Annotated in this window: 82 protein-coding genes, 3 tRNA genes and 4 pseudogenes; 42 read left to right on the top strand and 47 right to left on the bottom strand. The window is 65.5% G+C overall.

Annotated features, from left to right (window positions below; translation table 11 throughout):
* Positions 1 to 248: pseudogene (locus ACO2Q5_RS19890) on the top strand (hypothetical protein); the annotation flags it as partial.
* A 74-nt stretch (positions 249 to 322) separates the two neighbouring features.
* On the opposite strand, the gene ACO2Q5_RS19885 reads toward ACO2Q5_RS19890, so the two are convergent.
* Positions 323 to 396: transfer RNA gene (locus tag ACO2Q5_RS19885), tRNA-Cys, on the bottom strand.
* Positions 397 to 670: 274 nt separating this feature from the next.
* Here ACO2Q5_RS19885 and ACO2Q5_RS19880 point away from each other — a divergent pair.
* Positions 671 to 1,570, top strand: a pseudogene (locus tag ACO2Q5_RS19880) (IS5 family transposase).
* A gap of 197 nt (positions 1,571 to 1,767) precedes the next feature.
* On the opposite strand, the gene ACO2Q5_RS19875 reads toward ACO2Q5_RS19880, so the two are convergent.
* The 3 genes from ACO2Q5_RS19875 to tpa all read right to left on the bottom strand — a co-directional run bounded on the left by ACO2Q5_RS19875 (position 1,768) and on the right by tpa (position 4,428).
* Positions 1,768 to 1,932, bottom strand: coding sequence for a hypothetical protein (locus tag ACO2Q5_RS19875; protein WP_423294275.1), 165 nt, complete (start codon positions 1,930 to 1,932; stop codon positions 1,768 to 1,770).
* A gap of 686 nt (positions 1,933 to 2,618) precedes the next feature.
* The gene (locus ACO2Q5_RS19870; protein ID WP_423294273.1) at positions 2,619 to 2,903 is read right to left on the bottom strand and encodes a hypothetical protein; all 285 of its coding nucleotides are present in this window, start codon (positions 2,901 to 2,903) and stop codon (positions 2,619 to 2,621) included.
* A gap of 145 nt (positions 2,904 to 3,048) precedes the next feature.
* Positions 3,049 to 4,428, bottom strand: a complete 1,380-nt coding sequence (gene tpa / locus ACO2Q5_RS19865) for a hypotaurine--pyruvate aminotransferase Tpa (protein WP_423294271.1) — start codon at positions 4,426 to 4,428, stop codon at positions 3,049 to 3,051.
* A gap of 174 nt (positions 4,429 to 4,602) precedes the next feature.
* Between tpa and ACO2Q5_RS19860 the strand changes: the two genes are divergently transcribed.
* A complete protein-coding gene (locus ACO2Q5_RS19860; RefSeq protein ID WP_423294269.1) occupies positions 4,603 to 6,084 on the top strand; it encodes a PLP-dependent aminotransferase family protein in 1,482 nt (493 codons plus the stop codon).
* On the opposite strand, the gene ACO2Q5_RS19855 is transcribed toward ACO2Q5_RS19860, so the two are convergent.
* From ACO2Q5_RS19855 to radA, 5 genes are all read right to left on the bottom strand, one after another.
* Complete coding sequence (locus ACO2Q5_RS19855) at positions 6,081 to 6,257, bottom strand: hypothetical protein (RefSeq protein WP_423294267.1); 177 nt, start codon at positions 6,255 to 6,257, stop codon at positions 6,081 to 6,083. The two genes, ACO2Q5_RS19860 and ACO2Q5_RS19855, sit on opposite strands and share 4 nt — an antisense overlap.
* A gap of 66 nt (positions 6,258 to 6,323) precedes the next feature.
* A complete protein-coding gene (locus ACO2Q5_RS19850; protein WP_423294265.1) occupies positions 6,324 to 7,001 on the bottom strand; it encodes an SDR family NAD(P)-dependent oxidoreductase in 678 nt (225 codons plus the stop codon).
* A 115-nt stretch (positions 7,002 to 7,116) separates the two neighbouring features.
* Positions 7,117 to 8,589, bottom strand: a complete 1,473-nt coding sequence (purF, locus tag ACO2Q5_RS19845; RefSeq protein WP_423294263.1) for an amidophosphoribosyltransferase — start codon at positions 8,587 to 8,589, stop codon at positions 7,117 to 7,119.
* Between the two features lie 141 nt (positions 8,590 to 8,730).
* Entirely contained in the window at positions 8,731 to 9,342 is a 612-nt protein-coding gene (locus ACO2Q5_RS19840; RefSeq protein ID WP_423294261.1) for a CvpA family protein, read from the bottom strand.
* A gap of 19 nt (positions 9,343 to 9,361) precedes the next feature.
* Positions 9,362 to 10,717 (bottom strand): DNA repair protein RadA, encoded by a 1,356-nt coding sequence (radA, locus tag ACO2Q5_RS19835; protein ID WP_423294259.1) that lies wholly within the window; start codon positions 10,715 to 10,717, stop codon positions 9,362 to 9,364.
* A 249-nt stretch (positions 10,718 to 10,966) separates the two neighbouring features.
* Between radA and ACO2Q5_RS19830 the strand changes: the two genes are divergently transcribed.
* The 11 genes from ACO2Q5_RS19830 to ACO2Q5_RS19780 all read left to right on the top strand — a co-directional run bounded on the left by ACO2Q5_RS19830 (position 10,967) and on the right by ACO2Q5_RS19780 (position 23,429).
* Positions 10,967 to 11,653, top strand: a complete 687-nt coding sequence (locus tag ACO2Q5_RS19830) for a GntR family transcriptional regulator (RefSeq protein ID WP_423294257.1) — start codon at positions 10,967 to 10,969, stop codon at positions 11,651 to 11,653.
* On the top strand, positions 11,650 to 12,642 hold the full coding sequence (locus ACO2Q5_RS19825; RefSeq protein ID WP_423294255.1) for a proline racemase family protein: 993 nt from the start codon (positions 11,650 to 11,652) through the stop codon (positions 12,640 to 12,642). The genes ACO2Q5_RS19830 and ACO2Q5_RS19825 overlap by 4 nt, the downstream gene beginning before the upstream one ends.
* 49 nt (positions 12,643 to 12,691) lie before the next feature.
* A complete protein-coding gene (locus ACO2Q5_RS19820; protein ID WP_423294253.1) occupies positions 12,692 to 13,531 on the top strand; it encodes a transporter substrate-binding domain-containing protein in 840 nt (279 codons plus the stop codon).
* A 92-nt stretch (positions 13,532 to 13,623) separates the two neighbouring features.
* Complete coding sequence (locus tag ACO2Q5_RS19815; protein ID WP_423294251.1) at positions 13,624 to 14,280, top strand: amino acid ABC transporter permease; 657 nt, start codon at positions 13,624 to 13,626, stop codon at positions 14,278 to 14,280.
* Positions 14,277 to 15,107: an amino acid ABC transporter ATP-binding protein gene (locus ACO2Q5_RS19810; protein ID WP_423294249.1), complete on the top strand. Its 831-nt coding sequence runs from the start codon at positions 14,277 to 14,279 to the stop codon at positions 15,105 to 15,107. The genes ACO2Q5_RS19815 and ACO2Q5_RS19810 overlap by 4 nt, the downstream gene beginning before the upstream one ends.
* A 119-nt stretch (positions 15,108 to 15,226) precedes the next feature.
* Entirely contained in the window at positions 15,227 to 16,717 is a 1,491-nt protein-coding gene (locus tag ACO2Q5_RS19805) for an aldehyde dehydrogenase family protein (protein ID WP_423294247.1), read from the top strand.
* A gap of 11 nt (positions 16,718 to 16,728) precedes the next feature.
* Entirely contained in the window at positions 16,729 to 18,420 is a 1,692-nt protein-coding gene (locus ACO2Q5_RS19800; RefSeq protein WP_423294245.1) for a GMC family oxidoreductase, read from the top strand.
* 21 nt (positions 18,421 to 18,441) lie between these two features.
* Positions 18,442 to 19,224 carry an HpcH/HpaI aldolase family protein gene (locus tag ACO2Q5_RS19795; RefSeq protein ID WP_423294243.1) on the top strand — a complete coding sequence of 261 codons (783 nt, stop codon included), beginning with the start codon at positions 18,442 to 18,444 and terminating at the stop codon, positions 19,222 to 19,224.
* A 17-nt stretch (positions 19,225 to 19,241) separates the two neighbouring features.
* Positions 19,242 to 20,501, top strand: a complete 1,260-nt coding sequence (locus ACO2Q5_RS19790) for an NAD(P)/FAD-dependent oxidoreductase (RefSeq protein ID WP_423294241.1) — start codon at positions 19,242 to 19,244, stop codon at positions 20,499 to 20,501.
* A 32-nt stretch (positions 20,502 to 20,533) separates the two neighbouring features.
* The gene (locus tag ACO2Q5_RS19785; RefSeq protein WP_423294239.1) at positions 20,534 to 21,967 is read left to right on the top strand and encodes an NAD-dependent succinate-semialdehyde dehydrogenase; all 1,434 of its coding nucleotides are present in this window, start codon (positions 20,534 to 20,536) and stop codon (positions 21,965 to 21,967) included.
* Positions 21,968 to 22,049: 82 nt separating this feature from the next.
* Complete coding sequence (locus ACO2Q5_RS19780; protein WP_423294237.1) at positions 22,050 to 23,429, top strand: NAD(P)-dependent oxidoreductase; 1,380 nt, start codon at positions 22,050 to 22,052, stop codon at positions 23,427 to 23,429.
* A 36-nt stretch (positions 23,430 to 23,465) separates the two neighbouring features.
* On the opposite strand, the gene rpoD is transcribed toward ACO2Q5_RS19780, so the two are convergent.
* The 20 genes from rpoD to ACO2Q5_RS19680 all read right to left on the bottom strand — a co-directional run bounded on the left by rpoD (position 23,466) and on the right by ACO2Q5_RS19680 (position 44,477).
* Entirely contained in the window at positions 23,466 to 25,472 is a 2,007-nt protein-coding gene (rpoD, locus tag ACO2Q5_RS19775) for an RNA polymerase sigma factor RpoD (protein WP_423294235.1), read from the bottom strand.
* An 80-nt stretch (positions 25,473 to 25,552) separates the two neighbouring features.
* On the bottom strand, positions 25,553 to 27,520 hold the full coding sequence (dnaG, locus tag ACO2Q5_RS19770) for a DNA primase (RefSeq protein WP_423294233.1): 1,968 nt from the start codon (positions 27,518 to 27,520) through the stop codon (positions 25,553 to 25,555).
* A 214-nt stretch (positions 27,521 to 27,734) separates the two neighbouring features.
* Positions 27,735 to 29,033, bottom strand: coding sequence for an NAD(P)/FAD-dependent oxidoreductase (locus tag ACO2Q5_RS19765; protein ID WP_423294283.1), 1,299 nt, complete (start codon positions 29,031 to 29,033; stop codon positions 27,735 to 27,737).
* Positions 29,034 to 29,064: 31 nt separating this feature from the next.
* Entirely contained in the window at positions 29,065 to 30,420 is a 1,356-nt protein-coding gene (locus ACO2Q5_RS19760; protein WP_423294231.1) for a glutamine synthetase family protein, read from the bottom strand.
* A gap of 38 nt (positions 30,421 to 30,458) precedes the next feature.
* Positions 30,459 to 31,172 (bottom strand): type 1 glutamine amidotransferase, encoded by a 714-nt coding sequence (locus ACO2Q5_RS19755; protein WP_423294229.1) that lies wholly within the window; start codon positions 31,170 to 31,172, stop codon positions 30,459 to 30,461.
* Positions 31,173 to 31,324: 152 nt separating this feature from the next.
* Entirely contained in the window at positions 31,325 to 32,659 is a 1,335-nt protein-coding gene (locus ACO2Q5_RS19750; protein ID WP_423294281.1) for a glutamine synthetase family protein, read from the bottom strand.
* 200 nt (positions 32,660 to 32,859) lie between these two features.
* Positions 32,860 to 33,687 carry an ABC transporter permease gene (locus ACO2Q5_RS19745; RefSeq protein WP_423294227.1) on the bottom strand — a complete coding sequence of 276 codons (828 nt, stop codon included), beginning with the start codon at positions 33,685 to 33,687 and terminating at the stop codon, positions 32,860 to 32,862.
* The gene (locus ACO2Q5_RS19740; RefSeq protein WP_423294225.1) at positions 33,684 to 34,571 is read right to left on the bottom strand and encodes an ABC transporter permease; all 888 of its coding nucleotides are present in this window, start codon (positions 34,569 to 34,571) and stop codon (positions 33,684 to 33,686) included. The genes ACO2Q5_RS19745 and ACO2Q5_RS19740 overlap by 4 nt, the downstream gene beginning before the upstream one ends.
* A 65-nt stretch (positions 34,572 to 34,636) precedes the next feature.
* Entirely contained in the window at positions 34,637 to 35,380 is a 744-nt protein-coding gene (locus ACO2Q5_RS19735; protein WP_423294223.1) for a transporter substrate-binding domain-containing protein, read from the bottom strand.
* 56 nt (positions 35,381 to 35,436) lie between these two features.
* Positions 35,437 to 36,150 (bottom strand): substrate-binding periplasmic protein, encoded by a 714-nt coding sequence (locus ACO2Q5_RS19730; RefSeq protein WP_423294221.1) that lies wholly within the window; start codon positions 36,148 to 36,150, stop codon positions 35,437 to 35,439.
* A gap of 6 nt (positions 36,151 to 36,156) precedes the next feature.
* Positions 36,157 to 36,927 (bottom strand): ABC transporter ATP-binding protein, encoded by a 771-nt coding sequence (locus ACO2Q5_RS19725; RefSeq protein WP_423294219.1) that lies wholly within the window; start codon positions 36,925 to 36,927, stop codon positions 36,157 to 36,159.
* Between the two features lie 128 nt (positions 36,928 to 37,055).
* The gene (locus ACO2Q5_RS19720; protein ID WP_423294217.1) at positions 37,056 to 37,829 is read right to left on the bottom strand and encodes a PhnD/SsuA/transferrin family substrate-binding protein; all 774 of its coding nucleotides are present in this window, start codon (positions 37,827 to 37,829) and stop codon (positions 37,056 to 37,058) included.
* The gene (locus ACO2Q5_RS19715; protein ID WP_423294215.1) at positions 37,826 to 38,266 is read right to left on the bottom strand and encodes a TerB family tellurite resistance protein; all 441 of its coding nucleotides are present in this window, start codon (positions 38,264 to 38,266) and stop codon (positions 37,826 to 37,828) included. Before ACO2Q5_RS19715 ends, ACO2Q5_RS19720 begins: the two co-directional genes overlap by 4 nt.
* 75 nt (positions 38,267 to 38,341) lie before the next feature.
* Complete coding sequence (locus tag ACO2Q5_RS19710; RefSeq protein ID WP_423294213.1) at positions 38,342 to 39,133, bottom strand: 23S rRNA (adenine(2030)-N(6))-methyltransferase RlmJ; 792 nt, start codon at positions 39,131 to 39,133, stop codon at positions 38,342 to 38,344.
* 478 nt (positions 39,134 to 39,611) lie between these two features.
* On the bottom strand, positions 39,612 to 40,520 hold the full coding sequence (gene ppk2, locus ACO2Q5_RS19705) for a polyphosphate kinase 2 (protein ID WP_423294211.1): 909 nt from the start codon (positions 40,518 to 40,520) through the stop codon (positions 39,612 to 39,614).
* A 141-nt stretch (positions 40,521 to 40,661) separates the two neighbouring features.
* Complete coding sequence (locus tag ACO2Q5_RS19700) at positions 40,662 to 41,876, bottom strand: NADP-dependent isocitrate dehydrogenase (RefSeq protein ID WP_423294209.1); 1,215 nt, start codon at positions 41,874 to 41,876, stop codon at positions 40,662 to 40,664.
* Between the two features lie 115 nt (positions 41,877 to 41,991).
* A complete protein-coding gene (locus ACO2Q5_RS19695) occupies positions 41,992 to 42,849 on the bottom strand; it encodes a glycosyltransferase family 2 protein (RefSeq protein ID WP_423294207.1) in 858 nt (285 codons plus the stop codon).
* 4 nt (positions 42,850 to 42,853) lie between these two features.
* The gene (locus ACO2Q5_RS19690; protein ID WP_423294205.1) at positions 42,854 to 43,456 is read right to left on the bottom strand and encodes an HD domain-containing protein; all 603 of its coding nucleotides are present in this window, start codon (positions 43,454 to 43,456) and stop codon (positions 42,854 to 42,856) included.
* Between the two features lie 101 nt (positions 43,457 to 43,557).
* Entirely contained in the window at positions 43,558 to 43,818 is a 261-nt protein-coding gene (locus ACO2Q5_RS19685; protein ID WP_423294203.1) for a hypothetical protein, read from the bottom strand.
* On the bottom strand, positions 43,818 to 44,477 hold the full coding sequence (locus ACO2Q5_RS19680) for an alpha/beta hydrolase (protein WP_423294201.1): 660 nt from the start codon (positions 44,475 to 44,477) through the stop codon (positions 43,818 to 43,820). Before ACO2Q5_RS19680 ends, ACO2Q5_RS19685 begins: the two co-directional genes overlap by 1 nt.
* Positions 44,478 to 44,631: 154 nt before the next feature.
* Between ACO2Q5_RS19680 and ACO2Q5_RS19675 the strand changes: the two genes are divergently transcribed.
* The 11 genes from ACO2Q5_RS19675 (at position 44,632) to ACO2Q5_RS19625 (ending at position 53,792) form a co-directional block, all read left to right on the top strand.
* A complete protein-coding gene (locus ACO2Q5_RS19675; protein WP_423294199.1) occupies positions 44,632 to 45,102 on the top strand; it encodes an Rrf2 family transcriptional regulator in 471 nt (156 codons plus the stop codon).
* An 81-nt stretch (positions 45,103 to 45,183) separates the two neighbouring features.
* Positions 45,184 to 46,230, top strand: coding sequence for a cysteine desulfurase family protein (locus ACO2Q5_RS19670; RefSeq protein ID WP_423294197.1), 1,047 nt, complete (start codon positions 45,184 to 45,186; stop codon positions 46,228 to 46,230).
* An 11-nt stretch (positions 46,231 to 46,241) separates the two neighbouring features.
* The gene (sufB, locus tag ACO2Q5_RS19665) at positions 46,242 to 47,753 is read left to right on the top strand and encodes a Fe-S cluster assembly protein SufB (RefSeq protein ID WP_423294195.1); all 1,512 of its coding nucleotides are present in this window, start codon (positions 46,242 to 46,244) and stop codon (positions 47,751 to 47,753) included.
* A 3-nt stretch (positions 47,754 to 47,756) separates the two neighbouring features.
* The gene (locus ACO2Q5_RS19660; RefSeq protein WP_423294193.1) at positions 47,757 to 48,668 is read left to right on the top strand and encodes an FkbM family methyltransferase; all 912 of its coding nucleotides are present in this window, start codon (positions 47,757 to 47,759) and stop codon (positions 48,666 to 48,668) included.
* On the top strand, positions 48,665 to 49,252 hold the full coding sequence (locus ACO2Q5_RS19655; RefSeq protein WP_423294191.1) for a hypothetical protein: 588 nt from the start codon (positions 48,665 to 48,667) through the stop codon (positions 49,250 to 49,252). Before ACO2Q5_RS19660 ends, ACO2Q5_RS19655 begins: the two co-directional genes overlap by 4 nt.
* 13 nt (positions 49,253 to 49,265) lie before the next feature.
* Positions 49,266 to 50,021, top strand: a complete 756-nt coding sequence (gene sufC / locus ACO2Q5_RS19650; RefSeq protein ID WP_423294189.1) for a Fe-S cluster assembly ATPase SufC — start codon at positions 49,266 to 49,268, stop codon at positions 50,019 to 50,021.
* A complete protein-coding gene (sufD, locus tag ACO2Q5_RS19645) occupies positions 50,021 to 51,307 on the top strand; it encodes a Fe-S cluster assembly protein SufD (RefSeq protein WP_423294187.1) in 1,287 nt (428 codons plus the stop codon). The genes sufC and sufD overlap by 1 nt, the downstream gene beginning before the upstream one ends.
* Before the next feature lie 4 nt (positions 51,308 to 51,311).
* Positions 51,312 to 51,824 (top strand): YIP1 family protein, encoded by a 513-nt coding sequence (locus ACO2Q5_RS19640; protein ID WP_423294185.1) that lies wholly within the window; start codon positions 51,312 to 51,314, stop codon positions 51,822 to 51,824.
* Positions 51,821 to 52,453 (top strand): YIP1 family protein, encoded by a 633-nt coding sequence (locus ACO2Q5_RS19635; protein ID WP_423294183.1) that lies wholly within the window; start codon positions 51,821 to 51,823, stop codon positions 52,451 to 52,453. The genes ACO2Q5_RS19640 and ACO2Q5_RS19635 overlap by 4 nt, the downstream gene beginning before the upstream one ends.
* Positions 52,446 to 53,666: a cysteine desulfurase gene (locus ACO2Q5_RS19630; protein ID WP_423294181.1), complete on the top strand. Its 1,221-nt coding sequence runs from the start codon at positions 52,446 to 52,448 to the stop codon at positions 53,664 to 53,666. Before ACO2Q5_RS19635 ends, ACO2Q5_RS19630 begins: the two co-directional genes overlap by 8 nt.
* 49 nt (positions 53,667 to 53,715) lie before the next feature.
* A tRNA-Arg gene (locus ACO2Q5_RS19625) sits at positions 53,716 to 53,792 on the top strand.
* A gap of 135 nt (positions 53,793 to 53,927) precedes the next feature.
* Here the strand turns inward: ACO2Q5_RS19625 and ACO2Q5_RS19620 are convergent.
* From ACO2Q5_RS19620 to ACO2Q5_RS19610, 3 genes are all read right to left on the bottom strand, one after another.
* Positions 53,928 to 54,143 carry a hypothetical protein gene (locus ACO2Q5_RS19620; protein ID WP_423294179.1) on the bottom strand — a complete coding sequence of 72 codons (216 nt, stop codon included), beginning with the start codon at positions 54,141 to 54,143 and terminating at the stop codon, positions 53,928 to 53,930.
* A gap of 69 nt (positions 54,144 to 54,212) precedes the next feature.
* Positions 54,213 to 55,310 (bottom strand): tRNA-dihydrouridine synthase, encoded by a 1,098-nt coding sequence (locus ACO2Q5_RS19615; RefSeq protein WP_423294177.1) that lies wholly within the window; start codon positions 55,308 to 55,310, stop codon positions 54,213 to 54,215.
* 384 nt (positions 55,311 to 55,694) lie between these two features.
* Complete coding sequence (locus ACO2Q5_RS19610; protein WP_423294175.1) at positions 55,695 to 56,336, bottom strand: exopolysaccharide biosynthesis protein; 642 nt, start codon at positions 56,334 to 56,336, stop codon at positions 55,695 to 55,697.
* Positions 56,337 to 56,579: 243 nt separating this feature from the next.
* On the opposite strand from ACO2Q5_RS19610, the gene ACO2Q5_RS19605 reads away from it, so the two are divergent.
* Positions 56,580 to 57,362: a gamma-glutamyl-gamma-aminobutyrate hydrolase family protein gene (locus tag ACO2Q5_RS19605; RefSeq protein WP_423294173.1), complete on the top strand. Its 783-nt coding sequence runs from the start codon at positions 56,580 to 56,582 to the stop codon at positions 57,360 to 57,362.
* A 7-nt stretch (positions 57,363 to 57,369) separates the two neighbouring features.
* Here ACO2Q5_RS19605 and ACO2Q5_RS19600 read toward each other — a convergent pair whose 3' ends face one another.
* Positions 57,370 to 57,729: a DUF1304 domain-containing protein gene (locus ACO2Q5_RS19600; RefSeq protein WP_423294171.1), complete on the bottom strand. Its 360-nt coding sequence runs from the start codon at positions 57,727 to 57,729 to the stop codon at positions 57,370 to 57,372.
* Positions 57,730 to 57,794: 65 nt separating this feature from the next.
* Here ACO2Q5_RS19600 and ACO2Q5_RS19595 point away from each other — a divergent pair, with 65 nt between their 5' ends.
* Positions 57,795 to 58,481, top strand: a complete 687-nt coding sequence (locus tag ACO2Q5_RS19595) for a D-lyxose/D-mannose family sugar isomerase (protein WP_423294169.1) — start codon at positions 57,795 to 57,797, stop codon at positions 58,479 to 58,481.
* A gap of 65 nt (positions 58,482 to 58,546) precedes the next feature.
* Here ACO2Q5_RS19595 and ACO2Q5_RS19590 read toward each other — a convergent pair whose 3' ends face one another.
* From ACO2Q5_RS19590 to ACO2Q5_RS19580, 3 genes are all read right to left on the bottom strand, one after another.
* A complete protein-coding gene (locus ACO2Q5_RS19590; RefSeq protein WP_423294167.1) occupies positions 58,547 to 59,560 on the bottom strand; it encodes a L,D-transpeptidase in 1,014 nt (337 codons plus the stop codon).
* Between the two features lie 379 nt (positions 59,561 to 59,939).
* A complete protein-coding gene (locus ACO2Q5_RS19585; RefSeq protein WP_423294165.1) occupies positions 59,940 to 61,373 on the bottom strand; it encodes an NAD(P)(+) transhydrogenase (Re/Si-specific) subunit beta in 1,434 nt (477 codons plus the stop codon).
* 15 nt (positions 61,374 to 61,388) lie between these two features.
* Entirely contained in the window at positions 61,389 to 62,963 is a 1,575-nt protein-coding gene (locus ACO2Q5_RS19580) for a Re/Si-specific NAD(P)(+) transhydrogenase subunit alpha (RefSeq protein WP_423294163.1), read from the bottom strand.
* 276 nt (positions 62,964 to 63,239) lie between these two features.
* Between ACO2Q5_RS19580 and kynU the strand changes: the two genes are divergently transcribed.
* Entirely contained in the window at positions 63,240 to 64,436 is a 1,197-nt protein-coding gene (kynU, locus tag ACO2Q5_RS19575; RefSeq protein ID WP_423294161.1) for a kynureninase, read from the top strand.
* Positions 64,437 to 64,528: 92 nt separating this feature from the next.
* On the opposite strand, the gene ACO2Q5_RS19570 is transcribed toward kynU, so the two are convergent.
* Positions 64,529 to 65,530, bottom strand: coding sequence for an LLM class flavin-dependent oxidoreductase (locus ACO2Q5_RS19570; RefSeq protein ID WP_423294159.1), 1,002 nt, complete (start codon positions 65,528 to 65,530; stop codon positions 64,529 to 64,531).
* A gap of 2 nt (positions 65,531 to 65,532) precedes the next feature.
* The gene (locus ACO2Q5_RS19565; protein ID WP_423294279.1) at positions 65,533 to 65,967 is read right to left on the bottom strand and encodes a paraquat-inducible protein A; all 435 of its coding nucleotides are present in this window, start codon (positions 65,965 to 65,967) and stop codon (positions 65,533 to 65,535) included.
* Positions 65,968 to 66,373: 406 nt separating this feature from the next.
* Between ACO2Q5_RS19565 and alr the strand changes: the two genes are divergently transcribed.
* The 4 genes from alr to ACO2Q5_RS19545 are packed head-to-tail and all read left to right on the top strand — an operon-like array spanning position 66,374 to position 69,328.
* Positions 66,374 to 67,423: an alanine racemase gene (gene alr / locus ACO2Q5_RS19560; RefSeq protein WP_423294157.1), complete on the top strand. Its 1,050-nt coding sequence runs from the start codon at positions 66,374 to 66,376 to the stop codon at positions 67,421 to 67,423.
* Entirely contained in the window at positions 67,420 to 68,208 is a 789-nt protein-coding gene (locus tag ACO2Q5_RS19555; RefSeq protein ID WP_423294155.1) for an MlaE family ABC transporter permease, read from the top strand. The genes alr and ACO2Q5_RS19555 overlap by 4 nt, the downstream gene beginning before the upstream one ends.
* A complete protein-coding gene (locus ACO2Q5_RS19550; protein WP_423294153.1) occupies positions 68,205 to 68,951 on the top strand; it encodes an ABC transporter ATP-binding protein in 747 nt (248 codons plus the stop codon). Before ACO2Q5_RS19555 ends, ACO2Q5_RS19550 begins: the two co-directional genes overlap by 4 nt.
* Positions 68,951 to 69,328 (top strand): hypothetical protein, encoded by a 378-nt coding sequence (locus ACO2Q5_RS19545; RefSeq protein WP_423294151.1) that lies wholly within the window; start codon positions 68,951 to 68,953, stop codon positions 69,326 to 69,328. Before ACO2Q5_RS19550 ends, ACO2Q5_RS19545 begins: the two co-directional genes overlap by 1 nt.
* A gap of 4 nt (positions 69,329 to 69,332) precedes the next feature.
* Here the strand turns inward: ACO2Q5_RS19545 and ACO2Q5_RS19540 are convergent, their stop codons facing one another.
* The 3 genes from ACO2Q5_RS19540 to pyrC form a co-directional block, all read right to left on the bottom strand.
* A complete protein-coding gene (locus ACO2Q5_RS19540) occupies positions 69,333 to 70,838 on the bottom strand; it encodes a replicative DNA helicase (RefSeq protein ID WP_423294149.1) in 1,506 nt (501 codons plus the stop codon).
* 235 nt (positions 70,839 to 71,073) lie between these two features.
* The gene (locus ACO2Q5_RS19535; RefSeq protein WP_423294147.1) at positions 71,074 to 71,751 is read right to left on the bottom strand and encodes an orotate phosphoribosyltransferase; all 678 of its coding nucleotides are present in this window, start codon (positions 71,749 to 71,751) and stop codon (positions 71,074 to 71,076) included.
* Between the two features lie 102 nt (positions 71,752 to 71,853).
* A complete protein-coding gene (pyrC, locus tag ACO2Q5_RS19530; RefSeq protein WP_423294145.1) occupies positions 71,854 to 72,897 on the bottom strand; it encodes a dihydroorotase in 1,044 nt (347 codons plus the stop codon).
* Positions 72,898 to 72,970: 73 nt separating this feature from the next.
* Between pyrC and ACO2Q5_RS19525 the strand changes: the two genes are divergently transcribed.
* Together ACO2Q5_RS19525 and ACO2Q5_RS19520 are read left to right on the top strand one after the other, a co-directional pair.
* Positions 72,971 to 73,327, top strand: a complete 357-nt coding sequence (locus ACO2Q5_RS19525) for a GFA family protein (RefSeq protein ID WP_423294141.1) — start codon at positions 72,971 to 72,973, stop codon at positions 73,325 to 73,327.
* The gene (locus ACO2Q5_RS19520; protein WP_423294138.1) at positions 73,324 to 73,722 is read left to right on the top strand and encodes a lysozyme inhibitor LprI family protein; all 399 of its coding nucleotides are present in this window, start codon (positions 73,324 to 73,326) and stop codon (positions 73,720 to 73,722) included. The genes ACO2Q5_RS19525 and ACO2Q5_RS19520 overlap by 4 nt, the downstream gene beginning before the upstream one ends.
* Before the next feature lie 63 nt (positions 73,723 to 73,785).
* Here the strand turns inward: ACO2Q5_RS19520 and ACO2Q5_RS19515 are convergent, their stop codons facing one another.
* Positions 73,786 to 74,727 (bottom strand): hypothetical protein, encoded by a 942-nt coding sequence (locus ACO2Q5_RS19515; RefSeq protein ID WP_423294136.1) that lies wholly within the window; start codon positions 74,725 to 74,727, stop codon positions 73,786 to 73,788.
* A gap of 205 nt (positions 74,728 to 74,932) precedes the next feature.
* On the bottom strand, positions 74,933 to 76,153 hold the full coding sequence (locus ACO2Q5_RS19510; protein ID WP_423294134.1) for an acyl-CoA dehydrogenase: 1,221 nt from the start codon (positions 76,151 to 76,153) through the stop codon (positions 74,933 to 74,935).
* Positions 76,154 to 76,247: 94 nt separating this feature from the next.
* Here ACO2Q5_RS19510 and ACO2Q5_RS19505 point away from each other — a divergent pair, with 94 nt between their 5' ends.
* From ACO2Q5_RS19505 to ACO2Q5_RS19495, 3 genes are all read left to right on the top strand, one after another.
* Positions 76,248 to 77,150: a LysR substrate-binding domain-containing protein gene (locus ACO2Q5_RS19505; protein WP_423294132.1), complete on the top strand. Its 903-nt coding sequence runs from the start codon at positions 76,248 to 76,250 to the stop codon at positions 77,148 to 77,150.
* A 142-nt stretch (positions 77,151 to 77,292) separates the two neighbouring features.
* A complete protein-coding gene (locus tag ACO2Q5_RS19500) occupies positions 77,293 to 79,347 on the top strand; it encodes an OmpA family protein (protein WP_423294130.1) in 2,055 nt (684 codons plus the stop codon).
* Between the two features lie 94 nt (positions 79,348 to 79,441).
* Positions 79,442 to 80,419 carry an XdhC family protein gene (locus ACO2Q5_RS19495; RefSeq protein WP_423294128.1) on the top strand — a complete coding sequence of 326 codons (978 nt, stop codon included), beginning with the start codon at positions 79,442 to 79,444 and terminating at the stop codon, positions 80,417 to 80,419.
* 64 nt (positions 80,420 to 80,483) lie between these two features.
* On the opposite strand, the gene infC is transcribed toward ACO2Q5_RS19495, so the two are convergent.
* Positions 80,484 to 81,023 (bottom strand): translation initiation factor IF-3, encoded by a 540-nt coding sequence (gene infC / locus ACO2Q5_RS19490; protein ID WP_423294277.1) that lies wholly within the window; start codon positions 81,021 to 81,023, stop codon positions 80,484 to 80,486.
* Positions 81,024 to 81,209: 186 nt separating this feature from the next.
* Between infC and ACO2Q5_RS19485 the strand changes: the two genes are divergently transcribed.
* The 4 genes and pseudogenes from ACO2Q5_RS19485 to ACO2Q5_RS19470 all read left to right on the top strand — a co-directional run bounded on the left by ACO2Q5_RS19485 (position 81,210) and on the right by ACO2Q5_RS19470 (position 83,972).
* Entirely contained in the window at positions 81,210 to 81,869 is a 660-nt protein-coding gene (locus tag ACO2Q5_RS19485; protein ID WP_423294126.1) for a hypothetical protein, read from the top strand.
* A 208-nt stretch (positions 81,870 to 82,077) separates the two neighbouring features.
* Positions 82,078 to 83,410 (top strand): annotated as a pseudogene (gene istA, locus ACO2Q5_RS19480) (IS21 family transposase).
* Positions 83,343 to 83,765: pseudogene (locus ACO2Q5_RS19475) on the top strand (ATP-binding protein); the annotation flags it as partial. The pseudogenes istA and ACO2Q5_RS19475, both read left to right, overlap by 68 nt.
* Positions 83,766 to 83,882: 117 nt before the next feature.
* Positions 83,883 to 83,972 (top strand) — tRNA-Ser (locus ACO2Q5_RS19470).
* A 329-nt stretch (positions 83,973 to 84,301) separates the two neighbouring features.
* Here ACO2Q5_RS19470 and ACO2Q5_RS19465 read toward each other — a convergent pair.
* Positions 84,302 to 84,517, bottom strand: a complete 216-nt coding sequence (locus tag ACO2Q5_RS19465; RefSeq protein WP_423294124.1) for a hypothetical protein — start codon at positions 84,515 to 84,517, stop codon at positions 84,302 to 84,304.
* Positions 84,518 to 84,592: 75 nt separating this feature from the next.
* Here ACO2Q5_RS19465 and ACO2Q5_RS19460 point away from each other — a divergent pair, with 75 nt between their 5' ends.
* Positions 84,593 to 85,291, top strand: coding sequence for a class I SAM-dependent methyltransferase (locus ACO2Q5_RS19460; protein ID WP_423294122.1), 699 nt, complete (start codon positions 84,593 to 84,595; stop codon positions 85,289 to 85,291).
* A 135-nt stretch (positions 85,292 to 85,426) separates the two neighbouring features.
* On the opposite strand, the gene ACO2Q5_RS19455 is transcribed toward ACO2Q5_RS19460, so the two are convergent.
* The gene (locus ACO2Q5_RS19455) at positions 85,427 to 86,290 is read right to left on the bottom strand and encodes a hypothetical protein (protein ID WP_423294120.1); all 864 of its coding nucleotides are present in this window, start codon (positions 86,288 to 86,290) and stop codon (positions 85,427 to 85,429) included.
* Between the two features lie 94 nt (positions 86,291 to 86,384).
* Positions 86,385 to 87,066, bottom strand: a 682-nt coding sequence (locus tag ACO2Q5_RS19450; RefSeq protein WP_423294118.1) for a hypothetical protein, incomplete at its 5' end; no start/stop codon positions are given.

Below are 87,066 nucleotides of genomic sequence, written 5' to 3'. Positions count from 1 at the left end.
TATCCCCGAACCGGGATCTGCTGCACCGCATCCCCCTTGAACGCGTCGCTGTAGTTGCTCGTCCCCATCTCGGCCTCCTTGCCTCAAAGCTAGGGCGCAAAGCGTCTACAAATCTAGGCGCACCTCATTTCATGGGCTGGGGGCTGCGCCATGCGCAGAACGTCATCGAACATTACGCCCGCCTTACCCCCGGCGAGTCTGATCGCATTCTTGAGGCCCTGACTGCGGCTAAACGGGGCGTAGCGTGAACAGATTTTCAAAACGCTGTTCAAAATGGACGCCCGAAAGGGCGGCGCGCTTCAGCTAAGTGTTTGAAAATATTTGGAGGCGGGTACCGGAATCGAACCGGTCTTCACGGATTTGCAATCCGCTGCGTAACCTCTCCGCCAACCCGCCGGAGCCTTGGCTTCATTAGGTTTTTCCGGGGGCATGGTCAAGCGCTTATCACTCCGGCCGTCACGCTCTTGTTCTGGCTCGGTTCTGTTCATTGCTGCGCCCCCTGCACCCGCGCGATCTGCCGTCCTTCGCCCGTATTGTTGCGGCCATCGCCTTGGCGGGATCAGCGGACCAGCACATGAAGCCACTGTCATCACGGCGCTGCCTTGGCGTTTTTGCAACCCTCTGAACCTGGACGGTTCCCTTCGCGCACCCATGCGGTTAGCCGGGTTTCATGAGCAAACCATCCCCCGTCGGCTCTTGCACGACGAACTGGTACAGCTGCTCTGCCTCGCCGCGCAAGCGCGGGTCGCAGCTGCCCTGGCTGGACCGGGGGCGACCTGGCTCGCGCTGCCTGATGGCATGCCCGGTCGGCCTGCGGTGTCCCCGGATGCCGCGATCCGGTTCTGCCTGACGATCGAGGATTTGTTCAGGCTGCCGTGAGGCAGACGACCGGCATGGTGGCCCGCCTGCTGAAACTTGCCGGCCTGGACCGGGACGTATCTGACGGCACCACCTTGTGCTGCCGACAGAAAACGCGCGCTGTCCAGACCGCTATCGGTGCTAGCACGGGCATCAAGGTCCTCGGCTGATCCGCTTGGCAGGCGCGCAAGCACGGCGTTCAGGGGCGTCGCCAAGGGCGCATGGTCCATCCGGCGATGGGGACCGCAACGTCAGGACATCCGCGCCGTCGCGTTTCCGTCCAGCAGCGATCGCGACAGTCCGTTCTTGGCAGAGGCGCTTGGCCAGATCCCTGGGCGCGAAAGGATCGGCACCGTGCCAGCCGACGGGGCCCAGGACAGCCGCCGCCACGCCGCGATCATCGACCGCCAGCCCGCACCAATCCTCCCGATCTGCAAGAACGGGCGTCCGTGGAAAGAAGATGGCCGCAATCGCAAGAAACGAAACCCTACGCGCCCCCCGGCGACACGGTAGGGCATTCTGGAAGCGCAGGCCCGGATACCACGTCCGAAGCCGGATCGAAGCAAAGATGCGTCGCCTCAAGGCGTTCGGTGAGCGCATCGCGGCAAGATATCCCGACAGTCAGACCGCAGAAACCCGGATCCGCGTCGCAGGGGTGAACCGCTGCAACGCATTCGGCAAAGCCGAGACAGTCCGTGTGGGCGGAGGATAACGGGGAAAGGGGGGCGTCACGCCTCAAACAGGAATTTCGCAACAAGGCCGATGCGCTTGAAAAGCGCTCACAAGAGGCTGGTTTATAAAAGGCCCGGTCGCGCCGCGGCCCTATGCGCTGCAACCGGGGCCTGTCGCCGGGTGGCTTAAGCCCGGCTAGCGGACAAGGGAGAGGATCACAAACCTTAGGCTCGATCTTCATTTAGCCGCTTCGGCAGGCGGTTCGGCGAACGCCAGGTTCGGATCGACCACGGATGCTCGAAGCTTGTCTGACATCGCTTCGGAATATGCGGTAGCTTTCAACTTGGACATGCCCGCCTCAAGCCTGCCAGCTTCGGCGCTTACTTCGGTCGCATGAAGCATCGCCTCGGGTCGTCCGGCGCGACGTGCTTAGCCATCCTGCTACGGTTTCTTGACCTACCGGTGATCGGGGCCGGCACTTTGGGTCTGCTCTACCCTCCGCTCCGCCACTGCCAGACCTTCCCGGAAATACCGCGCCGCAATGGGCTCTGCCCCTCATGCGTCTGTTGAAGGGCGAGGCCGGGAGTGATCTGGGGCGGGTATGGAAGGCACCGGCCGCACATCCACCGGAAGGCACCCCCTTGCCAGACGTGAAGGGTGCGGCAGAAATCCTTATCAGCTTCGGCTTGGCATAGCTTTCAGACACCCGCAGCTCATCAGCCCCGGCTGCTTTTCAGCGGCGGGGCTGTCTTTTTTCACGTGGCCGATTTTTCACGCCAAAATTGCTGCGCCGCCAATTCAGCGGTCGTTGTCGGGGGCGATGAACGGGCTTCCATCAAGGCCGGGCTGGATTGTCCTAACTGCCGAGTATTGTCATGCGGGCCGTGGAAATGGACCTCGCGCCGTCGCGCGGTCCGGTTTTCTGAGAGATCCCCCAACTTGCGCATCGAGCTGGAGGAGACTTGCGCCCCGCAATCCACCACGCGCCTCGGCACAGGGACGACTTCTACGGCGGATATAAGGGGGGCTGGTCTGACCGATGCCCTGTCGCGGATGCGCGAAAAGGGCGGGGGGCGGGCAGGAGCGGCTCAGTTATACTGGCTGGGCGATTGCGGCCACTGGTCCATGCCGGCCCAGTAGCGGCGCAAATCAACGCTGTTGCGCGGGTCGTCGGACAGCGCCTCGATCGCGGCGGCGATGGCATTGCCGCCGCCGAGCGTGGCGATCACCATGCCGCAATGATGCAGCCGGTGATAATCGGGGTCGCGGGCCAGCGAGGCATCGCTGGTGTCGGAAGCACGCTCACGCAGGCTTTCCAAGGCGCTGCCAGCTTCGCGGAAGGCGGCAAAAAGTTGTTGGTAGTGAAGGGTCATGACCTGCCTCGAAAGCTGAAGTCGAACCCTTGTCCAATAGCATTGCGGCGTAAATCGGGCAAAGTTGCGCCAATAAAGGGCGCGCAACGCTGCCGGCCCGCAACGGTCCCGCGCCGGCCGCCCTGGGCCGGCGCGGGAGGGGCGATTAGCTGAAGACCCGGGTCAGCGCGGTGTCGATGGCGCCGGTGATCTGGTCGATGTCATCGGCTGTGGCGATCAGCGCGGGCGAGAGGCAGAGCGTGTTATTCAGCCCCGGAAGCGAGCGGTTGGTGGCGCCGATGATCACCCCTTGGGCGAAGCATTCGGCCACCACGGCCTGCACCCGCTTTTCATCCATCGGCTCCTTGGTGCCGCGGTCGGTGACCAGCTCGGCGCCCAGGAACAGGCCCTTGCCGCGCACATCGCCGATGACCTTGTGCTTTTCCATCAGCCCCTGCAGGTTCGCAAGGCAGCGCTCGCCCATGCGGGCGGTGTTCTCGACCAGCCCCTCATCCTCGATGATCCGCATGTTCTCCAGCGCCGCCGCCGGCCCCGAGGTGCAGCCGCCGAAGGTGGAGATGTCGCGGAAATAGCTCATCGGATCGGCGGCATCGGCCTTGAAATACTCGAACACCCGCTCGGTCGTGACGGTGCAGGAGATGGCGGCGTAGCCGGAAGCCAGGCCCTTCGCCATGGTCACGAAATCGGGCTTGATGCCGTAATGCTGGTAGCCGAACCACTCGCCGGTGCGGCCCATGCCGCAGACGACCTCGTCGATATGCAGCAGGATGTCATATTTGCGGCAGATTTCCTGCACCCGCTCCCAATAGCCCTTGGGCGGGACGATGACGCCGCCGCCTGCGGTGATGGGCTCCAGCACGATGGCACCCACGGTGTCCGGGCCTTCGCGCAGGATCACCTCTTCGATGGCATCCGCGGCGCGTTCGCCGTAATTCTCCACATCCCATTGCTTGCGGTATTCAAGGCAATGCGGCACCCGGACAAAGCCGTCGGGGTAGGGGCCGTATTGCTCTGCCCGCTGATCCTGACCGGAGGTTGCCAGCGCCCCGATGGTGGTGCCGTGATAATCGCGGTCGCGGTACAGGATCTTCCACTTGCGGCCGCCATGATGCTTGTGCGCGATCTGGCGCACCATCTTGTAGACCTTCTCATTCGCCTCGGAGCCGGAGTTGGAATAGTAGACCCGGGTCAGCCCCGGCATCTTTTCCGCCAGTTTCTCGGCAAAGATTGCGCCGGGGACCGAGCCCGAGGCCCCGGCGAAATAGTTCATTTTCAGAAGCTGGTCATAGACCGCGCGGGCGATCGTTTCGCGCCCGTAGCCGACATTGACCGTCCAGACCCCGCCCGAGACGGCGTCCAGCATCTCGCGCCCCTTGGCGTCCCAGACGCGCATGCCCTTGCCTTCAACGATGACGCGAGGGTCGATGCTCTCAAACGCCTTGTGTTGCGTCAGATGGTGCCAGACATGGGCGCGGTCAGCCTCGACCACGCGCTCCATGTCGTTCATGCCCTGAAGGCCTTCCATGACTTATCCTTCCCTGCCGGAATGCTTTGGCCCACTATCGGCGAAAATCCGGGCGGGCCTTAGGTCCAGACGCGCCGCCGCTTTGGGGCCAGTTTGCATGCGGCCGTCCGTGGCTTGACTTTGCGGGGGCCACTGGCGTTGATGGCGCCAGATTTTCCTGTGGATGACTCCAGAATGGCAATCCCGGTCGAGGCCTTCTTTCTTGCCGCGGGGGGCGCGGGCACATTGCAAAGCCGCATCCGCGCGATGGTGACGGATGGCATCCTGTCGGGCCGGTTCCGGCCGGGGCAGAAGATGCCGTCCTCGCGCGCTTTGGCCGAACATCTGGGGGTCAGCCGCATCACCGTGACACTGGCCTATGGCGATCTTGTGTCGTCGGACTATCTGACGGCAAAGGGGCGGTCGGGCTACTATGTCTCGGACAATGCGCCGCGCGCGCCGGAATTCCCGAAGGCGCAGCGCCCGGCGGCCGAGGTGGATTTCGGCGCGCTCTCCGGTCACCGCTTCACCGGGGCCATGGCGGGTGTCGAACGGCCCGAGGATTGGGACCGCCACCCCTGGCCATTCGTCTATGGCCAGACCGATGCCACTTTGTTCGATCATCAGAACTGGCGGGCCTGTGCGCTGCGGGCGCTTGGGCGGCGGGATTTTCCGGCGCTGACCTCGGACTTCTACGAACGCGATGATCCCGCGCTGATCGAACAGGTTTTGCGGGTGATTCTGCCGCGGCGGGGGATCGCCGCCGGCGCGGATGAGGTGCTGCTGACCCTTGGCGCCACCAATGCTTTGTGGATCGCGGGGCAGGTCCTTCTGGGGCCGGGGCGGCGGGCGGTGGTGGAGAACCCCACCTATCCCGGTCTGCGCCGCATGCTGCAGGTGACCGGGACCGAGATCCTGCCGGTGGATGTGGACGAAGGCGGGTTGCCGCTCTTGTCCCGCCACGGCCGGATCGGGCAGGGCGATGTGGTTTTCGTCACCCCCAGCCACCAGTGCCCGACCAATGCCACCATGCCGCTGGACCGGCGGCTGGCGCTGCTGCAGGCGGCCAGCCGCGACGATTTCATTCTGGTCGAAGACGACTACGAATTCGAGATGAGCTTTCTGAAGCCGGTCTCACCCGCGTTGAAATCGCTCGATACCGCGGGGCGGGTGGTCTATGCCGGGTCGTTCTCCAAGTCGATCTTTCCCGGCATGCGGCTGGGCTATCTGGTGGGCCCGCCGGATTTCATCGCCGAAGCGCGGGCGCTGCGGTCGATGGTGCTGAAACATCCGCCGGGGCATATCCAGCGGACGGTGGCCTATTTTCTGGCCGAGGGGCATTATGACGCGCTGATCAACCGGATGCGCAACGCCTTTCGCCGCAGGCGGCAGGTGATGGAAGAGGCGATCCGCGACGCCGGGCTGACGGTGGCGGGGCAGGGCGGCTTTGGCGGGTCGTCCTTCTGGATGGCCGCGCCCGAGGGGGTGGATACTAGGCTGCTGGCCCGCGTGCTGAAGGGGGAAGGTGTGCTGATCGAGGCGGGGCACGGCTTCTTTGATCCGGCCCGCGCGCCGCAGAATTTCTATCGGCTCGCCTATTCCTCGATCCAGCCTGCCCGGATTCCCGAAGGCATTCAGCGCATTGCCCGTGCGCTGACCGCCGCACCGCGCGGCTAGACGGCTGTGCCGCAGCGGCGGATCGGCCAACCGGGCCGGGGCGGAGGCGGGCTAGGCGCGGCCAATGTCTGCCGCAGCAGATCGGCCCGCGCTTTCAGCCGCGCAATCTCGGCCGTCAGCCGGGCGAGTTCTTCGCGGCTGTCGGCAAAGGGATCATCGGGCAGATCGGTCATGGCAGCCTCCGGGTGGGATGGGGCCAGTCTGCGCCGGGAAGGGTTAAGGCGGGCTGAAGGCTGCTCTCAGCCAAGAGCCTCGGCCAGAAGGCGCGCGGCCTCCTGCTTCGGATCGGCCAGGGGCGCGCGGTCCTCGCCGGGGTGAAAGCGGGCGCGAACCGCGGTCGGCATCGGTGCGGGCGTCCCGATCACCACGCGCGGACCAAGGCGCTGCGTCTCGGCCTGCCAGCTGCGCGCGAGCGCGATCTGGCCGGATTTCGTGGCCCCATAGGCGGCGGAAAAGGCGGTACCGGGCATCGGATCATCAAGGAACAGGGCCGTGCCCTGACCGGCGCGCAGAAGCGGCTCGACCATGGTGATCAGATGCGAGGCGGCGCGCAGGTTGGTGGCCACGGATTTGTCCAGATCCTTCATATCCACCGAAGGCGCGGGCGAGAGAGCGGTGGCATGGATCGCTGTATGCGCCCAGAAGCCCAATCCGCCCCAGCGGTCATGGATCGACCGGCACAGGTGCTGCATCGCGCCTTCGTCGGTCACATCCATTGGCGCCAGCGTCAGCCCGCCCGCACCGGGCAGGCCTGCGGATTTCACCCGGTCGTCCAGATCCTCCAGCCCGCCCACGGTGCGGGCCACGGCCACCACATGCCAGCCGCGGAAGGCCAGCTGTTCGGCCAAAGCGGCCCCCAGCCCGCGCGAGGCACCGGTGATCAGGGCGGTTTTGATCGGGGCGGTTTTCTGGGTCATGTGTCAGGCTCCGGTTCTGGCGTCGGACCGGGGGCGCTTCGCCCCCCGGACCCCCAGAGGATATTTTTGAACAGATGAATGGGGCAGGGCAGGCTTTGCTGCGGGGCCTGCTGGCCTATTCCGCGGCCTTCATCTGGAAGCCTTCGTCCAGCTTGTCGGCCGGGGCGACGGGATATTCACCCGAGAAGCAGGCGTCGCAGAAGCGCGGGCTTTTCGGATCGCGGCCATTCGCCTCGCCCGCGGCGCGGTAGAGCCCGTCGAGCGAGATGAATTTCAGGCTGTCCACCCCGATCCAGGCCCGCATTTCATCCTCGCTCATGGTGGCGGCAAGGAGTTTGGAGCGTTCGGGCGTGTCCACCCCGTAGAAGCAGGGCCAGGCCGTGGGGGGGGAGGCGATGCGGAAATGCACCTCGGCCGCGCCGGCATCCAGGATCATGTCCTTGATCTTGCGGCTGGTGGTGCCGCGGACGACGGAATCGTCCACAAGGATCACCCGTTTGCCACGGATCAGCGACTTGTTCACGTTCAGCTTCAGCCGCACGCCCATGTTGCGGATCTGCTCGGTTGGTTCGATGAAGGTCCGGCCCATATACTGGTTGCGGGTGATGCCCAATCCGAAGGGGATGCCGGATTCCGCGGCAAAGCCGATGGCCGCGGGGGTGCCGCTGTCGGGGACCGGGCAGACGAGATCGGCATCGACCGGCGCTTCGCGCGCGAGTTCCACGCCGATCTGGCGGCGGGTTTCATAGACAGAACGGCCGCCGATGATGCTGTCGGGGCGCGAGAAATAGACCTGTTCGAAGATGCAGGAGCGGGATTTCGCCGGGGCGAAGGGGCGCGAGGATTGCACGCGGCCATCCTCGATCACCACCATTTCGCCGGGGTCGATCTCGCGCACCAGTTCGGCGCCGATGATGTCCAGCGCGCAGGTTTCCGAGGCCAGCACATAGCCGTCGCCCAGACGGCCCATGACCAGGGGGCGCACGCCAAGCGCATCGCGCACGCCCATCAGCTTGGTCCGGGTCATGGCGATGACCGAGAAGGCGCCTTCGACGAGCCGCAGCGCGTCTTTCAGGCGTTCGGCCTGGGTCTTCTGCATCGACCGCGCCATCAGATGGATGATGCATTCGCTGTCGGAAGAAGACTGGAAGATCGCCCCGCGCTCGATCAGGTCCTTGCGCAGGCGGGCGGCGTTGGTCAGGTTGCCGTTATGGGCGATGGCACAGCCGCCGATGGCGAATTCGCCGAAGAAGGGCTGCACGTCGCGGATCTGGGCGGCGCCCTTCGATCCGGCGGTGGAATAGCGCACATGGCCGATGCCAAGGCTGCCGGGCAGGAGCTTCATGATCCCGGCAGAGGTGAACGTGTCGCGCACATAACCGAAGCGGCGTTCCGAGTGGAAGCCGGTCGAGGGCTCGTAGGTGACGATCCCACCGGCCTCCTGTCCGCGGTGCTGCAGGGCATGCAGGCCGAGGGCGACGAAATTGGCGGCATCGGAGAGACCGATCACTCCGAAGATGCCGCATTCTTCCTTGAGCTTGTCGCCATCGTTCAGCGGTTCGAACGGGTGGGCGGGGAAGCGGCGCATGGGGCCTCCGAATCCGGACTGGTCCGGGCTGTGGTGTGGCCCTTCATCTAGTCGTTACGCCGGGGCATGTCACCCCCCGTCTGCCGCAATGCGGCGCCCCTGATGCGGGGGTCTTGGTGCGCTGGCGCACCAAAGCCGGGATCAGGGCGCGGCCGGAGCCGGGGCCGGGGCGGTTTCCGTCGGCGTGGCGCTGCCCGGTGCCGGGGCGCAGACCGCGGTCAGTTCATTGTAACGCTGGACGATCCAGCCGGGCGCGTCGGTCGGGATGGCGCTGTCGATCGACGACTGGAAATTGGCGAAGACCTTGGCGGTGCGGGAATTATCGACCGCCGGGATCGACTGGTTGGACAGCGCACGGTCATAGACGATGAAGGCCACCGCGATGAGGAGGACACCGCGCAGCACGCCGAAGAGGAAGCCGAGCCCCTGGTCGATGCCGCCAAGGGCCGAGCGCTGCACCACAGAGGCGAAAAGGGGTGTGAACAAGGCCGCCACGATCAGGCCAAGCGCGAAGACCGTGGCAAAGGCGGCAATCACCGAAAGTTCACAGCTTTCCATCAGATAGGCGCCGACGACCGGCAGCTCCACCACCAGACCCTTGGCCGCACCGGCGAAGAGGAAGGCCACGATGGCCGCGCCGACCCAGCCGAGAATGGCCATGCCCTCGCGCACAAGACCGCGCGAATAGGCCAGAACGGCCGACAGAAGGATGACCAGCGCGGCACCGCCGTCGACCCAGGTGAAGTTGTCCATTCCCGTCTCCCCCGGGGGGTCAGCCCGCCCCGAACATTTCCCCGGTGAAGGCCGTCAGATCGGCCAGCTCCCGCAAGGCCATGCCGTCCGGTGCCCCGTGTTTGGAGCGGGCCGGCAGGGCCGCCTGTGTGAAACCAAGTTTCCCGGCCTCTTTCAACCTGTTTTCCGTCTGCCCCACCGGACGCAGCGCGCCGGAGAGCGAGATTTCCCCGAAAAGCACCATGTCGGGCGGAATGGCCACATCCTCACGCGCGGACAAAAGCGCGGCTGCCACGGCCAGATCGGCCGCGGGTTCGGTGACGCGCAGGCCCCCCGCCACGTTCAGGAACACGTCCAGCCCGGTGAAGGGGATGCCGACCCGCGCCTCCAGCACCGCCAGAATGGTGCTGAGCCGCCCCGAATCGAGGCCGACCACCGTGCGCCGCGGCGTGCCGAGGGGGGAGGGTGAGACCAGCGCCTGAATCTCGGTCAGGACGGGGCGGGTGCCTTCGATCCCGGCAAAGACCGCGCTGCCCGGCGCAGGTGCATCGCGCGAGGACAGGAACAGCGCCGAAGGGTTCATGACCTCAGCCAGCCCGGCGCCGGTCATCTCGAACACGCCGATCTCATCGGCAGGGCCGAAGCGGTTCTTCACCGCGCGCAGGATGCGGAACTGATGGCCGCGCTCGCCCTCGAAATAAAGGACGGTATCGACCATGTGTTCCACCACGCGGGGGCCGGCGATCTGGCCCTCTTTGGTGACATGGCCGACAAGGATGATGGCGACGCCGCGCTTTTTCGCGAAGGTCACCAGCTCATGCGCGGCGGCGCGGACCTGAGAGACCGAGCCGGGCGCCGCCTCGACCGTGTCCAGCCACATGGTCTGGATCGAATCGATGATGGCCAGCGCCGGGCGTTCGGCATCCAGCGTCGTCAGGATGTCGCGAAGGCTGGTCTCGGCGCCCAGTTGCACAGGGGCCTGCGTCAGGCCAAGCCGCTGCGCCCGCATGCGGACCTGCGCGCTGGCCTCTTCGCCCGAGATATACAGGCATTTCAGCCCGCGCGAGGCGAAGCTGGCCGCGGCCTGCAACAGCAGGGTGGATTTGCCGATGCCGGGATCGCCACCCACCAGAATGGCCGAGGCCGGGACCAGCCCGCCGCCCAGCACCCGGTCCAGTTCGCCCATGCCCGAGACGGCGCGCGGGGGCGGCGCCTCTTCGGTGGCAAGGTCGGTCAGCGGGATCGTGCGCCCCTTGGCGCCCAGAGCCTTTGGCCCGGCGGAGAGCGGCGCCTCTTCAATGATCGAATTCCACGCGCCACAGGCATCGCAGCGCCCCGCCCATTTGCGATGGGCCGCGCCGCAGGCGGTGCAGGTGAAGCCGGGGGTCTTGCTCATCCGCCCTTGGGTAGCCCCTCCGGCGCGATGCTTCAAGCCCGTGGCGGGAAGCAAGGCTGGCGAAAGGTGGCTGCGAAAGGATCAGTCGCGGACGGGCTGCGCAAACCGCTGCGCCCCCGTGCTTTTCATCCACGAGTCGGCAGGAGGACCCGCGTTGAAACTGGCGCGCGCGGGGGAAGGGCGCTAGGTGTTCTGTATACAGAGTTCAGGAGGACTTGCATTGTATACAGGATACGGTATGGTGAATTCATGAATCTGGAGCGCAATCATAAACTCGCGGCGGGAATCTCCGAAAACCTCGTTTCGGTGCTGGAAGAGGCCATCGTCTTTCTGGAACTGGCTCCGAACGAACGCCTGACCGAGGAAGAGGTGGCCGAACGCTATGGTGTCAGCCGCTCGCCCGTGCGCGATGCCCTGCGGGTGCTGGAGCGCGAGGGTCTGGTCCTGCGCGAGGCGCGGCGCGGCATCTGGGTCACGCCGATGTCGCTGCGCGATTTCGACGAGATCTACCGCTGCCGCATCGCGCTGGAGGCCATCGCCGCGGAAGAGGCCGCCCGGTCCACCAATGCCCAGCTGAAGGAACAGCTGTGGCGCGTGCTGGAGTCGATGAAATCCGCGCGGGCCGCGGGCGATGCGCGCAGCTTCTTTGCCCACGATGTCCGTGGGTCCGAGCTGATCTATGCGATTGCCGACAACGCCACCCTGCGCCGTCTGCTGAAGGGGCTGGAAAAGCAGGCGCTGCGCTACCGCTATCACCTCTATCAGCGCAACCAAAGCGTGGTGGACCTGTCGATGGACGACACGGCGCGGGTGTTTCAGGCCATCGTGGACGGCGATCCTGAACAGGCCAAGCAGCTGGAACGCGACCTGATCGAAAAGATCTGGCTCGAAACCCGTGACGCCATCCGCGCCGAATTCGGAGAGGGGCGGACATGACCCGGATCGCGGCGGCTTATCCCTATATCGACACCCATACCGCCGGGCATCCGACCCGGGCGATCCTGGGGGGGATTCCGCCGCTGTCGGGCGACAGCGTCCTGGCGCAGCGTCAGGATTTCGAGCGGCGCTTCGACCATCTGCGCCCGGCGCTTCTGCACGAACCCCGCGGCCATGCGGCCATGGTGGGTCTGATCCCGGTGCCCTCTCGCGTGGCGGATTTCGGCGCGATCTTCATCTCCTCCTATGTCTATCTGGGCATGTGCGGCCATGGCACCATCGGTCTGGCCCGCACCCTGGCCTTTACCGGCGCGATCTCTCCGGCCACGGGGGACAGCTTCACGCTGGAAACCCCGGCGGGGGTGGTGCGGGTCGATCTGGACTGGGGGCCGGATGGCGAACTGGCCGAGGTCGCGCTGGAGAACGTGCCCGCGTTCATGGGCATCCCCGGATTGCAGGTCGATGTGCCGGGCCTTGGCCCGGTGACCACCGATGTCGTCTACAGCGGCATGTGGTATGCGATGGTGGCCGCCGATCCCCTGGGCCTGTCGCTGGAGCCGGAGAATGTCTCGGCTGCCCTGGCGCTTGGCTGGCGGATCAAGCAGGCCATCTCTGCCGCGACCGATGGCCGGGCAGAGATGCGGGGCTTGCCTGCGCCGAGCGTGCTCTTCCACAGCGATCCGGCGCGTGGGCAGGGGCGGCAGCTGCTGGTTCTGGCGCCCAACAAATACGACCGCTCGCCCTGCGGGACCGGCACCTGTGCGCGGATGGCGCAGATGCTGATCCGGGGCGAGCTGGACGAGACCGAAACCTATCGCGCCGAGAACATCCTTGGCGTGCCGTTCACCGCGCATCTGGCCAGAAAGACCGTGGCCGACGGGGTGACGGGTTACAGCATTGTGGTCTGCGGCAGGGCGTTCCTGTCCGCCCAGGGCACAATCTTCCTCGAAAAGGACGATCCGCTTTCGGGGGGCTTCCTGGCCAGGTGAAGACCACCCGGCCCCATACGCAAAACCAAAAGATCAGGGAGATCTGACCATGTCTTTCTTCGGAAACCTCCTCCGGGCAGCCGCCCTGGGGGCCGGGGTCGCTGTTGCCGCAGGGACCGCTGCCATCGCACAGGACAACCCTTCGGCCGTGCTGGATGAAATCCGCGCCTCGGGCGAACTGAAGATCCCGGTGATGATCGGCGAGGAGCCGGGCTATATCAAAGACCCCGCCACCGGCGAATGGAGCGGCTTTTACGTCGATTTCCTGACCGACCTGGCGGATCAGCTGGGCGTGAAGGTCACCCCGGTCGAAACCACCTGGGGCAACCTTGCGGCCGACTTCCAGTCGAACAAGATCGACATCGCCATCGGTGTGAACCCCAACCCCAAGCGCGGTCTGGTCGTGGACTACCTGTGGGAGCCCTTGTTCACCGATGCCTGGGCCGTGCTGTCGCCCGAGGGCAAGCCCGTCGCCACCTGGGCCGAGCTGAACGTGCCGGAAAAGACCGTCGTGGTGCAGAAAGGTTCGACCATGCAGGTCGTGGCCGAGGCGCTTCTGCCCAAGGCGACGCTGACCGTGGTGGAAGACCGCAACCTTGCCATCATGGAGCTGCAGGCCGGTCGTGCCGATGCGATGATCCAGTCGGTCTTTGACGTGCTGCAGATCGCGGGTCAGGTCGGCGGCGAAGTCTCGATCCCCGAGCCGATGCTGCGCAACCCCGCTACGCTGGCCGTCGCGCGCAAAGCGGGCAATGCGGGCTACATCAACTTCCTGACCAACTGGGTGCAGCAACAGCGCTCGCTGGGTCTGGCACAGGGCCGTCTGGCCAAGTCGTGGGAAGACCGCGGCATTGATCTGTCGATCCTGCCCGACAGCTTCAGCTTCTGACCGCTTCTCCGCACCGGCCGGGGTCTGATCCCCGGCCGGATGCCGGGCGCCTCTGCTCCCGCCTCCCTTCAACCTCCTCTGGAGACGCGCGCTTGTTCGATCTTTCTGTCATCACGCAGAACTGGCCCCTGTTCTGGAGCGGGCTTCTCGTCACGCTGCAATATTCCGCCTTGTCGATCAGCGCCGGGCTGGTCATCGGGCTGGTCATCGGCCTGATCCAGCTGACCGGTTCCCGCACCCTGACGGTCGTCGGCCGGGTCTATGTGGAAATCTTCCGCAATATCCCGCTCCTCGTCATCCTGCTGTGGATGTATTACGCCTTCCCGATCTTTGCCGGGCTGTCGATCACCAAATTCTGGGCCGGTTTCGTGGGGCTCAGCCTTTACGCGGGCGCCTTCTATGCCGAGATCCTGCGCGCGGGCGTGCAGTCGATCGACCGCGGCCAGACCGATGCCTCGACCGCGCTTGGCATGACCTATGCGCAAAGGATGCGCCGGGTGATCCTGCCGCAGGCCTTCCGCCGGATGATCCCGCCCCTGGCTGGCCAGTCGATCATCCAGATCAAGAACACCACGCTGATGTCGATGATCACCGTGCCGGACCTTCTGTATCAGGCCAGCTACGTCAGCAGCTTCACCTACCGGCCGATGGAGGTCTACACCATGGTCGGCGTCATGTTCCTTGTCCTGCTGGTGCCGCTGACCCTGCTGTCGCGCAAGCTGGAGAAGATTTCGGAGCGCGTGAAATGACCCAAGCCAATGTGCCTACCGGGGCAAACCCGCTTCTGAAGATCGAAGCTTTGCGCCTGCAATTCGGCCAGCGCGAGGTGCTGCGCGGCGTGGATCTGACCGTGCAGCAGGGTGAGGTGGTCGTGCTGATCGGGGCCTCAGGCTCGGGCAAGACCTCGCTTCTGCGCTGCATCAACCTGCTGAATACCCCTTCGGGCGGCCGCATCAGCATCGGGGATGAGGCGATCTACAGCCACCAGCCCGGCGCGCGCGATGGCAATGCCGTGCCCGCAAAGACGGTGAACCGCATCCGGGCCAACACCGGCATGGTGTTCCAGCAGTTCAACCTGTTCCCCCACATGACCGCCCTTCAGAACGTCATGGAGGGGCCGGTGACCGTCAAGAAGGCGAATGCCGAGACGACGAAGGCCGAAGCGCTGGACCTTCTGGCGCAGATGGGGCTGCAGGATCATGTGACGAAATACCCGCGCCAGCTTTCGGGTGGGCAGCAGCAGCGGGTGGCGATTGCCCGCGCTTTGGCCATGCATCCGAAGGTCATGCTATTCGACGAGCCGACCTCGGCGCTGGACCCTGAGCTGGTGGGCGAGGTGATGAAGGCCATGGTTGATCTGGCCAAGACCGGCATGACCATGGTCATCGTCACCCACGAACTGGGCTTTGCCTTCGAGATCGCCGACCGGGTGATCTTTCTGGACGAAGGCATGATCGCCGAAAGCGGCCCGCCCCGGGAAATCCTGCTGCGCCCCACCCATCCGCGGCTGAAAAGCTTCGTCGGGCGCTTCCACGAGACGGCCGACCTCCTCCGCCCGTTCCTCGAAGGCGCCTGACGGGGGCGGGGCGGTGCTGGGGACCGCCCCGTTCCACCACTCATCCTGACACCGGCCCCCGCTCCGGCGGGCCGCCTGTCGCCTGCACCCGATGCAGGGCCTGACCTTAAGGAAAGCCCATGTCTCTCAGCATGTCTCTCAGCTTCAATCCCGATACCGTCGTCCTGCCCACGGGCCATCACATCGGCGGCCGCTTTGTCGAGCTTCCGGGCGAGACGATCCCGGTCCTGCGCCCCTCGGATGAACGGCCCATGGGCCATGTCACGGATGGTGGTGCGGCGGCGGTGGAGCTGGCGGTTACGGCCGCCCGTGACGCGCTGGCCCGGACCGGATGGGCGAAGATGGCCCCGCGCGACAGGGCCAAGGTGCTCTATGCCTTTGCTGCCAGGATCGAGGAAAAGGCCGAATACCTTGGCCGGCTGGAGGCGATGGGGTCCAGCCGCCTGATCTCCGGCACGGTGACGGGGGACGCGGTACGCACCGCGGGGGTGGTGCGCTATTTCGCGGAATATTGCGACAAGCTGGAAGGGATCGTCACCGCCACCAAGGCCGACACCCTGTCCTATACCCGGCGCGAGCCTTACGGGATCGCCGGGGCCATCGTGCCGTGGAATTTCCCGATGATCACCGCGGCGTGGAAATTCGCGCCCGCGCTGGCGGCCGGGAATGCGGTGGTGATGAAGACATCCGAACTGACGCCGCACAGCCTGTTGGCGCTGGCCGAATGCGCGGCGGAGGCCGGGTTGCCGGGCGGCCTGTTCAATGTGGTGAACGGCTGGGGCCACACGACCGGTGCGGCCATCGTGGCGCATCCGGCCATCGGCATCGTCTCTTTCACCGGATCGACGAAGACCGGCGCGGCGATCATGGCGCTGGCGGCCCATTCCGGGATCAAGCCGGTGGTGCTGGAACTGGGCGGCAAAAGCCCCCAGATCGTGACCAACAATCCCGGAGAGATCGAGGCGGTGGCCACCCGCGTTGCCAATGCCTTCATGGCCAATGCAGGGCAGGTGTGCACGCTGGCCTCGCGTCTGATCGTGCAGCGCGGTGTGGCCGATGAACTCTTGGACCGGGTGCTGGCGCGGACGAAGGCCATCAAGGCCGGGCCGACCTGGGATGAGACGACGACCTTTCCCCCCGTCATCTCGAAGACGCAGTTCGACCGGATCGACGGCATGGTGCAGCAAAGCGTGGCGCAGGGCGCGGGCGTTCTGACCGGCGCCGCGCGGCTGGACGGCCCGAATGAGGGGCATTTCTATGCCCCCACCATCCTGACAGATGTGGCCCAAGACAACATCGGCTACACCGATGAATTCTTCGGCCCGGTGATGAGCGTGACCCGCTTCGACGACATCGAAGAGGCCATCACGCAGGCACAGCACCCGACTTATGGCCTGTCCGCCTCGGTCCATACGCAGGATCTGCGGCTGGCGATGAAGGTGGCCGACACGGTCGAGGCGGGGATGGTCTGGGTCAATCAGCACGGCCGCGACCCGGAATTCACCTATGCCGCGGGCGGCTGGAAAGGCTCGGGCTTCGGCAAGGACATGGGCCGCGCCGGGATCGAGGAATTCACGCGGCAAAAGGCCGTGTGGATCAACTATCTGTAAGGACAGCGGGAATGATCTACGATTTTGTCATCGTGGGCGGCGGTTCGGCCGGGGCGGTGATGGCCGCCCGCCTGTCCGAAGATCCCGCGCGTCAGGTGGCGCTTCTGGAGGCCGGGCCGGACACCCCGCCCGATGCCGTGCCGGATATCATCTCGGACAGCTACCCCGGCCTGTCCTATTTCGATCCGGCCTTTCACTGGTCGAAGCTGCGGGTCCATGCCCGCAACCCCCGGTCCAATTCTGACACCGTGCCCCCCACACGGCTGGAACAGGCCAAGGTCATGGGGGGTGGTTCGTCCATCAACGGCCAGTTCGCCGTGCGTGGCCTGCCCGCGGATTACGACGAATGGGCCGAATTGGGCGCCAAGGGCTGGGACTGGGCGGGCATGCTGCCCTATCTGAAAAAGCTGGAGCGCGATCAGGATTTCGACGGCCCGCTGCACAACCAGTCCGGCCCCATGCCCATCCGCCGGGTGTTCCCCAAGGACTGGGCCGGGTTCACGAAATCCGTGCTGGAGGTGGTCGAGGGGCAGTATCCCTACCGCGAGGATTACAACGCCTCGTTCGAGGAAGGGTCCTTCCCGCTGCCGCTGACCAATGAGAATGACCGCCGGGTGTCCACGGCCGTGGGTTATCTGACGCGCGAGGTCAGGGCGCGCAGGAACCTGCATCTGTTCCCGATGACGCAGGTCGAGGCGCTGGAGACCGAAGGCAGCCGCATCACCGGCGTGCGCGCCCATACCGAAGGCCAGCCCGCCCGCGTCTGGCAGGCGCGTGAGGTGATCGTTTCGGCCGGCGCCCTGCACACGCCCGCCATCCTGCTGCGCGCAGGGATCGGCCCCGCGCATGAGCTGCGCGCCAAGGGCATTCCCGTGCTGGCCGACCGGCCCGGCGTCGGCGCCAATCTGATGGACCACCCGCATCTGGCCGTGGGCGCGCATTTCAAACCTTCGGCCCGGCTGCGGCCAGGCCAGCGGCGGCATATCTTCCTTGGGACCCGTTATTCCTCGGGCTACGATGGCTGCACGCCGAACGACATGCTCTTGATGCCGGTGAACCGGGCGGGCTGGCACCCGTTGGGGCGGACCATGGGCGCGCTGAACGTCTGCGTGAACAAGTCCTATTCGCAGGGCACCGTCCGCCTGAAATCGGCCGACTGGCGGGAGGAGCCGGAGGTGAACCTGAACCTTGCCGGCGACGACCGCGATCTGATGCGTCTGGTCGACGGGTTCGAACGGCTTTACCGCATCATGGAGGATCCGCGGGTGCGGTCCCATGTGAACACATGGTTCTTGGCCGGTTACACCGAAGAGGCACGGTCGCTATCGGTGAAAAAGCCGTCGAACTACATCAAGACCGGCACGGCGGCGCTGCTCTTCGACTATGTGCCCTTCTTCCGCGAAACCCTGCTGCGGCGCAAATTCGGCACGACCGAGCGGATGCACCAGATGATGCGGAACCGCGACCTGATCGTGGACTGGGCGAAATCCGCGGTCTGGTCGGGCTGGCACGTCTCCTGCTCGTGCCGGATGGGCGGCGATGAGGACCCGATGGCGGTGCTGGACAGCCAGTGCCGGGTGCGCGGCGTGCAGGGGCTGCGGGTCGTCGATGCCTCGGCCATGCCCTCGGTCATCGCGGCCAATACGAACATCACCACGATCGCCATGGCCGAAAAGGCCGCCGATCTGATCCTGAATTCCTGAACCTGCCGAAAGGAGACTACCATGCGTGAGAACAAGGTCCGGACCCTGTGGTCCAAGGGCGAATGCGCCGTCACCGGCTGGCTGGCCATCCCGTCCAGCCTGTCTGCCGAACTGATGGCACAGCAGGATTTCGACGCCATCACCATCGACATGCAGCATGGCTGCGCCGATTACGCGGACATGCTGTCGATGCTGCAGGCGATTTCCACCACCGACCGCACGCCTTTTGTCCGGGTGCCGTGGAACGATCCGTCGATCATCGGCCGGGTGCTGGATGCGGGCGCCTATGGCGTGATCGCGCCGATGGTGAACACCGCCGCCGAATGCCGCGCCTTTGTCGAAGCCTGCCGCTACTATCCCGAAGGCGGGCGTTCGGCCGGGCCGATCCGGGCGGGCCTTTACGGCGGGCCGGACTATTTCGCCAATGCAAACAAGACGATCATCACCATGCCGATGATCGAACATAAGGATGGCCTCGCCAATCTGGATGAGATCCTGGACACGCCCGGGCTGGACGCGATCTTCGTCGGGCCGTCTGATCTGGCGATCTCGATGGGCTACACCCCGGGGTTCGATCCGAAATGGGATGACGTGAACGAGGCCATCGCCCTGATCGCGCGGCGCTGCATCGAAAAGGGCGTGGTGCCGGGCATCCATGTCGGCTCGGTCGAATACGGCCAGAAGATGCGGGATCTTGGCTACAAGTTCATCGCCTATCTGTCGGATTTCCGCATGCTGCAGATGGCCTATGCCAAGGCGATGCCCGCGTTCCGGTCGGGCGTGCCCTCGGTTCTGGCACCCTGAGCGGGCAGGGGCCGGGCATGACAGAGGCGCCGAAGCGCGGCAAGGTTGTGGTCATCGGCGCAGGCATCATCGGTGTCTGCGCCGCCAACAGCCTTGCCGATGAGGGGTTCGAGGTTCAGGTGATCGATCCGGTCGAACCGGGCAGCCCGGACCAGTGTTCCTATGGCAATGCGGGCGGGTTGTCGCCCGGCTCCTGCATTCCCAACGCCATGCCGGGGATCGCGCGACAGGTGCCGGGCATGCTGATGGACCCCGAAGGCCCCATCGGCCTGCGTCTTCTGGACCTGCCGCATGCGCTGCCCTGGCTGCTGCGCTTTCTGGCCAACGCCCGCCGAGGGCGGGTGGAGCGGATCGCCGACGGGATGATCGCGCTGAACCGGCTGACGCTGGAGTGCTATGAGCCTTTGGTCCGCGCCGCGGGCTGTGCCGATCTGATCACTCGGCGTGGCCAGCTCTTCGCCTATGAAAACCCGAACGGCCCGGCGGGCAGCGCACTGTCCATTTCGATGCGCCGGGCGCGGGGGGTCAGGGTGGAGATACTGAACGCCGTCCAGATGCGCGAGCTGGAACCCGCAATCTCGCCCGACTATTGCGCGGGGGTGTTCCTCCCCGAACAGGGACAGTGCTCCAACCCGGGGCGGCTGGTGGCGGCCATCGCCGCGCTGGCGGCTTCCAAAGGCGTGACCTTCACCCGCCTTGCCGCGCGCACCTTGGCGGCGGAGCGGGGCCGCATCACCGGGGTTGCCACCGATGCCGGGCTGATCCGCGCCGACAAGGTGGTCGTCGCGGCGGGCGCCTTTTCCGGCCCCTTCGCCCGCGCCGTGGGTGTCCGCGTGCCCCTGATCAGCGAGCGGGGCTATCACATCATGCTGCCCCATGCCCAAACCGGCCTGCGCGTGAACGTCAACGCGGCGGAACGCAAATTCGTGGCCGCGCCGATGGAGGGGGGCTTGCGCCTTTCCGGCACGGTGGAATTCGCCCGGCCCGAGGCCGCGCCGAACTGGCGCCGGGCCGAGATCCTGCTGTCACAGGCGCGCCACATGTTCCCCGGCGCGGACTTGTCCGGCATGACCCGCTGGATGGGCAACCGGCCGGGCACCCCGGACAGTATCCCCGTCATCGAAACCGCGCCCCGCCACCCGAACGTGATCCTTGCCTTCGGCCATGGCCATCAGGGGCTGATGGGCGGATCGGTCACTGCGCGGCTGGTGGCGGAGCTGGCCACGGGGCGGGCGCCGTCCATCGACCTTTCACATTTCCGCTCCTCCCGGTTCTGAGCGGCAGGCCCCGCGGGGCAAAGGAGAGACCCATGTATGAAGAAAAGATCGAACTGCTGATCGACGGCACGTTCCGTCAGGGCAGCGAGGGCAAATCGCAGCCGCTGCTGAACCCCGCCACCGGGGAAGAGATCGCCACCGTCCCCCATGCCTCGCCCGCGGATCTGGATGCGGCGCTGGCAGCGGCGGACCGGGCATTCCCGCTGTGGAAGGCGGAAACCCCGCTTGCGCGTTACAAGATCCTGATGAAGGCCGCCGATCTGATCGACCAGCGGCTGGAGACCATCGCCCGCGTCCTGACCATGGAAAACGGCAAGCCGCTGGCCGAAGCGCGGGGCGAGATCGCCTTTTCGGCAGAGGCCACGCGCTTTTACGCCGAAGAGGGCAAGCGCAGCTATGGCCGTATCGTCCCGGGCCGGGTGCCCGGCCAGCGCCAGATGGTGCACAAGGAACCCGTGGGCGTGGTCGTGGCCTTTGCGGCCTGGAACTTCCCGGCCTCGAACGTCATCCGCAAGGTCGCGGGCGCCTTGGCCGCGGGCTGCACCATCATCCTGAAGACGGCCGAGGAAACCCCGGGCACCGCCGTGGCTTTTGCCCGCTGCTTTCAGGATGCGGGCCTGCCCAAAGGCGCGCTGAACCTTGTCTTCGGCGTGCCCTCTGAGGTGTCGGCCCATCTGATCGCCTCGCCCATTCCGAAGAAGGTCTCGCTCACCGGCTCCACCGCCGTGGGCAAACTGCTGATGAAGCTGTCGGCCGATACGCTGAAGCGCACGACGATGGAACTGGGCGGCCATTCGCCGGTGCTGATCTTTGGCGATGCCGATTTCGACCTGACGCTGAACACGCTGGTGGCGACGAAATTCCGCAATGCGGGGCAGGTCTGCACCTCTCCCACCCGGTTCTTCGTGCATGAAAGCCTGGCCGACCGTTTCGCCAAGGGTATGGCCGAAAAGGCCGCCGCGCTGCGCCTTGGCAACGGGCTGGAGGCCGAGACCCAGATGGGCCCGATGATCGCCCCCCGCCGGTGCGAGGCGGTGCATGCGCTGGTGACCGATGCGGTGGACAAGGGCGCCGATCTGCTGACCGGCGGGCACAAGCTGAACCGTCCGGGCAATTTCTACGCGCCCACGGTGCTGCACAATGTGCCGGAAAACGCGCGGATCATGTCCGAGGAACCCTTTGGCCCCATCGCCTCCATCGTCGCATTCAAGGGCTTTGACGAGGTGATCGAACGGGCGAATGCGCTGCCCTACGGTCTTGCCTCTTTCGTCTTCACCCGCGATGGCGCCACCGCGCGCAATGCGGAGATGGCGCTGAATGCGGGCATGGTGGGGGTGAACCACACCGTGATCTCCACCCCCGAGACGCCCTTCGGCGGCGTGAACGAATCCGGCTGGGGGTCGGAAAGCGGGACCGAGGGGCTGGAGGCCTTCCTGCGGACAAAGTTCGTCTCGGAGCTGTTCTGATGCTAAAGGGCAGGCGGGGTGATTTGCCCCGCCCGCCCGAACCGCCTGAAATCCCTGCCCGAAGTGCTTGCCGGAGAAGAGAATGACCGACGCTGCCACCCCGAAAATCCTGATCGTCGATCTTCTGGGCCTTGCCCCCGGACCGGATGGCACACCCGATGCCTCGGCCGTGCGGGCGCATGTGCAGGCGCGGGGCGGGGTCTTCGTGGACGGATCGGCCCGGCAGGCTCCCGCGCCCGCGGCGGGCAAGCCGCATTTCTACTATTGCCCCATGCTCTCGACAGAAGCCGAGTTGCTGACCGAGGCCGGGGACGGCCTTTATGACGCGGTGATCGCCGCGGCCACCTTCCTGCCCGCAGGTGCAAGGTTCGACCGTGGCGGCGTGCGGATCGGTGCGGGCACCGGCAATATGGGATCGGCCAGCTGGGGCGGTGGTGACGGCAAGGGCGGCGTGGCGCCCCTGATGAACACGCCCGGCATCAACGCCCGCGCCACCGCGCAGATGGTGATGAAGGCCCTGCTGCGCCAATGCCCCGACCTGCCGGTCGAGGAGATGCATGCCCTTGTGGCCGCAGGAAATTTCGACACCGGCCGCGATCTGGTGCGCTTTCCCACGGCCAAGCTGGAAGGCCGAACCTTCGCCGTCATCGGCTATGGCAACATCGGGCGCGAAGTGGCAAAGCTGGCCCGCGCCTTCGGGATGCAGGTCCGCATCCACGCCCGCCCGCGCCACCGCGACTGGATCGAGAGCGAGGGCTTCGCCTATGCCGCCACCCCGGTGGAGGCGGCGCGCGGCGCCCATGCTCTGTCGGTGCATGTGGGGCTGGGGCCAAAGGGGCCGCAGGGCTTTGCCAATGCCGGTCTGGTGGGGGCCGAGGTGCTGGCCGCGCTGGCGCCCGGGGCGATCCTCCTGAATTACGACCGCGGAGAGCTGGTGGACGTCCCCGCGCTCTCTGCCGCGCTGGCCACTGGTCAGGTGAGCCACGCCGCCATTGACGCCGACCTGTTCCGCGATGCCACGACCGGCGCGCTGAGCGGGCCGATGCTGCCGTATCTCTCGCTGTTGCCGGAGCATGCGGCGAAGCTGTCGCTGCTGCCGCATGCCGCGGCTGACACTGACCACCCGACGCGGGTGGCGGGGGCGAAGCAGGCGGTGGACCAGATTCTGTCCGTCCTGCAGGACGGCGTGGTGCGCAACCTGAAGGGCGATCTGCCGGACGGCCTGCGCGACGGCGGCCCGCTCAGGCCTGCGGGTCTGGGCAGCGTCAGCCCGGCCGAACTGCTGGCCCTGCGGGCTGAGGGGCTGGACCACCTGCGCCGCCTGACCGCCGATCTGGCCACCGCGCTGGAGGCTTTGGCCGGAGAGCAGGGCGCCGGGGCAGGGGCCTCGCTTCTGCTGGCCGCCAACCGCCTGTCCACCGCCCTGCGCAAGGCCGGGCTGGAGGGCCGCTTCGAGGGGTGACATCAAAGGAAAAGGCGCCCCGCGGGGCGCCTTTTTTCACTGGTCCAGGAAGCTGCGCAACTTGCGGCTGCGGCTGGGATGTTTCAGCTTCCGCAGCGCCTTGGCCTCGATCTGGCGGATCCGTTCGCGGGTCACGCTGAACTGCTGGCCCACCTCTTCCAGCGTATGGTCGGTGTTCATGCCGATGCCGAAACGCATCCGCAGAACCCGCTCCTCGCGCGGGGTCAGGCTGGCCAGAACCCGGGTCGTGGTTTCCTTCAGGTTTTCCTGAATGGCGGAATCCAGCGGCAGGACGGCGTTCTTGTCCTCGATGAAATCGCCCAGCTGGCTGTCTTCCTCGTCCCCGATCGGGGTTTCAAGGGAGATCGGCTCCTTGGCGATCTTCATCACCTTGCGGACCTTCTCCAGCGGCATCTGCAGCTTTTCGGCCAGCTCTTCCGGCGTGGGTTCGCGGCCGATTTCATGCAGCATCTGGCGGCCGGTCCGCACCAGCTTGTTGATCGTCTCGATCATATGGACCGGAATCCGGATCGTGCGCGCCTGATCCGCGATGGACCGGGTGATCGCCTGACGGATCCACCAGGTGGCATAGGTTGAGAACTTGTAGCCGCGGCGGTATTCGAACTTGTCCACCGCCTTCATCAGGCCGATGTTGCCTTCCTGAATAAGATCAAGGAATTGCAGCCCGCGGTTGGTGTATTTCTTGGCGATCGAGATCACCAGACGCAGGTTGGCCTCGACCATTTCCTTCTTGGCCTGCCGGGCCTCTTTCTCGCCCTTCTGGACCTGGTTCACGATCCGGCGGAATTCGCCGATGTCCACGCCGACATATTGGCCGACCTGCGCCATTTCGGCCCGCAGATCCTCCACCTTGTCGCGCGACCGTTCCATCAGCGTCTGCCAGCCGCGGCCCGCCTTGGCGGCCATGCGGTCGCACCAGCCGGGATCCAGCTCATAGCCCTGATATTCGGCGATGAACTCTTGCCGGTTCACGCGCGCGGCATCGGCCAGCTTCACCATGCCCGAGTTGATGGACATGATCCGCTTGTTGATGCCGTAAAGCTGGTCGATCAGTGCCTCGATCCGGGAGTTGTTCAGGTGAAGTTCGTTCACCAGAAGCACCATCTCCGACCGCAGCTTCTGATAGGCGGCTTCCTCGGTGGTCGAGAAGCGTTCCGAGCTGGAGATCGTGGCCGACATCCGCTGCCGCTGCATGTCCGACAGGCCGGCATAATTGTCGGCAATGCGTTCCAGAATTTCCAGAACCTTCGGGCGCAGCGTCGCTTCCATCGCGGCCAGCGACAGGTTCGAGCCTTCTTCGTCGTCATCCTCGGGGTCTTCGCGCAGGATCGGGTTGCCGTCGGCATCCAGCTCCGGCTCGGACGAGGCAGACCGGCGCGGCGCGGCCGGGGCGGCGCCTTCCAGATCCATACCTTCCAGCGGCGGGCCTTCCAGATCCTCGTCGCCGTCCAGGCTGCGGCCGAAGGTGGCCTCAAGGTCAATCACGTCGCGCAGCAGGATTTCTTCGGACAGAAGTTCGTCGCGCCAGATCGTGATGGCCTGAAAGGTCAACGGGCTTTCGCACAGGCCCGCGATCATCGTGTTGCGGCCGGCCTCGATCCGCTTGGCGATGGCTATTTCGCCCTCGCGGCTGAGGAGTTCGACCGAACCCATCTCGCGCAGATACATCCGCACCGGATCATCGGTGCGGTCCAGCGTTTCGGACGGGCCACCGGCGAGCGCAATCTCGCGCGAGGTGGAGGTCTCGACCAGCTCTCCGGCCGCAGGGGCCTCTTCGCTGTCGTCAGCCTCGTCATCCTCGATGACGTTGATGCCCATTTCGGACATCATCGACATGACATCCTCGATCTGCTCGGACCCCACCTGTTCCGCGGGCAGAACCGCGTTCAGCTGGGCCATGGTGATATAGCCGCGCTCGCGCGCGTCGGCGATCATCTTCTTGACCGCGGCCTGGCTCATATCGAGCGAGATATCGGCGTCGTCGGTCTCGGGCTTGATGTCGTCGTTGTCCTTGAGGGCCATGAATGCTCCTGCCGGGGGTGTCGAATCGTGATCGGCTCTGACGAATCAATAGCGCGAATCACAGCGGGTTAAAGGCCGAATCAGGTCTGGCGCCCCCGACCGCGGCTGAAGTCGATGGAATCGTGCAATCTGCGCGCACGATCCAGCTCTTCGCGGTCCAGTTCCACACCATTCGGCGCGATGATACTCTCGGTCTTCTGCTCCTTCGGACCGCGGGCGGCACTGATCCGGGCCTCCGCCGCGCGCGAAATCCGCCATGTCAGCCCTTCGTCGGCCAGACCTTCCACATCCTCCTGCGCCTCGGCCAGCTCGGCCCGGTGGGCGCGTTCGGCCTGCAGCCGGGCCAGGGCTTCCTCGACGCAGGCGGCGGCGAAGTCCGTATCGGCCCGGGGCTGCAACGCGGGGCTGATGCGGACATGGGGATGCGCCATCAGCCGGTCAAGGGCGGCGGGGCTGTCGTTCTCCACCCGGGCGCGGCAATCCGGCGCCGCGGCATGGGTCATGATCAGGTTCCGCAGCCGGACATGATCCTCGCCGGACCAGTCCAGCCGCTCCAGCTCGGATTCGAAACGATGCACCAGATCGGGAAAGCGCAGCAGCGTGGCCAGCACCACCGCCTCGCGCAGGGTATCTTCCGGGGCCGATCCCGCCGCCAGCAGGGACTGGCGCGCGGCAGGGGTGGGCGGGGCAAACGGGTCAGGGCCAAACCCACGCCGCCCCGGCGTGAAGGGGCGGCCCGGGGTTGCGGCGCGGGGTTTGCGGCCGCTGCGGAACAGCTCCCACCGAAGCTCCTTGATCACCTCGCCGTAATGGCTGCGGATCGAAGGATCGGCAATGCGCTGCAGGGCCTGCCGCAAGGTCTTGTCCAGCGCCGCGCGGCGTTCGGGACTGTCGAAGACGCGGCCCTCGGTCTCGCGCTGCCACAGCAGGTTGACCATCGGCTGCGCGGCATCCAGCACGCGCTGCATGGCGGGCGGGCCTTCGGCTTTCAGCAGATCGTCCGGATCCTGCCCCTGCGGCAACAGGGCAAAGCGCAGGCCCTTGCCGGATTCCAGCAGGGGCAGCGCCAGATCCACCACCCGCAGCGCGGCCCTTATGCCCGCGGTGTCGCCATCCAGCGCCACGACGGGCTCATCCGAAATCCGCCAAAGGAGACGCAGCTGATCCTCGGTCACCGCCGTGCCCAAGGGCGCCACCGCGGCACCAAAGCCCGCCTCGCTGAGCGCGATGACATCCATATAGCCTTCGGCCACGATCAGCGGCTGGCCCTTGCCCGCCGCCTCGCGGGCGGGGCCATGGTTGAAAAGGTTGCGGCCCTTGTCGAACAGTTCCGTCTCCGGCCCGTTCAGATATTTCGCCCGGGCGTTCGGGTCCATCGACCGCCCGCCCAGAGAGATGGCCCGGCCGCGCCCGTCACGGATGGGAAAGATGATCCGGCCGCGGAACCGGTCATACAGACTGCCGTCATCGGCCTTGGCCACCATGCCGGAGGCCACCATCAGCTCCTGCGAGATGCCCTTTGACGCCAGCGACCCGATCAGCGCCTGACGGCTGTCAGGCGCCCAGCCAAGTTCCCAGCGGTCCACCGCAGCGTCCGACAGGCGGCGCTTCTGCGCGATGTAATCGCGGGCGGGCGCGGCCCCGGCGGTCTTCAGCTGAAGGCGGTAGAACTTTACCACCTCTTCCATGACCTGCCCCAGCTCGGTCCGGCGGTCGGCCTTTTCGGCCGCGCGCGGGTCGCGTTCGGGCATCTGCATGCCCGCCTCGGCGGCCAGCACCGCCACCGCCTCCATGAAGGGCAGGTTGTCGGCCTCCTTGACGAAGGTCAGCACATCGCCCTTCGCATGGCAGCCGAAGCAGTAATAGAACCCCTTGCGGTCATCGACGTGGAAGCTGGCCGATTTTTCCTGATGGAACGGGCAGGGCGCCCACCAGTCGCCCTTGGCCATGTTCGACTTGCGCATGTCCCATGTCACCTTGCGGCCGACGACGGCCGAAAGCGACACGCGGGTGCGAAGCTCGTCAAGGAATCCGGGGGGCAGGCTCATACTGCATGATATGGGCGTGCCCCGCCGCCGAGTCGAGTCACAAGGCGCGGCTGGCGCCGCAAGTCCGGGTCCTCGCCTCTGGCGCGTGCCGCGCCAACCGGCTCAGACGGCGCTCCGCGCGGGGATATTTTTGCCAGTATGAAATCCCAAGCCATTCATACTGGCCGAAATATCCCGGGGGTGAGCCCGGAACGGGCGAGGGGGCAGCGCCCCCTTACCACCCCAGCCGGTCGCGCAGCGAAAACCATGTCATCGCCGCCACCAGCAAGGGCCAGCGCATCAGCGCGCCGCCCGGGAAGCGCGGCTGCGGCAGGCGGGCCATCAGGTCGAAGCCCGCGGCCTGTCCGGCCACCGCCTCGGCCATCATTTTCCCGGCCAGGGTGGCCAGCGCCACCCCATGCCCCGAATAGCCCGAAGCGGAGAGGACATTGGGCGCGGGCCGGGTGAAACACGGCATCCGGTTCACCGTGATCGCCAGCGTCCCGCCCCAGGCATGGGTGATCTTCACATCGGCGAGCTGCGGATAGATTTCCAGCATCGGCTTGCGCACCGCGCGGGCGATGTCGGGGAAGCGGTAGCCATAGCTTTCCGCGCCGCCGAACAGCAGCCGGTCATCTTCGCTGAGGCGCCAGTAGTTCACCACGAATTTGGTGTCATGCACGGCGATCGGTTCGGCCAGCACCTCCCGCGCGCGCGGACCCAGCGGTTCGGTCGCCACCACGAAATTGTTGATCGGCATGACCTTTGCCGCCACCTTCGGCTCCAGCCCTCCCATATAGCCGTTGGTCGCCAGCACCAGATGGGCGCAGGTGACGCGGGCCGCGGCGGTTTCCACCGTGGTCTGCGGCCCATAGGTCAGCTTTGTGACCTCGCTTTCCTCATGGATCACTGCGCCTGCGGCCTGTGCCGCGCGGGCCAGACCGATGGCGAAGTTCAGTGCATGGATATGCCCGGCACCGCGGTCGATATCGCCGCCTTGGAATGCCTCGGACCCGACCAGCGCGCGCAGGCCGTTGCGGTCCAGCCGTTCGATCTCGTGGTAATTGTAGTCGCGGGCCAGCTTTTCGGCATAGGCCCTGGCATGGTCGGCCTCGGACGCATGCCAGCAGGCATGGGCGATGCCGGGGCGGTAATGCGTGCCCTCCATCCCCGCGGCCAGATTGCGGACCAGTGCCTTGGCATCCTGTGCCATGTCCCACAGACGGCGGGCGTCCTGTCGCCCGACAGCCTTTTCCAGCCAGTCCTGATCCTGCCGCTGGCCGGACCCGACCTGCCCGCCATTTCGCCCCGAGGCGCCGAAACCCACGCGATGCGCCTCCAGCACCACGACGGAAAGGCCCTTCTGCGCCAGATGCAGCGCGGCGGACAGGCCGGTATAGCCCGCGCCCACCACGCAAACATCGGCGCGAATCGCGCCTTCGGCCCGCGGTTGCGGAGCGAAGGGCACACGTGTTTCGGCATACCAGCTGGGCGGATACTGCCCGGGCCGGTCATTCGCATGCAGGAGGTTCAGAGCCATGTCAGGAGGTCATCATCGGGGGTCATCAGACGTTCAGAAGCAGATGCTCCCGCTCCCACGGGCTGATGACTTGCAGGAACTCTTTGTATTCGTTCCGCTTCACGCTGTCGTAGACCCTGATGAAATCGACGCCCATCACCTCTTTCAGCGCCTCGTCCTCGTCCAGAAGGTCCAGCGCGTCGCCCAGGTTCACCGGGATCTCGTCCGAGTCGATATAGGCCGATCCGGTGAATTCCGGGCGGGCGGCTTTCTTCTCCATCAGGCCCAGATAACCGCAGGCCAGCGTGGCCGCGATGCCGAGATAGGGGTTGCAATCCATCCCCGGCAGCCGGTTTTCCAGCCGCCGCGCGGCGGAGCCCGAGATCGGGACGCGCAGGCCGGTGGTGCGGTTGTCCCGCCCCCATTCCAGATTGATCGGCGCGGCAAAATCCGGGACGTAGCGGCGGTAGCTGTTCACATAGGGGGCGATCAGCGCCACCGCCGCGCCCATGTGGTTCTGCATGCCGCCGATGAAATGGTTGAAGGCTTCGGTCTCCACCCCTTTCGCCCCGGCGAAGATGTTCTTGCCGGTCTTCGCATCCACCACCGAGGTGTGGATGTGCATCGCGCTGCCCGGCTCGCCCGCGATGGGTTTGGCCATGAAGGTGGCAAAGCAATCGTGGCGCAGTGCCGCCTCGCGGATCAGCCGCTTGAAGAAGAACACGTCATCGGCCAGCCGGACCGGGTCGCCATGGGCAAGGTTCAGCTCGATCTGCCCGGCGCCGCCCTCCTGCAGGATGCCGTCGATTTCCAGCCCCTGCGCCTCGGCAAAGTCGTAGATGTCGTCGATCACCTTGCCGTATTCGTCCACCGCCGACAGGCTGTAGGCCTGCTTGCCTGCCGCCCGGCGGCCCGAGCGGCCCATCGGCGGGATCACCGGCATGTTGGGGTCGATGTTGCGGGCGGTCAGGAAGAATTCCATCTCGGGCGCGACGACCGGCTTCCAGCCCTGCGCCTCATACAGGCCGACGATCCGGCGCAGCACATTGCGGGGCGAGAAGGGCACAAGGTTGCCCTTCTGATCCTTGGCATCATGGATCACCTGCAGCGTGACATCCGCGGTCCAGGGGGCCGCGGTGGCCGTGGTCCAGTCCGGTTCAAGGATCATGTCGGGTTCGGTAAAGGCGTCGAACGGGCTGTCGGCCCATTCCCCGGTGATCGTCTGCAGGAAGATGGAGTTCGGCAGGAAGTAATTGGTCTGCTTGGCGAATTTCGCGGCGGGCATCGCCTTGCCGCGGGCCACGCCGGCGATATCGCCGATCACGCATTCCACTTCATCCACCCGGCGGCCGCCGATGTAGGAACGGGCTGCCTCGGGCAGCTGGTCAGTCCATTTGGACATGGGTCACACTGTGGTTGGGGGGTGGCCCCCGCGGCCGGTCAGGCGCGGAGCTTCTCGGCCCCATGGGGTTGGGTCTTCTGGTGGTTCAGGAAGAAGGCGGCGATCCGGTCGGCCATCGGGCCGCGGTCCAGAGGCGTGTCCAGCTTGGCCACCGCCGCATCCAGCGTGGCATCCGGGACAAGGCCGCGGCCGCGCTTCTCGATCAGGCCTTGGGCGAAATCGCGGCTGAATTCCGGATGCGGCTGCACGGTGAACATGCGGTCGTCATAGAGAAGCGCGGCATTCTCGCAAAAGGCATTGGTCGCCACGCGGGTGGCCCCCTCGGGCTTGACCGTCACCTGATCCTGATGCCAGGCGTTCAGGGTGACGGTTTCACCGCCGAAGTCATACTCGGTCGGGCCGACGGACCAGCCGCCGGCATATTTCTCGACCTTGCCGCCCATGGCCTGCGCGATGATCTGATGGCCAAAGCAGATGCCCACGACCGGCACACCTTCGGCATAGGCGGTGCGGATGAACTGTTCCAACGGCGGGATGAAGGCGTGATCCTCATAGGCCCCGAAGCGGGATCCGGTGATCAGCCAGCCCTCGCAGTCCTGCACGCTGGCGGGAAAATCCATCGACATAACGCGGTAGCGCCGGAATTCCAGCCCGCGGCCCGCCAGCAGCGTCTCGAAGAAATCCGGATAATCGCCCATCTCGGGGCGCAGGGCATCAGGGGATTCGCCGGTTTGCAGAATGCCGATCCGCATGGTCTACCTCAGTCTTTCCGCCATGGTGGGCGCGGGGCGGCCTCCGGTCAAGGGGCCGCGCCGCAAAGGGGGCGCAGGGCGTGGTCCGTCCTGCGCTCCTCGCGCCGCTGCCGACGCGACGCGCGTGGCAGACGGCGAGGAGCGCCCCCGGGTCACACGGTGTCGAGATAGAGCTCGACCCGCTCTTCCGGCGACAGTTCGGCGATGTAATGCAGCTCCTGCCGCTTGGTCTGCACCAGATTCCGGATCAGTTCCTTGGGCAGGAAGCGATAGATCAGATCGCTGTTCTCGAAGGCGTCAATGGCCGCATCCCAGGTTGCCGGAATCTGCGGCAGATCCATCGCATAGGCATTGCCCGAGACGGGGGCCGCCGGCTCCTTCTGATCCTCGATCCCCGAGAGGGCTGCGCCCAGAATGGCCGCCAGCATCAGATAGGGGTTCACGTCACCGCCCGCCACCCGGTGCTCGATCCGGCGCGCAGCGGGATTGCCCGCGGGAATACGGATCGCGGCGGTGCGGTTCTCATAGCCCCAGGCAATCGCGGTGGGCGCATGCTTGTCGGGCACCAGCCGGTCATAGCTGTTCAGATGCGGCGCAAAGAGCAGCGTGCTGTCATGCATCGCCTCCAGACAGCCCGCCACCGCATGGCGCAGCTGCGCGGTGCCCTTGGGCCCGCCGGAATCGAAGATATTCTCACCGCGTTCGTCGATCACCGAGAAATGGGTGTGCAGGCCCGAGCCGGAATATTCCGGATAGGGTTTCGCCATGAAGCTGGCGGCAAAACCGTGCCGCCGGGCCAGACCCTTCACCAGCATCTTGAACAGCCAGGCATCGTCAGCGGCGCGCAAAGCATCGTCGCAATGCATCAGGTTCACCTCGAACTGGCCGAGGCCGGTTTCCGAGGTGGTGGTGTCGGCGGGAATATCCATCGCCTCACAGGCGTCATACAGATCGGTGAAGAAGGTGTCGAAGGCATCCAGCGCCCGGATCGACAGCGTCTCGGCCGCCTTGCGCCGCTTGCCCGAGCGGGGCGAGGACGGGACCTGCAGCGTCTTGCCGGAATCGTCGATCAGGAAGAATTCCAGCTCCATCGCCACCACCGGCGTCAGCCCGCGCGCCTTGTAGCGGCGCACCACGGCGTTCAGCGCATGGCGGGGGTCGCCCTCATAGGGCTGGCCGTTTTCGCGGAACATCCAGATCGGCAGCAGCGCGGTCGGCGCCTCCAGCCAGGGCATCGGCATGAAGCCGCGTTCGGTGGGCTTCAGCACGCCATCGGCATCGCCCTGTTCAAACACCAGCGGGCTGTCGTCGATATCCTCGCCCCAGATGTCGAGGTTCAATACCGAGAAGGGGAAGCGGGTGCCGCTTTTCACCACATTCTCGGCAAAACGGGCGGGAACGCGCTTGCCCCGCGCCTGGCCGTTCAGGTCTACGGCAGCCACACGGATCGTCCGCACATCCGGGTGTTTTCTGAGCCAGTCCTTCATCATGGTTCACACTGGAAAAGGCACGGCCCCGCGCCCCCGGGCCGACAGTTCCTGAAAAACCGTCAAGGCCCGCCCGATGCGCAAGTTCGGACCATGCCCTTGGTCCTTCCCTTGGTTCGATCGCCTCTCCCGGCGGGCCGCCTATGGGCCGCTGCACGGGTCCGGGCGGGTGCCCGGATAATTTGATCAAATATAGCCTACTACCGGATCAGCTGCGGACGCAAGCGGATTTTCGGACGCATGTTTGACGGCAGGTGACGGTTCAGCCGCCGGTTCATCACCCCGAAGGCCCAGGTCAAGAGAAGCGTCAGACAGATGAAGTAGAAAGCGACAATGGGATAGGGCACGAAGGGATTGAAGGTCTTGTCCGCGAAGTAGTTGGCGTAATAAAGCGCATCCCCCCGCTGCTGGAACGCCGGAAAGCCCGAGAAGAACACCAGCGTCGTGGCATGGAACAGGAAGATCGCCTCATTGGTATAGGCGGGCCAGGCCAGCCGAAGCATGGTGGGCCATTCGACCCGGCGGAACTTGTGCCAGCCCGAGATGCCATAGGCATCCGCCGCCTCCAGATCACCCTTGGGGATGGATTTCAGCGCGCCATAGAAGATTTCGGCCGAATAGGCGGCGGTGTTCAGGAACAGGACGAACAGCGCCCCCGCCCAGGCCTTGGTGGTCCAGGCCGTCTCGACCGTCAGGCCGAAGACATTGATCCCGGCACGGGGCAGCAGCACCAGCAGCTCGTAGGCCAGAAAGAACTGGATGAAGAGCGGAGAGCCGCGGAAGACGAAGATGAACCATTCCGCAGGCTTGCGCGCCCAGACAGAATGCGACGCCTTGGCCAGCGCCAGCGCATTGGCCAGAAAGAAGCCGCAGGCCAGCGCCACGGCGCCGAAATACACGTTCCAGATCAGGCCCGATCCGATCAGCGTGAACTGCTGGCAGAGGTCATAGCCCTCGCGCGGCAAAAGACGCTCGCCATAGCCCAGCGACCGCAGCGCATAGGCCTGAAAGGTTTCCCAGCAGGTCATGTGGCGGCCGCCTTTCGCATCTGCTCACCCGCCCGCGTGGCCTGTCCCTTGGACAGTTTCGCGGTCAGCCGGGCCAGCAGGATTTCCGACACCCGGGTGAAGGCCAGATAGAACACCATCAGGCCAAGGAAATAGAACACCCGCCAGTCGCCATGCGGATAGGGGTTGTTGCCGCTGGTCTTGGCGCTGCCCAGTTCTCGCGCCCAGTAGACGATGTCCTGCAGGCCCAGAAGGAACAGCAGCGGCGTCGCCTTGATCAGGATCAGCCAGAGGTTCGACAGGCCGGGCAGGGCATAGATCCACATCTGCGGCACAAGGATGCGGCGGAAGACCTGCCCCTGCGACATGCCATAGGCCTCGGCCGTTTCCAGCTGTGCCCGGGGGACGGCCTGCATTGCGCCATAGATGACATTCGCGGCGAAGGCGCCGAAGACGATGGCAAAGGTGAAAACCGCCAGCGTGAAGGCATAGGCTTTGTGCCAGATCGCGCCCGAGGTCGACAGCGGCACCTTGGCGGCCGGGCAGACCCGGAATTCACCCGCTTTCCAGACCGGCTGGCTGAGGTCGGTACAGACCCAGAGGTGCTTGAACCATTCGATCCCCTGATCCAGCGCGATCACGAAGAACATGAAATAGATGATGTCGGGCACACCGCGGACGGCGGCGATGTAGCCGCGCCCCAGAAGCGACAGCGGCACGATATGCGACCGCGCGGCGGTGGCGCCGAAAAAGCCGAAGGTCAGGGCAACGGGCGCCGTGACCGCCAGCAGCAGGAGCACCATCCCGAAGGACCAGTAAAAGTTGAAATGCGTGCCCGTGGTCAGATAGCAGGAAAGCCAGCTGAGCCCCGAAAGCGCGGCAGGGTCTGCGCAATATGCAAACATCTTTGATCCGTCGCGGTATGGGGGCGCGGGTGACCCGAGGGCACCCGCGCCGCAGGATCAGCCGATCAGAACAGCGCGGCTTCGGGGCCGAACCACTTGGTGATCATGGTGTTCAGCGTGCCGTCGGCCTTCATCGACTTGATCGCCTCGTCGAATTTGGCGCGCAGCTCGGTGTCCGATTTGCGCATGCCGCCACCGACACCGCCGCCCAGCTGCACCTCATCCGCCAGCAGAACGAGCGCGCCGCCCGAGTCGCCCGCGATCGGTGCCAGATAATCCTTGTCGGCAAAGACGGCATCCGCCTCGCCATTCTTCACCGCGGCCACGGTTTCATCCGGGGTGGCATATTCCAGCAGGGTGACGCCCGGCTGTTCGGCGATATAACCGGCCTGAATGGTGCCGGTCTGCGCCGCGATCACCGCGCCATCACCGATATTGGCATCCGCCGTCAGCCCGACATAGGCAGAGGAGGCCGGCGGGATGTAGTTTTCGGTGAAGTCGATCATCTGCTTGCGCTCGTCGGTGATCGACATGCCCGCCATGATGATGTCGTAGTTGCCCGATTGCAGGTTCGGGATGATCGAATCCCAGGCGTTCTGGACGAATTCACAGGTCAGCCCGGCGCGCTTGCACAGTTCGGTGCCCAGCTCGATCTCATAACCGGTCAGCTTGCCGGTGGCCTGATCAATGTAGTTATAGGGCTCATAGGCGCCTTCGGTGCCGATCCGCACCACGTCCTGCGCCATTGCGCCCGTCACTGCGCCCGTGCCGAATGCGGCCAGAGCGGTGGCGAGAAGAAGCTTTTTCATGTCGTAGTCTCCCTGTCGTAGGCTTGTTGTATTTTTGATCATATCCCGGTTTTTGGTCAGTGCCAGCGGGATTCCAGCGCGTCCATGGTGCCATCGGCAAACATTGCGTTCAGGGCCGTGTCGATCTTGCCCAGAAGTTCGGCATTTCCCTTGCAGACGGCGATTCCGACGCCTTCGTCGGGCACCTCGGCGGTGTAGAGATAGGTCAGCCCCTGACCCTGGATCAGCGGGGCCAGATCCTCGCGCGCTTCGAACGGGCCAAGCGCCAGATCGGCCTTGCCCGATCCCACGGCCCGAAGGGCATCGCTTTCCGACGGATAGGGGCGGTAGTCTAACCCGTTGTCGCGCAGGTAGTTTTCCTGAATCGTGCCCGAAACCACGGCGGTCAGCGCACCTTCGGGCGTGGGGGCACCTGCCGGGCCGACGAACCAGTCCACCCCTTCGCCCCAGGTATAGGCCTGGGTGAAATCCACCATCTGGCGTCGCTCGACACTGATGGCCATGCCGCCCAGCACAACATCGAACCGCCCCGACATGACGCCGGGAATCAGCTCGTCGAAGGTGGTCACCTCCCAGGTGCAGGTCCGGCGGATGCGGGTGCAGATGTCCTGCATCATCTCGTAATCATATCCGGTCAGGGCGCCGGTTTCGGCATCGTGGATCAGATAGGGCGGAAAGGTCGGCCCGGTGCCGATGACCAGCCTGTCGTCGCCGGCCGCGGCCAGAACGACCATCGCACCTGCCATCGCGACCGAGGCGAAGCAGGCCATCGCGGATCAGGCCGCCGTGGCCGAGAGAAAGCCCCTCAGCCGGTCAGACTTCGGGTTGCCGAACAGGTCCGCCGGCGGACCCTGTTCCTCGATCCGGCCCTGATGCAGAAAGATGACATGATCGCTGCAATCGGCGGCCAGCTTCATGTCATGGGTGACAAGGATCATCGTCCGGCCCTCATCGGCCAAAGCCTTGATGACCTTCACCACCTCCTGCTCCAGCTCGGGGTCCAGGGCTGAGGTCGGCTCATCGAAGAGCAGCGCGCGGGGTTCCATGCACAAGGCGCGGGCGATGGCGGCGCGCTGCTGCTGACCGCCCGACAGCTGCGCGGGCCAGGCATCGGCCTTGTCGGCGATGCCCACCTTGGCCAGATATTCGCGGGCCTTCGCCTCTACCTCTTTCGGGTCGCGCTTCAGCACCGTCACCGGCGCCTCCATCACGTTTTGCAGGATGGTCATATGGGCCCAGAGGTTGAACTGCTGGAACACCATCGACAGATTCGTGCGGATGCGCGTCACCTGCGCGCGGTCGGCCGGGTGGCGGCGCATGCCTTCGCCTTTCCAGCGCACGGCCTCGCCCTCGAAGACCACATCGCCCTTCTGGCTGTCTTCCAGCAGGTTGCAGCAGCGCAGAAGCGTGGATTTGCCCGAACCGGAGGAGCCGATGAGCGAGATGACATGCCCGCGCGGCGCGGTCAGATCGACGCCCTTCAGCACCTCCAGCGGGCCATAGCTTTTGTGCAGGTCGCTGATCTGGATGACGGGCGTGTCAGCCATGGTTCCGGTCTTCCCCTGTTTCCGGGCGCCTTTGTGGCGGCCTCGTGATCGTTTGCCCAAGTAGGGCGCAGATTTCCGGGCATTGCAACGCCCTTTCCGGACCTGCCGCAGGGGCAGCCGGCAAAGCCTCAGGCCGGGCCGCCAAATTGGGCAGGCGGGGGCGGATTGGGCACGGCCAGATAATCCGCGGCCCGTGCGGGCAGGATACCGCGCAGCCTGAGTGTCGCCCGGTCGGCCGGGGCAAGGGCGGCGATCCCCTCTTCCAGCGCGGCGAACACCGCGGCCGCATCGGCACCGGGTCCGGCGATATAGGGCAGGGCGGGGGTGTCCGCGGTGCGCGCCACCACCTTCAGCGCCAGCGCCGCGGGATCCTGCTGGTCCCGCAGCAGGGCAAAGCTCAGCGCATCCAGCGCCGCCAGATCGGCGCGGGCCCCGGCAACGGCGCGGGCGGACAGCACATGGCCGCCGGTTCGCAGGGCAGGCCGCAGCCGCAGGCCAAGCGCCGCCACATGGTTCGCCGCCGCCGCCCAGCCCGATTGCGACAGATCCTCGTTCCAGGCGAAGGGTGCATCCTGAAACGCGGCCAGCCCGTCGCGCGGATCATCCGCGCGCGCCACGAAGACCGAGTGATACATGCCCGGCGCCGTTTCCGGCAGGTCCAGCACCGGCGCCGCCACCAGCGTGACATGGCCGTGCAGCCGCGCACGATAGGGATAGCCGCAGGTCTGCGACAGGATCAGATCCGGCGACTGCCAGGCGCGCCAATAGGCGCCCTCTCCCCGTGTCAGCCACTCAGGCGCGGCCATGCCGCGGGCCCGCAGCCTGTCGCGCACCAAAGCCCAGAGCCGGTCATTCGCCGCCTGTGCGGGGCCGAAATCATACATCGCCAGCGAAGCGATCACTCCGCCCGCTCCGCCCTTTGCCGGGCCTGCGCGTTCTGAACATCGGTCAGGCCCAGCAGGTTGGAGACAAGGCGCATCAGCCGGTCTTCCTCGGCATCGCGGCTGCCGTCGGCCAGCGCCACCGACCACAGGGCCTGCATCACGGCGGCGCGGTCTTCGGGCTCTGTCGCGGATTTCAGCGCGCGGGTGAAGCGGACGGTATCGGGCGCCTCGGATTCCAGAACCTCGGCCTCGGCCCGCAGGCGGGCGGCCTCGAACGGGCTGAGCCCGTGCCGTGCCATCAGCACACGGTCGATCCGCTCCACCTCTTCGGCGGCATAAAGCCCGTCGGTGCGGGCCACGCGGACCAGAAGGGCCGCCAGCGCCAGCCGGGCATCGGCTTCGGGCAAAGGCTCGGGGGCGGGCGCCAGGAGACGGCGGAGGAGCTGTTCGAACATGGGCGGAAGATAGGCAGGCGCGGCCCCCCGCGCCACCGATTCCGCAACGCCCCGCAGACAGCTTTCGGTGAAGCGTCAGCTGCGCGGCGGCGTCAGCCCGGCAAAGAGGCGCGACAGCCGGGCCGCCTCTTCCGCCATACCCCAGGGCGGGTTGACCACGAACAGGCCCGATCCGGTCATCCGGTGGCCTTCGCGCGCGGGGGGGAAGGCCACCTCATGGCGCAGGGCGTCCGGGAATTGCGCCTGAAGCGCGCGCAGCATCGGCAGATGCGGCCCGTCGCGCAGGATCGGATACCACAGCATCAGATTGCCGACGTTCCATTTGCGCGCGACCTGCGCCAGCACGCGCGGGATGCGGTCGTAATCGGCCTTCACCTCATAGGGTGGGTCCACCAGCATCAGCCCGCGCCGCGGCGTGGGGGGCGTGATGGCCAGCGCCATGTCGAACCCGTCCTCACGCCGGATATGCGCGCCCCAGCCCGCCATGGCGGTTTCCAGCGCGGCATGTTCCTGCGGATGAAGCTCGGCCAGATGCAGGCTGTCGGTTTCGCGCAGGCCAAGCGCCGCGATCAGCGGAGAGCCGGGATAGGCGTCATCGCCGAACATGGCCGCCGTCTCGTCCAGCCGGTCGCGGTAGGGATGGCCTTCGGCGAACCAGTCGGACACCCGCAGGATGCCCTGCGCCGCCTCACCCGTCTTCAGCGCCTCGGCCGAGCCGAGCCGGTAAAGGCCACGCCCGGCATGGGTCTCGATATAGGTCAGCGGCTTGTCCTTGGCGGTCAGGTAATCCAGCACCCAGGCCAGAAGCGCGTGCTTCTGGACATCGGCAAGGTTTCCGGCATGGAAGGCGTGTTGATAGGACAGCATGGGGCGGGCTCTATCAGGCCGGAGCGCCCCGCGGCAAGTGTCGCGAGGGGGCGCTGCCCCCTCACCCCCGGGATATTTATGAACAGATGAATGGGGGCGGGCGTGAGGGGGATCATGCCGGGTGCATCTGCGGGAGACCTGGCTGCCGGCCCGGAAGTCCAGGTGGATCAGGCGGCAGGGCCTTCCGATCCGGCAAGCCGGAAACCCTGCATGACGTTTCGGCCGGATGACCGGGCTGCGGCCGGGAGACTGTCAGCGCGTCGCACTGCCATGCAATCCATCGCGCATCCGTTCGATTGTGCGAAGACGCAAGAGGGGCAAGCAGCAGGCTCCGGTCCTGAAGCCGTGGCCGCATCGGGTGGTGTGATCGCGCCATACTGCGGTCATCGGCCCGATGCGGAGAACTGATCCGGGTTAGGCCCCGGGAAAGGGACGTGCCTTTCCCGGGGACGTTCCGACGAAGACGGGCGGTTTGCCGTCAGTATTTCTGCGGGACATAGAGTTCCGGCGGCAGGACGGCGCGTTCGTAGTCCGGGTTGAAGACGCGGTCGGGCAGGGTGATGTCTTCATGCGGCACGTCCTCGTAAGGAAAGAGGCCGAGAAGATGCGAGATGCAGTTCAGCCGCGCGCGCTTCTTGTCATTGCCCTCGACGATATACCACGGCGCCTCGGGGATGTTGGTGCGGGCGAGCATCTCTTCCTTGGCCTTGGTATATTGCTCCCACCGGACGCGGCTTTGCAGGTCCATGGGCGACAGTTTCCACTGTTTCATCGGATCGTGGATGCGCATGAGGAAGCGCATCTGCTGTTCCTCATCGGTGATCGAGAACCAGTATTTCACCACCTTGATGCCGGAGCGGACGAGCATCCGTTCGAATTCGGGGACATCGCGGAAGAACTGTTCGACCTGATCCTCGTCGGCAAAGCCCATCACCCGCTCGACGCCGGCACGGTTGTACCAGCTGCGGTCCAGCAGGACGATTTCGCCGCCGGCGGGCAGATGCGGGACGTAGCGCTGGAAATACCATTGCGATTTCTCGCGGTCGGAGGGCGCGGGCAGGGCCACGACACGCACGACGCGGGGGTTCAGCCGTTGCGAGATGCGCTTGATCACGCCACCCTTGCCGGCGCTGTCGCGGCCTTCGAAGATGACCACGACCTTTTCCTTGTGATACTGCACCCAGCTTTGCAGCCGGATCAGTTCCGCCTGAAGATGGATCAGCGCACGGAAATAGGCTGGCCGCTCGATCGTGGGGCCATGGGATTTCTTGTAAATCTTGGCGATCTCAAGGCTCAGCTGGGCATCTTCCAGCTCCAGCTCATATTCCTCGTCCAGCGTATCGGCCAGTTCGGCCTCCAGCCAGTCCTTCGGGGTATCTTCGGTCATCGCGCGCCCATGACAGGTTCGGGGGTCAGGTTCGGGGCGGTGATGGCAGGGGAATGTAACCGGCGGGTGACATATCGGTGACGAAACGGAAAGGGGCCGCCGGATCGCTCCGGCGGCCCCCTTGGTCTTCGGCGCGGAGGATCAGCCCGCCAGTGCCTTGTTCAGATATTCGTCCACCTTTTCCAGGTAGCCCATGGTCGTCAGCCACTTCTGATCGGGGCCGACCAGCAATGCCAGATCCTTGGTCATGTGGCCGTCTTCGACGGTGTCCACGGTCACCTTTTCCAGCGTTTCGGCGAATTTCAGCAGCTGTTCGTTGCCGTCCAGCTTGGCGCGGTGCTTCAGGCCGCCGGTCCAGGCGAAGATCGAGGCGATGGAGTTGGTCGAGGTCTCCTTGCCCTTCTGATGCTCGCGGTAGTGGCGGGTCACGGTGCCGTGGGCGGCCTCGGCCTCGACGATCTTGCCATCGGGCGTCATCAGCACCGAGGTCATCAGGCCGAGCGAGCCGAAGCCCTGCGCCACGATGTCGGACTGCACGTCGCCATCGTAGTTCTTGCAGGCCCAGACATAGCCGCCCGACCATTTCAGCGCGCTTGCCACCATGTCGTCGATCAGACGGTGCTCATAGGTCAGGCCGGCGGCCTTGAACTTGTCGGCGAATTCCTCGTCGAACACCTGCTGGAACAGATCCTTGAAGCGGCCGTCATAGGCCTTGAGGATGGTGTTCTTGGTCGACAGATAGACCGGGACATTGCGCACGAGGCCATAGTTCAGCGAGGCGCGGGCGAAGTCGATGATCGACTGGTCCAGGTTGTACATGCCCATGGCCACGCCGGCGGCGGGGGCGCTGAACACGTCCTTTTCAATCACGGTGCCGTCTTCGCCGACGAATTTCATCGTCAGCTTGCCCTTGCCGGGGAATTTGAAGTCGGTCGCGCGATACTGGTCGCCAAAGGCATGGCGGCCGACGACGATCGGCTTCGTCCAGTGCGGCACAAGGCGCGGCACGTTCTTGCAGATGATCGGCTCGCGGAAGATCACGCCGCCCAGGATGTTGCGGATGGTGCCGTTGGGCGACTTCCACATTTCCTTGAGCCCGAACTCTTCGACGCGGGCTTCGTCCGGGGTGATCGTCGCACATTTCACCGCAACGCCGACCTCTTTGGTCTTGTTGGCGGCGTCGATGGTGATCTGGTCGTTCGTGCGGTCACGCTCTTCGATGCCCAGATCGTAATACAGAAGGTCCACATCCAGGTAGGGCAGGATCAGTTTCTTCTTGATGAAGTCCCAGATGATCCGGGTCATCTCGTCGCCGTCCATCTCGACGACGGGGTTTGCCACCTTGATCTTGGTCACTGGTCAGCCCTTTCGGTTTTTGGGATTCGCCTGAGCCGCTGCATAGCGGAAACCGGGGTGCGAAGAAAGATGGTATGCAATGGCATACCGAAATTCCGCCGCTTTTCGCCGGGGATCACACCAGATCCCACAACCGTTCGGGCAGGGCGGCGTGCATTGCGGCAGCCTCGGCAAAGGCGCGGGGGCCGCGGGCGGGGCGCCGTCCGGGTTTCAGTGGAAAGCGGCGGCGCGCTTCGGCCTGAAGGGCGTCCAGATCGCCGGGGACCGCTGCGGCGATCTGATCCACCTTGGCCAGAAGTTTATCCTGATGCATCCGCCAGCTGGCATCCTGCTCAGACCCGCCGCGGCCACGATAGCGTTCCTCCGCCAGCGCCAGATCGGCCAGCGCGAGGTGGAAGGTCACGAAATGCGCGCTGATCCGCACCGGGCGCAGCCGCAGCCGGTGACCGCCGCCCGCCCAGTCATTCGGCTGGCTGATGCAGAACGGCTTGGAATAGGCGGCGCTGACCTGCCCGAAGGGGCGCTGGCGCAGGATGGGCCGGGCGGGGTCCACGGGGGGCAGGTCGCGGCCCTTCTGCACTACGTCGATGCCATTGGCGTAGATATAGCCTTCGGCCTCCACCTCGCGCAGCGCGGCGGGCCAGTCCCCCGCCACCGGCGCCGCCGGGTCGATGCAGACGAATTCATCGGCATCGGTGCGCAGGACGAAGCGGTAGTCCCGCAGCAGATCCTGCGCGAGGCGCGAGATCTTGCGGGCAACAAAGCGGTCCTGCGCGATGCGGTCCCGTGGAGCATGGTGCAGGATGCGGATGTTCACGCCGTCCAGGTTCGCCTCCGGCACCCAGTCGTCACCGTCCAGCACGACGAACAGGTTTTCCCGCCCGACGATGGCGCCGTAATGGTCCAGCCATTTGCGCAGGAAGAAATGTTCATGGCGGCAATGGGTGACGGCACAGGCCAGCTTTTGCGGCATCGGATCAGGCGCCGAACCACGGGCGGGCGCGGGCGGAAACCCAGTCCCAGATCCGCGGCGCGCCGCGGGCGATCTTGACGCCGACCCGGGCGACCAGCTGGTCGAAGGTTACATTATAGGTGACCCATGTGCCGCCGCCGGAACTCAGGTTCGCCATGACGGGCTGCACCCGGTCCAGGCTTTTGGCAAAGACGGCATCGGGGGTCTCGGCCGCCTCGAACTCATCCCAAAGGGCGCGGAAGCTGGCCGCCTGGTCGGCGGGCAGCAGGCCGAAGATGCGGTCTGCGGCGCGCTGTTCCGCGGCCATGGTGTCGGCACTGGCATGGGCCTGCCCGTTCGCCGAATGGATCGGCACATCGCCGGTGTCGATCTCAACCAGATCATGGATCAGCAGCATGCGGATCACCCGGTCGATCTGCACTCCCTCTGGCGCCTGATCGGCCAGCACCATGGCATAAAGCGCCAGATGCCAGCTGTGCTCACCCGAGTTTTCCGGGCGGGACCCGTCGCAGAGCGTGGTGGCGCGAAGGACGGATTTCAGTCGGTCCGCCTCATTCAGAAAGGCGAACTGGGCGGTGAGGCGGTCTTGGGGGGCGAGGCTGTCCATGAAGCGATGCATGGCGGATCAGGACAGGGAAAGGCAAGGGGGTGGGGCGGGGTTTGGCCCTGCACCGTAAAGGAAAGGCGGGGTGAACCCCGCCTTGCAACCTAATGCGCGCTGGTGTCCCTTGGGGCGGCGGGGGCATTGGTGCCGTCGCGCCGCGCCTTCAGCGCCTTGACCAGAAAATCCCGGCCCCGCGCCTCGGCCAGCCGGATGCGGATCGAGGTCATATAGGCCTCTTGCAGGGTGGGCGAGGCCGCCATCAATACGCGGCCCACCTGCTCGTAGAACCGGTCGTCGCCCAGCTCGGGCTGCGCGGCCAGTACATCCCTGGCCAGTTCGTCCGCAAGCTCCTGAATGAAGGACATCAGCGGGTGCCTTCGCCCATGCGCCGTTTGACGTAGGAGGAGACCGTCTCGATCATCGGCTTCATATGCGCCTCTTCATCCTTGAAGAAGTGATCGGCGCCTTCCACCTCGGTATGGGTGATGGTGATGCCCTTCTGCTCATGCAGCTTGGACACCAGCGTGCGGGTGTCCTTGGGCGGGGCCACCTTGTCGGCGGTGCCGTTGATGATCAGGCCGGACGAGGGGCAGGGCGCGAGGAAGGAGAAGTCGTAGAGGTTCGCCGGCGGCGCGACCGAGATGAAGCCGGTGATCTCGGGCCGGCGCATCAGAAGCTGCATGCCGATCCAGGCCCCGAAGGAGAAGCCCGCCACCCAGCAATGCTTGGCATTCTGGTTCATCGACTGCAGGTAATCCAGCGCCGAGGCGGCATCGGAAAGCTCGCCGATGCCCTGATCATATTCGCCCTGGCTGCGGCCGACGCCGCGGAAGTTGAACCGCAGCACCGTGAAGCCAAGGTTGTAGAAGGCGTAGTGCAGGTTATACACCACCTTGTTGTTCATCGTGCCGCCATAGGCGGGATGCGGATGCAGCACGATGGCAATGGGGGCGTCGCGGTCCTTCTGCGGGTGGTAACGACCTTCAAGACGGCCGTCGGGGCCGGCAAATATCACTTCGGGCATGGGTCTCGCCTGACACTTGGGGCATATCTTGACGGATTTGCCCCGAAATTTTAGAATGGTTCTAAAGGCCCCGCAGGGCCTTCCGGATCGGACCTGAGGTAATGGCCGCATCGGGCGGCGTCAATGGAATTGCGGACGGGCAGGGAGGCGGCGGGTGAAACTTTCGACCAAGGGGCGCTATGCGATGGTGGCACTGGCCGATCTGGCGCTGAACGAGGGGAAGGGCGGCGAGGATCTGATCTCGCTGGCGGAAATCTCGAAACGGCAGGATATTTCGCTGCCGTATCTGGAGCAGCTGTTCGTCAAGCTGCGCCGTGCCGGTCTGGTCGAGGCGGTGCGCGGCCCGGGCGGCGGCTACAAGCTGGCCCGCAGCGCGGATTCGATCCGGGTGAGCGAGGTGCTGCAGGCGGTGGAGGAGACGGTGGATGCGATGCACACCGGGGCGGGGGCGACCGGCGGATCCTCCGGATCGCGCGCGCAGAGCCTGACCAACCGGCTGTGGCAGAGCCTGTCGGCCAATGTCTATGTCTTTCTGCACCAGACCCGGCTGTCTGATGTGGTGAAGAACGATCTGACGCCCTGCCCGGCGGTGCCGAACCTGTTCCGGGTGGTGGACGAGGACTGAGTTTTGGAGGGGCAGCGCCCCGCCGCGCCCGCCGGGGGTTTTGCACCCCCGGACCCCCGCAGGATATTTAGGAACAGATGAATGGCAGCGCGGCTTTATCTCGACTGGAACGCGACCACGCCTTTGCGGGCGGAGGCGCGGGCGGCGATGGTTGCCGCGATGGATCTGGTCGGGAACCCGTCTTCGGTTCATGCCGAGGGCCGCGCGGCCAAGGCGCTGATGGAGCGGGCGCGGGCGCAGGTGGCGGCGGCGCTTGGGGCCGAGGGGGCGGATGTCGTCTTCACCTCGGGCGCGACCGAGGCGGCGGCTTTGGCCTGTGCGGGCCGCGGGCTGGCCTGTGCAGCGGTGGAGCATGAGGCGGTGGCGGCCTGGTGTGATCCGGTTCTGCCGGTGGACCGGGCGGGGCGGGTGGCGGTGGCCGATCCGGGCCGCAGCGCGCTGCAGCTGGCCAATTCCGAGACCGGCGTGGTGCAGGTGCTGCCCGAGGGGCTGGCCGTCAGCGACCTGACGCAAGCCTTCGGCAAGTTGCCTGTGGCGTTCAACTGGCTGGGCGTCACGGCGGGCCTTGTCTCCGCCCACAAGCTGGGCGGGCCGAAGGGGATTGGCGCGCTGATCCTGCGGCAGGGCACCGATCTGCCCGCGCAGCTGCGGGGCGGCGGGCAGGAGATGGGCCGCCGCGCGGGCACCGAGAACCTGATCGGCATTGCGGGCTTTGGCGCCGCGGCCGAGTCGGCGGCACGGGATCTGGCTGCGGGTCTGTGGGATGAGGTGGCCGAGATTAGAAATATTCTAGAATCAGCATTGCTGGCCGGGGCGGAAGGGACTATTTCCGTCGGGAAAGACGCGGACCGCCTGCCCAACACGCTGAACCTGATTGCGCCCGGCTGGCGGGGCGAGACGCAGGTGATGGCGATGGATCTGGCGGGCTTTGCCGTCTCGGCGGGGTCGGCCTGCTCCAGCGGCAAGGTGCGCGCCTCGAAGGTGCTGCGGGCCATGGGGTTTGCAGAGGGGGAGGCGGCGCAGGCCGTGCGCATCTCTCTTGGCCCCGGGGTGACGAAGGATGACGTGCTGCGGTTCGCCGATGCGTGGACCAAGGCCTATGCCCGGGCAAAGGCGCGGGCCGCATGACGGAGAAAGCGATGAACACCGAACTGGCCGATGACATCCGCGAAGGCGTGGACCGGGAGACCATCGAAACCGTTCAGGCCATGGCCGGGAAATACAAATACGGCTGGGAAACCGAGATCGAGATGGAGTTCGCGCCCAAGGGCCTGAACGAAGACATCGTCCGTCTGATCAGCGAAAAGAATGGCGAGCCGGAGTGGATGCTGGACTGGCGTCTGGCCGCCTATCGCCGCTGGCTGAAGATGGAAGAGCCCCGCTGGGCCATGCTGAACTACCCTGAGATCGACTATCAGGATCAGTATTACTACGCCAAGCCGAAGAGCATGGACGTGAAGCCCAAGTCGCTGGATGAGGTGGATCCCAAGCTGTTGGCCACCTACGAAAAGCTGGGCATCCCGCTGAAGGAACAGGCGCTTCTGGCGGGGGTCGAGGCCCCCGAGGGGGAGCGCAAGGTTGCGGTGGATGCGGTTTTCGACTCCGTCTCGGTCGGCACCACCTTCAAGGAAGAGCTGAAGAAGGCGGGCGTGATCTTCTGCCCGATTTCCGAGGCGATCCGCGATTACCCGGAACTTGTGCAGAAATACCTCGGCTCGGTCGTGCCGCAGTCGGACAATTTCTTTGCCACGCTGAATTCGGCGGTCTTCTCGGACGGGTCTTTCGTCTATGTCCCGCCGGGCACCCGCTGCCCGATGGAACTGTCGACCTATTTCCGCATCAATGCCGAAAACACCGGGCAATTCGAACGCACGCTGATCATCTGCGACAAGGGGGCTTATGTCTCCTATCTGGAGGGTTGCACCGCGCCGAAGCGTGACACCCATCAGTTGCATGCGGCGGTGGTGGAAATCGTCATCCTTGAGGATGCCGAGGTCAAATATTCGACCGTTCAGAATTGGTTCCCGGGCGATGAGAACGGCAAGGGCGGCATCTACAACTTCGTGACCAAGCGCGCCGATTGCCGCGGCGACCGGGCCAAGGTGATGTGGACGCAGGTGGAAACCGGATCGGCCATCACCTGGAAATATCCGTCCTGCATCCTGCGCGGGCATGACAGCCAGGGCGAGTTCTATTCCATCGCCATCGCGAACAACTATCAGCAGGCCGATACCGGCACCAAGATGGTGCACCTTGGCCGCAATACGAAGTCGCGGATCGTCTCCAAGGGGATTTCGGCCGGCAAGGCGCAGAACACCTATCGCGGTCTGGTCTCGGTCCACCCCAAGGCCACCGGCAGCCGCAACTATACCCAATGCGACAGCCTGCTGATCGGCGATCAGTGCGGCGCCCATACGGTTCCCTACATCGAGGTCAAGAACAACTCCTCGCGCTGCGAGCATGAGGCGACCACCTCGAAAGTGGACGAGGATCAGCTGTTCTACTGCCGCTCGCGCGGGATGGATGAGGAAGAGGCGGTGGCACTGGTGGTGAACGGCTTCTGCAAGGAAGTGCTGCAGGCGCTGCCGATGGAATTCGCCATGGAGGCGCAAAGCCTTGTGGCGATCAGCCTCGAAGGCTCGGTCGGCTGAACCATGGCGGAGGCGCGGCAGGGGCAGGGCGCAGGCAGCGGGGGCGGCACGGCCGATCCCGGCTTGCGGCTGCTTTTGGACCGGCTGGCGCCCGCCCCGCGGCTGGCGATTGCCGATGTGGGGGCGAACCCGCTGACGCCGCCGCCCTATGCCGGACTGCTGGCGGCGGGCGGCTGCACCGTCTTTGGCTTTGAGCCGCAGGCCGAGGCCTTTGCCGCGCTGCCCCAGACTGAGACGGAGCGTTATCTGCCGGTGGCCGTGGGCGACGGGAGTGAGATTGCGCTGAACATTTATGCCTCCAGCGGGATGACCTCGGTCTTTCGGCCCGATCTTGCGGCGATGGACTGGCTGGGCAAGCGCAAACGCTGGGGCACGGTCTTGCGGACAGTGCAGGTGCCCACGGTGCGGCTGGATGACGTGGCCGGGCTGGAGGCGATCGACCTTCTGAAGATCGACATTCAGGGCGGTGAGCGCGCGGTGATCGAGAACGGGCCGCGGCTCCTCTCCGGCGCATCGGCCGTGATCACGGAACTGCGCTATTACCCGCTTTATGAAGGCGAGCCGATGCTGCATGGCGTGGATGCCGTGCTGCGGGCGCAAGGCTTTGTCCTGCACCGGTTTCTGCCGATGTCGGCGCGGGCGCTGCCGAATTCGCAATCGTCCCGGCTGAACCTGCCGCGGATGCGGGATCAACTGGTCGATGGCGATGCCGTCTATATCCGCGATCCCGCGCGCGGGCTGACGGACCGGCAGCTGGTGGCGCTGGCGCTGCTGGCGGCGGGGGTGTTCGGCAGCCACACGCTGGTGCTGAACTGCCTTGACCGCCTGGTGCAGCGCGGGCTGGCCCCGGCGGAGCTGCCGTCGGCTTATGTCGATCTGCTGCCCGCGCGCCTGCGGTCGGAGGGCGGGACATGACCGCGCCCGAACGCCCCGAACTGACCCTGCCCGAGGCGGAGGCCGCGCTGCTGCGCGCCGAATATGCCGGGGCGAAGACGGTGCTGGAATACGGCTCCGGCGGGTCCACGCTGGTGGCGGCCGAAGGTGACGCCGCGGTCTGGTCGGTGGAAAGCGATGCGGACTGGGCCGCGATGATGCGTGGATGGTTTGCCGCCAATCCGGCCAAAGGTGCGGCGCAGATCCACCATGTGGACATCGGCCCCACGCGCGACTGGGGCCATCCGGCGGATGAAACCGGATTCCGCCGCTGGCCGGATTACGCGCTGTCGGTCTGGGACCGGCACGACTTTGCCCATCCCGATGTGGTGCTGGTGGATGGCCGGTTTCGGGTCGGCTGCTTCCTGTCCATGCTCTACCGTATCAGCCGCCCCGTGGTGCTGCTGTTCGACGATTACGCCAACCGTCCCGGTTATCACCGGGTCGAGGAACTGGTGAAACCCCGCGATGTGGTCGGGCGCATGGCGCGCTTTGACCTGAGACCCACCCCGCTGACGCCTGACCGGCTGCGCGGCTTTGCCAAGGCCCTGCTGCAACCGGCCTGAACGGAGAAGAAAGATGCTTGAGATCAAGAACCTGCACGTGAAACTTGAGGAAGAGGATAAAGTCATCCTCCGTGGCGTGGACCTGAAGATCGGGCCGGGCGAAGTGCATGCGATCATGGGGCCCAACGGCTCGGGCAAGTCGACCCTGTCCTATGTTCTGGCCGGGCGTGAGGGCTATGAGGTCACCGACGGCGCCGCCACGCTGGATGACGAGGAACTGCTGGAGATGGAACCGGAAGAGCGCGCCGCGGCGGGCCTGTTCCTGGCGTTCCAGTATCCGGTGGAAATTCCCGGCGTCGGCAACATGACCTTCCTGCGCACCGCGGTGAACGCGCAGCGCAAGGCCCGCGGCGAAGAGGAACTCTCGGCGGGCGAATTCCTGAAGGTCGTGCGCGAAAAGGCCAAGGCGCTGAAGATCGACGCCGAAATGCTGAAGCGCCCGGTGAACGTGGGCTTTTCGGGCGGTGAGAAGAAGCGCAACGAAATCCTCCAGATGGCCATGCTGGAGCCGAAGATGTGCATTCTGGACGAGACCGACTCGGGCCTTGACGTGGACGCCATGAAGCTGGTGGCCGATGGCGTGAACGCGCTGCGCAGCGAAGGCCGGTCCTTCCTGGTGATCACCCACTACCAGCGCCTGCTGGACCATATCAAACCGGATGTCGTGCACATCATGGCGGCGGGCCGCATCGTCAAGACCGGCGGGCCGGAACTGGCGCTGGAGGTCGAGAACAACGGCTATGCCGATCTCTTGGCCGAGGTGCAGTGATGGCTGTGGCGCAGGCAAAGCTGGACGTGCTGGCGGCGCGGATCGCCGGCCTGTCCTTTGACGGCGCGGGCTGGCTGGGCGCGGCGCGGTCGCAGGCGCTGGCGCGCTTGTCCGCCATGGGCCTGCCGGTCAAGCGCGACGAATACTGGCGCTACACCGATCCTTCGGCGCTGACCTCCGCCGAACCCGCCCCGGCGGCGGTGTTCGATGACAGTGACGAGGCGCCGCTGTTTGACGGGATCGACCGGCTGAAGCTGGTCTTCGTGGATGGCATCTTCGACGCGGAAGCCTCGGACGATCTTGCGCTTTCGGGGGTAGAGATCGAACGTCTGGCCACCGCGCCCGCGGCCGATATCCACTGGGCGCAGGGCCTTTATGGCGTGCTGGAAGGCCGGGGTCAGAATCCGGTGGAACGTCCGCTGGCCGCGATGAATTCGGCCTTTGCCACCGATGGGGTGCTGATCCGGGTGACCGCGCAGGCGGCAAAGCCGGTGAACCTGATTTATCGTCATGTTTCCGCAACTTCGGATGCGATCCTCCACCATTGCGTGAAGGTGGAATCCGGGGCGGAGCTGACCCTTCTGGAGAATGGCCCGGCCGCGGCGCGCTTCAACAAGGTGCTGGAGGTTGAGGTGGCCGATGGGGCCCGCTTCCATCACATCCGCGCGCAGGGCCGCGATCATGAGCGGCGGGCGGTCACCCATATCTTCGCCCGATTGGGATCGGAATCGCTGTTCAAATCCTTCACGATGACCGCCAACGGCCGACTGACCCGGAACGAGGCCATTCTGGAGCTGACCGGCGATGACAGCGTGGCCCATGTCGCAGGCGCCAGCCTGGGAGACGGTGATTTCCTGCATGACGACACCGTCTTCATCACCCATGCGGCCGAGCGGTGCGAAAGCCGTCAGGTCTACAAGAAGGTGCTGAAGAACGGCGCGACCGGCGTGTTTCAGGGCAAGATCCTTGTGAAGCAGGGCGCGCAGAAGACCGACGGCTATCAGATCAGCCAGAGCCTTCTTCTGGACGAGGACAGCCAGTTCCTGGCCAAGCCCGAGCTGGAAATCTACGCCGATGACGTGAAATGTTCGCACGGCTCCACCTCGGGTGCCATTGACGAGACGGCGCTGTTCTACCTGCAATCCCGCGGCGTGCCGAAGCGGATCGCGCAATCCCTGCTGGTTCTGGCTTTCCTTGCCGAAGCCATTCAGGAGATCGAGGATGAGGCCATTGCCGAGGATATCCGGCAGCGGCTGGACAACTGGCTGCACCGTCACGAACTCTGACACCATGGCCGTCACGACCGACATCCTGAAGACATGGCGGCGCCCCGGCGCCGTCTTCCGCCCGCGGCTGGCACAGGCAACCGAACCGGGCGCGCTGGCGGTGCTGATGGGCGCCTGTTTCCTGATCTTCGTCAGCCAGTGGCCGGCCCTGTCGCGGCAGGCCTATCTGGCGCAGATCGCGGCCGAACAGGTGGGCACGCCGCCTGATCAGGTGCCGCAATTGCAGGCGCTGATCGGGATCAATCTCTTCGTGCTGATGTTCATGGCGCCGCTGATCTTCTATGCGATCGCATGGCTGTCGGGCGTGGTGCTGCGGGCCTTTGGTCGTCCTGTTGCCCCGCTGGGCGCCCGGATGGCGCTGTTCTGGGCGCTGCTGGCCACAGCGCCGCTGATGCTGTTCCAGGGGCTGATTGCGGGCTTCGTCGGGCCGGGCCCGGCGCTGACGGTGGTCGGGTTTCTGGTGCTGCTGGCCTTTCTGTGGCTGTGGCAGCGCCTTTTGCGTGAGGCGATGGCATGACCTGGTTTCTTGCCCTTCTGCGGCTGACACTGACCTCTCCGCGTGCGGGCCTGCGGGCGGTCCTGTCCCGCGACCTGCCGCCGGGCACCGGGCTGATGGGGCTGGCGCTGATTGCCGTTCTGTCCTCGCTGGCCTTGCACGCCATGGGTGGGCTTTCGCCCGCGCCCGAGGTTGCGGTTGCCCCCTCCGGACCGGAGGAGGCGCTGTATGAAACCCTGCTGGGCACGCCTTTCACCACCGCGCTGGTGCAATTCGTGCTGTTCATCGTCATGGCCGTGCTGGCCCTTGTGATCGGCCGTTGGCGTGGCGGCACCGGCACCGCGGATCAGGCGTTTCTGGCCATGGCCTGGCTGGAGGCGGCGATGTTCACCGTGCAGATCGCGCTTCTTCTGCTGATGGCGGTGCTGCTCTTGCTGGTTCCGCCGCTGTTCGTGCTGGTGGGCAGCCTGTCCGGGCCGGTTCTGGTGGGCATGTTCTTCTGGTATCTCGCCAGTTTCATCGCGGAACTGCATGGCTTCCGTTCGGTCCCGCGGGTGTTGTTGGCGGTGATCCTGACGCTGATCCTGGCCAGCTTTCTGCTTTCTCCCATCCTTGTGGCCCTGATCGGGCCGGAGGCGCTGCATGTATGACGTGGAAAAGATCCGCGCGGATTTCCCGATCCTGTCGCGGCAGGTGAACGGGCGGCCGCTGGTCTATCTGGACAACGGCGCCAGCGCGCAAAAGCCGCAGGCGGTGATCGACGCGATCACCCAAGGCTATGCGATGGAATATGCCAATGTGCATCGCGGGTTGCATTACCTCTCCAACCTTGCGACCGAGAAATATGAGGCGGTGCGCGGCAAGGTGGCGCGATTCCTGAATGCGCCTTCGGAGGAGGAGATCGTCTTCACCTCTGGCACGACCGAGGCGATCAACCTGATTTCCTATGCCTGGGCCGCGCCGCGGTTCCAGCCGGGGGATGAGATCGTGCTCAGCCTCTTGGAACATCACGCGAATATCGTGCCCTGGCACTTCCTGCGCGAACGGCAAGGGGTGGTGCTGAAATGGGTGGACTGCGACGCCAATGGTGATCTGGACCCGCAGGCCGTGATCGACGCCATCGGCCCGAAGACCCGGCTGGTGGCAGTGACCCAGATGTCGAACGTCACCGGCACCGTGGTCGATGTGGCCGCGATCTGCGCGGGCGCCCGGGCCAAGGGCGTGCCGGTTCTGGTCGATGGCAGCCAGTCCGCGGTGCATATGCCGGTGGATGTGCAGGCCATGGGCTGCGATTTCTTTGCCATCACCGGCCACAAGCTTTATGGCCCCTCCGGCTCGGGCGCGATCTACATTGCCCGTGACCGCATGGCCGAGATGCGCCCTTTCCTCGGCGGCGGCGACATGATCCGCGACGTGTTCCGCGACACCGTCACCTATGCCGATCCGCCGATGAAGTTCGAGGCGGGCACCCCGGGCATCGTCAACCAGATCGGCCTTGGCGTGGCGCTGGATTATATGACCGGGCTGGGCATGGCGAATATCGCCGCGCATGAGCGCCGCCTGCGCGATTACGCCCGCGCGCGGCTGGACGGTCTGAACTGGCTGAATGTGCAGGGGAATTCGGCGGGGAAGGGGGCGATCTTCTCCTTCACCCTGCAGGGGCAGGCCCATGCGCATGATATTTCCACCGTGCTGGACAAGCGCGGCATCGCCGTCCGGGCAGGCACCCATTGCGCCATGCCGCTGATGCAGCACTTTGGCGTGACGGCCACCTGCCGCGCCTCCTTCGGGCTTTACAACACCGAGGCCGAGGTCGACGCGCTGGTCAGCGCGCTGGAATTCTGTCAGGAGCTTTTCGGCTGAATTCGCCGTTGCAGGCCCGGACGGAAGCCGCTAAGAGCAGGACCACAGCGCACCCGTAGCTCAGCTGGATAGAGTGCTGCCCTCCGAAGGCAGAGGTCACAGGTTCGAATCCTGTCGGGTGCGCCATTTCAGAACAAATCTGAACGCCGGATACAGCCGGAACCGGCCACAAGAGGTGGCAGCGGTTCTGGCTTCGATCTCACGCTGCAAATCATAAATCTTGATGTGCTGTGCAAGCGCATTTGGTTCCGGCGACCGTCATCATCGTCGGGGCGGATGGTTGAGATCCTGCACGGCGCGGGCGGCGGCTCTAAGCGGCGGGATGTTTGTCCGGAAAGGCATCAACGGCGCGACCATCTTGCCCGGAGCGGCAAGGTTCATGCCGGGCCTGCCGATCCTGCGGCTGGGGCTGGCCAGCCGTTCGCGTTGAAGCCGCAGGAAGAGCACTGCCATCAGGGCAGGGATGCGGATCGGCACGATGGTTCAGGCGATCCTGTCGCAGGCCTTTCTCACGGGCAACCCGGATCGTGAGTGGAAGCCTGCCGCCTATGCCGATTGCGCGTAGCCGCCGTTATATCCCTCGCTCTTCCGGCGAATTCTGGAATGTTCCACAACCCTTTCGCGCGCGATGCCGCGAAACTCCTCGATTGAGGAATATCCTTTGCGCTCCATGAAGTCGCCAAGATCGCTTGTCAGTTCCTGGATGAGATTGACGCCGATCCCGCCGCTGCCCTTTTCCTCCATCGCGGCGGTGCAGATCTGCAGGTTCCCGGCACCATGGGCGATGAAGTTGAAGGCCTCGCGGAAGCCTTTGATCCCGCCGATGCCGGAGATCGACCTGTCCGGGAAGGCGCGCGAGATATCCGACACACGCTGCAATGCCTGATGCAGGATCGCCAGCCCGCCCAGCCCGCCCGAGGTGACAAGCCCGTCCACCTCGACCTCGAACTTCAGGGTCTCGGGATCCATCAGCGGCAGCGAGGGGAAGGTGTTGCAGAGCGAGATCGAGGCCGCGCCCGCGTCATAGGCCGCCCGCGCCCCGTCCACCAGCGAGGAGGAGGAGGGCGTCAGCTTCACCCAGATCGGCACATCGACCGCTTCCTTCACCGCCTTCATGATCTGGCGGATGATCTCCTCGTCATTGGCGATATGCGCGCCCATGTCCTTGCGGTCCATATGGGGGCAGGACATGTTCAGTTCGATCGCATCGGATCCGGCATTCACGCAGGCCCGTGCCAGCTTGCGCCAATGGTCCATCTCCTCCTCATTTCCCGCGCCTGCCATGATCGAGGCGATGAGCATGCGGTCGGGATAGGTGGTCTTGATCTCTTCCAGATCGGGCAGCCACAGGTCCAGCGGCTGGTCCGAGATGAGTTCCCAGTTCCACGAGGAGTGGGACACCGTGTCCGGCCGCTTGTAGCGCGAGACATAGGGCTTGGTCTCACTGGCGCGCTGATAGATCGTTTTCGGCCCCGCGACATTCTCCACAGGATGCAGGCCGATCGTCTTGGTCACGACACCGCCCCAGCCCGCCTCGAAGGCCCGCAGGATCTTCTGCTTGCTTTCCGTCGGCGGCGCCGAGGCGAGGACGAACGGATTCACGAATTCAAGGCCAGTGAAGATTGTAGCAAGCTCATATGCCATGGCGCACTCCCGAATGCTTAAGAGACAGGGCCTAATATTTTTACCATGTAGTCAACAATTTTCTCTCCCTCCCGCGATACGCCCGCCGGTCTGGTCAACCTCGGCGGAGTTCTGACTAAAAGATGTGCAAGGTTTCAGCTTTACCTGCGCAGCGGCGGGAACAGGTCACCCCTTTGGTGTTTTCCTCGTTCGGCCGCGGTGTCGGGATCGGCGCCAAGGTGTCCGGCCGTCGCGGATTTGCAGCCTTGAGGGGGAGCCCCAAGAATGCAGCTTGGTGGCCTGATCAGGGCGGCCGGGGACCGGAAAATTCCATGGCAACCTGTCCGGCCCCCCGGTTCGCGGCACATTGATCCGGGGACGCGCGCAGGCCCAAGGCCTGTGACCTCAGAAAGCGTTGGTGATCACATAAAGCGCCGAGACGACCAGCGCATAGCCAAGCGCCGCCACATAGACCAACGCGCCCACAGCGGCGCAGAAGCCAAGGATGATCCACAGCCCGTCCCGCTCCAAGACGCCAAGGCCGATCAGACAGATGGCCGTGGCGGGGGCCAGATTGGCAAAGGGCACCGGCAGGGCCAGCGCGATGGACAGGATCAGGCAGACCGCACCGATCACCCGTTGCGCCGGGGCCGAGGTCAGCGGCCGCAGCCGGATGGACAGAAGACGCTCTGCCCGGGCGAGCCATGGTTCGATCTTGTCCACCAGCGCCGCGAAGACCGGCCGCGCGATGGACCGCCGGGCGATGATCCCCGGCAGCCAGGGCGCCATGCCCAGCATCATCTGCGCCGAGAGGAAGATCAGCGGCAGACCCAGCACCCCCGCCAATCCGGGTGGCGAGGGCAGGATGTTCGGAAAGGCAAAAATCATCAGCAGCGCCCCGAAGGCGCGGCCCTGCATGATCAGGAGGATATCGGCAATGGCCACACGTTCGGCGGCGGGATCATCGGCCAGCTGGCGCAGAAGGCCGGTCAGGCGCAGGGCCGAGTCGCCTTGGCCGGAAGGTCCGGCTTGCAAAGTTGCGGTCATTGCGGTGCGGCGGTCTGCCCCTTCTGGTCCATCGCCGCAATGTGAGGCTTTTCACGGCGGGTGCAAGACCCGTCCTATGGGGACAGGGGGCGCGGGCGGAAATGCCCTTTGTCCGCGGCATCCGCGCCGTCTTGCCCCTCCGGCAACATTGTGCATCCGGGGCAGGGCTTCCGTGCATCCCGGCCTCTTCATTCCGGCCGCGGCTGCGGCTATCTTTAGGTCATGACACGTCCGGTAGCGCAAATGCCCCGTCCTGACACCGCCTCCCACGCGCCGCGCCCGCTGATCGGGATCATCGGCAACGCGCATGAGATCGACGGCCGCTATTCGGTTCATGCCGGCGGCGCGATGAACTCCGAAGCGGTGGCCATGGTGTCGGGGGGCGTGCCCGTCATCATCCCGACCGATCCGCGGCTGGTGGCGGTCGAGGATCTGCTGGCGCTGTGCGACGGGTTCCTGCTGACAGGCGGGCGCCCCAATGTGCATCCCAGCGAATATGGCGAGGAGGAGACCCCCGCCCATGGCGCATTTGACCGCGGGCGCGATGCGATCACCCTGCCGCTGGTCCGGGCCTGCGTCGACCGTGGCCAGCCGTTCCTTGGCATCTGCCGCGGCTTTCAGGAGGTGAACGTGGCCATGGGCGGCACGCTTTACCCCGAAATCCGCGATCTGCCGGGCCGGATGAACCACCGGATGCCGCCCGACGGCACGATCGAGGAGAAATTCGCCCTGCGCCACACGGTGCGCTTTACCGAAGGCGGGGTGTTTCACCGGCTGATGGGCACGCCCGAGGTGATGACGAACACCCTGCACGGGCAGGGCATCGCCCGGCCGGGCAGCCGCATCGTGATTGACGGCCTGGCCCCTGACGGCACGCCCGAGGCGATTTATGTGAAGGACGCGCCCGGCTTTACCCTGTCCGTCCAGTGGCACCCGGAATGGCGCGCGGGCGAAGACCCGGTGTCCCGCCCGCTGTTCGAGGCGTTCGGGCGTGCGGCGGCGGAATGGAAGGCCGCCCGCGGCTAGATTGCCCTCAGATCCCTGCCAGCAGCGCGGCCAGCGCCAGCGCGGCGGGCAGGGCCTGCACGAAAAGCACCCGGCGCGACACGGTGGCCGCGCCATAAAGCCCGGCCACGATCACGCAGGACAGGCCATAGACGGCCATCTGCCAGCCCGGTCCTGACACGCCCGCAACCAGCGCCCAGATCAGGGCCGCGACCAGAAAGCCGTTATACAGCCCCTGATTGGCCGCCAGCACCTTGGTCTGGCTGGCAAAAACCTCGGTCGTGGCAAAGACCCGCCGCCCGGCGGGCGCGGTCCACAGGACCATTTCCAGCACCACGATCCAGATATGGATCGCGGCGACCAGCAGGATCAGGGTAATGGCAACCATGCGCTCGCCTCCTTGCCGCAGCCTTTGCGGCAGGTATAGTTAGCGCCAACACCGGAGGGGGAGCAATGAAACGTTCGCGCATCAATGACATCATGGCGGCCGCGGATGAGATGATCCGCCACCACGGCTTTGCCCTGCCGCCCTTTGCGTACTGGACGCCCGAGGAGTTCCGCGCCCGCGCCGATGTGGCGCGCAACGTGATTTCCGCCCGCTGCGGCTGGGACATCACCGATTACGGCGCGGGCCGGTATGATCAGATGGGGCTGTTCCTGTTCACCCTGCGCAACGGCCGTCTGGCGGACCTCCAGCGCGGTGGTGGCATGTGCTATGCCGAAAAGCTGCTGATCTCGCGGCAGGATCAGCTGTCGCCGATGCACACCCATGTGCTGAAGGCCGAAGATATCATCAACCGCGGTGGCGCCACGCTGGTGATCGAACTGTTCGGCAGCGATGACCACGGCAACTTTGCCGCCGACCGCGGCGGCGTGGTGTTCTGCGACGGGATCGAGCGGCCCTATGGCCCGGGCGAGAAGCTGAAGCTGGCGCCGGGCGAAAGCGTGACGCTGATGCCGGGGGACTGGCATGCCTTCTGGGGCGAAGGCGGCGATGTGTTGATCGGCGAAGTTTCGACCGTGAACGATGACCTGACCGACAACATCTTCCGCGAACCCATCGGCCGCTTTGCCGAGATCGAGGAGGATGTGGCGCCGACGCATCTTCTGGTGTCAGACTATGAGACGTGGCTGGGCTGAAAAGCCACCGCGGGAATGCAAAAGGCCGCCCGGAAGGGCGGCCTTTGTCGTTCATGTCAGGGGCCTCAGTTCGCCGGGCAGACGCCGTTCACCAGCGGCACGGTGCAGGCCGGCGTCGGCGCGGGGGCCAGCGGCGCGGGCGAGACCGGGGCCGGAACCACCGGGGCGGGCGCCACGGGTGCCGGGGCTGCCGCAGGTTCGGCAGGCGCGGGCGCCGGGGTCGCGGGCGCCACCGCGGGGGCCGGAGCCACCGGAGCGGCCGGCGTCACAGGCGCGCCGCCCAGAGCCGGAGGCGGCCCCATCAGCGACAGTTCGGGCGCGGGCACGGCGGCGGGCTTCGGCTCGGCCTTCTTCTTCGGCGCGGGCGGCTTCGGGATCGACAGACCCTTCGGCATCTCTCCCTTCGAGGTCAGGACGATCACCTTTTCGCCACCCTTCACACGCTCGAACAGATCCATCACGTCCTGATTGATCATCCGGAAACAGCCGGACGAGGCATTGCGGCCGATGGATTTCCATTCCGGCGTGCCGTGGATGCGGTAGCCGTAATCCACCCCGTTCGAGGTCAGGTAGATTGCGCGCGCGCCCAGCGGGTTGGTCGGGCCGCCGGGCTGGCCGTTCTCCCACTTCGCCAGTTCCGGCTTGCGGGCGATCATTTCCTTGGGCGGGGTCCAGGTCGGCCAGTGTTTCTTGTTCGAGACGATGGCCTCACCCGACCAGCCAAAGCCTTCGGCGCCCACGGCGATGCCGTAGCGCAGGGCTTTGTCCTTGGTCAGGACATAATAAAGCATCCGCTGTGACGGGTCGATAATGATCGTGCCGGGGGCCTCGTTGGTGGCATAGGCCACTTCCTGACGGCGATAGGCCTCGGGGATCTGTTCGACCGGCAGGGCGGGGACGGTGTAGCTGCCATCGGACCGGGCGGCATAGATCGTCTCATCAATGACGATGGCGGGCTGCTCAGGCGCGGCGGTGCCCGATGTGGCCATCGGGTCGACGCAGGCTGACAGCATCAGCACCGCGGCCAGTGCGGCAAGGGGCGTCTTGACCGCAAGGGTCAGGGAGGCGGGGAGGGGCATTGCTCGGCTCTTTGTTTCCATACCGGGGACAGTGGCCCGGACCGGTTGTCCGGGTGCTGTCGTGGGGCAAATCCGGGCGACCCTAGCCCAAGGGGCGGTTTGCGTCAAACGCAGCAGGGGGCAGGCTGATGACAGGATTGTGAGAATCCGCCTATTCCCGCCTGTCCGGCAGCGGAAACCTTCTCCCTTGCGGCGCTGTCGCAGGGGGCGCTGCCCCCGCCTTCGGCTCCCCCGGGATATTTGGACAAAGTGGAATTGCATTTCCAGCTTGCCCGCATAGCCCCGTGCGGCAGGCATTCACGGATGCGGCGCGGCGGGGGGCGCAAAGAAAAACCCCCGGAGAGATCTCCGGGGGTTTTCAGGGAAGGGCCGGGCCGGATCAGTCCAGCATCGGCAGAAGCTGGTCGATGCTCTTCTTCGCATCGCCGTAGAACATCCGGGTGTTCTCTTTATAGAACAGCGGGTTTTCGATGCCGGAATAGCCGGTGCCCTGACCGCGCTTCGATACGAAGACCTGCTTGGCTTTCCAGACCTCCAGCACGGGCATCCCGGCGATCGGGCTGTTCGGATCTTCCTGTGCGGCGGGGTTCACGATGTCGTTCGAGCCGATGACGATGACCACGTCGGTCGAGGGGAAGTCCTCGTTGATCTCGTCCATTTCGAGGACGATGTCATAGGGGACCTTCGCCTCGGCCAAGAGCACGTTCATATGACCGGGCAGGCGGCCCGCCACCGGGTGGATGGCGAAGCGCACTTCCTTGCCCTTGGCGCGCAGCTTGCGGGTCAGCTCCGACACCGATTGCTGGGCCTGTGCCACCGCCATGCCATAGCCCGGCACGATGATGACAGAGTCGGCATCGTTCAGCGCGGCGGCCACGCCGTCGGCGTCGATGGCCACCTGTTCGCCCGAGATTTCCATCGCCGGGCCGGTGGTACCGCCGAAGCCGCCGAGGATGACCGAGACGAAGGAGCGGTTCATCGCCTTGCACATGATGTAGGAGAGGATCGCGCCCGAAGAGCCCACCAGCGCGCCCACTACGATCAGCAGGTCGTTCGACAGCGAGAAGCCGATGGCCGCCGCCGCCCAGCCGGAATAGCTGTTCAGCATGGAGACCACCACCGGCATGTCGGCGCCGCCGATGCCCATGATCAGGTGATAGCCGATGAAGAGCGCGGCCAGCGTCATACCCAGCAGCGCAAGGGTCGAGCCGGTCTGGAGATAGACCACAAGGAGCGCGACCGAGATCAGCGCCGCGCCCGCGTTCAGCACATGGCCGCCCGGCAGCTTCTTCGCCTTGCCGTCGACCTTTCCGGCCAGCTTGCCGAAGGCGATGACCGATCCGGTGAAGGTGACCGCGCCGATGAAGACGCCGAGGAATGTTTCCACCCGCAGGATGGTGACCTCGACCGGAGTTTTGTGCGCGACGACCGCGGCAAAGCCCGAAAGCGTTGCCCGGGCCGCGTCATCCATGGCGGCGACGCGGATCAGTTCGATATGGGTGTTGAAGCCGATGAAGACCGCGGCAAGGCCGACGAGGCTGTGCATCGCGGCCACCAGTTGCGGCATTTCCGTCATCTGCACGCGCTGTGCGACGACCCAGCCGATGGCGCCGCCCACGGCAACCATCACCAGCGAAATCAGCCAGTTGCCCGCACCGGGGCCGTAAAGCGTGGCCGCCACGGCCAGCGCCATGCCCGCGATGCCATACCAGACCGCGCGCTTGGCGCTTTCCTGACCCGACAATCCGCCCAGCGACTGGATGAAGAGGACAGCCGCGACCACATAGGCCGCCGTCGTGAAACCGTATTCCATTCTGTCCAGCCTCCCTTACGACTTCTGGAACATGGCGAGCATGCGCCGCGTCACCATGAAGCCGCCGAAAATGTTGATCCCGGCCATGAAAACCGAGGCCGCCGCAAGGATCACCACCAGCCAGTTGCCCGAGCCGATCTGCATCAGCGCGCCCAGAATGATGATGGAGGAGATCGCGTTGGTGACCGCCATCAGCGGCGTGTGCAGCGAATGCGAGACGTTCCAGATCACCTGCACGCCGACATAGACCGAGAGCACGAAGACGATGAAGTGCGACATGAAGCTGGCCGGAGCATAAAGGCCCGCCAGCAGGATCAGCGCGCCACCCACCAGCAGCATGCCCACCTGATTGCGGGTCTGCGCCTTGAAGGCCGCCACTTCCTGCGCGCGGCGTTCCTCGGGCGTCAGCTCCTTGGCCTTTTCCTTCGGCTTCTGCGCGGCAATCGCCTGAATCTTCGGCGGCGGCGGCGGCCAGGTGATGTCGTGATCCTTGGTCACCGTGGCGCCGCGGATCACGTCATCCTCCATGTTGTGGAAGATCACGCCATCCTTCTTCGGCGTCAGATCCGTCAGCATGTGGCGGATGTTGTTGGCATAAAGCGTGGACGCCTGCGCGGCCATCCGGCTGGGGAAATCGGTGTAGCCGATGATCGTCACGCCTTCGGGCGTCACGAATTTCTCATCCGGGATGGTCAGGTCGCAGTTGCCGCCGCGTTCGGCCGCAAGGTCCACGATGACCGAGCCGCGCTTCATCATCCGGATCATATCCTCGGTCCAGAGCTTGGGCGCCGGGCGGCCGGGGATGAGGGCGGTGGTGATAACGATGTCGATTTCGGGGGCAAGCTCGCGGAATTTCTTCAGCTGCGCTTCGCGGAATTCGGGCGAGGAGGGGGCCGCATAGCCGCCCGTCGCCGCGCCGTCCTGCGCTGCTTCGGCAAAGTCGAGGTAGACGAATTCCGCGCCCATCGATTCGATCTGTTCGGCCACTTCGGGCCGCACGTCGAAGGCATAGGTGATCGCGCCGAGCGAGACGCTGGCGCCGATGGCGGCCAGACCGGCCACACCCGCGCCCACGATCAGCACTTTGGCGGGGGGCACCTTGCCCGCCGCCGTCACCTGACCGGTGAAGAAACGGGGGAAGTTGTTCGCGGCCTCGATCACCGCGCGGTAGCCCGCGAGGTTCGCCATGGACGACAAAGCGTCCATCTTCTGCGCGCGGCTGATGCGGGGCACCATGTCCATGGCCACAGCGGTTACGCCCTTGGCCTTCGCCTGCTCCAGCAGTTCGGCGCTTTGGGCGGGCCAGAAGAACGAGATCAGCGTCTCGCCCTCATGCAAGAGGTCCAGCTCGGCCGGTTCGGGCGGGCGCACCTTCACGACGACATCCGCCGCCGTCGCCACCGCCGCCGCATCGGGCAGAACCGTGACGCCGGCCGCCTGATAGGCGGCATCGGTGAAGCCCGCCTTCAGCCCTGCACCCGATTCGATCAGGCTTTCATGCCCCAGCTTCGCCAGCTGCACCGCCGAATCGGGAGTCAACGCAACCCGGTTCTCGCCTGAGAATGTTTCCCGTATCGCTCCGATTTTCACCGTGGTTTCCCCCGTTTCCTGCCGTTGACCGCCCGAACCCATACATTTGGCGCAACATTATTTCAACAGCACATTTCTGCACCGCAACATTCTGTCCCGTCGCGCCATGGGTGACGCCACGTCCGTTTCGCGGGCGGACCTTCGTGCCGCTCACGCAAAAGTGCAAGCGGCAACCTGTCTTTCCGGGCATTTTTGAGGCCTGAGCCGAGCCGGCACGCCCCCTGTTTTGCAGATGCTGCAACCGCTATGCTGACGACAAAACGGGGGAGAGAGCCCATGACCACCGATTTCGCCGCGACCAAGCGGCTGTTCGACCTGCCCGCAGGGGTGATCTATCTGGACGGCAATTCGCTGGGCCCCTTGCCCAAGAGCGTGGCCGAACGGGTGGCGCAGACCATTACCGCCGAATGGGGGCAGATGCTGATCCGCGGCTGGAATGCGGCGGGCTGGATGGATCTGCCCGCCCGGGTGGGCGACCGGGTGGCGCGGCTGATCGGCGCCGAACCCGGCAGCGTGGTGATGGGCGACACCCTCTCGATCAAGGTCTATCAGGCCCTGGCCTCGGCGCTGGAGATGGTGCCGGGCCGCGGCGTGATCCTGTCGGATACCGGCAATTTCCCCTCGGACCTGTATATCGCCGATGGGCTCGTGCGCACGCTCGGCCCCGGCCATGCCCTGAGGACGGTGGCACCCGAGGAGGTTCTGGCCGCCATAGATGAGACCGTCGCCGTGGTCATGCTGACCGAAACGGATTACCGCACCGGGCGTCGGCATGACATGGCCGCGGTGGCCGCCCGCGCGCATGAAGTGGGGGCGCTTCTGGTCTGGGATCTGGCGCATTCCGCCGGGGCCTTTCCGGTGCATCTGGCACAGGACGGGGCGGATTTCGCGGTCGGGTGCAGCTATAAATACCTGAACTCCGGCCCCGGCGGCCCGGCCTTCATCTATGTCGCCCCCCGCCATCAGGCCCGCGCGCGGCCCGCGCTGTCGGGCTGGCTGGGGCATGAGGCGCCCTTTGCCTTTGACCTCGACTATCGTCCTGGTCACGGGGTGGAGCGGATGCGGGTGGGCACCCCGCCGATCCTGCAACTCGCCGCGCTGGATGCCGCGCTGGATGTCTGGGAGGGTGTGGACCTTGCAGACCTGCGCGCGGCCTCGCTGGCCTTGCAAGACCGATTCATCGCCGCGGTCGAGGGGGGCTGCCCCGAGCTGCGGCTGGCCACGCCCCGCGCCCATGCCGACCGCGGGTCGCAGGTGTCGTTCCGGCACCCGGAGGGCTATGCCATCATGCAGGCGCTGATCGCCGAAGGGGTGATCGGAGATTTCCGGGCGCCCGATATCCTGCGCTTCGGGTTCACGCCGCTGTACATCGACCGGCTGGATGTGGACCGGGCGGCGGAGATCCTTGTGCGGATCCTGAAGACGGGGTCCTGGGACCGGCCGGAGTTCAAGGCGCGCGCCAGGGTCACCTGAGGGCGGCCCCCGCCGCGCCGCCGGGGGTTTCACACCCCCGGACCCCCGTGGGATATTTGGACCAAGATAAAGGGGGCAGAGGACCGCGGGGCCTAGCGCGGCGCCACGCCCCAGGCTTCGGCCGTCAGGCTCAGAGAGCGGCGACGGGCGTCCTTATCCCAGACTTCCGACATCAGGATGATTTCATCCGCGCCGGTCTCTGCCTGCAATTTCGTCAAGCCATCCTTCATCTGCTCCGGGCTGCCGACCACGGCGCAGGCCAGCATGCGTTCCACCTGCATGCGTTCGCGCGGGGTCCAGACCGCGTCGATGTCGTCCACCGGCGGTGGCGACAGGCGGCGGTCGTTCCTTATGATACCCAGAAATCCCATCTGCGTGGTGGTGAACAGCCGCCGCGCCTCGGCCTCGGTGGGGGCGCAGACGGCATGGGCGCCGATCGCCGCATAAGGTTTGTCCAGATGGCGCGAGGGTTTGAAGCGCGAGCGGTAGATATGCAGCGCCTCATGCAGGAAATCCGGGGCGAAATGGCTGGCGAAGGCATAGGGCAGGCCCAGTTCCGCCGCCAGCATGGCGCCGAAATTGGAAGAGCCGAGGATCCAGAACGCCACTTCCGCCCCGGCGGCGGGAAAGGCGCGGATGCGGCCGGGTTCGTCATCGGGTTCGAACCAATGCATCAGCTCCATCACATCCTGCGGGAAATCCTCGGCCCGCTGATGGGTGGTGCGGATCGCCCGCAGGGTCGCCTGATCGGTGCCGGGCGCGCGGCCGAGGCCAAGGTCGACGCGGCCCGGGAACAGGCGCGCCAGCGTCCCGTATTGTTCGGCGATGATATAGGGCGAATGGTTCGGCAGCATCACCCCGCCCGAGCCGAGGCGGATGCCGCGGGTGCCCTGACCGGCATGGGCCAGCACGGTGGAAGTGGCCGCCGAGGCGATGCCTTCCATATTGTGATGCTCGGCCACCCAATAGCGGGTGAAGCCCAGATCATCGGCCAGCCGGGCGGTGTCCTGCGCCTCGGCCAGGGCATCGGCCGCATCGCGGCCCTGACGGACCCGGACCAGATCGAGAAGGGAAAGCGGAACAGCGGCAGTCATGGTCATCCTTGCGGAAGCGTGGCCTGCACCCGCCATGCCAGAAGGACCGAGGCGAGGACGCAGCCGGTGAAGAGATACAGCCCCCAGGCCGTCTGGACGGTGACCAGCCCGGCCCCCTTCACGACCACGATGTAAAGCGCGATCAGGAAGACATCGGCCATGGCCAGCTTGCCCAGAGCCTGCAGCGCGGGAAGCACTTTGGGGGACATAAGCCCGAATTGCACAAGCGCAAGGCCGATGGTCTTGGCATAGGGGGCAAAGACCGCAAGGAAGGTGACCAGCAGCGCCAGCGCGGCATCGGTCTGCCACAGCGATTGCAGCCCTGTCACCACCGAGATTTCGTCCATCCCGAAGACCGGCAGCACGGCGGCACGGATCAGCGGCGCGAACCATGCCACGGGAAACAGGATCAGCAGGATGAGGTTCAGCACGCGCATGGCGGGATGGGTGACAGGGCCGCCGGGCGGGGTCAAGCGGCCTAGGGCGGGCAGGGGGGCATCATCCTTGCGCCCTCAGTCCGGACGGGATCGGACTTGTTTGATCGGCGCGGCCTCTGTCATGCGCCGGGCACAGGGTGAGTCGGCGGCAGAGGCCCGCAGTCCACCCGCGGCCCGCGGGGCACTCCCTCCGCCGGGCCCGGTGCCGAAAAGGGCCGCGCGGCCAGTGCGCGCGGGCAGCGGCAGTCGCAAAACGCGGCATCGGGCCAAGCCCGGGGCATCGGACGGCCCGCGCGCGGGCTGTGCCGTCTTTGGCTGCGCCTTTCCGGTCCCTGCGCAGGCCTGTGCCCTCTCCCGCGCCTTTCCCCCTTGACCGCGGCGCCCCCCGTGCGGAGAAAGACCCATCATGGCCACAGCGACCCTTACCATCGACCTCGACGCCATCGCCGCCAACTGGCGCGCCTTGGACAAGCTTTCCGGCCCCGGCGTGCAGACCGCCGCCGTGGTCAAGGCAGATGCCTACGGGCTTGGCACCGCGCGGGTGGCGCGGGCGCTGGCGCAGGCGGGCGCGCGGCGGTTCTTTGTCGCCGTCGCCGAAGAGGGCGTGGCCGTGCGGCAGGCGCTTGGCCCCGGGCCGCAGATCAGCATCCTGTCCGGCCATATGGCCGGCGATACCGAGATGATGCATGATCTGGACCTGACCCCCATGCTGAACAGCCTGGAGCAGATCACCCGCCATCTGGAGGCGCTCCCCGGCCATCCGTTCGGGGTGCAGCTGGACACCGGCATGAACCGGCTGGGCGTCGAGATGCTGGAATGGCAGGCCGTCGCCCCGATTCTGCTGGAAGCCGGGCCTGTCATGCTGATGAGCCATCTGGCCTGCGCCGATGAGCCGGACCATCCGATGAACGCCCATCAGCTGGAGGTGTTTCACGAGATGACCGACGGCACCGGCGTGCCGCGCAGCTTTGCCGCCACCGGGGGCATCCTTCTGGGGCCGAAATATCACTTCGACCTGACCCGGCCGGGGGTCGGCCTTTATGGCGGGCGCCCCTTCGACATGGCCGAGCGGGTGGTGACGCTGTCGCTGCCGGTGATCCAGACGCGTGAGGTCGCCCCGGGCGAGATCGTCGGCTATTCCTGCGGGTGGGAGGCGGAGGCGCCTTCGGTCGTGGCGACCGTGGCCGCGGGCTATGCCGACGGGATTACCCGGCGGCTGTCGAACAATGCGGTTTTGTGGGACGGGGCCACGCCTTGCCCTCTGATCGGGCGGGTGTCGATGGATCTGATCACCGTGGATGTGACCCATCTGCCCGAAGTGCCCAAATATCTGGACCTTCTCGGCCCGCATCAGACGGTGGACGATCTGGCCGATGCCGCGGGCACCATCGGATATGAGATCCTGACCTCGCTGGGCCACCGTTATCTGCGTCGCTATCAGGAGAGCCGCGGATGACGGCAACCCTTGCCGGCGCGCTGGCGGCCCTTGGCCGGCCGGTGCTGGCCTTTCTGGCGGCCGTGGGCCGGGTGGCGCTTTTTGCCGCGCAGGCCGTGGGGCACCTGTTCCGCCCGCCATTCTACTGGCGTGAATTCGGACAGGCGGTGCTGCAGATCGGCTGGTTTTCCCTGCCGGTCGTCGGCCTGACCGCGATCTTTACCGGCGGCGCGCTGGCCCTGCAGATCTATGCGGGCGGCAACCGCTTTGGCGCCGAGGCGGTGGTGCCGCAGATCGTGGCCATCGGCATGGCGCGCGAACTGGGGCCCGTGCTGGGCGGGCTGATGGTGGCGGCGCGGGTGGCCAGCTCCATCGCCGCGGAAATCGGCACGATGAAGGTGACCGAACAGATCGACGCGCTGACCACACTGTCCACCAACCCGCTGAAATACCTTGTGGTTCCGCGGCTTCTGGCCGCCACGCTGACCGTGCCGGTTCTGGTGGGGGTGGGCGATTCCATCGGCATCATGGGCGGCTGGCTGGTCGGCATCACAAGGCTGGATTTCAACTCGGCCACTTACCTCAAGAACACCATGGATTTTCTGGAGGTCTGGGATGTCGGCTCCGGTCTGGTCAAAGGCGCGGTCTTCGGCTTCCTCGTGGCGCTGATGGGCTGCTACCATGGCATGACCTCGGGCCGGGGCGCGCAGGGCGTGGGGGCGGCCACCAAATCCGCGGTCGTCGCGGCCTCGGTCCTGATCCTGGCCGCCAATTATGTGCTGACGGAGGTGTTCTTCTCGGCATGATCCAGCTCTCTGGCGTTCACAAGGCGTTCGGCGCCAACCGGGTGCTGAACGGGGTCGATCTGACGATCGGCCGCGGCGAAAGCATGGTCATCATCGGCGGGTCCGGAACGGGCAAGTCGGTCACGCTGAAATGCATCCTTGGGCTGGTGCGCCCGGATGCGGGGACCATCACGCTGGACGGGCAGGATGTGACGCGGGCCGACCGTGACGCCTTTCTGGCGCGCTTCGGCATGCTGTTTCAGGGGGCTGCGCTGTTCGACAGCCTGCGCGTCTGGGAGAACGTGGCCTTCCGCCTGCTGCGCGGCAGCCTGAAACGCCCCAAGGACGAGGCGCGCGCCATCGCAATCGAAAAGTTGCGCCGTGTGGGCCTTGGCCCGCAGGTGGCGGACCTGTTCCCGGCGGAGCTGTCGGGCGGCATGCAAAAGCGCGTGGGCCTGGCCCGAGCCATTGCCGCAAACCCCGAGATCATCTTTTTTGATGAACCCACCACCGGCCTCGATCCGATCATGGCGGGCGTCATCAACGATCTGATCCGCGAGATCGTGACCGAGATGGGCGCCACCGCAATGACCATCACCCATGACATGACATCCGTGCGCGCCATCGCCGACCGGGTGGCCATGCTGCATGGTGGCATCGTGCGCTGGACCGGCAGCGTGGCAGAGATGGACAGTACGGCGGACCCTTACGTCCAGCAGTTCATCCACGGCCGGGCCGAAGGCCCGATCCCCGCGGTGCGGTGATGGAGCCCGATCTCCTGCAGCGGCTGTTCACGCCGTCGCCGGTGATGTTCTGGCTGGTCATGCTCTTGCCGCTGACAATCACCCTGTCCGGCGTGGTGGGGGCGGCGGAACGCCATACGGGCAACCGGCGGCTGGCGGTCTGGGCCGCGGTCCTGACGATCTGGCTGTTCCTGCCTTTGACCTTTGCGGATCCGGTGGCGGCGCAGGTCTCCGCCATGGCCAGCATTCTGGCCTGGCTGGGGCTGGTGGCCTTCTGGGGCCGCCATGTCTGGAACCACTGGCCCAGCCCGGTCTGGGCGCATGCGCTGGTGATCACCCATCTGATGGCCATCGCCGTGGGTGCGGCGGTGGCGGTGATCCGGCTGGCACTGAGTTAAACCCTTAGAATTCCGCCCCGCCGCCATCCCAGGGCCGCGCAAGATTGCCGAAGCGGGTGAACCGGCCTTCGAAGGACAAGGGCACCGTGCCGATGGGGCCGTGGCGCTGCTTGCCGATGATGACCTCGGCCACGCCATGGCATTTCGCCATGATTTCCTGCCAGGCGGCCATTTTCTCCAGCTCATGGTCGGCGGGCTTTTCGCGTTCCTTGTAGTATTCCTCGCGGAAGACAAACATCACCACATCGGCGTCCTGCTCGATCGAGCCGGATTCGCGCAGGTCCGACAGCTGCGGGCGCTTGTCCTCGCGGCTTTCCACCTGACGCGACAGCTGCGAAAGCGCGATCACCGGGATGTTCAGCTCCTTGGCAATCGCCTTCAGCCCCTGGGTGATTTCCGAAACTTCCTGCACCCGGTTCGCCTCGGACGCTTTGGACGACCCTTTCAACAGCTGAAGATAGTCGATCATCAACACATCCAGCCCATGCGTCCGCTTCAGCCGCCGCGCCCGCGCCGCCACCTGCGAGATCGGCAGGGCGGGCGTGTCGTCGATATAAAGCGGGCAGGATTCCAGCTGCTTCGCCGCATCCACGAATTTGCGGAACTCGAATTCCTCCATATCGCCGCGGCGGATCTTTTCCGACGGGATTTCAGAGGCTTCGGAAAGGATCCGCGCGGCCAGCTGCTCGGCCGACATTTCAAGGCTGAAGAAGCCCACCACCCCGCCTTCGACGGCACCTTCGTGCCCGTCGGGCTTGCGCCCGCGCCGATAGGCCTTGGCGATGTTGAAGGCGATGTTGGTCGCCAGAGAGGTCTTGCCCATCGAGGGGCGGCCCGCAAGGATGATGAGGTCGCTTTCGTGCAGCCCGCCCAGCTTCTTGTCCAGATCGACAAGGCCGGTGGAAATCCCCGCCAGACCACCACCACGCTGATAGGCGGCGTTGGCGACGTTCACTGCATCGGTGACCGCCTTCAGGAAGGACTGGAAACCGCGTTCGGCCACGCCCTGTTCGCCCAGTTTATACAGCCGCTGTTCGGCCTCGGTGATCTGTTCGCGCGGTTCGGACTGGACATCCACCTTCTGGGCGCGGTCGGCAATGTCTCGGCCCAGCTGGATCAACTCACGCCGCACGGCCAGATCATAGATCATCTGCGCATAGTCGCGGGCGGCAAAGCTGCTGATCGCTGCCCCCGCCAGCCGCACCAGATAGGCCGGGCCGCCCAGTTCCTTCAGCCCCGGATCATCCTCCATGAAGGCTTTCAGCGTGACCGGGCTGGCAAGGGCATTCTTCTGGATGCGGGCCGAGGCGATTTCAAAGATCCGCTGATGCACGGGATCAAAGAAATGCGGCGGCTTCACCAGACTGGCGATGCGGTCATAGATGTCGTTGTTGACGAGGATCGCGCCCAGAAGCTGCTGTTCCGCCTCGATGTTATGGGGCAGGGCCTCGGCTGCCGGGGCATCGGCCGAAGCCGGGACGGCGGGCCGCAGGGGGGTGATCTCGCTCATGTCATTCCTCCGCAAGGCTGCGGTCTACTGGGCGGGCGCGGGCGCGCGCAATCGGGATAAGGCGGTGGAAAAGCCGGGCATAACCCGCGCTTCGGCCCCCGCTTGGGCGCCAAGACTACCATATCTGGGGGAGGGGCAGGGGGAAACCGTCAAGCGGCAGGATTCGGAGACAAACTTGTCCCCAAATCATCCACAGCCGCTTCCCCCGGTTATTTCGGCCGTTTACGTCGCCGGCCTATTTCGAACGCGCCGCCTGCCAGGCCCGGGGATCGTTCAGAAAATCTTCCACCCCTTGCAGGGTCTCTTCATCAAACGTGCGCTGCGCGCGCGCCTCGGCCAGCATGTCCCACCATGTGCAAAGATAGGACAAGGCAACGCCATGCTCGGCCAGCTTCGCCTCGGTCTCTTTGAAAATACCGTAGTAGAAGATCACGGCGGTGCGGTCGCAGGTGGCGCCGGTTTCGCGGATCGCATCGACGAAGGACAGCTTCGACCCGCCGTCCGTGGTCAGATCCTCGACCAGCAGCACCCGCTGCCCCTCAGACATCGCGCCTTCGATCCGGGCATTGCGGCCATAGCCTTTGGGCTTTTTCCGCACATAGGTCATCGGCAGGGCCAGCCGCTCAGCCACCAGGGCTGCAAAGGGAATGCCCGCCGTCTCGCCCCCGGCGATGTTGTCATAGGTCTCGAACCCGCCGTCGCGCAGGATGGTGACGGCCAGAAAATCCATCAGCATCGACCGGATGCGCGGATAGGAAATCAGCTTGCGGCAGTCGATATAGGTGGGCGAGGGCAGGCCGGAGGCCAGAGTGAACGGCTCGCGCGCGTTGAAATGCACGGCGCCGATTTCCAGAAAGGCGCGGGCGGTCAGACGGGCGATTTCTTCCTTGGGCGGGAAGGCGGCGGCGATCATGTGAAACTCCTTGCGGCTTTCATACTGGTCCAAATATCCCCGCCGGAGGCTTCCCCGGCTGCGGGCGGACGCTCCGCGGGGGATATTTGAGCCAGTATGAAATCAGCTTGCAACGTGCCAGTGGACGGGGAAACCGGGATCGAAGACGGTGACGGGCCCGGCTTCGGTCAGGATCTTGGACGGAAAGACATGCGGCTTTGCGCCCTTGATCAGCCGCAGCGTGGCGGTGTTCACCGGCAGGCGGTAGAAGGCCGGGCCGTTCAGGCTGGCAAAGGCCTCCAGCCGGTCCAGCGCGCCGTCTTCCTCGAAGACATGGGCCAGAAGAGGCATGGTGTTCGTGGCGGTGAAACAGCCCGCGCAGCCGCAGGCATGTTCCTTCAGCGCATCGACATGCGGCGCGGAATCGGTGCCGAGGAAATAGGCCGGGTTGCCGCTGGTCGCCGCGCGGCGCAGGGCGAGGCGGTGCTTTTCACGCTTGGCGACGGGCAGGCAGTAGTAATGCGGTTTGATCCCGCCCACGAGAATGTGGTTGCGGTTGATGATCAGGTGGTGCGTGGTGATCGTGGCGGCCAGATTGGCGCCGCCCGCGGCGGCATAATCCACGCCTTCTTCGGTGGTGATATGTTCCATCACCACCCGCAGTTCGGGCAGGCGGCGGCGGAGGGGATCGAGCACGGTGTCGATGAACACCGCCTCACGGTCGAAGATATCGACCTGCGGGTCGACCACCTCGCCATGGGTGCAAAGGGGCAGGCCGATCTCGGCCATTTTCTCCAGCACCGGCATGACGCGGGTCAGATCGCGCACGCCGCCGTGGGAATTCGTCGTGGCCCCGGCGGGATAGAGCTTCACCGCCTTTACAAGGCCCGAGGCCGCAGCGGCGGCCACATCCGCCGGATCGGTGCCTTCGGTCAGATAGAGCGTCATCAGCGGCTCAAACACCATGCCTTCTGGCAGCGCCGCAAGGATGCGGTCGCGGTAGGCCGCGGCATCGGCGGCGGTCACCACCGGCGGCACAAGGTTCGGCATGATGATCGCGCGAGCGAAATCGCGGGCGGTTTCCGGCAGCACACCTTTCAGCATCGCGCCATCGCGCAGATGCAGGTGCCAGTCGTCGGGGCGGCGGATGAGGATTTCCTGACTCATGCCCTGCCGCTATCCGAAACCGCGTGTCTTTGCCAGAGACTTCCGGCAGGATCGCCGCAAAGAGGAGGGGCCCATGACGCTCTATCACGGAAGTTGCCAATGCGGTGCGGTGCAGTGGCGGGTGGAGGCTTCGCTGGATAAGCCGGTGACCTGCAACTGTTCGCGCTGCCAGCGGCTTGGCTCGGTTCTGGTCTTCGCGCCGCAATCGGCCTTCGTTCTGGAACAGGGCGAAGAGTCGCTGACCGATTACCTATTCAACAAAGAGGTGATCCGCCATCGTTTCTGCAAGACCTGCGGGATCCAGAGCTTTTCGGAGGGCAGCATGCCGGACGGCACGCCCATGGTAGCGATCAATGTCAATTGCATTGAAGGCGTGAACCCGCGCGAGGTGGCGAGCCACGCCTTTGCCTATGACGGGGCCGCGACATGACGCGCGCGCTGATTCCCGGTCTGCTGGCCGGATGTTTCCTGGCCCTGCCTGCGGCGGCGCAGGAGGTGGATTGTGCCAATGCCATGGCGCAGATGGAGCTGAATTATTGTGCCGAGCAGGATTGGGTCGCCGCGGATGACGCGCTGAACGCCGCCTATAAGGAGGCGATGGCTCTGCTGCGCGCCTATGACAAGGAAAACCCGTCCGATTTCCCCGAAGCCGACCGGCTGCAGAAGGCGCAGCGCGCCTGGATCACCTACCGTGATCTGGCCTGCGATGCGGCGGGCTTTCCCATGCGGGGCGGCAGCGCCGAGCCTTTGCTCATCTACGGCTGTCTTGCCCATCTGACCGAACAGCGGACCGAGGATCTGCACAGCCTGCTGGAGACGGGTTGATCGGGAAACGCCAGGCCCCGAAAGCCGGGGAGCGGCGATGCGGGTTTCCCGCAGGCCGCTGCGTCAGGCCTCAGGATCGGCGGGCGGCGCCGTGTCGCCTGCCATCAGCGCGGCCAGCCGGCGGGCAAAACGCGGTGCTTTCAGCCGGCGGGTGACCGAGCGGCAGATCATCGCCTCATGCCCCGGCCGGCCCGCAGCGGCGGCCTTGGCGAGCATGAGTTTCAGATAGGGCACGGCTTCGCGCCGCGCCCGCCAGAACGCGGCAAAGCGGGCGGGGGTCAGGGTGCCCTCCATCGCGGCCAAGATCAGCGCGTCCTGGCTTCCGGCGATTTCCAGAAACCGCTCGGTATTCTCGCCGGTGTGGCGGGCATTCAGCACGGTCGTCCAGGGGCGGCGGAACAGTGCGGCATGGGCCGCATCGGGGCCGTAATGCGGATCATGCACCAGCCAGACCCGTTCGGCGCCTTCGGTCATATCCGGCGCATAGCCATAGCGGCTGGTGAAATCCAGCCGCCGCGCCGCCGGGTTGCGGCGGTCCCAGCCCGCCCGCTCGGGCGTCATGCTGGCGCGCGGAGAGATCAGCAGCGCCCGCGCGCCCGGTGCGGCCACGACATAGGCGCCCGCGGCATAGCCCGCAGCGCCGGCCCCATAGAACAGCACCTGATCGAAATCGTCGAAGAAGGCGTCATCCACCAGCCGGTCGAAATAGCCCCAGACTTCGGGCGCGCGCCAGAACGTCTCACCCTCGGCCAGAATGGTCAGGACGGACCAGCCGTTTTGCTGCGCCAGCGGCCAGATCGCGGGCATCTGCCCTTCACGCGCGCGCAGCGCCTCGGCCCGTTCGAAGGTCACGACAAGTGTGGTTCCGGTTTCCGCAAAGAAGGCCCAGTGCTTGTTGCCCAGCCGTTCCAGATAGCCGTCTTCCTCGGCCACGTCGTCCATGGCGGACAGCCAGTCCGGCAGGCGGCGGGCGGGACGGCTTTCCTGAGCGGACAGGTCGGACATGACAATAACCCTGATACTTTGCGCCCCCGCCTGCCCTTTATCGCGCGGCAGGGCCCATGCGGCAAGCCGGGACGGGGGGAACAGATTGTTTCCCGCCTGTGCCGCAAGCGGGATGCGCAAGACAGAACGGCGCGCCGCCGGGATCAAGCCGGGGGCGCGCCGCAGGTCCGGGGCGAGGGGTGGGAGCGTTATCGCCCGGGACGCCTTAGAAAAACGCCTGAAGCCCGGTGACGGCGCGGCCCAGGATCAGGGCGTGCACGTCATGGGTGCCTTCGTAGGTGTTCACCGTCTCAAGGTTCACCATGTGGCGAATCACCTGGAATTCCTCGGAAATCCCGTTGCCGCCGTGCATGTCGCGGGCATGGCGGGCGATTTCCAGCGCCTTGCCGCAATTGTTGCGCTTGATGACCGAGATCATCTCGGGCGCGGCATTCGCCTCGTCCAGCAGGCGGCCCACACGCAAGGCGGCCTGAAGTCCCAGAGAGATTTCCGTCAGCATGTTCGCCAGTTTCAGCTGATAGAGCTGGGTGTTCGCAAGCGGGCGGCCGAATTGCTTGCGGTCCAGCCCATATTGGCGCGCGGCATGCATGCAGAACTCCGCAGATCCCATCACGCCCCAGGCGATGCCATAGCGCGCGCGGTTCAGACAGCCGAACGGACCTTTCAGCCCCTCGACATGCGGCAGAAGCGCGTCTTCGCCGACCTCGACATTCTCCATGACGATTTCGCCGGTGATCGAGGCGCGGAGGCTGATCTTGCCGCCGACCTTGGGCGCGGACAGGCCCTTCATCCCGCGGTCCAGCACGAAGCCGCGGATCTTGCCGCCATGCGCCTCGGACTTGGCCCAGACCACGAAGACATCGGCGATCGGCGCGTTGGAAATCCACATCTTTGCGCCATTCAGGACATAGCCGCCCGCGGTCTTCTTCGCGACAGTCTTCATCCCGGCGGGATCGGACCCCGCATCCGGCTCGGTCAGGCCGAAGCAGCCGATCCATTCGCCCGAGGCGAGCTTGGGCAGGTATTTCTTGCGCTGCTCCTCGGACCCATAGGCGTAGATCGGATACATCACGAGGCTGGACTGCACCGACATCATGCTGCGGTAGCCGCTGTCGACCCGCTCCACCTCACGTGCGATCAGCCCGTAGGAGACGTAGTTCGCGCCCAGCCCGCCATATTCCTCGGGCACAGTCACGCCCAGAAGGCCCATTTCCCCCATTTCGCGGAAGATGGCCGGATCGGTCGATTCCTCGCGGAAGGCCTGAATGACGCGGGGTTGCAGCTTTTCCTGCGCATAGGTGCGGGCGGCGTCGCGCAGCGCGCGCTCTTCCTCGGTCAGCTGATCTTCCAGCCGGAACGGATCCTCCCAGTCAAAGCGCGACAGATCGGGGGCGTCTTTCGCCTTCAGCTTGGGTTTGTCGGTCATGGCGGGTTTCCTTTGCGTCTGCTGGCGCCATCCTTGCATGACGGGCCCTGCGGCGCTATCGAAACGCTGTCACGGGTTCATGAGGTTAACTCATATGCTGCCGCGCCGCTACCTGCCGTCGATCCCCTCCTTGCTGGCGCTGGAGGCGCTGGACCGGCTGGGCACCGCTTCGGCCGTGGCAGCGGAACTGGCGCTGACCCAGGGCGCGGTATCACGGCAGCTGCAGGTTCTGGAGGGACAGCTGGGCGTGGCGCTGGTGCGGCGGGAAAAGCAGCGCCTGATCCTGACACCCGCCGCCCGGGACTATGTGGCAGAGGTGAGGAAAGCCCTGAAAACCATTGCCGATGCCTCGCTGACTTTGCGCGCCAATCCGCAGGGCGGGGCGCTGAATCTGGCGATCCTGCCCGCCTTTGGCATGCATTGGCTGGCACCGCGGCTGGCCCGGTTTGCCGCGGCGCATCCGGAGGTGACGGTGAACCTGTCCACCCGGCTGCGCCCCTTCGACTTTGCCGCCACCGCCTTTGATGCGGCGATCCACTACGGGCGGCAGGACTGGCCCGGCGTGTCATTCATGAAGCTCATGGACGAAGATCTGCTGGCGGTGGCGGCCCCCGGTCTGCTGCCTGCGCCGGCCCGCGCGGCGGGGGACCTGCTGCGCCTGCCGCTTCTGCAGCTGGACAGCCGGACGGGTGACTGGGGCCGCTGGCTTGCCCATCACGGCCAGCCGGGGCAGCGTCCGGCGGCCATGCTGTTCGATCAATATGCCACCATGGCGCAGGCGGCGGTGCATGGCATGGGCGTGGCGCTGCTGCCGACATTCCTGATCGGGGCCGAGCTGGCACAGGGCCGGCTGCTGCCCGCCTTCGGTCCGGCGGTCCGTGCATTGGGCAGCTATTACCTCGTCTGGCCCGAGGTCCGGGCCGAGCGTGCGCCCCTCGCTTCGCTCCGCCGCTGGCTGTCGGCCGAAGCCGGAGAGACAGGCCCTGTCATTGCCTGACAGGCGGAACCGTGCCGTCCGGGGCAACGTTGCTATCGCATATCAGGGGGGCGGGCCGCTATGTCGGGGTATGTCCGGCGGGGTCCGGTGCGGGAATCGGCCCGCGTCGTCCCTATGGCCAGCTGGCACGAGAGGAAGGTCCATGCGCAGAATTCTCATCACCTCCACGGCATTCTCGGTGGCGATGACATCGTTCCACACGCTGCCCGCCCGGGCGCAGACAGTGCTGGACGATGGCTCTATCGCGGGGCCGGACGGCACGATCCTCTGCACCCCCACGCCGGACGCGCCCTGTGATCTGGATGCGATCATGGCCCAGCTGAAGGCCGCAGGTGATGCCGCCGCTGCCGAAGCGGCGGCGGCTGCGGAAGCCGCGGCGCAGGCACAGGCCGAAGCCGAGGCGGCAGCCAAGGCCGAGGCAGATGCGCAGGCGCAGGCGGAAGCCGATGCCAAGGCCGCTGCGGACGCGGCGGCGCAGGCCCAGGCTGAGGCAGATGCCAAGGCTGCTGCCGATGCGGCGGCACAGGCCGCGGCCGAAGCAGAAGCGCAAGCCCAAGCCGAGGCGGATGCGAAGGCTGCCGCAGACGCAGCCGCGCAGGCCCAGGCCGAAGCCGATGCAAAGGCTGCCGAGGAGGCCGCAGCGCAGGCCACGGCAGAGGCGGAGGCGCAAGCCCAGGCCGAGGCTGACGCCAAGGCTGCCGCGGATGCGGCGGCGCAGGCGGCGACGGAAGCACAGGCCGCGGCTGAAGCTGCGGCGGCGGAGGCCGACGCACAGGCGCAGGCCGAGGCGGAAGCTGCGGCCAAGGCCGCGGAAGATGCAGCCGCGCAGGCCGCGGCCGAAGCGGCAGCGGCGGCGGATGCGGCCACCGCGACGGCGGAAGAGGCGGCGGCCCCCGAGGCGGCCCCGGAAGAGGCTGCCCCTGCCGAAACCACCGCCGCAGAAGGCACGCCGGTCGAGACCCCCGCCGAAACCGTTGCGGCCGAGCCGGTCGATGCGCCGGTGCCGGAGGCTGAGGCGGTGCAGACCCTGACCGAAATCCTGTCGCTCCCCGAAGCGGTGGATGAAACGGGCGAGCTTGCTGCGCCCGCGGTTGGTGCTGCTGCGGCTGTTGCGGCCGCGGTCGGCGCGGACGGCGCTCCGGCCACCGCAGATGGCACTACCCCGCCTGCGCAACCTGCCGCTGATCCGGTGGCGGTGGTGTCGGAAATCATTTCCGGTGACGCGACCCGCACCTCGGAGCAGGATTTCGCCGCCGCCCCTGTTGCCGTTGAAGGCGGCAAGAAATCCGGCCTGTCGGATCTGGAGAAGGTGGGCCTTGTCGCGCTTGGCGCGCTGGTGGTGGGCGCCATCATCAACGAAGGCAAGAAGGACGAGAAGAAGGTCGTCACCAATTCGGGTGACCGCGTGGTCGTGGAAAATCCGGACGGCAGCTATGTGATCTACAAGGATGACGATGCGGTGCTGCGCCGCCCGGGCGTGAAGACCACGACGGAAACCTATTCCGACGGCTCGACCCGCACGGTGGTGCAGCGCGACGACGGCACGCAGGTGGTGACGGTGCGCGATGCCTCGGGCCGGGTGCTGAAACGGTCGGCCTATGACAGCCGCGGCGTCGAGGTCGTTCTGATCGACGATCTTTATCCCGAACAGCCGATCATCGTCAGCGAATTGCCGAAGCCGCGCCCTGACCGGGTGACGATCTCGACCTCGGACAATGATGCTGCGCTGAAGGCGGAACTGGCCGCGATGGAGGCCGAGAACATTGGCCGCAAATTCAGCCTGCGCCAGATCCGCGAAATCCCCGAAGTGCGGGCACTGGCCGCCACAGTGGAGGTCGATTCCATCACCTTCGACACCGGATCGGCAGCGATCCGCGCCAGCGAGGCGCGCAAGCTGGCCGATCTGGGGCGGCTGATGCAGAGCCTGCTCGACACCAATCCCGGCCATGTCTTCCTGATCGAAGGCCATACCGATGCCGTCGGCTCAGCCTCGTCGAACCTTCTGCTGTCGGACCGCCGGGCCGAAAGCCTGGCGCTGGCGCTGAACGAATATTTCGACATCCCGCCGGAAAATCTGGTGGTGCAGGGCTATGGCGAGTCGGAACTGAAGGTGCAGAGCGCGGGCGATGAGCGCGCGAACCGCCGGGTGGTGGTTCGGTTGATCACGCCGCTGCTGCGCAAGGCCGAATTGCGCTGAACTTCCGATCCTGACCAGATGGCCCGCGGCATATCCTTGCCGCGGGCCTTTTCATTCGCGCGCCGCTCTGGTCCTTTGAGGCAGGAGGTGCGGCATGGTCACGGAGTATATCCCCGAATGCGCGCTGGACTGGCACCGGGCGGGGCAGGGTGCGGTTCTGGCCACGGTGGTAGAGACCTGGGGCTCGGCCCCGCGGCGGGCGGGCAGCCAGATGGCGGTGCGCGGCGACGGGCTGTTCGCCGGCTCCGTCTCCGGCGGCTGCGTCGAAGGGGCCGTGGTGGCCGAGGCGCTGGACGTGCTGGCCGCGGGACAGCCACGGCTGCTGGAATATGGTGTCAGTGACGAGAATGCCTTTGCACAGGGGCTGGCCTGCGGCGGGCGCATCCGCATTCTGCTGGAGCCGGTCGGGCCGGTGTTGCCCGAGGCGCTGCTGGCCAAGCTGGTCGCGGCGCGGGTGGCACGGCTGTCGGTGGCGCAGGTGGTGGAAACGGACGGCACCCGGCGTCTGATCCGTGGCGGAGAAGATGCCTCTGTGGATATGCGCCTGAGGGCAGACCGCAGCGGGGCGGAGGCTGACGGGCGGGTCGTCATCGTCCATGCGCCGCCGGTGCGGCTGATCGTGGTGGGCGCGGTGCAGATTGCGCAGGCTTTGGTGCCGATGGCGCGGATCGCGGGGCTTTTCCCGGTGCTAGTGGACCCGCGCACGGCCTTTGCCAGCGCCGCGCGGTTTCCGGGAGAGACCCTGATCCACGACTGGCCCGATGAGGCGCTGGCCCGGCTGGCCCCGGAGGCGCGCACCGCGGTGGTGACGCTGACCCATGATCCGAAGCTGGACGATCCGGCGATCCGCGCGGCGCTGGCCACGCCGGTGTTCTATCTGGGCAGCCTCGGTTCGCGCCGGACCCATGCCGCGCGGATGGAGCGACTGGCCGCGGCGGGCGTGCCGCCGCAGGCGCTGGCCCGGATCGACGCGCCGGTCGGGCTGGACATTGGTGCCGCAACGCCGGCCGAGATTGCGGTTTCAGTGCTGGCCGCGGTGATTTCCGCGCTCCGCCGCGCTGCGCCCGAATGAAAACGCAGGAATGAAAAACGGGGGCCGCAAGGGCCCCCGGTCCGGTCTGCAACGAAGAGCGGCCTCAGCGCGGGCCGATCATCATGACCATCTGCCGGCCTTCCAGCTTCGGCATCGATTCGACCTTGCCCTTGTCGCCCACATCGGCGGCCACGCGGTTCAGAAGCTCCAGCCCCAGTTCCTGATGGGCCATTTCACGGCCGCGGAAGCGCAGGGTGACCTTCACCTTGTCGCCTTCTTCCAGGAACTTCAGCACGGCACGCATCTTGACCTGATAATCATGTTCATCCGTGCCGGGACGGAACTTGATTTCCTTGATCTCGATGATCTTCTGCTTTTTGCGGGCCTCGGCCTCGCGCTTCTGCGTCTCATATTTGAACTTGCCGAAGTCCATGATCTTACAGACCGGCGGCACGGCATTCGGAGAGATCTCGACCAGATCAAGACCCGCCTCTTCGGCCATGGCCAGCGCGCGCGACGGGGTTACAACACCTACGTTTTCGCCGTCCGCGCCGATCAGGCGGATTTCCGGTGCGCGGATGCGGTCATTGATGCGCGGGCCGGTTTCGCGTTGCGGCGGGGCATTGTGGGGGCGACGTCCTATGGCAGTGGTCCTTCTGAAGGAAAATCGCGCGCAATTTATCGCTTGCGGGCGGGGCTTTCAACCCGGCCCGTGGAATATGGCTGTGTCCGAAACACTGGTCGGGACGTTTTGCAGACTTTTCAATCGGCTCCGGCGATGCCATATCCCCGGGACCGGTGTCTGTGCCGGCCATGGGAGTTGAGAGACATGAACAGAAGCGTGATCATCGGCGCTGTCGTCATTCTGCTGGCGGCGGGTGGATACTATCAGTTCAGCTACAAGCCTGCCCAGGAAGCGAAGATCGCTGCCGAGGAAGCCGCGAAGAAGGCCGCTGACGAAGCTGCGGCCGCCGCGAAGAAGGCAGAAGAAGAAGCCGCCGCCGCGGCCGCTGCGGCTGAAGCCGAGGCTGCCGCTGCCGCGGCTGCTGCCGCCAGCACGGCGGAAGCCGGGACCGAGGCCGCAGGCGCGGCCGTGGATGCAGCCGGTGCTGCGGCAGGTGCCGCCGCCGATGCAGCCGGGACCGCGGCCGAGGCCGCAGGCGATGCGGCGGGCGCGGCCGTCGAAGCCGGAACCGAAGCCGCCGGTGCCGCGGCCGAAGCTGCGGGCAATGCTGCTGCCGCCGCGGGGGATGCCGCTGCCGATGCCACCGCTGCCGCCACCACGGCTGCGACCGAGGCCGCAAACGGGGCTGCCGCCGCGCTGGACCCGGCCAATTTCAATGCCGATGCCGTGGTTGCGCTGATCGACGGCTCGTCGCTGGATGCGGCGACCAAGACCACGCTGAAGACCGCGGTCGAGGCGGCCAAGGCCAATCCGGCGCTGGTGGCCGATACGGTTGCACAGGTGAAAGCCGCACTCGGCCTCTGACCTTTCGCTGAAATTGCAGGGGCCGCGGAGATGACCCGCGGCCCTGTGCATTCCGGAACGGCTTTGCGCGATCCAGTGCTGTTCTTGCTGCCAGAACCGGAACAATGGCGATGGCTGGGAATTCATAAAATTGTGTTTCGGCGTGCAAAATTGCCCCCCCTGGCGTTCTGTCAGACCGTTCGTTGCGAGGCAGCGAGCGGAGGGAGGGATGAAGCGGGTGGATACGATCGCGCGGGTGCGGCGGGCCTTCTACGTTCAGGGCTGGTCGATGCGGAGGATCGTGCGGGAGTTGCACGTGTCGCGCAACATCGTCCGGAAGCTCCTTCGGTGTGATGAGACGGACTTCAGTTATGAGCGCGAGCGGCAGCCGATGCCGCGGATCGGGTCTTGGCAGGGGCCACTTGAGCAGTTTTTGTCTGGTAACGCAGGCAAGCCGCCGCGGGAGCGGCTGACGCTGATCCGGATATCCGAGGAACTGCGCGGGCTGGGTTATGAGGGCGGCTATGATGCCGTGCGTCGGTTTGCGAAGGGCTGTTCGCAAAGCCGGGGCGCTGTGACGGCGGAAGCCTATGTGCCGCTCTCCTATGCGCCGGGCGAGGCATACCAGTTCGACTGGAGCCACGAGGTCGTGGTGATCTCGGGCGTCACGGTGACGGTCAAGGTGGCGCATGTCCGACTTTGCCACAGCCGGATGAGGTTCGCCCGTGCCGACATGCGCGAGAGCCAGGAGATGGTTTTTGACGCGCATGACCGCGGGTTCGGCTTCTTCAGGGGCACCTGCACCCGCGGCATCCATGATAACATGAAGACGGCGGTCGAAGCCGTCTTCATCGGCAAGGAGCGTCAATACAACCGCCGCTTCTTGCAGATGTGCAGCCACTACCTCGTCCAACCCGTCGCTTGCACCCTGGCGTCAGGCTGGGAGAAGGGTCAGGTCGAGAACCAGGTCGGGTTGGTGCGGGAGCGGTTCTTCACACCGCGGCTGCGGGTCAAGAGCCTCGACGCGTTGAACGCCTGGCTGCCGGACGAATGCGTAGCCTACGCCAAGGCGCATCGTCATCCCGAAGAATCCGACAAGACGATCTGGGAGATGTTCGAGATCGAACGCCCCCCTTGTTCCTTGCGTCGGCCGCTTCGACGGCTTCCACAGCGTGCCAGCCCACTCGACCATTGTTCTTGAACCAATGGCGAACAAGGTCTCGTATGTCGAAGACCTGCACGGTGCGGTTCGACACCAGCAAATACTCGGTCTTGAGCTGCGTGCCCGATGACGGGTTGCAGGCCGTCGAAGCCGCCTGTCGGGAAGCCGTGGATCAGGGCGCCCATTCAGCCCCGGTCGTCATCAACATCCTGGCCCGACGACGAGACCCGACCCCGCAACCCCTTCTACTGACCCCCACCGCGCTGCGCCCGACCCACGAACCCGTGGCTGATTGCGCCCGGCTCACGACAGCCTCAGGAGGACCAGCCCAGATGGAACGCACCCAAATCCTAGACCTGATGGGAACGTTGAAGCTCTACGGGATGCGCAGTGCTTATGACGAGGTTATGACTGCAGGGATCAAGCGCCAGCACGAACCGCCTCGCATCGTCGGTGACTTGCTGCGGTCCGAGATCACCGAGATCGAGCCAGTGGTTCGCCACCGGTCCGAGAACCGCTGGCGAGGGGCGCGCTCGATCCGCTGCCAGATGACCATCGCCAGGCTGCCGCTGGCCAAGGATATCGAAGAGTTCGACTTCAGCGGCACGCCGATCAATGAGGGGCTGGTCAGGGAACTGGCCACAGGCAACTTCATCGCCGATCAGCGCAATGTTGTCCTGATCGGTGGCACTGGAACCGGCAAAACCCACTTGGCCATCGCCATCGCCCGCGCGCTCAGCCGAAACAGATCAAGGCAGGTGCCCAGGAAACCAGGGGAATACAGTCCACAAAACCCGGGGCTGTTCACAACGCCAGAGGAAGTCTGTCTAGACCACTTGCCCCCGCTCGCGGCGTGAGTATAAGGGCACGACGGACAGTTGGCCGAGTGGTCGAAGGCGCACGCCTGGAAAGTGTGTAGGCGGGGAACCGTCTCGAGGGTTCGAATCCCTCACTGTCCGCCATAAAACTCCCGATTTTTCATTCTAAATCAACACTTTACTGGGAAGTGCCAGAGGGACACCCTCCGCTTGCATCCCAAATTTTCCCCCAATCAAAAGGCGCTTGCCAGCAGCACCCGCCCGCAGGATCAGCCTTAAGGCACCCCACGCCAGCGGCGGAACCTCTGCCCGGTTCGCAGGGGCGGGCGGAACCCCTGTCCCCGCTGTAGCGCGACACGAATTCTTGCAGTCTGTGACACGAAAGTTTGCAGCAGGTGCGGGCCTTTGAAGGACCATTGAAACGCCGGATGTAAGTACGCCGCACATGTCGTCAACGACTATTGTTTTCAGCCCTACCGCTTCCGTGTCGCGTCGATGAGCCAAGGTGGAAGCTCCGGATCCGAAGGGGCGGCATCATCCGGTATCGCGTCCTCTGCGGCCATTTCATCTATGACCGATCTGATCATGGCGATCCGGGCAAGCTCAGTTGCCCCGAACCTCAGCATGTAGTCCGCGAGGGCCTGCTCCACCAATCCGAGGCGATCAATCAGCTGCTTTCTGTCGGCCATAGCTCGTTACCTTCTGGAACTGCTACATCATCGACGGAAACTGGTTAACGAATCGTTTAGATTGAGGACGCCGACATGGCCGCGTTTGATTTCCTTGGGACGACCGGCCGCTACAGCGCGAAGGATGTCCACCGCATGAATATGCGGCACAGCTTCATCATCGAACCGTTTCTGACTGATCTCGACGGTGCCAAGGTTCTCGACCTCGCGGCTCATGATGGGCGCTGGAGTTACGCTCTGGCCGCCGCAGGGGCGCGTCAGGTCATCGGCGTAGAAGCGCGGCCGGAGCTTGTCGCAAAGTTCAGCGACATGCCCCATGACGCCCCTGCATCGAAGGTCGAACTGGTGGTGGCCGATCTGTTCGACGCCTTGCAGGACTATGTCCGTGAAGAACAGACCTTCGACGTCGTCGCGATCTATGGCGTGCTCTACCACGTCATGGATCACTTCCTGCTACTGCGCCGGGTCACGGCGCTTCGGCCTAAGCTGGTCATCATCGATAGCGAGTTCATCACGGGCAACAGCCCCATGGTCCAGATGGTAAGAGAGCGCACAGACAACCCGCTGAACGCGATAGAGGCGACCGCCAATCAGGAGGTGACGATGGTGGGCATCCCTAGCGTCGGCGCCATGGAGGCAATGGCTGATGTCCTGGGATACCGCTGCTTCTGGCTGGACTGGGAAGCCGTCTCGGCAGATCAACGGGCAGGCCTCAGCGACTATTTCCGGAACGCGCGCAAGCGACGGCGGACGTGCTATCTGAGGCCGAAATAATGTTGTAATTCGACTATACTGCCCCCATAGCTCGCAGGTCCCGAGCTACCGTCTACGATTTACCACTCGATGTCAGATGGCCGGGGGCACCTCAGCAGGCTATCATCTGGTCCGTGGCGGGCGGGAATTCTGCACCTAGCGTCCGCATTTAAGCTTAAACTGTTCCAGAGCATCAAGAATATCATCGCTTCGAACCATGAGACACATGCTTGATGTCTCCATGTATAACTCGGCCTGCTCAGGTGTGTGCTGCATGGTAGCTTTGGCCACCTCCATGAAACCGCCGTAATTTAGACCGACAAGCCTCAACGTTGTATTCGTCCCGCCGCCCCAGTTCCGTGCTGAGCCCTGTTGCCTCCGCGAGTTGCGCCCATCCAATACCATCCCAGTCATGAGAGTCGAACCAGAGGCGACCGTGATCGTGCCGTTCGGACGATATGCATAGACCGGACTACCTGAGAAACCGGGCTTGCTTCGCATGTCAGCGACGTGTGATGGAAGAGTGCTTGTGTTCGGCTGCAGAACTTCCACGTCGGTCATGCTCAGCGCACCAAAGCGAAGAGCGGGCCGGTTGGTGAGTTTGCCGTCATAGTCAACAAATCTGCCAGCCATGAAGAGGTCTTCGCCTGGGTAAAGATCCTCCTCTGATTTCAGAATATCATCCTCAAGTATCGCTACTGGGTGCATCTCCAGTTGAGGAGGCAAATTGAGCGCGAGAAAAGCGATATCCGGGAATGATGGACCACAGAACCAGTCCTCGGGTCTACTGGGTATGACTTTCGTTCTACCATCTTGCGCGGTGTAGCGGACAACTGAGCAACGAGATTGGACAGAAACGTGCCAATTTGTCAGAGCGACGTACTGTTCGTTTGCGCCAAACGAACATCGCAAGACAACACCAGTTCCGCCAGTACGTTCGCCACTAAGCGCTGCTTCCACAGTTGAATAGAGATAAATAACCGAGTTGAGAATCTCCGGCCGCAAACTGAGATCTGGCATGAGTCACTCCCCCAACATGTCACAATGGGGAAGGCTCAGCGATGCCGCGTCAAGGGCAATTTCCGGAGGGGGCGTCAGCTCCCTCCGGCCTCCATCAGGGTCCCTCCAACCGCGCGAGATAGTCCAGCATCGCCGCATCCATGTATGCCGCGTAATGAAGGCGGGCATCGCGCTGCGAGGCGAGATCGAGGGTGCCTGTCCCGCTGTGAAACGTCCCTGCATTGAGGTTATCGAGGTTGTTGAAATACTTGCCCAGGATGTTGGCATGGCCCGGCTGAGCGAGACTATAGGGCTGCGGCGCGACAGTGAGGCTGCCTCCGTCCGCAGGCGGGTTCCCGGCGAACGGCTCGAATCCGGCGTAATGGTAGGCGCCACCCGGATCGCCCGTCGCTGCCAGCGCCGCCACCATTTGCATCATGATCTCTGACGCATAGAGCCCGTCGAGACGCTGATTTGCGTAAGGCCCTGGCGGAACCGCAGTCGGGAAGGCCTGGACACCGCCGACGATCCATTCGGTGTTGCCGAACATCAGGGCGACCTCCATCGAGTGGCCCGCCCAGATGCTGTTGGCGCTGAAGTTATTGACGACGAGCCATGCCGGCGCGCTGCCCGTCTCGGCCGCGGCCCGGGCAATCCGCCATGCCGGGTAGCTGTTGATTTCCACTGAGAAGTGACCCGTGTAGGCGCATAATTTCCACTGAGATTTGACCCATGTGACCCTCCCCCAAGCGAAGAGCGAGGGGGTCAAAGGAGTGATCGACATGGGACTACTGAAC

The sequence above is a fragment of the Neotabrizicola sp. VNH66 genome, from assembly GCF_049445895.1.
GTDB lineage: Bacteria > Pseudomonadota > Alphaproteobacteria > Rhodobacterales > Rhodobacteraceae > Pseudogemmobacter.
This window is presented reverse-complemented; position numbering and strand designations above follow the sequence as displayed.

Coding starts and splice junctions, on each gene's coding strand:
- ACO2Q5_RS19875 (WP_423294275.1), bottom strand. CDS start 1,932: ATGCTTCATGCGACCGAAGTAAGCGCCGAAGCTGGCAGGCTTGAGGCG.
- ACO2Q5_RS19870 (WP_423294273.1), bottom strand. CDS start 2,903: ATGACCCTTCACTACCAACAACTTTTTGCCGCCTTCCGCGAAGCTGGC.
- tpa (WP_423294271.1), bottom strand. CDS start 4,428: ATGGAAGGCCTTCAGGGCATGAACGACATGGAGCGCGTGGTCGAGGCT.
- ACO2Q5_RS19860 (WP_423294269.1), top strand. CDS start 4,603: ATGGCAATCCCGGTCGAGGCCTTCTTTCTTGCCGCGGGGGGCGCGGGC.
- ACO2Q5_RS19855 (WP_423294267.1), bottom strand. CDS start 6,257: ATGACCGATCTGCCCGATGATCCCTTTGCCGACAGCCGCGAAGAACTC.
- ACO2Q5_RS19850 (WP_423294265.1), bottom strand. CDS start 7,001: ATGACCCAGAAAACCGCCCCGATCAAAACCGCCCTGATCACCGGTGCC.
- purF (WP_423294263.1), bottom strand. CDS start 8,589: ATGCGCCGCTTCCCCGCCCACCCGTTCGAACCGCTGAACGATGGCGAC.
- ACO2Q5_RS19840 (WP_423294261.1), bottom strand. CDS start 9,342: ATGGACAACTTCACCTGGGTCGACGGCGGTGCCGCGCTGGTCATCCTT.
- radA (WP_423294259.1), bottom strand. CDS start 10,717: ATGAGCAAGACCCCCGGCTTCACCTGCACCGCCTGCGGCGCGGCCCAT.
- ACO2Q5_RS19830 (WP_423294257.1), top strand. CDS start 10,967: ATGAATCTGGAGCGCAATCATAAACTCGCGGCGGGAATCTCCGAAAAC.
- ACO2Q5_RS19825 (WP_423294255.1), top strand. CDS start 11,650: ATGACCCGGATCGCGGCGGCTTATCCCTATATCGACACCCATACCGCC.
- ACO2Q5_RS19820 (WP_423294253.1), top strand. CDS start 12,692: ATGTCTTTCTTCGGAAACCTCCTCCGGGCAGCCGCCCTGGGGGCCGGG.
- ACO2Q5_RS19810 (WP_423294249.1), top strand. CDS start 14,277: ATGACCCAAGCCAATGTGCCTACCGGGGCAAACCCGCTTCTGAAGATC.
- ACO2Q5_RS19805 (WP_423294247.1), top strand. CDS start 15,227: ATGTCTCTCAGCATGTCTCTCAGCTTCAATCCCGATACCGTCGTCCTG.
- ACO2Q5_RS19800 (WP_423294245.1), top strand. CDS start 16,729: ATGATCTACGATTTTGTCATCGTGGGCGGCGGTTCGGCCGGGGCGGTG.
- ACO2Q5_RS19795 (WP_423294243.1), top strand. CDS start 18,442: ATGCGTGAGAACAAGGTCCGGACCCTGTGGTCCAAGGGCGAATGCGCC.
- ACO2Q5_RS19790 (WP_423294241.1), top strand. CDS start 19,242: ATGACAGAGGCGCCGAAGCGCGGCAAGGTTGTGGTCATCGGCGCAGGC.
- ACO2Q5_RS19785 (WP_423294239.1), top strand. CDS start 20,534: ATGTATGAAGAAAAGATCGAACTGCTGATCGACGGCACGTTCCGTCAG.
- ACO2Q5_RS19780 (WP_423294237.1), top strand. CDS start 22,050: ATGACCGACGCTGCCACCCCGAAAATCCTGATCGTCGATCTTCTGGGC.
- rpoD (WP_423294235.1), bottom strand. CDS start 25,472: ATGGCCCTCAAGGACAACGACGACATCAAGCCCGAGACCGACGACGCC.
- dnaG (WP_423294233.1), bottom strand. CDS start 27,520: ATGAGCCTGCCCCCCGGATTCCTTGACGAGCTTCGCACCCGCGTGTCG.
- ACO2Q5_RS19760 (WP_423294231.1), bottom strand. CDS start 30,420: ATGTCCAAATGGACTGACCAGCTGCCCGAGGCAGCCCGTTCCTACATC.
- ACO2Q5_RS19755 (WP_423294229.1), bottom strand. CDS start 31,172: ATGCGGATCGGCATTCTGCAAACCGGCGAATCCCCTGATGCCCTGCGC.
- ACO2Q5_RS19750 (WP_423294281.1), bottom strand. CDS start 32,659: ATGAAGGACTGGCTCAGAAAACACCCGGATGTGCGGACGATCCGTGTG.
- ACO2Q5_RS19745 (WP_423294227.1), bottom strand. CDS start 33,687: ATGACCTGCTGGGAAACCTTTCAGGCCTATGCGCTGCGGTCGCTGGGC.
- ACO2Q5_RS19740 (WP_423294225.1), bottom strand. CDS start 34,571: ATGTTTGCATATTGCGCAGACCCTGCCGCGCTTTCGGGGCTCAGCTGG.
- ACO2Q5_RS19735 (WP_423294223.1), bottom strand. CDS start 35,380: ATGAAAAAGCTTCTTCTCGCCACCGCTCTGGCCGCATTCGGCACGGGC.
- ACO2Q5_RS19730 (WP_423294221.1), bottom strand. CDS start 36,150: ATGGCCTGCTTCGCCTCGGTCGCGATGGCAGGTGCGATGGTCGTTCTG.
- ACO2Q5_RS19725 (WP_423294219.1), bottom strand. CDS start 36,927: ATGGCTGACACGCCCGTCATCCAGATCAGCGACCTGCACAAAAGCTAT.
- ACO2Q5_RS19715 (WP_423294215.1), bottom strand. CDS start 38,266: ATGTTCGAACAGCTCCTCCGCCGTCTCCTGGCGCCCGCCCCCGAGCCT.
- ACO2Q5_RS19710 (WP_423294213.1), bottom strand. CDS start 39,133: ATGCTGTCCTATCAACACGCCTTCCATGCCGGAAACCTTGCCGATGTC.
- ppk2 (WP_423294211.1), bottom strand. CDS start 40,520: ATGACCGAAGATACCCCGAAGGACTGGCTGGAGGCCGAACTGGCCGAT.
- ACO2Q5_RS19695 (WP_423294207.1), bottom strand. CDS start 42,849: ATGCCGCAAAAGCTGGCCTGTGCCGTCACCCATTGCCGCCATGAACAT.
- ACO2Q5_RS19690 (WP_423294205.1), bottom strand. CDS start 43,456: ATGGACAGCCTCGCCCCCCAAGACCGCCTCACCGCCCAGTTCGCCTTT.
- ACO2Q5_RS19685 (WP_423294203.1), bottom strand. CDS start 43,818: ATGTCCTTCATTCAGGAGCTTGCGGACGAACTGGCCAGGGATGTACTG.
- ACO2Q5_RS19680 (WP_423294201.1), bottom strand. CDS start 44,477: ATGCCCGAAGTGATATTTGCCGGCCCCGACGGCCGTCTTGAAGGTCGT.
- ACO2Q5_RS19670 (WP_423294197.1), top strand. CDS start 45,184: ATGGCAGCGCGGCTTTATCTCGACTGGAACGCGACCACGCCTTTGCGG.
- sufB (WP_423294195.1), top strand. CDS start 46,242: ATGAACACCGAACTGGCCGATGACATCCGCGAAGGCGTGGACCGGGAG.
- ACO2Q5_RS19660 (WP_423294193.1), top strand. CDS start 47,757: ATGGCGGAGGCGCGGCAGGGGCAGGGCGCAGGCAGCGGGGGCGGCACG.
- ACO2Q5_RS19655 (WP_423294191.1), top strand. CDS start 48,665: ATGACCGCGCCCGAACGCCCCGAACTGACCCTGCCCGAGGCGGAGGCC.
- sufC (WP_423294189.1), top strand. CDS start 49,266: ATGCTTGAGATCAAGAACCTGCACGTGAAACTTGAGGAAGAGGATAAA.
- sufD (WP_423294187.1), top strand. CDS start 50,021: ATGGCTGTGGCGCAGGCAAAGCTGGACGTGCTGGCGGCGCGGATCGCC.
- ACO2Q5_RS19640 (WP_423294185.1), top strand. CDS start 51,312: ATGGCCGTCACGACCGACATCCTGAAGACATGGCGGCGCCCCGGCGCC.
- ACO2Q5_RS19635 (WP_423294183.1), top strand. CDS start 51,821: ATGACCTGGTTTCTTGCCCTTCTGCGGCTGACACTGACCTCTCCGCGT.
- ACO2Q5_RS19630 (WP_423294181.1), top strand. CDS start 52,446: ATGTATGACGTGGAAAAGATCCGCGCGGATTTCCCGATCCTGTCGCGG.
- ACO2Q5_RS19615 (WP_423294177.1), bottom strand. CDS start 55,310: ATGGCATATGAGCTTGCTACAATCTTCACTGGCCTTGAATTCGTGAAT.
- ACO2Q5_RS19610 (WP_423294175.1), bottom strand. CDS start 56,336: ATGACCGCAACTTTGCAAGCCGGACCTTCCGGCCAAGGCGACTCGGCC.
- ACO2Q5_RS19605 (WP_423294173.1), top strand. CDS start 56,580: ATGCCCCGTCCTGACACCGCCTCCCACGCGCCGCGCCCGCTGATCGGG.
- ACO2Q5_RS19600 (WP_423294171.1), bottom strand. CDS start 57,729: ATGGTTGCCATTACCCTGATCCTGCTGGTCGCCGCGATCCATATCTGG.
- ACO2Q5_RS19595 (WP_423294169.1), top strand. CDS start 57,795: ATGAAACGTTCGCGCATCAATGACATCATGGCGGCCGCGGATGAGATG.
- ACO2Q5_RS19590 (WP_423294167.1), bottom strand. CDS start 59,560: ATGCCCCTCCCCGCCTCCCTGACCCTTGCGGTCAAGACGCCCCTTGCC.
- ACO2Q5_RS19585 (WP_423294165.1), bottom strand. CDS start 61,373: ATGGAATACGGTTTCACGACGGCGGCCTATGTGGTCGCGGCTGTCCTC.
- kynU (WP_423294161.1), top strand. CDS start 63,240: ATGACCACCGATTTCGCCGCGACCAAGCGGCTGTTCGACCTGCCCGCA.
- ACO2Q5_RS19570 (WP_423294159.1), bottom strand. CDS start 65,530: ATGACTGCCGCTGTTCCGCTTTCCCTTCTCGATCTGGTCCGGGTCCGT.
- ACO2Q5_RS19565 (WP_423294279.1), bottom strand. CDS start 65,967: ATGCGCGTGCTGAACCTCATCCTGCTGATCCTGTTTCCCGTGGCATGG.
- alr (WP_423294157.1), top strand. CDS start 66,374: ATGGCCACAGCGACCCTTACCATCGACCTCGACGCCATCGCCGCCAAC.
- ACO2Q5_RS19555 (WP_423294155.1), top strand. CDS start 67,420: ATGACGGCAACCCTTGCCGGCGCGCTGGCGGCCCTTGGCCGGCCGGTG.
- ACO2Q5_RS19550 (WP_423294153.1), top strand. CDS start 68,205: ATGATCCAGCTCTCTGGCGTTCACAAGGCGTTCGGCGCCAACCGGGTG.
- ACO2Q5_RS19545 (WP_423294151.1), top strand. CDS start 68,951: ATGGAGCCCGATCTCCTGCAGCGGCTGTTCACGCCGTCGCCGGTGATG.
- ACO2Q5_RS19540 (WP_423294149.1), bottom strand. CDS start 70,838: ATGAGCGAGATCACCCCCCTGCGGCCCGCCGTCCCGGCTTCGGCCGAT.
- ACO2Q5_RS19535 (WP_423294147.1), bottom strand. CDS start 71,751: ATGATCGCCGCCGCCTTCCCGCCCAAGGAAGAAATCGCCCGTCTGACC.
- pyrC (WP_423294145.1), bottom strand. CDS start 72,897: ATGAGTCAGGAAATCCTCATCCGCCGCCCCGACGACTGGCACCTGCAT.
- ACO2Q5_RS19525 (WP_423294141.1), top strand. CDS start 72,971: ATGACGCTCTATCACGGAAGTTGCCAATGCGGTGCGGTGCAGTGGCGG.
- ACO2Q5_RS19520 (WP_423294138.1), top strand. CDS start 73,324: ATGACGCGCGCGCTGATTCCCGGTCTGCTGGCCGGATGTTTCCTGGCC.
- ACO2Q5_RS19515 (WP_423294136.1), bottom strand. CDS start 74,727: ATGTCCGACCTGTCCGCTCAGGAAAGCCGTCCCGCCCGCCGCCTGCCG.
- ACO2Q5_RS19510 (WP_423294134.1), bottom strand. CDS start 76,153: ATGACCGACAAACCCAAGCTGAAGGCGAAAGACGCCCCCGATCTGTCG.
- ACO2Q5_RS19505 (WP_423294132.1), top strand. CDS start 76,248: ATGCTGCCGCGCCGCTACCTGCCGTCGATCCCCTCCTTGCTGGCGCTG.
- ACO2Q5_RS19500 (WP_423294130.1), top strand. CDS start 77,293: ATGCGCAGAATTCTCATCACCTCCACGGCATTCTCGGTGGCGATGACA.
- ACO2Q5_RS19495 (WP_423294128.1), top strand. CDS start 79,442: ATGGTCACGGAGTATATCCCCGAATGCGCGCTGGACTGGCACCGGGCG.
- ACO2Q5_RS19485 (WP_423294126.1), top strand. CDS start 81,210: ATGAACAGAAGCGTGATCATCGGCGCTGTCGTCATTCTGCTGGCGGCG.
- ACO2Q5_RS19465 (WP_423294124.1), bottom strand. CDS start 84,517: ATGGCCGACAGAAAGCAGCTGATTGATCGCCTCGGATTGGTGGAGCAG.
- ACO2Q5_RS19460 (WP_423294122.1), top strand. CDS start 84,593: ATGGCCGCGTTTGATTTCCTTGGGACGACCGGCCGCTACAGCGCGAAG.
- ACO2Q5_RS19455 (WP_423294120.1), bottom strand. CDS start 86,290: ATGCCAGATCTCAGTTTGCGGCCGGAGATTCTCAACTCGGTTATTTAT.